The sequence below is a fragment of the Gardnerella sp. DNF01157 genome, assembly GCF_049244225.1.
Lineage (GTDB): Bacteria > Actinomycetota > Actinomycetes > Actinomycetales > Bifidobacteriaceae > Bifidobacterium > Bifidobacterium leopoldii.
Genome location: NZ_CP058388.1, coordinates 288,358 through 403,700 on the forward strand (window position 1 = coordinate 288,358; position 115,343 = coordinate 403,700).

At 43.6% G+C, this 115,343-nt stretch carries 70 protein-coding genes, 2 tRNA genes, 1 other RNA gene and 1 riboswitch (2 of these 74 only partly in view); of the genes, 63 read left to right on the forward strand and 10 right to left on the reverse strand.

Features of this window, described 5'->3' with window-relative positions:
• From HXT38_RS01055 to HXT38_RS01065, 3 genes are all read left to right on the forward strand, one after another.
• Window positions 1-920, forward strand: partial view of a ribose-phosphate diphosphokinase gene (locus tag HXT38_RS01055; protein ID WP_004107531.1) — the 3' portion only. It extends 94 nt beyond the left edge of the window; the window shows 920 of its 1,014 coding nt (coding positions 95-1,014); the start codon falls outside the window, past its left edge; the stop codon is at window positions 918-920.
• 103 nt (window positions 921-1,023) lie between these two features.
• On the forward strand, window positions 1,024-1,362 hold the full coding sequence (locus HXT38_RS01060) for an ACT domain-containing protein (protein ID WP_004107532.1): 339 nt from the start codon (window positions 1,024-1,026) through the stop codon (window positions 1,360-1,362).
• 38 nt (window positions 1,363-1,400) lie between these two features.
• Window positions 1,401-2,765 (forward strand): PFL family protein, encoded by a 1,365-nt coding sequence (locus HXT38_RS01065; protein ID WP_032842559.1) that lies wholly within the window; start codon window positions 1,401-1,403, stop codon window positions 2,763-2,765.
• Between the two features lie 118 nt (window positions 2,766-2,883).
• Here HXT38_RS01065 and HXT38_RS01070 read toward each other — a convergent pair whose 3' ends face one another.
• From HXT38_RS01070 to HXT38_RS01080, 3 genes are all read right to left on the reverse strand, one after another.
• Entirely contained in the window at window positions 2,884-3,696 is an 813-nt protein-coding gene (locus HXT38_RS01070) for a hypothetical protein (protein ID WP_064340229.1), read from the reverse strand.
• 129 nt (window positions 3,697-3,825) lie between these two features.
• Window positions 3,826-4,821, reverse strand: coding sequence for an A/G-specific adenine glycosylase (locus tag HXT38_RS01075; protein WP_415696123.1), 996 nt, complete (start codon window positions 4,819-4,821; stop codon window positions 3,826-3,828).
• 33 nt (window positions 4,822-4,854) lie between these two features.
• Window positions 4,855-5,556, reverse strand: a complete 702-nt coding sequence (locus tag HXT38_RS01080) for a tRNA (cytidine(34)-2'-O)-methyltransferase (protein ID WP_415696124.1) — start codon at window positions 5,554-5,556, stop codon at window positions 4,855-4,857.
• A gap of 311 nt (window positions 5,557-5,867) precedes the next feature.
• Between HXT38_RS01080 and rpoB the strand changes: the two genes are divergently transcribed.
• The 3 genes from rpoB (at window position 5,868) to thiD (ending at window position 15,107) form a co-directional block, all read left to right on the forward strand.
• Window positions 5,868-9,416 carry a DNA-directed RNA polymerase subunit beta gene (gene rpoB / locus HXT38_RS01085; RefSeq protein ID WP_421792025.1) on the forward strand — a complete coding sequence of 1,183 codons (3,549 nt, stop codon included), beginning with the start codon at window positions 5,868-5,870 and terminating at the stop codon, window positions 9,414-9,416.
• A 69-nt stretch (window positions 9,417-9,485) separates the two neighbouring features.
• A complete protein-coding gene (locus HXT38_RS01090) occupies window positions 9,486-13,505 on the forward strand; it encodes a DNA-directed RNA polymerase subunit beta' (protein WP_004118670.1) in 4,020 nt (1,339 codons plus the stop codon).
• Between the two features lie 681 nt (window positions 13,506-14,186).
• Complete coding sequence (thiD, locus tag HXT38_RS01095) at window positions 14,187-15,107, forward strand: bifunctional hydroxymethylpyrimidine kinase/phosphomethylpyrimidine kinase (protein ID WP_421791894.1); 921 nt, start codon at window positions 14,187-14,189, stop codon at window positions 15,105-15,107.
• A gap of 156 nt (window positions 15,108-15,263) precedes the next feature.
• Here the strand turns inward: thiD and thiM are convergent, their stop codons facing one another.
• Window positions 15,264-16,841, reverse strand: coding sequence for a hydroxyethylthiazole kinase (gene thiM / locus HXT38_RS01100; protein WP_004107252.1), 1,578 nt, complete (start codon window positions 16,839-16,841; stop codon window positions 15,264-15,266).
• Window positions 16,831-16,942: riboswitch (TPP riboswitch) on the reverse strand. It overlaps the preceding gene by 11 nt.
• Window positions 16,943-17,137: 195 nt before the next feature.
• Here thiM and HXT38_RS01105 point away from each other — a divergent pair.
• From HXT38_RS01105 to HXT38_RS01170, 14 genes are all read left to right on the forward strand, one after another.
• Window positions 17,138-17,953: a hypothetical protein gene (locus tag HXT38_RS01105; protein ID WP_112928796.1), complete on the forward strand. Its 816-nt coding sequence runs from the start codon at window positions 17,138-17,140 to the stop codon at window positions 17,951-17,953.
• A 43-nt stretch (window positions 17,954-17,996) separates the two neighbouring features.
• Window positions 17,997-22,634, forward strand: coding sequence for a PD-(D/E)XK nuclease family protein (locus tag HXT38_RS01110; protein ID WP_421791896.1), 4,638 nt, complete (start codon window positions 17,997-17,999; stop codon window positions 22,632-22,634).
• 2 nt (window positions 22,635-22,636) lie between these two features.
• The gene (locus tag HXT38_RS01115) at window positions 22,637-26,866 is read left to right on the forward strand and encodes a UvrD-helicase domain-containing protein (RefSeq protein ID WP_421791898.1); all 4,230 of its coding nucleotides are present in this window, start codon (window positions 22,637-22,639) and stop codon (window positions 26,864-26,866) included.
• Between the two features lie 181 nt (window positions 26,867-27,047).
• On the forward strand, window positions 27,048-27,734 hold the full coding sequence (locus tag HXT38_RS01120; protein ID WP_116442816.1) for a GNAT family N-acetyltransferase: 687 nt from the start codon (window positions 27,048-27,050) through the stop codon (window positions 27,732-27,734).
• 60 nt (window positions 27,735-27,794) lie between these two features.
• Window positions 27,795-29,189: an MFS transporter gene (locus tag HXT38_RS01125; protein WP_174163674.1), complete on the forward strand. Its 1,395-nt coding sequence runs from the start codon at window positions 27,795-27,797 to the stop codon at window positions 29,187-29,189.
• Between the two features lie 154 nt (window positions 29,190-29,343).
• On the forward strand, window positions 29,344-31,371 hold the full coding sequence (locus HXT38_RS01130; RefSeq protein WP_004118687.1) for a ribonuclease J: 2,028 nt from the start codon (window positions 29,344-29,346) through the stop codon (window positions 31,369-31,371).
• Between the two features lie 106 nt (window positions 31,372-31,477).
• Window positions 31,478-34,093, forward strand: a complete 2,616-nt coding sequence (gene pepN, locus HXT38_RS01135) for an aminopeptidase N (protein ID WP_410299564.1) — start codon at window positions 31,478-31,480, stop codon at window positions 34,091-34,093.
• Between the two features lie 585 nt (window positions 34,094-34,678).
• Complete coding sequence (gene glmM, locus HXT38_RS01140) at window positions 34,679-36,106, forward strand: phosphoglucosamine mutase (RefSeq protein ID WP_004118692.1); 1,428 nt, start codon at window positions 34,679-34,681, stop codon at window positions 36,104-36,106.
• Between the two features lie 176 nt (window positions 36,107-36,282).
• Complete coding sequence (locus tag HXT38_RS01145; protein WP_004107289.1) at window positions 36,283-36,936, forward strand: peptide deformylase; 654 nt, start codon at window positions 36,283-36,285, stop codon at window positions 36,934-36,936.
• Between the two features lie 231 nt (window positions 36,937-37,167).
• Window positions 37,168-38,457 carry a hypothetical protein gene (locus HXT38_RS01150; RefSeq protein ID WP_421791901.1) on the forward strand — a complete coding sequence of 430 codons (1,290 nt, stop codon included), beginning with the start codon at window positions 37,168-37,170 and terminating at the stop codon, window positions 38,455-38,457.
• Between the two features lie 75 nt (window positions 38,458-38,532).
• Window positions 38,533-39,927, forward strand: a complete 1,395-nt coding sequence (locus tag HXT38_RS01155) for a zinc ribbon domain-containing protein (protein WP_004107292.1) — start codon at window positions 38,533-38,535, stop codon at window positions 39,925-39,927.
• Between the two features lie 229 nt (window positions 39,928-40,156).
• The gene (locus tag HXT38_RS01160; protein ID WP_004118695.1) at window positions 40,157-41,527 is read left to right on the forward strand and encodes an ABC transporter permease; all 1,371 of its coding nucleotides are present in this window, start codon (window positions 40,157-40,159) and stop codon (window positions 41,525-41,527) included.
• A 74-nt stretch (window positions 41,528-41,601) separates the two neighbouring features.
• Window positions 41,602-42,924: an ABC transporter permease gene (locus HXT38_RS01165; protein WP_004118698.1), complete on the forward strand. Its 1,323-nt coding sequence runs from the start codon at window positions 41,602-41,604 to the stop codon at window positions 42,922-42,924.
• Between the two features lie 105 nt (window positions 42,925-43,029).
• Entirely contained in the window at window positions 43,030-43,671 is a 642-nt protein-coding gene (locus HXT38_RS01170; protein ID WP_004107298.1) for an ABC transporter ATP-binding protein, read from the forward strand.
• A gap of 70 nt (window positions 43,672-43,741) precedes the next feature.
• Here HXT38_RS01170 and glnA (HXT38_RS01175) read toward each other — a convergent pair whose 3' ends face one another.
• A complete protein-coding gene (gene glnA / locus HXT38_RS01175; protein WP_004107300.1) occupies window positions 43,742-45,178 on the reverse strand; it encodes a type I glutamate--ammonia ligase in 1,437 nt (478 codons plus the stop codon).
• 191 nt (window positions 45,179-45,369) lie between these two features.
• On the opposite strand from glnA (HXT38_RS01175), the gene HXT38_RS01180 reads away from it, so the two are divergent.
• The 12 genes from HXT38_RS01180 to HXT38_RS01235 all read left to right on the forward strand — a co-directional run bounded on the left by HXT38_RS01180 (window position 45,370) and on the right by HXT38_RS01235 (window position 63,252).
• Window positions 45,370-46,959 carry an AI-2E family transporter gene (locus HXT38_RS01180; RefSeq protein WP_004118703.1) on the forward strand — a complete coding sequence of 530 codons (1,590 nt, stop codon included), beginning with the start codon at window positions 45,370-45,372 and terminating at the stop codon, window positions 46,957-46,959.
• Window positions 46,956-48,182, forward strand: coding sequence for a glycosyltransferase family 2 protein (locus HXT38_RS01185; RefSeq protein ID WP_032835541.1), 1,227 nt, complete (start codon window positions 46,956-46,958; stop codon window positions 48,180-48,182). The genes HXT38_RS01180 and HXT38_RS01185 overlap by 4 nt, the downstream gene beginning before the upstream one ends.
• Window positions 48,183-48,690: 508 nt before the next feature.
• Complete coding sequence (locus HXT38_RS01190) at window positions 48,691-49,590, forward strand: ABC transporter ATP-binding protein (protein WP_421791904.1); 900 nt, start codon at window positions 48,691-48,693, stop codon at window positions 49,588-49,590.
• Window positions 49,591-49,604: 14 nt separating this feature from the next.
• Window positions 49,605-51,257: a hypothetical protein gene (locus HXT38_RS01195; RefSeq protein ID WP_421791906.1), complete on the forward strand. Its 1,653-nt coding sequence runs from the start codon at window positions 49,605-49,607 to the stop codon at window positions 51,255-51,257.
• A gap of 74 nt (window positions 51,258-51,331) precedes the next feature.
• Window positions 51,332-53,122, forward strand: coding sequence for a D-alanyl-D-alanine carboxypeptidase (locus tag HXT38_RS01200; RefSeq protein ID WP_421791908.1), 1,791 nt, complete (start codon window positions 51,332-51,334; stop codon window positions 53,120-53,122).
• Window positions 53,123-53,168: 46 nt separating this feature from the next.
• Window positions 53,169-54,287 carry a tRNA lysidine(34) synthetase TilS gene (gene tilS / locus HXT38_RS01205; RefSeq protein WP_064340208.1) on the forward strand — a complete coding sequence of 373 codons (1,119 nt, stop codon included), beginning with the start codon at window positions 53,169-53,171 and terminating at the stop codon, window positions 54,285-54,287.
• A complete protein-coding gene (hpt, locus tag HXT38_RS01210) occupies window positions 54,262-54,816 on the forward strand; it encodes a hypoxanthine phosphoribosyltransferase (protein WP_101886119.1) in 555 nt (184 codons plus the stop codon). The genes tilS and hpt overlap by 26 nt, the downstream gene beginning before the upstream one ends.
• Window positions 54,817-54,877: 61 nt before the next feature.
• The gene (gene ftsH / locus HXT38_RS01215) at window positions 54,878-57,187 is read left to right on the forward strand and encodes an ATP-dependent zinc metalloprotease FtsH (protein ID WP_101886118.1); all 2,310 of its coding nucleotides are present in this window, start codon (window positions 54,878-54,880) and stop codon (window positions 57,185-57,187) included.
• Window positions 57,188-57,461: 274 nt separating this feature from the next.
• The gene (locus HXT38_RS01220) at window positions 57,462-58,697 is read left to right on the forward strand and encodes a hypothetical protein (RefSeq protein WP_032842550.1); all 1,236 of its coding nucleotides are present in this window, start codon (window positions 57,462-57,464) and stop codon (window positions 58,695-58,697) included.
• On the forward strand, window positions 58,697-59,200 hold the full coding sequence (locus HXT38_RS01225; RefSeq protein WP_032835493.1) for a DUF3180 domain-containing protein: 504 nt from the start codon (window positions 58,697-58,699) through the stop codon (window positions 59,198-59,200). The genes HXT38_RS01220 and HXT38_RS01225 overlap by 1 nt, the downstream gene beginning before the upstream one ends.
• Before the next feature lie 153 nt (window positions 59,201-59,353).
• Entirely contained in the window at window positions 59,354-61,030 is a 1,677-nt protein-coding gene (ettA, locus tag HXT38_RS01230) for an energy-dependent translational throttle protein EttA (protein ID WP_004118724.1), read from the forward strand.
• 293 nt (window positions 61,031-61,323) lie between these two features.
• Window positions 61,324-63,252: a DEAD/DEAH box helicase gene (locus HXT38_RS01235; protein ID WP_421792027.1), complete on the forward strand. Its 1,929-nt coding sequence runs from the start codon at window positions 61,324-61,326 to the stop codon at window positions 63,250-63,252.
• A gap of 429 nt (window positions 63,253-63,681) precedes the next feature.
• On the opposite strand, the gene HXT38_RS01240 is transcribed toward HXT38_RS01235, so the two are convergent.
• On the reverse strand, window positions 63,682-64,104 hold the full coding sequence (locus HXT38_RS01240) for a DUF3052 domain-containing protein (protein ID WP_004107331.1): 423 nt from the start codon (window positions 64,102-64,104) through the stop codon (window positions 63,682-63,684).
• A gap of 269 nt (window positions 64,105-64,373) precedes the next feature.
• Here HXT38_RS01240 and nrdD point away from each other — a divergent pair, with 269 nt between their 5' ends.
• The 6 genes from nrdD to HXT38_RS01270 all read left to right on the forward strand — a co-directional run bounded on the left by nrdD (window position 64,374) and on the right by HXT38_RS01270 (window position 72,775).
• Entirely contained in the window at window positions 64,374-66,791 is a 2,418-nt protein-coding gene (gene nrdD / locus HXT38_RS01245) for an anaerobic ribonucleoside-triphosphate reductase (RefSeq protein WP_004118729.1), read from the forward strand.
• 220 nt (window positions 66,792-67,011) lie between these two features.
• A complete protein-coding gene (gene nrdG, locus HXT38_RS01250) occupies window positions 67,012-67,719 on the forward strand; it encodes an anaerobic ribonucleoside-triphosphate reductase activating protein (protein ID WP_082851874.1) in 708 nt (235 codons plus the stop codon).
• A gap of 859 nt (window positions 67,720-68,578) precedes the next feature.
• A complete protein-coding gene (locus tag HXT38_RS01255; protein ID WP_101892127.1) occupies window positions 68,579-70,429 on the forward strand; it encodes an ABC transporter ATP-binding protein in 1,851 nt (616 codons plus the stop codon).
• Between the two features lie 2 nt (window positions 70,430-70,431).
• Window positions 70,432-72,483, forward strand: a complete 2,052-nt coding sequence (locus HXT38_RS01260) for an ABC transporter ATP-binding protein (RefSeq protein WP_421791910.1) — start codon at window positions 70,432-70,434, stop codon at window positions 72,481-72,483.
• Between the two features lie 102 nt (window positions 72,484-72,585).
• Window positions 72,586-72,659: transfer RNA gene (locus HXT38_RS01265), tRNA-Asp, on the forward strand.
• 43 nt (window positions 72,660-72,702) lie between these two features.
• Window positions 72,703-72,775: transfer RNA gene (locus HXT38_RS01270), tRNA-Phe, on the forward strand.
• A gap of 49 nt (window positions 72,776-72,824) precedes the next feature.
• Here the strand turns inward: HXT38_RS01270 and galE are convergent.
• Window positions 72,825-73,835, reverse strand: a complete 1,011-nt coding sequence (gene galE / locus HXT38_RS01275) for a UDP-glucose 4-epimerase GalE (RefSeq protein WP_004107342.1) — start codon at window positions 73,833-73,835, stop codon at window positions 72,825-72,827.
• Between the two features lie 242 nt (window positions 73,836-74,077).
• Here galE and HXT38_RS01280 point away from each other — a divergent pair, with 242 nt between their 5' ends.
• The 23 genes from HXT38_RS01280 to tuf all read left to right on the forward strand — a co-directional run bounded on the left by HXT38_RS01280 (window position 74,078) and on the right by tuf (window position 104,350).
• Window positions 74,078-74,287, forward strand: a complete 210-nt coding sequence (locus tag HXT38_RS01280) for a YggT family protein (RefSeq protein ID WP_254596667.1) — start codon at window positions 74,078-74,080, stop codon at window positions 74,285-74,287.
• Between the two features lie 152 nt (window positions 74,288-74,439).
• Window positions 74,440-75,768 (forward strand): DivIVA domain-containing protein, encoded by a 1,329-nt coding sequence (locus HXT38_RS01285; protein ID WP_004107347.1) that lies wholly within the window; start codon window positions 74,440-74,442, stop codon window positions 75,766-75,768.
• Window positions 75,769-75,864: 96 nt separating this feature from the next.
• Complete coding sequence (locus tag HXT38_RS01290) at window positions 75,865-76,359, forward strand: signal peptidase II (protein WP_004107349.1); 495 nt, start codon at window positions 75,865-75,867, stop codon at window positions 76,357-76,359.
• Complete coding sequence (locus HXT38_RS01295) at window positions 76,352-77,290, forward strand: RluA family pseudouridine synthase (RefSeq protein WP_421791912.1); 939 nt, start codon at window positions 76,352-76,354, stop codon at window positions 77,288-77,290. Before HXT38_RS01290 ends, HXT38_RS01295 begins: the two co-directional genes overlap by 8 nt.
• A 46-nt stretch (window positions 77,291-77,336) precedes the next feature.
• Complete coding sequence (gene dnaE / locus HXT38_RS01300) at window positions 77,337-80,903, forward strand: DNA polymerase III subunit alpha (protein WP_004107352.1); 3,567 nt, start codon at window positions 77,337-77,339, stop codon at window positions 80,901-80,903.
• 81 nt (window positions 80,904-80,984) lie between these two features.
• Complete coding sequence (locus tag HXT38_RS01305; RefSeq protein WP_004107354.1) at window positions 80,985-81,689, forward strand: hypothetical protein; 705 nt, start codon at window positions 80,985-80,987, stop codon at window positions 81,687-81,689.
• Between the two features lie 199 nt (window positions 81,690-81,888).
• Window positions 81,889-83,226 carry a type I glutamate--ammonia ligase gene (gene glnA, locus HXT38_RS01310; protein ID WP_004107357.1) on the forward strand — a complete coding sequence of 446 codons (1,338 nt, stop codon included), beginning with the start codon at window positions 81,889-81,891 and terminating at the stop codon, window positions 83,224-83,226.
• A gap of 758 nt (window positions 83,227-83,984) precedes the next feature.
• Window positions 83,985-84,797, forward strand: coding sequence for a division/cell wall cluster transcriptional repressor MraZ (mraZ, locus tag HXT38_RS01315; protein WP_415707088.1), 813 nt, complete (start codon window positions 83,985-83,987; stop codon window positions 84,795-84,797).
• Window positions 84,798-84,808: 11 nt separating this feature from the next.
• Window positions 84,809-85,834, forward strand: coding sequence for a 16S rRNA (cytosine(1402)-N(4))-methyltransferase RsmH (gene rsmH / locus HXT38_RS01320; protein WP_174191650.1), 1,026 nt, complete (start codon window positions 84,809-84,811; stop codon window positions 85,832-85,834).
• A 1-nt stretch (window position 85,835) separates the two neighbouring features.
• A complete protein-coding gene (locus HXT38_RS01325; RefSeq protein ID WP_004107375.1) occupies window positions 85,836-86,423 on the forward strand; it encodes a hypothetical protein in 588 nt (195 codons plus the stop codon).
• The gene (locus HXT38_RS01330) at window positions 86,423-88,264 is read left to right on the forward strand and encodes a peptidoglycan D,D-transpeptidase FtsI family protein (RefSeq protein WP_004107378.1); all 1,842 of its coding nucleotides are present in this window, start codon (window positions 86,423-86,425) and stop codon (window positions 88,262-88,264) included. The genes HXT38_RS01325 and HXT38_RS01330 overlap by 1 nt, the downstream gene beginning before the upstream one ends.
• A gap of 42 nt (window positions 88,265-88,306) precedes the next feature.
• Window positions 88,307-89,350, forward strand: a complete 1,044-nt coding sequence (locus tag HXT38_RS01335; RefSeq protein WP_032842547.1) for a hypothetical protein — start codon at window positions 88,307-88,309, stop codon at window positions 89,348-89,350.
• A gap of 99 nt (window positions 89,351-89,449) precedes the next feature.
• On the forward strand, window positions 89,450-91,039 hold the full coding sequence (locus HXT38_RS01340; protein WP_174191599.1) for a UDP-N-acetylmuramoyl-tripeptide--D-alanyl-D-alanine ligase: 1,590 nt from the start codon (window positions 89,450-89,452) through the stop codon (window positions 91,037-91,039).
• A 78-nt stretch (window positions 91,040-91,117) separates the two neighbouring features.
• Window positions 91,118-92,221, forward strand: coding sequence for a phospho-N-acetylmuramoyl-pentapeptide-transferase (mraY, locus tag HXT38_RS01345; RefSeq protein WP_004107386.1), 1,104 nt, complete (start codon window positions 91,118-91,120; stop codon window positions 92,219-92,221).
• Window positions 92,222-92,245: 24 nt separating this feature from the next.
• Window positions 92,246-93,847 (forward strand): UDP-N-acetylmuramoyl-L-alanine--D-glutamate ligase, encoded by a 1,602-nt coding sequence (gene murD, locus HXT38_RS01350; RefSeq protein WP_004118770.1) that lies wholly within the window; start codon window positions 92,246-92,248, stop codon window positions 93,845-93,847.
• A 526-nt stretch (window positions 93,848-94,373) separates the two neighbouring features.
• The gene (locus HXT38_RS01355; RefSeq protein WP_407645751.1) at window positions 94,374-95,585 is read left to right on the forward strand and encodes a peptidoglycan glycosyltransferase FtsW; all 1,212 of its coding nucleotides are present in this window, start codon (window positions 94,374-94,376) and stop codon (window positions 95,583-95,585) included.
• Window positions 95,586-95,636: 51 nt separating this feature from the next.
• Window positions 95,637-96,836 carry a UDP-N-acetylglucosamine--N-acetylmuramyl-(pentapeptide) pyrophosphoryl-undecaprenol N-acetylglucosamine transferase gene (locus tag HXT38_RS01360; protein WP_421791915.1) on the forward strand — a complete coding sequence of 400 codons (1,200 nt, stop codon included), beginning with the start codon at window positions 95,637-95,639 and terminating at the stop codon, window positions 96,834-96,836.
• The gene (gene murC / locus HXT38_RS01365) at window positions 96,836-98,398 is read left to right on the forward strand and encodes a UDP-N-acetylmuramate--L-alanine ligase (RefSeq protein ID WP_174163721.1); all 1,563 of its coding nucleotides are present in this window, start codon (window positions 96,836-96,838) and stop codon (window positions 98,396-98,398) included. Before HXT38_RS01360 ends, murC begins: the two co-directional genes overlap by 1 nt.
• Window positions 98,399-98,446: 48 nt before the next feature.
• A complete protein-coding gene (locus tag HXT38_RS01370; RefSeq protein ID WP_101892129.1) occupies window positions 98,447-99,697 on the forward strand; it encodes a cell division protein FtsQ/DivIB in 1,251 nt (416 codons plus the stop codon).
• A gap of 267 nt (window positions 99,698-99,964) precedes the next feature.
• Entirely contained in the window at window positions 99,965-100,336 is a 372-nt protein-coding gene (gene rpsL / locus HXT38_RS01375; RefSeq protein WP_003813881.1) for a 30S ribosomal protein S12, read from the forward strand.
• Window positions 100,337-100,339: 3 nt separating this feature from the next.
• Entirely contained in the window at window positions 100,340-100,810 is a 471-nt protein-coding gene (rpsG, locus tag HXT38_RS01380; protein ID WP_004107405.1) for a 30S ribosomal protein S7, read from the forward strand.
• Between the two features lie 42 nt (window positions 100,811-100,852).
• Window positions 100,853-102,982, forward strand: a complete 2,130-nt coding sequence (gene fusA / locus HXT38_RS01385; RefSeq protein ID WP_004107409.1) for an elongation factor G — start codon at window positions 100,853-100,855, stop codon at window positions 102,980-102,982.
• A gap of 168 nt (window positions 102,983-103,150) precedes the next feature.
• Window positions 103,151-104,350, forward strand: coding sequence for an elongation factor Tu (gene tuf, locus HXT38_RS01390; RefSeq protein ID WP_004118785.1), 1,200 nt, complete (start codon window positions 103,151-103,153; stop codon window positions 104,348-104,350).
• A 446-nt stretch (window positions 104,351-104,796) separates the two neighbouring features.
• On the opposite strand, the gene HXT38_RS01395 is transcribed toward tuf, so the two are convergent.
• Both HXT38_RS01395 and HXT38_RS01400 read right to left on the reverse strand, forming a co-directional pair.
• A complete protein-coding gene (locus HXT38_RS01395) occupies window positions 104,797-105,543 on the reverse strand; it encodes a Bax inhibitor-1/YccA family protein (protein ID WP_004118787.1) in 747 nt (248 codons plus the stop codon).
• A 162-nt stretch (window positions 105,544-105,705) separates the two neighbouring features.
• On the reverse strand, window positions 105,706-106,515 hold the full coding sequence (locus HXT38_RS01400; RefSeq protein ID WP_004107417.1) for a GTP pyrophosphokinase: 810 nt from the start codon (window positions 106,513-106,515) through the stop codon (window positions 105,706-105,708).
• Between the two features lie 142 nt (window positions 106,516-106,657).
• On the opposite strand from HXT38_RS01400, the gene miaA reads away from it, so the two are divergent.
• On the forward strand, window positions 106,658-107,671 hold the full coding sequence (gene miaA / locus HXT38_RS01405) for a tRNA (adenosine(37)-N6)-dimethylallyltransferase MiaA (protein ID WP_112928883.1): 1,014 nt from the start codon (window positions 106,658-106,660) through the stop codon (window positions 107,669-107,671).
• Between the two features lie 96 nt (window positions 107,672-107,767).
• Here the strand turns inward: miaA and ssrA are convergent.
• Window positions 107,768-108,164: a transfer-messenger RNA gene (gene ssrA, locus HXT38_RS01410) on the reverse strand.
• Window positions 108,165-108,487: 323 nt separating this feature from the next.
• Here ssrA and HXT38_RS01415 point away from each other — a divergent pair.
• On the forward strand, window positions 108,488-115,343 hold the 5' portion of the coding sequence (locus tag HXT38_RS01415; protein ID WP_421791918.1) for an InlB B-repeat-containing protein. It continues 2,579 nt past the right edge of the window; 6,856 of the gene's 9,435 nt are visible here — the first part of the coding sequence; its start codon is at window positions 108,488-108,490; its stop codon lies off the right edge, out of view.

A 115,343-nucleotide genomic window follows, 5' to 3' on the forward strand; every position in this document is an offset into this window, starting at 1 on the left:
TTGGTATTGATGTGCTTGAGACTACTGCCTACGATTTTGCGAATGGCGAAATGTATGTGCGCTTTACTCAGCCTGTTCGTGGCTCAGATGTGTTTGTGCTTCAGGCACATACGAATCCTATTAACAATTGGATTATGGAACAGCTGCTTATGGTCGATTCTTTGCGACGCGCATCTGCTCGCAGTATTAACGTGGTTGCACCGTTCTTTGGATATTCGCGTCAGGATAAAAAGCATCAGGGACGTGAGCCTATTACTGCTCGCCTCATGTTTGACTTATTCCGCGCTGCTGGCGCCACGCGCATTTTGACTGTCGACATGCACGCAACTCAGGAGCAAGGTTTCTTTGATGGTCCTGTTGACCATTTGACTGCGATGCCTGTGCTTATTGATTATGTGCGTAATTCTATGAAGCTCGACAACGCAACTATTGTTTCTCCTGATGCGGGGCGAATTAAAGTCTCTGAGCAATGGGCTGCAAAACTCGGAGATTTACCTCTTGCTTTTATTCATAAAACGCGCGATATTACTCGTCCAAATCATGCTGAAGCTCATGGCATTATCGGTGAGATTAAAGGACGCGATTGCATTGTTGTTGACGACATGATTGATACTGCTGGCACTATTTGCGAAGCTGTACGCACTTTGCGTGAGGCTGGAGCAAAATCTGTTACTTTGGTTGCAACGCATGCTTTGCTTTCTGGACCTGCTGTTGAGCGTTTGAAAGCTGCTGGAGTTCGCGAGATCATTGTGACGGATACAGTTCCTGTGCCTGAAGAGAAGCGTCTTGATAATATGACGGTTCTTTCGATTGCGCCGCTTCTTGCTGCTGGTATTCGTTCCGTGTTCCGCTCTGGATCGCTTGTGTCGCTTCGCAACGCACTTCCGGAAGATATGAAACAGCATAATATTTACGCATAAAGCGCATAAAACGTACAATATATAAAACAAATAACCGCATAATTCGTGTAACTGCATAAGCTTTATGCATTAACGTACGGGTTCAAAACGGCAGGAGGCAAATATGGTCGCCAATAACACAACAGCAGTTGCAGAAAATAATGAATCGCAAGAAGCGTTGCAATCTGATGCTTCCAGAGCGATTATTACCGTTGTCGGCTGCGATACCGTTGGTATTATTGCAAAAGTTACTTCGCATGCTGCCGAGCATAATGTAAATATTTTGAATATTTCTCAAACAATTGTCGACGGATTCTTCAACATGATGATGATTGTTGACGTGTCTACTGTTGATTGCGAATTTGGCGACTTTGCTGCAGGATTAGAAACGCTAGGAGACGAAATTGGCGTGCGTATTCGCTGCCAGCGTAGCAATATTTTCACTGCAATGCACAGAATCTAAAATCCGCAGCAATCTAAGTAAATGTAAGGAAGTACACAATGCTCAACCTGATGGAAGTAAGCGAAACTAATTCGATGATTGAGCAAGAACAGCTCGACGTTCGCACAATCACCATGGGAATCAACCTGCTAGATTGCGCTTGCGAAAACTTGCAGGACGTTTGTTGTAAAGTTGAAGCAAAAATCACACGTCTTGCGAAAGATTTAGTAAAAACCGGCAACGATATTTCGCGCGACTACGGAATTCCAATTGTAAACAAGCGAATTACCGTAACTCCAATTTCGCTTGTTGGAGCGTCATCTTGTAAAAAGCCTGAAGATTTTGTGCAAATTGCGCACGCATTAGACAGAGCAGCACACACTGTTGGAGTTGATTTAATTGGTGGGTATTCGGCGCTTCCTGCAAAGTCGATGACTGCAGCAGACCGCATGCTTATTGAGTCGCTTCCACAAGCCTTAAGTGAGACGGAAATTGTGTGCTCGTCTGTGAACGTCGGCTCGACGCGAACTGGTATAGACATGGATTGCGTAGAGCTGCTCGGACGCACGATTAAAAAGATCGCTGAAGCTACAGCTGGAAACGATTCTTACGGTTGTGTTAAATTCGTGGCTTTTTGCAATGCTCCGGACGACAATCCGTTCATGGCAGGCGGCTTCCATGGTGTAACTGAAGGCGATGCTGTGATCAATGTTGGCGTGTCTGGTCCTGGCGTTGTTTCGAGTGCACTCGATGCTGCTAGAGGAAAAGACTTTGCTTTTCTATGCGAAACTATTAAGCGCACTGCGTTTAAGATTACTCGTGTAGGTCAGTTGGTTGCGCAAGAGGCTTCTCGTAGGCTTGGTGTGCCGTTTGGAATTATAGACTTGTCGCTTGCTCCAACTCCTGCAGTTGGCGATTCTGTTGGCGAAGTGCTTGAGAAAATCGGTTTGGACCAGGTTGGTGCTCCTGGCACAACTGCTGCGCTCGCTATGCTGAACGATCAAGTTAAGAAGGGCGGCATTATGGCAAGTAGCTATGTTGGCGGTCTTTCTGGAGCGTTTATACCCGTTTCGGAAGATGCAAATATGATTGCTGCTGCGAAGTCTGGCTGCTTGACTATTGAAAAGCTTGAAGCAATGACATGCGTTTGCTCAGTCGGTCTTGACATGATTGCGATTCCTGGAAATACTTCCGCTGCGACGATTTCTGGCATGATTGCGGATGAATCTGCAATTGGTATGATTAATCAAAAAACTACCGCTGTGCGAATTATTCCAGTAATTGGAAAAGGTGTAGGCGAAATGGCGAACTTCGGCGGATTAATGGGATATGCGCCGATTATGCCAGTAAACCAAACAAGCTGCGAAGCTTTCGTAACTCGTGGTGGACGTATTCCTGCTCCAGTACACAGCTTCAAGAATTAGCTACGTTTCGATTTGCTTTCGTGCTTTGCGGGCACAAGCGTCGCGTCTGGCTTTAATTTTGATGCGCAAGTTGTTACTAGCTTTTAGTACGAGCGCATTTTGTACGGTATGCTAGCGATTATTGCACGTTAATTAGCACAGGTTCGCTATGCAAACCTTGTACTCGTTTGTGCTCAATGCGTAAAACGTAAGTTCCGCGATTCACTTTTGGCAAATCCTCATCAGCGGTGCAGCCTTTGCCGGAAGTGGAATTAGTGTTCCAAGTAATTTTCTTCTCAAAATGGTCGCCTTTTGCCATAAGAAGAGGTTTCAAAGGCATATCGCATACGTCTGAACGCCATACTGCATGGGATAAGTAGTCAACGCTCTTACTGGAGTCTTTAAAGTCTTTGCTGTCTTTGCTATTTTTGCTGTCTTGATTATTTTTCTTTTTATTATCTTTAGTTGTTTGCTTACCTTGCGTAACTTCTTCACTACTATTAATCGTTAAAACAGCATTCATATCCGATGCGTCAATAAGGCAAGAAGAGTTTCCTTCGTACACAAATCGTTCTGTCAATTCAACGCTACCGCCCATGGGAACAGTTTGTGACTTAGTAGAAAGCTCAAGACGAATATCTTTAGCAGTGCAATGAGGTGTTAAGCCAACAGGACGAGGGTCTGGCACTGGTTGACGAACAATAGTAACTTCATGGCCAGCAATCGCTTTACCAATAGCAGCAATACCCTTACTCAAGCTAATAACGCAAAATATGACCAGCATAATCAAAAGCAACAAAGCAATACCAACAACAATTCTGCGGCGACGATACATTTTTCGTTTTGCTGCACTCATGTTGCGTACGGGCTTACGCACGGGTTTGCGCATCGGGTTGCGAAATGATGTTGCACTCGCATTGCGATGCGGTTTACGTGGTGACGTAGTTGGCATTGACATATTTACCATTGTAATACATAAGTCGATGAGATGAACTGTACTCACTACACAAGGTAGACTAACATACAAAGTAATTAAGTTGTTAATTAAAGAGTTACAAAAGCAGCGTAATTAGTTAGTTACTTAAGGTAGTGCTAAAGTGCCATCCGGCAATATAGTGATAAGACTGTCATGATCGAGCGAAGCAATGCATTTGTCAAGTTGCGTTTGATTCGACCATAAATTGTTGATCTCGCAACGTTGCAATACCTGCTGTTTTTTATGTGCTTCACGCAATGCCTGCAAAATAATGCCGCGCACTTGCCGATTAGTGCCGGCAAAATGTTGCTGTGGGCGGGTATGGTGGCCAAGACCTGGAAATCCAGCAGCTTTGAAACGGCACCATGTTTGCAAAGGGCATGTAGTGCATTGCGGAGATCGTGCTGTGCAAATGGTAGCACCAATTTCCATAATTGCCTGATTCCAAATGGATGAAGTGCAAGTAGTGTTGGTGGTGTTAGTAGCGTTAGCAGTGGCAGTAGTAACATGATTATCTTCCGGCAATACTGCTGCAGCAAGCTCGCGGTCAGATTGCGTTGTGCTGCCACCATGCGATTCAGTTCCAGTAAAAGCGCGCATAAGTACGCGGCGAATATTTGTATCAATCACCGCAATGTGCTTGCCATAAGCAAAGCTGAGTATTGCACTTGCTGTGTAATCGCCTACACCTGGCAAGGCAATAAGTTCTTCATAGGTGCATGGCAGCTTATTGCGATATGTTGTTGCTACAACTTGAGCACAAGATTGTAAACGTAACGCGCGTCGAGGGTAGCCGAGGCGACCCCAAGCTGTAATAATTTCAGCACTCGTAGCGTGAGCTAGTGATTGTGCATCTGGCCAAGTTTGCATCCAAGTGAGCCAATAGGGTACAACGCGGCTCATTTGCGTTTGCTGGCTCATTACTTCACACACAAGCACACCCCAAGGGGTAGTGTGCCCAAACCTCCAAGGCAAATCGCGTGCACAACTATGCCAAAAAAATGCAACATTATCGCGCGTAAGTGTTGCCAATTCGCGCAATGGCTGAGAAGTTTCTTCGGTGAGATGTTCTTCGGTGAGAGATTGTGAATCTTGCTGCATGCTTGATTATGTAAACGTCGTATACTTTCGTGATTACCTTCCGCCTGTAAAACCGAGTTGCCTCCACGCTTCATACACTGCAATAGAAGCACAATTTGTAAGATTCAAACTACGAAGTGACGGGCGCATAGGAAGACGCACCTGCTCTGCCACATGTGGACCAGCCATAACATCCATTGGATCAGGAATATCTCCTGGCTCTGGTCCAAAAAGCAGAATATCGTTCGACTTATATTCAATTTCAGTGTAAAGTTTCGTAGCATTTGCAGTAAACGCAATAATTCGCGAATTTGGCATTGACTCAACTAAATTCTCAAAATTCGGGTGCAAAACAACGTGAGCCATATCGTGATAATCCAAGCCTGCGCGACGTAATTTAGTATCGTGCAAATTAAAACCAAGCGGCTCAACCAAGTGCAAGATAGTGCCAGTTACAGCGCAAAGTCGAATTGCGGAACCTGTATTTCCTGGAATACGAGGGGAGTAAAAGCAAAGGTGAGGGGTGTGCGTTTCTGCGCGCGCGGCATCGTCGGCGCTGAGCATTGCGTCCATAACGCTAATCGGATTTCCGTGAGCGTCGGTTACAAGCTCGTCTGGGCCATAATTTGATTTGCGGTAGCCGTACTCGTACATTTGCTCTACGCGGCTTGCTGCTGCTTTGTGTGCTTCGGTTTGTGCTTCGGTTTGCTTTTTGGTTTCGGCTGCTGCTTCTTGCGTATTCTCGCTGTTATTCATGCTATTCCTTAGCTTTTTAAGTATCTTTACGTAACTTCGTAATCGTAACGTATTTAGTTTACTCGCAACTTGCACATTACTATTGCGAGCGTTCGTTATTAGTGGGGAAAAGTCCGGAGTTTTTGGTAAAGTAGACAGACTGTGTAAGGTGTGTCATATAGCGGGCATGCTCATGGAACCGAAGAAGGCGCCCGCGCATCGCAACTTGCTTATTTGGCAGTTTCGTTTGCCGCGATTTTCTTTAGTTTTTCAAAGATTAAATAGTTAACTAGCGAGTGATAAAGGAACGTCCATTGGCTGCTGAACAAGCTATGACGAGCACCACGAAAGTCATCGCACGTGCTGACGAACATGATATTAAGTTGCATAAAGCGTCAGATCGTGTGAATTTTGGCTCCATTTGTGAGCCTATTGATGTGCCATACCTCCTCGGCGTGCAAACCGACAGCTTTGATTGGTTGATCGGCTCTGAACGCTGGAAGAAGCGCGTTGCAGAAGATGAAGCAAACGGAACTCACACCGTGCCTCATGTCTCTGGTCTCGACGAAGTCTTCCAGGAGATTTCCCCAATTGAGAACTTTGCTGAGACGATGAGCCTCACATTCTCTGATCCATACTTTGAAGAGCCACGTCACACTGTGCTCGAGTGCAAGGAAAAGGATTACACCTATTCTGCTCCACTTTATGTGAATGCTGAGTTTGAAAACGGCGAAACTGGCGAAATTAAGAGCCAGACTGTTTTCATGGGTGATTTCCCATTGCAAACTCCTCACGGCACATTCATTATTGGTGGCACCGAGCGAGTAATCGTTTCGCAACTTGTGCGCTCCCCAGGCGTGTACTTCGATCGTACACAAGATCGCACTTCCGACAAGGATGTTTTCGGTGCGAAGATTATCCCAAGCCGTGGTGCATGGTTGGAGTTTGAGATCGACAAGCGTGACGTTTTAGGCGTTCGCGTTGACCGCAAGCGTAAGCAGTCTGCAATCGTATTCCTTATGGCTATTGGCATGACGAAAGACGAAATTGCAGATGCTTTCCAAGGCTATCCACTTGTTTTGGATGCGCTCGCAAAAGAGCCTATCGAAACGCAAGACGATGCACTTACCGATTTGTATCGTAAGATTCGCCCTGCAGATACTGCAACTCCAGAAGCTGGTCGCAATCTTCTCGATTCCTTCTACTTCAACACAAAGCGTTACGATTTGGCTCGCGTTGGTCGCTATAAGATCAACCGCAAGCTCGGTATTGAAGCAGATTACAGCGATCGCAGCTTGAATCGCGAAGATATTATCGCAACTATTAAGTACTTGGTAACGTTGCATTCTGGCGAAAAAACCTTCCCAGGTAAGCGCGACGGTCAAGACGTACAGTTGCGCGTTGACGTTGACGATATCGATCATTTTGGCAACCGTCGTATTCGTCAGGTTGGCGAGCTTGTGCAGAATCAGCTTCGTACCGGCTTAAGCCGCATGGAGCGTGTTGTGCGCGAACGTATGACAACTCAGGATGCAGAGGCAATTACTCCTCAGTCCTTGATTAACATTCGTCCAGTAAACGCAACTATTAAGGAATTCTTCGGAACTTCCCAGCTCAGCCAGTTTATGGATCAAAACAATCCTTTGGCAGGCGTTACGAACAAGCGTCGTCTTTCCGCACTTGGTCCTGGTGGTCTTTCTCGCGATCGCGCTTCTATGGAAGTTCGAGACGTGCACCCATCCCACTTCGGACGTATGTGCCCAATCGAATCCCCAGAAGGTCCAAACATCGGTCTTATCGGTTCTTTGGCAACCTTCGGACGCATCAATCCATTCGGCTTCATCGAAACCCCATACCGCAAGGTTGTGAATGGTCACGTAACTAACGAAGTCGAATACATGACTGCAGATCGTGAAGCTGAGCACGTTATTGCTCAAGCAAACCAGGAACTCGACGAAAACGGCAACTTCGTCGGCACTCAAGCACTTGCTCGCGTGGACGAAGAAGAAGCAGTCGATGTGCCTGTAAGCACTGTAGATTACATGGATGTTTCCCCACGTCAGATGGTTTCTCTCGGCGCTTCCTTGATTCCATTCTTGGAGCACGATGAAGGCCACCGCGCATTGATGGGTACGAACATGCAGCGTCAGGCTGTGCCGCTTATTAAGTCGGAGCGACCACTTGTTGGTACCGGTTCTGAATGGCGTGCAGCAGTTGATTCTGGCGACGTAATCTTGGCTGAAAAGCCGGGCGTAGTAACTTACGTTTCTGCAGATATTATTCGCGTTATGAACGACGATGGAACTCAGTCCAGCTATAAGCTTTCAAAGTTCCAGCGTTCTAACCAGACTACTTGCTACAACCAAGTGCCGCTTATTAAAGATGGCGAGCGCGTTGAAACTGGTACAGTTTTGGCAGACGGTCCTGCAACCGAAAAGGGCGAACTTGCATTGGGTAAGAATTTGCTCGTTGCATTCATGCCTTGGAACGGTTACAACTACGAGGATGCTGTGATTATTTCCCAGCGTCTTGTGCAAGACGATACGCTTTCTTCTATTCACATTGAAGAATACGAAATCGACGCTCGCGAAACCAAGCTTGGTTCCGAAGAGATTACTCGTGACTTGCCAAACGTTGGCGAAGATGCGATTGCAAATCTCGACGAGCGCGGCATTATTCGTATTGGCGCTGAAGTCGAAGCTGGCGATATTTTGGTTGGTAAGGTAACTCCTAAGGGCGAAACCGAGCTTACTCCAGAAGAGCGTTTGCTCCGCGCAATCTTCGGCGAAAAGAGCCGCGAAGTGCGCGATACTTCTTTGCGCGTGCCACACGGCGAGACTGGTACTGTGATTGCAGTTAAGGAAATCACTCGTGAAGACGCTGAAGACGACGGTGACGAGCTTCCAAACGGCGTGAACCAAATGATTCGCGTTTACATTGCTCAGCATCGTAAGATTACGCAAGGCGATAAGCTTTCCGGTCGTCACGGCAACAAGGGTGTTATTTCCCGCATTTTGCCAGAAGAAGATATGCCATTCTTGGCTGATGGTACTCCAGTTGACATCATGCTTAACCCGTTGGGTGTGCCTTCTCGAATGAACTTGGGTCAGGTGCTCGAGCTTCACTTGGGTTGGATTGCTCACGCTGGCTGGGATATTAACTTGGATCCAGACTTGGAAGCAGCTTGGAAGAAGTACGTGCCGCAAGGTGCTGAGCATGGCGATCCATGCACTCCAGTTGCAACGCCAGTATTCGACGGCGTGCGACCAGAAACTTTGAAGGGCTTGCTTTCTACAACACTCGCAAATCGCGATGGTGACAAGCTTGTTGGCTCTGACGGTAAGGCAACCTTATTCGACGGTCGTACTGGTGAGCCATTCCCGAAGCCAATTTCTGTGGGCTACATGTACATTTTGAAGCTGCATCACTTGGTTGATGATAAGATTCACGCACGTTCCACTGGTCCTTACTCCATGATTACCCAGCAGCCGTTGGGTGGTAAGGCTCAGTTCGGCGGTCAGCGCTTCGGCGAAATGGAAGTGTGGGCGCTCGAGGCTTACGGTGCTGCTTACACATTGCACGAAATGATGACTACGAAGTCTGATGACGTCGACGGTCGTGTGCGCGTGTACGGTGCTATCGTCAAGGGCGATAACCTGCCACCAGCTGGCATTCCTGAATCATTCAAGGTGTTGCTTAAGGAAATGCAGTCGCTTTCGCTTAATGTTGAGGTGTTGAACGCTGAAGGCGTCGCAATCGACATGAAGGATGAAGAGGACGACCCAGTTTCATCTTCCGACGATCTTGGCTTCAATATTGGCGCTCGACCAGATTCGTCCGCCAAGGAAGATCAGATTGTTGTTGAACCTGAATACCAGTGATTCGGTAACGAACACACTTTAAGAAATTAAGAAACGTTAAAAACAATTTCATGAGACAGGACGATAAGAGTGCTGGACGTCAACGCATTTGACAAACTGAGGATTGGACTGGCAACCGCCGAAGATATCCGTAGCTGGAGCCACGGCGAAGTAAAGAAGCCAGAAACCATTAATTACCGTACCCTAAAGCCAGAGAAGGACGGTCTGTTCGGTGAGCAGATCTTCGGTCCAACTCGCGATTGGGAGTGCGCATGCGGCAAGTATAAGCGCGTGCGCTTTAAGGGAATCGTGTGCGAACGATGCGGCGTAGAAGTTACCCGCAGTCGCGTTCGCCGCGAACGCATGGGTCATATTGAGCTTGCAGCTCCGGTAACGCACATTTGGTTCTTCAAGGGTGTGCCAAGCCGTTTGGGCTACTTGCTCGACATTGCACCTAAGGATCTTGAAAAAGTAATCTACTTCGCAGCCTACATGGTTACGAAAGTCGACGAAGAGCAGCGTCACCAAGATCTTCCAGATTTGCAAGACGAATTCGATACAGAAATCGGCAACCTTCGCAAGCGTCGTGATAACGAAATTGAAGCGCGCGCTAAGAAAGTTGAAGAAGACTTGCATGAGCTGGAAGAATCTGGCGAAGGCAAAGGTGCTGCAAGATCTAAGTTGCGCGCTAGTGCAGAACGCGAAATGTCTGCTATTCGTACTCGCTATGACGAGCAAATTCAGCGTTTGAACGCCGTATTCGATCGTTTCAAGGGCTTGCGTGCCGGCGATATGGAAGGCGACGTTGACTTGTGGCGCGAGATGGAAGATCGCTATGGCGATTACTTCGAAGGCTGCATGGGTGCTGAAGCTATTAAGAAGCGTTTGCAAGATTTCGATTTGAAGTCTGCTGCCGAAGAGCTTCGCGCAGAAATTGACAACGGAACCGGTCAGCGCAAGGCTCGCGCTTTGAAGCGACTGAAGGTTGTAAACGCGTTCTTGACTACTGGAAACAAGCCAGAAGCTATGGTTTTGGACGTAATTCCAGTAATCCCACCAGACTTGCGACCAATGGTTCAGCTCGATGGTGGTCGTTTTGCAACTTCCGATTTGAACGATTTGTACCGTCGTGTAATCAACCGTAACAACCGTTTGAAGCGACTTATTGAGCTTGGTGCTCCTGAGATTATGCTTAATAACGAAAAGCGCATGCTTCAGGAAGCAGTCGACTCACTCTTCGACAACGGTCGCCGCGGACGCCCAGTAACCGGCGCATCCAACCGACCATTAAAGTCGCTTTCCGACATGCTTAAAGGTAAGCAAGGCCGATTCCGCCAGAACTTGCTTGGTAAGCGTGTTGATTACTCTGGTCGTTCCGTAATCGTCGTTGGTCCAAGCCTTCGCATGCATCAGTGCGGTTTGCCAAAGCCAATGGCATTGGAGCTTTTCAAGCCGTTCGTTATTAAGCGTTTGGTGGATCAGGGCTTCGCTCAGAATATGAAGAGCGCAAAGCGTTTGGTTGACCGCGGCGACTCCGAAGTTTGGGGCGTTTTGGAAGAAGTTATTTCCGAACATCCTGTGCTTCTTAACCGCGCACCTACACTTCACCGCTTGGGTATTCAGGCATTCGAGCCGATTTTGGTTGAAGGTAAAGCAATCCACCTGCCACCACTTGCTTGTGCTGCATTCAACGCAGACTTCGATGGTGACCAGATGGCAGTGCATCTTCCGCTTTCTGCAGAAGCTCAAGCCGAAGCGCGCACTTTGATGATGGCTTCCGACAATATCTTGAAGCCAGCAGACGGTCACACCGTGACTATGCCTTCTCAGGATATGATTCTGGGTCTTTACTACTTGTCTACCGTAATTGACGGAGCAAAAGGTCAGGGCCGAATCTTCTCCTCGCTTGCTGAAGCTGAAATGGCTCTCGACAAGCATGAGATTGATATGCAAGCTAAGGTGCTGATTCGAGTTCCTGCAGACTTCGTATTGCCAAAGAATTGGGAGCCTGCTGAGCTTAAGGTTGTTGACCCTGAGCCAGGCAGCCCAGACGTTGTGCGCGAAGAGCGTTTTAAGGACGGGACTGTACTGTTTGCAACTTCTTGCGGACGCATTTTGTTCAACGGAACTTTGCCAGTCGACTATCCGTTCGTAAATGAGCAGGTGCCAAAGGGCGTACTTTCTAAGATCGTCGACGATATTGCAACCCGCTATTCTACAGCTCAAGTTGCAGCAACACTCGACGCTTTGAAGGATCTCGGCTTTACTCGCGCTCCTTGGTCTGGCGTAACGATGGCATTCTCTGACATTGTGCTTCCTCCAAATCGCGAGCAAATTGCGCAAGATTACGAGGATCAGGCTGCAAAAATCAACTCTCAATACGATATGGGTCTTCTTACAGACGAAGAGCGTCGTCAAGAGTTGATCAACTTGTGGACTGAATGCACCGACAAGGTTGCAGACGCAATGCGCGAAAACTTCCACGATGACAACAACGTGAACATCATGGTTCAGTCAGGCGCACGTGGTAACTGGATGCAGATTCGTCAGATTGCTGGTATGCGAGGCCTCGTGGCAAACCCTAAGGGCGAGATTATTCCTCGACCTGTTAAGTCAAACTACCGCGATGGTCTTTCCGTGTTGGAGTACTTCATCTCGCAGCACGGCGCTCGTAAGGGCTTGGCAGATACCGCACTTCGTACGGCAGAATCTGGCTACTTGACTCGTCGTCTTGTGGATGTTTCGCAGGAAGTAATCGTGCGTGAAGAAGATTGCGGCACTAAGCGCGGTCTTATGATGAAGATTGCTGATCGCGACGAAAACGGCAATTTGACGCTTGTTAAGGCTGCTGACGGTGGTCCATACTCGCGCTTGCTTGCTGCAGACGTAATTGATCCTGCTGACGGTACGACAGTTTTGGCAAAGTGTGGCGACGCGCTTTCTATGGACGTTTTGCGTGATTTGGTTGCTCACGGCGTTGAGGAAGTTAAGGCGCGTTCTGTGCTTACTTGCGAATCCAAGCGCGGCGTTTGCGCAAAGTGCTACGGCTGGTCCTTGGCTACAAGCCGACTCGTGGATGTTGGTGAGGCTGTTGGTATTGTTGCAGCACAGTCCATTGGTGAACCTGGTACGCAGCTTACGCTTCGTTCCTTCCACTCTGGTGGCGTCGCTTCGGCTTCTGATATTACTCAGGGTCTTCCTCGTGTTACGGAGCTTTTCGAGGCTCGTACTCCTAAGGGTGAGGCTCCAATCGCTGAGTTCCCAGGCGTTGTGAAGGTCGAGGATACTGATCACGGCCGTCAGGTGACTTTGACTCCAGACGACACTACGATTGATCCAATCGTTTACCCAGTGACTCGTCGTGCGCCAATGCTTGTAAAAGATGGCGACCATGTTGAGGTTGGTACGCAGCTGATTGAAGGTTCTGTGGATCCTAAGAAGATTCTGCGTATTCTTGGTCCGCGTGCGGCTCAGGTGAACATCGTGGAAGAAGTGCACAACGTGTACCGTTCTCAGGGTGTTGATATTCACGATAAGCACATTGAAGTTATTGTGCACCAGATGCTTCGCCGCATTACGGTGATCGATTCTGGCGATACGGATCTTCTTCCAGGTGAACTTGTGGATCAAGCAAAGTTCCGCGAGGCAAACTTGGCTGCTGTAAAGAACGGCGGAAAGCCTGCTGCTGGTCGACCAGAGCTTATGGGTATTACCAAGGCTTCTTTGGCTACGGATTCTTGGCTTTCTGCAGCATCGTTCCAGGAGACTACGCGTGTGCTTACTGAGGCCGCCTTGAGCCAGAAGGAAGATGACCTTAAGGGCTTGAAGGAGAATGTGATTATCGGTAAGCTCATCCCAGCTGGTACCGGTTTGGCACGTTACCGCAATGCTAGTGTGGAGCCGGATCCTCAGGTTCGCGACTCTATTTATCCGAACTTTGGTTTGGGCGGTGCAGATAGCACGCCTTCGAACTTCGGTGAGAGCGATATGGGCGATGTTGACTTCTCCAACATTGATTTTGGTGATATGAAGCTCGGCGACGACTTTAATCCAGATGACTTCCTTGACGATCAGGGTGGTCAGAGCGATTATGGCGACGAAGCTGAGTGATTGCGCTAATCTAATATAAAAATGGGGCTTCAAGCTTTCGGGCTTGAAGCTCTTTTTTGTTGCTGGCACAGTTGGCGCTCGCGTGGATTACGCGCTCGCTTACGAAACTCGCGTTGGAAGCCCACTGGACTTCCAACTTAAGCGAGTTTCCGCTCCGAGTTGCCTTCGCGCTAAATGGCAGCGCTCAGGCAGGTCGTCAGCGCACGCCAGTCACAACTTAGTTTCTAAAGCGCAACCACGCAACTCTGCCCTGCCTTCGTCAATCGAGACGAAGGTAGACCTCGCTTGCGTTGAAAGCACACTGTGCTTTCAACTCTGAGCAAGCTCGGCGCTCCGAGTTGCTTTCGCGCGCTAAATTGCAGCGCTCAAGCAGGTCGTCAGCGCACGCCAGTCACAACTTAGTTTCTAAAGCGCAACCACGCAACTCTGCCCTGCCTTCGTCAATCGAGACGAAGGCAGACCTCGCTTGCGTTGAAAGCACACTGTGCTTTCAACTCTGAGCAAGCTCGGCGCTCCGAGTTGCTTTCGCGCGCTAAATCGCAGCGCTCAGGCAGATCGTCGCGCTGCATGAGTGTGATTTTGCCTACCTTCGGACACTGATGCAGAAAAGGGGGTACATATCACTGCGCTAGTAACGACCTACTTGAACACAAACGAGCGCGACGCAATATAATAAAAAATATGACGCTAGTATCAAGTAAGCAGAACGACTTGCAACATACGCAATCGCTTTCGCAGCAATCAAATCCAATCATTCCACGCGTGCTAAGCGTAGCTGGCACAGATCCGACAGGTGGAGCCGGAATACAGGCAGATCTTAAATCAATCATGGCGGCAGGCGGTTACGGCATGTGTATACCAACTAATCTTGTTGCGCAAAACACATGCGAGGTGCGCGAAGTATTCACGCCACCAGTAAGCTTTTTCCGCACACAACTTTCATGCGTGTACGACGACGTTACAGTTGATGCACTAAAAATCGGCATGCTCGGATGCACAGAATACATTGAAGCAATGCGAGACTGGATGCGTGATAATCCGGTTCCTGTAAGCGTTCTAGACCCAGTTATGATATCAACTTCCGGGAAGCGCTTGCTTGAGGCAAGTGCTGAAAATGCGATGCGAAACTTTATAAGCTGCGTTGATGTAGTGACGCCAAACGTGCCGGAATTGGCGGCTTTGTGCGAGTCAAGTGTTGCGGAAAATTTTGAGGAAGCTTGCAACCAGGCGCGCAAGTTGGCTGCAAAAAACAGCGTTGTTGTAATCGTAAAAGGTGGGCACTTAACTGGCAAAGACGTTGGAAATACTGCGGTTTTCCCGGATGGCTACGCAAGTCACGTACCAAGCGAACGAGTTGAAACAAGCACAACTCACGGAACTGGTTGCTCGCTTTCTTCTGCGCTTGCTACGAAAATTGGGCTTGCTTTGCGCGAGGGAAAGAATTTGAGTGATCACGATACTGTACTTCGCGCGCTTGAATGGTCAACGGCGTGGCTTCGTGAGGCGATTGCGGCTGGGAGTGAATTGCATGTTGGGCGCGGCGGCGAGCGCGGGCATGGACCGGTAAACCATTCCGTGCGCATCCTTCAGCAAACTGTGTGAACATCGAAGCTCTGTTCGTAAACAAATGCCGGGAATTTTCCGGCATTTGTTCCCAAAACCAGCCAACGCTCGCGCTTAAGCGAGTTTCCGCTCCGAGTTGCTTTCGCGCGCTACGCTCTAAGCGCGAAAGCAGGTCGTCGCGCACGCGTGCCAGTTTTACTCAGTAATCACGCTTTTAAGCTCGCGCGCAACTTTCCCAGCATCCTCAGCGCACATAAGCGCCGACACTGTGCAAACTCCGTCAAGCTCAAGACCGCGAATAGGGAACACCGTGTTCTCGTGAATTCCGCCAATTGCCAACGTTTTTACGCCCATAGAGTGCGCAACTTTCGCAACTTCGTTTACGCCTTCAACTCCCAGTGGAGGCACGTCGTGCGCTTTCGTATGCGTTTCAAAAGCTGCACCAATGCCAATCACATCCGGCAGTGGAACGTCGTTTTCTTTGCACTCGCGGTAAGCTTTCTCCATCAAATCCGGTCGAGCGCAAGAAAGCCCAACCATCCACTCTGCTGGCATCGCCTTTCGTGCCTCAACAAACGGCGTATCCTTTTGCCCAACGTGCAAGTTGAAACCAAGATGAGCTGCGCAATCAACATGATCGTCAATAAACACAGGCACATCGCCGTGTCCGGAATCAATAAGCGCGTGACGCAACTTCTTCGCCTTGGCCGAAATTTCAGCGTCATTGGAATACTTATCGCGCAATTGCACAACTGTAACTCCGCCTTCAACTGACTCTACTGCAACTTCTTCTTCCGGGCGATTTCCCATGCGCGGATCCGTTACCAAATACAGTGTCCAATCAACAGGCTCCACCGTAAACTCAATATTTGTCAAACTAAACATATCATTTACGCTAAGAGTTGAAAGCGCATCCATCCACAGTGTGCGGAAAGTGCCTGGAGCTGTGGTTTGGCGAGCTGCCCAAGTTCCAGCCGCTGCTGCGTGCACGTGCGCTGCAACAGTTGCTGCGAGCGGACGTTCCGGGTTTGCGCCAACGTATGCTGCAACTAACGCTCCCAAAGCGCAACCTGTTCCAACTACCTTAGTCATAGCTTTGTGGCCACCTGTTACGCGAGCTAAACATCCGTGAGCGTAAATCGCGTCTTTTTCTCCGGAAATTGCCACTACGGATCCGTATTTTTTAGCTAATTCGCGAGCAGCTTGAAGCGCGTCGTTTACGTTATCGTGAGAATCTACGCCTTTTCCGTTGCTTTCTTTGCCTGCAAGTGCCATTATTTCGGAAGCGTTTGCACGAATTACAGTAGGGTGGTGCTTAATAATTTCGTGTACAAAGCGCGCGCGAGGTGCAAGTGCTGGAACGCCGATTCCAACCGGGTCAAGCACCCACGGAGTATCAGCTTTTTCGCATCCTTCAACAGCTGCGCGCATGTATTCGGAAGTTTCTGGCTGATGGAATGTGCCAACGTTTATGAGCACGCCTGTGGCAATTTGCGCAAGTGCATGCGCTTCTTCTGGATCGGTTACCATAATTGGCGATGCTCCTGCAGCGAGCAGTGCGTTGGCTGTAATGTCTTGCACGATTACGTTCGTGATGCAATGGGTGAGTGGCTGCTGTGTGCGCACACGTTCGATGCATTGACGCACGTCGTTAAGGAACATACGTCGGCGTGCGCGTACAGAGAAGCATGTGTCGACTTGCGTTGTTGAGCTTGTGCAGTATTCGTTTGCTTCGTTGCAGGTATTTGTTTTTTCAGTGTTGCATGTTGTCATAATGTTTCCCTTCGCTAGCACTATCTAGATCAGGTTTTACGGATGTAATCTCAGCGCTTGACTTCACAATTTGTTGCAATTGCGCACTCCGAACCATCCTTCGACTATATCTTTTGTTCATGACTTACGCTCTTTTGCGTTAGTGTCTCATTTTGCTTGTTTTGCAGCACTTGCAGGAATCTACAAAAATCGCGCCGCATTTTTGCAACTTCTTCTACATATTTTTGCTTTCAACTGTGTAAACATAAATATAGTAAATAAAAAGTAGATTATAGAAGTTACGAAAGCGAGATAACATGGCAAACGATTCCATGCTAGAACAAAAGACTCCGCTCACAGCGCGCGAATACGCGACACGCACAGCAATACGCGCGATTGCAATCATCGCATCTGTTTATGGCATGGCTGCTTCGTGGGAAGGCTTGATGACCTTCACTTATTTTACGAATCTTTCTAACCTTATGATTTGCGTAGCTCTTGCTGGATCGCTTTTGCTTGATACAGCTGCGTTTATGCGTGCTCGTAATTCTGCATGTTCCGCCGCACAGCAAGATTCCGCCGCACAGCAAGATTCTGCAGCATCTTGCGCATGGTTCGACTCAAAATCCAACGCTTGGTACATTTTCAAATTCATGATGACCATCTCAATTGCTGTCACATTCACTTTGTACCTGTGTTTCTTAGCACCTACCAATAAGCTTGGTTTTGTCGGCGCTTACATGAATAACGGATGCAGCAGCCTTTGCGTTCACGCAGTTGCGCCGCTTCTTGCAATCGCTGATTTTGTGCTTTTTGATTATCGTTTCCGCTCTACTCGCGCACATTTGTATGTTTCTACTGTTCCGCCTCTTGCTTATGTTGCTTATGCTGCTATGCTTAGCGAGTTTGCTGGTGTTCGTTGGGGTGTTCATGCAATGCGCGCGCCTTATAATTTCCTCAATTATGGCGCTCCTGCCGGCTGGTTCGGCTTTGCACCGCAAACTTTTAATGCCACTACTTTGGGCGTTGGTGTTGCGTATTTGTTAATTGTGTTTACTCTTATTTTTATTGGTGTCGGCAGTGTATTTCTTGCGCTTAAGGATGCTCGCGCTCGTGCAATATTAAAAGAATAGTATTGTTGCGCGCCACTATTGCCTAATTGCTAGAATTAAGCGTATGAGTGAGGATACTGCATTACAAGCATTATTTGACGGTACGTTACGCAATTCTTCTGGCAATGTGACTAATGCGTTGCTTGTGTATGGTGCGCCGAATACTGGTAAAACGCAGTTTGCTGTGCGCGCAGCAATTTCCGGCTATAAGCGTTGGTCGCATAATGTTACTGCGATGGCTGTGCAAAATCGTGTTCTTGCTTCAAAAATTGACAATATTATTATTCGTCAAATTGGTGTGAGTAAGCAGTCTCGTCCAGTTGGCACTTTGGCTTCTTTAGCTTTTAATATCATTTCTGCTTGCTGTAAGTTAAAGAATGAGCCTTCGCCTAAGCTGCTAAATGGTGCTGAGCAGGATTCTTTGCTTCGTAAAGTTTTGCGCGCACACATTGAGCATGTTATGTGTGGAGATAATGGTGATTGCAATATATGCGCGCTTTTTAAGGATTATTTTGAAACGTCTCAATGGGTTATTCCATTAACTTGCGCAGTTTCTAATACTTCCGCCACTTCTAACACTTCCGCGCCTTCAACAACTCAGGCTGCTCAAGCAGCTTCTTCGTCTCCAGAATTTTTGGCAGATAGTTTCGATATTAACAACGCTTTTATGCATCAATTGCGCGATATGCTCGCTCGTTTAGATGAGCTTGGTATTAGCGATTTTGAAAGCGAAAATTCAGTTCTTTGCGCTCTTAGTGACGAGCAATCTTACGCCAATAATAGTGATATTTTACAAACGTCTGTGCTTATTAAACGTAGATTAACTCAATGGCGTTTGGCGTTTGCTTTGCGAGCTGAATATCGAAAAATAATTGCCGACACTTATAAATCTTCTTTCCGACTTGACGCTTCGCAACTGTTGGTTGAGGGCGCAAAATCTGCGCGCGAATTAGGCGAGCATGGTTTAGTAAACTCTTCTGAAATTCCGGCTCTTCTTGTAGTCGATGATTATCAAGATATTACTTTGGCTGGTTTGAGTTTTATTGAGACTTTGTCGAAGATTGGCACGCGTTTAGTTTTGCTTGCGAATCCGGATGAATCTGTGCAATCGTTTAGAGGAGCGTACCCGGATTATGCAATTTCTGCAGCTTTGGATGAGTTGAATGCTGCTGAACAAACTTTAGAATATACGGGTTTTGCTGATTCTTGCGAAAATTCTTCCGACGATTCTGCTGATTCTTCTAAAAATTATTCTGCAGATCCAACTTTTGCAAATTATACCCAAGCACCTTCGATGCGTGAATTACTCGCTTCGCGCGTTTCTCTTTCGCTTACTTCGCAATATAAAACAGATGTTGCGCTCCCAAATCGCCCTTGGAAAATGCCAAAATTTGTAGGGTCCTTACCGATTGAGCCTATAGAAACCCCACAAAATTCTCATCTAAACTCAGACGACACTGTTTTTACAGCGTTATATCGTTCACAGCGCGAGGAATTAGATGCTGTTATTTGGCAAATGAAGCAATCTCACGTAAATAATAAGCGCAAGTGGAGCGATATGGCGTTAATTGCGCACGACAATTCCACTGTTCGTCTTTTTGGCGAGCAGCTTCGCGCTTCTGGAGTTCCTGTGCGTTACTCGTTAGTAACTCGCCCATTAAAAGATGAGCCGTTTGTGCAAGGTTTATTTGCGCTTATTGAACTTGCTCAATTTGCGCAGCACGGTTTTTCTGGAATTGTTGAGCAAGTAAAACATGGTAGAAGTTTGCAAAATTTGGCTTCGTGGGTGCGTTTGCAAGTTCAGAATATTATGGATAGTCCACTTTCCTCGATTACTAAGAGCGATTCTGGATTTTACGGTGATTTAGACGTTGAAATACCTGCGAAGTTATATTCTGTAGATTCGCTTATGCGTTCTCTTTCTTCTCTTTCGGCTGTTTTAATTGAGAAAAATTGTGAAAATAACAAGAGCTTTGAATCTAATGCGCCTTTGCGAAATCTTGTTCATAACTGGGATTTGTTGCAAAATTCGCTTTATAATGCGCAAAGCAAAGCGTACTTTGAATCTCAAATTTTGGTTGATAATAGTCGTATTGATGGCAGTTCAAATGATCTTATGCCATTGTCTCTTGATGCGTGCTACTTGCTTTGTGTAGCAGATGTTGCACGTTTTATAGATGATGATTCTAATGTTCGTAAAGATTCTACAGTGTTGCAAATATTGCAGAATATGGCACCTCGGAATCCGCACGTTGCCTCTTTTGTAAAACTGTGGAAAAACGTGCAAATTCTCGCTTCTCGTATGCACAATAATCCTGATTTGAGTAGTGCTCAATACGCTCTTGGTGAGGCTTGGAATATTTGTCATGTTGCTGAGCGTTGGCAGCGTATGTCTTTACAGCATAATTCGGAAGGTTATCGAGCTAACGATCGCTTGGATGCTGCAATGCGTCTTTTTGATTATGTTTCTTCATATGTTTCTTCTGATATCTCGTCAATGAATACGTTTGACGATACTTTTAAACAAGAAAATATTGTAAGTATTGCAGATTTTATAGCTCAAGTTCGTGGCATGGAAATTGAAGCTGATTCTCTTGCTAAAGTAGCACCTGTTCCAGATGCTGTAACGCTTACTACTCCTGCTGGTTCTGTTGGAAAACATTGGAATCTTGTGTGGATGCCTACTTTGCAACAACGTGTGTGGCCAAATCTTGCTTCTCGTAGCACTATGTTTGGTGCAGAAAGTTTAGCGAATATTATTTTGCATTCTAAGATTTCTGCTTCTAAATTGACTGTGAATGCGTCACTTCTTTCAAATAATGATAAATCTGCAGTTTTTGCCTCGGAACAGCGCAGTTTTTTGTTAGCTATTACGCGCGCAACAGAGCGTTTGTATATAAGCGCACAATATAGCGATAGTGCTGTGCCAAGCGACTTTCTTTATTATTATTTGCCTGAAAGATACTACAATAATGAAAATTCGCGCACGCCTTTTACGGAATTTACTACACCTTTTGCCGGTTTAGATATGGATGTTCGTGGACTAGTGTGTGCTGCTCGTTCGCAAATTTTGCGTGCTTCTTCTATGAAAGAAGAGTTTGGAAATAGTGTAGGTAATGCAGGTAGTGCAGATAGTGCAGATAGTGCAAGTAGTTCCGATAGTGAGAATAGTAAGTCTAGAAATGCGATTATTGACGCTGCTCAAACGTTGCAATTACTTAAAGAAAATGGAGTATTTTGCGCTGATCCTTTTGAGTGGGATTTTATGAGCGATGTCGATGACTATGTTGATGAGAAATCTTCTGTTGAAAAAGACAATGAAAAAAATAATGAAAAATATAATGAAAAAGCTAGCTCTGCTAAAAAAACTAACTCTGTTGTAAGCTTGTCTCCTTCAGCTGTAGATAGTTTGTGGGCATGCCCTGTGTGTGGATTGGTCAATCGTCAGCTTTTAGGCCCTCAACCCGGCAGCGCAGCAACGTATTTTGGCACGCTAATTCACGAAACTGCAAGGTGGGCAAGCGAAAATCAGCATTACGATATGCCGGAAACTGAAGTTGATGAAACTGAAGCGACTAAGAATGCGGCTGAAGCGACGAATAATTCAGCCGACTATTCGCCTTACTCTCCGCTTGTGCGCCGCAGTAACGCAATCGCAAATCTTATGGAAAAGTATTACTTAAGTATTGCGCCTGAACTTGCAGATATTCGAGATAGTAAGGAGCATTATTCGGCTCTTGCGCGTGAGAAGAATATTAAACGTGCGTTACATGCAATTGCGCAATATTTTGTTACTTCTTACGATCAATCAACATATGCGCTTAACTCAAAAAAGTCAGAAAACGGCATATTAGAATCTCTTACAAAAAGCGAAAAATCTTTAGAAAGCAGCATAGGCAGATTGCAACAAGCGTATTGCGAATTGCAAACAAGCGCGCATTTTGGATTTAATGATATTACTCGCGTATTGAACAATACTTTTAAGAATGCAAATTTGCAAACCGTTACTACGCATGACTGCTACGAATTGATGGGTGCTTTAGTTGGAGGATGGCCGGATGGCGCAAGTGAAGATATGCAAGTACATATTCACGGTCGAATTGATCGCATGGAAAAGCGCATCAATTCAGATGGTTCTGAGCATATTCGTTTACTGGACTACAAAACAGGAAAACCTTTAACAGCAAGTGGAGTTTTTAACGATTTGCAATTAGTTTGCTATCAGCTTGCTTTACTTTTTTCTGATGAGAATCCGCTTATTGATGCTTCGAATGCGCCGATTATTTCACGAAGTGTTCTATTTCACGTTGCTAAGAATGATTATCCTGCTCAAGATCATAACGTTGCTGAAAACGTGTATCAGCCGCCGCTTTGCGTAAAAAATACTTTAAATAATAATCCGCTTGAGTTACGAGTTGGATTCAAAAATATAGCAAGATTGTTAGATTGTCCGCAGCTTGACGATATTGCGAAGAATTGTCCAGAAAATGTAAGCGAAAACGCTTGGCAGTCGTTTACATCATTAAATCAAAGCGCAAAATGGTCTCTTACTATGATTTCGCGCGTTTGCTATGCTGCTGCGGCAGTTCGTTCGCATAAGATTATTGCGCACCCAACTTCTGAACACTTGAAGTATTGCAATGGAAAACAAGTATGCCCAGCATGCGCAGGTTGCATAGATACTGTATATGAGGTGCTGTAGTTATGATTGATAAAACAAATAAGCAATTTACTCGCAAGAACACCGATAGCGTGGAACAAGCTGCAGCAATTCAAGCGCCAACAAATAAGAACATGATTATTGTTGCAGGAGCTGGAAGTGGCAAAACGTATACGATGACTCGTCGCGTTATCGACCTTATTGAGCGCGGAGTTGCTCCTGAAAGTATTTTGGGGTTGACTTTTACTAATAAAGCAGCTTCTGAGCTGCTTGCAAGAGTTGCTCAAGCTGTAAGTCAGCATAGTAGCGAAATAAATAAGCTCATTAATAACGGAAATTCTGCATCTTCAAGTGGCTTTTTGAAGCCAGAAGTAATGACATACGATGCTTTTTTCCAGTCAATTGTGCGCCAATATGGTTTGCTCGTTGGATTTGATCAAAATACGCAACCTTTAAGCGATGCAGGTGCGCGCGAATTAATAAAACCGCTAGTAAACGATTATGTTACTAATCATGCGGAAATACTGTCTTGGTATAGTTTTGATGCGCTTATTGATGACGTGCTTGCGCTCGCAGCAGATATTTCATGCTCGATGATTGGCATAAATAGCAGGGGAGAGTCTATAGATAGCACGTCTAAAGCTGTTCTAGAAATTCAAAAGTGGAATAACGCTTGGATTGAACATTTGCAAAAAGCAATTGATTGTGCTGAAACTACTGAAATAATTGCAAAAAAGCCTAGCTCTATTAAATTGCGTCGCGGAAAAAACGATTCGGATGAAAAATATTTCGAAAAGTGCGAAAATTACGGAAAAGAATACGTAGAATACCTGAATATTACATTAAAAAATAAGTGTTATGAATCTTGTAATAACTTGCTTGAAGCTGCTAAGAAGCGCAATGCATTACTTGAATTAGTTTTGGCTTTTGACGCAGCAAAGCAGCGCGCAAATATGGCGCAATTTAGCGACTTTACTATTGCTGCATACCGTTTGGTGACGCATTTTCCTTCTATTGCAGAGCAGTATCGCCGCCAATACAGCCAAGTTTTGCTTGACGAATATCAAGATACTTCTACCACTCAAGCAATGCTGATTGCAACGCTGTTTCATAAAAAAACTAGCGGTGTTGAAGAAGCTAGCGTTGTTGCGAAAACTAGTGAAAATCAAGACTTTTTGACTACTCAACAAACGCATATTGCTGCAGTAGGTGATCCCTTCCAAGCTATTTACTCGTTTAGAGGAGCTAGTTCCGGAGCTTTCAGAAAGCTTGAGCAAGCACTAAATATCGACCAGTCAAGTGAGTTTTCTCTTACAAGAACGCGACGCAATTCGCAGCTTATATTAAAAGCTGCAAATTCTATTACGAAACCTTTGCGAGTGCCTCCGCTTCGTCATAGTAGTTCACTTGCTACAGAAGTAGAAGTGAAAAACTTGCAATACTTAGATAATGCGCCAAAAGGTACTTTTAGTGTGTTAAATATGCCTACGCAATATCAAGAAGTAGAAGCCGTTGTGCGTTTTGTAAAATATGTAAAACATAATGCGCTATCTGAAAACGACGATACTAATTCTGCATCTGCTAGAGTTGCAGTTCTTTTCCGTAGCAAAAATAATATTCCGTTATATGAAGAAGCATTACAAAAAGCAGGTTTGCGCACTCTTACTGTTGGGTATTCTGCATTGCTTGAAAAACCAGAAATTCGAGATGTTTTAGCTCTTCTTTCTGTTGTTGCAGATCACACAAATACTCAAGCTTTGATGAGATTGCTTGCAACTCCTCGTTTTGCGCTTAATACTGATGATTTGGCTGCTATAGCTAATATTGCAACATCAAAGAATATCGAATATGTTTTTCGTGCTTTAGTGCAAGCAGGTTTAGTAGACGCTGAAACTCCTCGCTCTAAGTGGTCGCAAGTTGTTCGAGAACAGCAATCTCAAGCTTCGCAAACCAATAGTATTCATGGTGGAGTTTTTGTGGCGGATGTTTTGCTTGAAGCATACGAAACTCAACTAAGCGAAGAAGCAAAAAATAACGACAAAAACGACAATAATTTGCTTTCTGAGCTAAAAAATAATTTAAGCTCTAAAGCTTATGTAGCAGTGTTAAGAATAGGGCAAATGATTCATGCAATACAACGTGCTCAATCTGGCTCTTTGCAAGATATTATGCGCGTTGCTGTAGAAACGCTTAACGTTGATATTGACGTTGCGCTATCTCGTGCGTTTATGAATGATACTTCCTCTAATGCAACGCTTCTTGACGATATGCACTCTACTGTCGATTCTATTTGTCTACTAGCAGACGCGTATTTGCAAGAAATGAGCGATTTTACAACTCCTACTTTGCATGGGTTTATGTCTTGGATTTTCAATATAGACAAAATTAACGATCAACCTTCTTCAGTGGATGAACCTGCGGATGTCGTATTAATGACTATTCACCAATCGAAAGGTTTGGAATGGCCTGCTGTAGCGATAGTTGGGCTTAATGAAGGCGTCTTCCCAAGTAATCAAGGCGATAATTTGCGCGTAATAGCAACGCAACAAAGTGGCGTGTACAGGGAAAGGGCATACGCAACGCTCGAAGTTGCTGCAAAAGTGCCTGTTTCTATGAGAGTGGATGCAAATATATTGCCAAGATTCCCTCACGATGTTGATCTTGAAACTAGCATGGAACCTCAAAAATCTTTGAAAAATATGTTAACTGTAGACGATATCGACGCAGAAGTTTATGGTTCAAGAGCTAGAGAAATGTTTGATTTGGCAGAAAAGTTCCATGAGCACGAGCAGGCTCCAGTAGAAGCGATTCCTTCAGAAGCTAGAAAAGTGTATGACGCTGTGATGAAAACTGGCACATTGCCTCTTTCGCAAGTCGAGGAGCGTGGGCGCGCTTTGCACATTGACGAGCGTCACCTTATGTATGTTGCTTTGACGCGTGCTAAATTCGCAGCATTGCTCACTTGCAGCCAGTCTAATGCTATGAGCGTTGTTGAGAATAAAGAAAATTTTGCAAATAGTGCAGCTTCTTCTGTAGATGAATCTTCAAATATTTCAACTTCTAGAGTTAAAAAACCTTCTGTTTTTTGGCAGGAAATGTATGATTCAATGCGCGGATCTGAAGAATCTCCGGTTCAGTTCACAGCTAAGGTTTCAGATTCTTCAAATCAAGTAGGTTATGTTGTAGGGGAGTCAGCTTCGCAACTTGCGCAATTATTTAGCGAGGAAAGCTCTATTCCAACTGAAGATAATAAGAAGCAATTATCTTGGCCGAGTGCATCTAGTGAAGCTATACGTAGTGTATTGCAAAAATCTGCGCAAGACGTTGTAAATTCAAAAATTAGTAATCAAGTTTCTGGTATTTCAAAAGATAATTCTTTGCTTTACAAAGCTCAAGCTTTGCTACAAGATGCGGATTTAATGCCGAAAATTGATTGGTATTGCAACATTCAAGAGTTAAAAAACAGAGCAGAGCAGCTTTCTAATGTTGAAAATGTCAATGTGACTGCTGTGCAAAGGCGCGCTATGTTTCGTAATGATTATTCGCGCGCGAATGAAGATTTTGATGATGCGGATGCTAAACGTTTGCGAAAGGAATGGATGGCAATTATTCGCCCTATTCCTAGTGTTTCTTCGCCTGCTTCTGATTTGGGAACTCGTTTTCATGCCTGGGCTGAACAGTTTATAAAAACTGGTTGTGTGAATAAAAATTCTATTCAGTATGACGTTGATGAGAACGTTGATGAGAACGTTGGCGAGAACGTTGGCGAGAACGTTGATGAGAACGTTGCTGGAGCTTGCGAGAAGATTTCGCAAAATGCAAAATCTTCTGAGCGCAAATTGTTGATATGGAAGCAGCGTTTAATAACATCAAAATGGGCGCATCGCCGTCCTATAGCAGCAGAGCAGCCGATTGTAGCTCATGTTCCAGAATTAGGCGATCAAATTATTAATGGCAAAATCGACGCAATATTCGCAGGTGGTTTAAATCCAGAAGATTCAAGCAAATTGTACACGATAGTCGATTGGAAAACCGGTAGAAAACCAACCAAGCCACAAGATATTGCGCTTAAACTTGGTCAGCTTGACTGGTATCGTCTGCTTTTGTCTCTTATGACTAAGGTTCCGCTTGATGCTATCGATGCCACCCTTTATTATGTGAACATATCGGATGAATGTGAACGGGAAATTCATGCCGAGCAAAAAACGAAAGATGAGATCCTTGCCGAGTTACACTCTGACACGTTAATCTCCCTCGATGATGATGACGCATAAATGTTGCTATTGCAATCATTTTGCCGCAATTTATTTGCTGCAATTTTTGTTTGCTGTAACGTATTTTGCGCCGCGATTGAAACGCATCGTGCATCACTTCGAAAACGTGCAGATTCCTCGTGCAGTGTGTGTGGGCGGGCATACGCACAACATCGATTTGAGTATGAAGTAAGGAAGAATCATGACTGTTGAATTTCGTTCTGTAAAACTCAGCGATATTGATGCAATGGTTAAAGAATATGAACGTACTTGGGGTATTGCGCAAGAAGTTGGGAAAGATGCTTCGTTAAGTCTTTCTCGAAGATGTGTGTTGCATTACTTGGAACCTTCAACGCATGGTACTATTGCTGAAGTAGACGGTAAGTTTATGGGTCTGCTTTTGGCGCGAGTTTTTGGCGCACCTGTTTTATTTCCAGAAGTAGGGAGAATGCTTCGCGAGCAAGAAGCCGCAATGAAAGAAAATTGTGACAAAAACTATGCTCTCGCTTTAGAAGAAGCGTATGGCATGCGCGCGTTGGAAACTAAACTTGAAGCGAAATCTCATATTAATAATTTAACTCAAGCGGAATTGGAGCTTTTCCTTGTATCTCCGGATGCTCGTGGGCATGGTGTCGGTGGAGGCTTGTGGAAGCGAACAATGCATATGCTAAGAAATAATGGCGTAAATCGTTACTATTTGCATACTGATTCAGCGTGCGACGTAAGCTTTTATGATTATCACGGGCTTAGAAGAGATGCTTCTTTTATGCGTTCGGATCATCCTTATGAAGCTAAGAACGTGAAATCTTTGGTGGATGACTTGTATATTTACTCAGGTGAGCCGAGAGTTCGTTCAAAGCAAGCGAATGCTCGTTCTAAGACGCGCTAATAAAAAATATGCAAATGTATAACGTGTGTGACTTGCTTGACAAAAGGAGCAAAGAAATATATGTCGTCGCAAACGGCAACTAATAAAGCATCGGTATTTTCTCAATATTCTAGATTATTTTCATTTAATGGAGCTAAAGCGTTTTGCGTAGCAGGCGCAATTGCGCGTTTGCCAATGTCTATGATTGCGTTGGGGATTGTTCTTGCATTAAACCATTTGTATAACAACTGGACTATTGCTGGAGCAATGTCTGCGTCGTATGTGCTTGCACAAGCTGCGGTAACTCCTGTGTATGCTAAGCTTTTCGACCGTTTTGGTCAGCGTAAAGTTGGAGTTATTGCGCTAAGTGCACAAGTAATCGCTATGATTTCTTTTGCATGTGCAGCGTTATTTAAGGTTCCTCTTGTTTTGCTTTTTGTGCTAGCAATTGTGATGGGCGTAACTCAGTTTGCTTTTGGCGCGTTGGTGCGTACTCGTTGGGCTTATACATTGCGTGCAGAAGATGACGATTCTTTATTAAACGTTGCTTATGCGTTGGAATCTGGTATCGATGAAATTGTGTTTATATTAGGACCTATTTTAGCTGCGTGGTTAGCAACTTCTGTGCATCCTGTTTCGCAATTATTCGTGCCAGTATTTGCAAGTGGATTGGGCGGAGCTTGGTTCTTTTCTCTAAAAAATACTCAACCTGCTGTGCTTAAAGTAGTGGAAGTTCCAACTGCTGCAGCTGAAGACGTTGATGTATTAATCGCTTCTCAAAAAGAAGATGAAATTTCTAAAGATTATGCGGAATCTCAAAAGCAAGAACCGAAACGCTCATTTGCAGACAAATTTAGTCTTAAGCAATTGCACAATCATCACTCAAAAAAGCGTGGCAAAAACGTGCTGCTTTACCGCGGTATTATCCCGCTAGTGCTCATGTTTGTTGTGTTTAATATGAGTTTTAGTGCATTTGACGTGTCTGTAACAGCTGCAATGAAAGCTCAAGGACTTGATCATTTTATTGGTATGCAGCTGGCATTGTTTGCATGCGGTTCGCTTGTGGGAGCGATTATTTTTGGATCGCATAAATTCCGCGGTTCTAATTGGTCGCATTTGATTGTATTTTTGACTGGTTTAACTGTTGGATTTGTGCTTATGAGTCTTAATATTGACAGACTTATGCTTATGAGCGTTTTTGAAGTGCTTTCCGGCTTATGCGTTTCGCCAATTTTTGCTACTGGAAATCTTATCGTTAAAGCAACTGTCCCTGAAGAATCGCTTACGGAAGGTCTTTCATGGCTACCAACTGCGTCTGCTGTCGGCTGTTCTTTAGGTTCGATGGCTGCTGGAGCTGCAATCGACTCGTGGAATTCGCATGCCGGAATGATGGTTCCGTGGATTTCAACAATGGCAGCTATACCTATCGCAACGTTCGGCTGGTTTATTGTAATGGTGCTTAAAAAGCGACATTAACTGCGCACGCGTGTAAAGTTTCTGCCGCTTTTTGGCTAGGGAACGGCAGTTTCTTTACGCCGCTGTAAAGTTTCTGCCGTTTCAGTAACAAAAGCTGAGTTGAGTCCTAACGGTACACTAGAAAGAAGTGCGCAATATCGCAAGATGTAGTGAGATGAATATGAAAATAGAATATGATGAACGTACTGAGGAAATTCTTGCTGAAGTAGTACGCGATGCGTTGCAATCTGACGCTGATAATATGCGTTCTCTTAATAACCAAGAATCTTCTGCGTCGTCTAAGCAAATTCGACAGTCGGTGAAAAAAGTGAATAAAAAAATGTCTTCTGATACTTCAACTAAATCAGTATCTACTAAAGATGTAAAATCTGCTAAAACTAAATCAACTAAAAAAGCTAAATTCAACAAAGAAACTAAAACAGAAAACGCAAAGTCATCAACTCGTAGAACAGGAAATGTTCTTCCTCCTGTAGTTAACGATCAAAGAGAAGGTGCGCTTATTGCGCCGCCAAAGTATCGTAAAGGCTCAATGCGAATCGTACCGCTTGGTGGTTTGGGTGAAATCGGCCGCAATATGAACGTAATTGAATATAACGGTCATATTCTGCTTATCGATTGTGGTGTGCTATTCCCAGAAGAAGAGCAGCCAGGCGTTGATTTGATTCTCCCAGATTTTCACTACATTCAAGATCGCTTAGACAAAGTTGAGGCATTGGTTTTAACGCATGGTCACGAAGATCATATCGGTGGTGTGCCTTACCTTCTTAAAATGCGTCCCGACATTCCGTTAATTGGTTCAAAGCTAACTCTTGCTTTTGTGGAAGCTAAGTGCAAAGAGCATCATATTGATCCGGAGCTTATTCGCGTAGAAGGTCGCGATAAGATGAAAGTCGGTCCGTTTAACCTTGAATTTATTACTGTTACGCATTCTATTCCAGATGCGCTCGCTGTGTGCGTAAAAACTCCAGCCGGAACGCTTATTGATACTGGAGATATTAAACTTGACCAGCTTCCTCTTGACCATCGCATTACTGATTTAGTTGAGTTCGGGCGTTTAGGTGAGCAAGGCATAGATTTGCTTATGGCTGATTCCACTAATGCTGAAGTCCCAGGATTTGTGAAGCCTGAAACTTCGATTGGTCCGGCTTTGGATCGCGCTTTTGCTGAAGCTACGCGCAAAATTATTGTTGCTAGCTTCTCAAGTCACGTTCATCGCGTGCAACAAGTAGTTGACGCTGCGCATAAGTTTGGGCGCAAAGTTGTGTTCGTTGGTCGCTCGATGGTTCGTAATATGTCAATTGCTGCGGATTTAGGCTACTTGCATATTCCTGAAAATACTGTTGTTGACTTAAAACAGGCGAAGGATATTCAGGATGACAAGCTCGTATACATGTGCACTGGTTCACAAGGTGAGCCTATGGCTGCGCTTGGGCGTATTGCAGATGGCAGTCACCGAGATATTACTGTTAACGAATTCGATACTGTTATTCTTGCAAGTTCGCTTATTCCAGGCAATGAGCATGAGGTTTACAAAGTTATTAATAAGCTTGTGCAGTTGGGTGCGCGCGTAATTAACAAAGATAATGCTGCTATCCACGTGTCTGGTCATTGCAATGAAGGCGAGTTGCTGTACTTGTACAACATTGTGAAGCCAAAGTGCGCCATGCCAATTCATGGTGAGCATCGTCACTTGGTTGCAAACGGATTGATTGCAGTAAAAACTGGCGTTGATCCAAATAACGTTGTGCTTGCTGAAGACGGCGATGTTGTGGATTTGTATCATGGCAATGCTGCAGTTGTTGGTTCTGTGCCATGCGGTTACGTGTATGTTGATGGTGATTCTGTCGGTGAGCTTACAGATGAAGAGCTTGAAAAGCGCAGAATTTTGGGCACGGAAGGTTTCGTTTCGAGCTTTGTTGTAGTTGATACAGAGCACGCTGACGTGGTTTCTGGTCCAAAGATTTTCTTGAATGCTGTTGCTGAAGACGAGGCTGATTTTGAGAAGGTTCGTCATCAAATTGTTGAACAGTTGCAAGATGCTATGATGCGCGGCGAGCACGATACTTATAAATTGCAGCAAATTATGCGACGCACATTGGGCAGTTGGGTGGCTCGCGCTTTACGCAGGAAGCCTATGCTCGTTCCGGTAGTTGCGGATATTGCAAAAAATAGTCAAGAATAATGAAAAATAATCAAAAATAAAGAAAAATATTCGCGATTATTCGTAAATAGCTGAAAATAATCGTAAATATAATTAAAAATAAGAAAAAATAAGAAAGGTACAAAATATGCCAGGAGCAAATCTTACTCGCGTAGAAGCTCAAGAGCGTTTCGACGCTATCCAAATGCCAATTCACTACGATGTTGCGCTCGATTTAGGAAAAGGCGGACGCGATTTTACTTCGCGCACAAAGATTGAGTTCGATGCTAAGGCTGGTAGCGCAAGCTTCCTCGATTTAATTGCAAACAGCGTAGAATCCGTGGTGTTAAACGGTACCGATCTTGACGTTTCTAAAGTTTTTGCAGACAGCCGAATTGAGCTTGCAAATTTGCTTGAGCATAATACCGTAGAAGTTGTAGCAAACTGCCAGTATTCCAACACGGGCGAGGGTTTGCACAGAAGTGTCGATCCTTCTGACGGAAACGTGTATTTATATACTCAGTTCGAAGTGCCGGATGCTCGCCGTGTTTATGCTGTATTTGATCAGCCAGATTTGAAAGCTGTTTTTGATTTTACGGTTGATGCTCCAGAAAGCTGGATTGTGACTTCCAACATGCCAGTTAAAAGCGAAACAGTGCTGGAAGGACGCGAAACTGAAGCAGGCACTTTGGAAAATGGCACTGTAGAAGGCATGAAGCGCTGGGTATTCGAGTCAACTCCAAAGATGAGCTCTTATTTAACTGCTATTTGCGCAGGACCTTACGCTGGGTGGCACACAACTTACGACAACGAAGACGGTCGCGTAGTGCCAATGGCAATGTACTGCCGTCAGGCACTTAAAGACGCTTTTGCAAAAGACGTTGACTACTTGTTCGATATTACGAAGAAAGGTTTTGCTTTCTACGCTAAGACTTGGGGAGTGCCATATCCGTACGCAAAGTACGATCAGATTTACGTGCCAGAATATAACGCTGGAGCTATGGAAAACATTGGTATGGTTACGATTCGCGACCAGTACGTGTTTGAATCCAAAGTTACAGACGCTTATGCTGAGCGCCGCGTTGTAACAGTTTTGCATGAGCTTGCACACATGTGGTTCGGCGACTACGTGACCATGAAGTGGTGGAATGATTTGTGGCTTAACGAATCCTTCGCAGAATTCACTTCTACTCTTGCAACTGCTGAAGCAACCGAATGGCATGACGCTTGGAGCACTTTCAATTCCGGCGAAAAAAGCTGGGCACTTAATCAAGATCAGCTTCCAACAACGCACCCAATCGTGGCTCCAATCAACGATTTGAATGACACTTCCGTCAACTTCGACGGCATCACTTATGCAAAGGGTGCTTCCGTATTGAAGCAACTCGTAGCGTATGTTGGTCGCGAAAAGTTCTTTGAAGGAATCCATAACTATTTGAGCAAGCATGCATACAGCAACGCAACTTTGGCCGATTTGTTGCACGAGTTAGAGCTTACAAGCGGCCGCGATCTTAAAGCTTGGAGTGCTCAATGGCTTGAAAAGGCTGGAATTAACACGATTTCTACCGAAGTCGAAGAAGCAGGTGACGGCACTATTGCTTCCTTGCGTTTGCGTCAGAGCGCGCCAGCTGAGCATCCTGTTCTTCGCGCACACCGTTTGGCTGTTGGATTCTACAATGTAGACGAAGCAACTGGCGAAATTAAGCGCACAAAGCGAATCGAACTTGACGTAGACGGCGAAGTGACGGAAGTTGTTGAGGCGCGCGGCGAAAAAATGCCAGCACTTATCCTTGTAAACGACGACGACTTGACTTACACGAAGCTACGTTTTGACGAAAAGTCGCTTGAATTTGCTGCCGAAAACTTGTATCGTTTCAAGGATTCTTTGACTCGCTCACTTATTTGGCTCGCGTTGTGGGACATGACTCGCGACGCAGAATTCCCAGCAGAACGCTTCGTGGAACTCAGCCTTAAAGCTTTGGCAACTGAGCGCGAATCAACTACTTTCCGCTATGCTCTTGGTCAAGTGAAAGTAACTGCAAGCCACTACGTTGTCCCAGAGCGTCAAGCAGAAGTCGCAAAGCATGTTGCTCACGAATTGTGGCAGTTAGCTTTGGCAGCTTCTGCAGGTTCCGACGAGCAATTCCAGCTCGTTAAGGCTTATCTTGGATACGGCGAAGTTGGAGATGCTGAGTTCTTGCGCGTAGCTAACGGATTGCTCGACGGTTCCGTGAGTTTGGAAGGCTTGGAAATCGACAACGACTTGCGCTGGAGCATTTTGATTGCGCTCGCAGGCGTGAATGCTTTGGACGAAGCTGGAATTGACGCGGAACTTCAAAAGCGCGACACGACTGAGAATCGCGAATACGCTTACCAGGCTCGTGCAGCTCGCTCAACTGCAGAAGCTAAGGATTGGGCTTTTGAACAGGCTTTGCGCAATCTCGATTTGACGAATATGCAAATGGGCGCTGTGGTTGCTGGATTTGCAAGCACAGCTAAAGGCGATTTGGTTAAGCCTTATGTTGAGCGCTACTTTGCTGAAGTTGAGTGGATTTGGAAGAACCGCACATTCCATATGGCTGAGGCTCTGATTGAGGGCTTGTATCCTGTGTATGCGCCGGTTGAGGAGCTGGTTAAGCACGGTGAAAAGTGGCTTGAGGCTCATGCTGATGCGGATCAGGCTTTGCGACGCATGGTGCTTGGTAGCCTTGATTCTTCGCGTCGCACGCTTAAAGTGCAGCACTACAACGCTTCTTTGCGCTAGTGCGATGTCCTGCTTTCGCGCTGCATTGAGCAAGTAAGTTCTTGTTTAATGTGGCGCGAGTTTTTTTGTTTAATGTGGTGCTTGGCTGGCAGTTTTCTGGAGTGGCTGTGAGGGGTGGGGTTACTTGTCTCGCAGCGCTACGCTCCTATACCTCATTTGGACTAGTGGATAGGTAGTTAAGTTTAGTTTTTTGCTTACTTTTTCTGCGGAAATAGTTATTCATCATCACGATTATTACTATCGCTCCGCTTTTATATTGCTCGACCAAGCAACACCCACCCCTCACTACTGATAAAACCGCTAGTGTTTTGTGGTGTGGTAGGAGAGTCTGGTGCAGTTTGTGCAGCAGCGCGAATGCTAGTGTCCACTAGGGGATAAGTATTCAATATCTGCAGAGCATGAATGTTAAAGTTCACTAATCAACAAGTAATCGATGTTCGCAGAAGTATTACTGCAAAGCTTCTTTGCTGCGCTAGCGCGTTATGCGAAACAGTGAGTAGAATTGCGGATAGTGTGTGACGCGCTAGTATGCGATGTTGTTTGCTTGCGCGCAAGAGAAGTGATTTTTGCGAAAGAGGCTTTATTATGCCAAGAATGTTTGGTACAGACGGTGTGCGTGGATTAGCAAATCGCGATTTAACAGCGCAGCTTGCGTTAGATTTAGGTGACGCTGCAGTGCGCGTTTTGGGAGATAAAAGCGCAGTTGCGTCTGCTGCAGAAGAAGAAGCGTCATCAGATACCTCTTCTCGCTCCGCTCACGCTCGTCGCCGCGCGCTTATTGGTAGAGATACTCGCGTTTCTGGCGATTTTCTAGCTTCTGCTCTCGCTGCTGGCATGAGTGCTGGCGGTTTTGATGTTATCGATGCTGGAATTATCCCAACTCCTGGCGTTGCTTTCCTCACTTCCGTGCTTAACGTTGAAATGGGTGCTGTTATTTCTGCGTCGCATAATCCTATGCCAGATAACGGCATTAAATTCTTTGCGCGCGGAGGCTTTAAGCTTCCAGATAGCAAGGAAGATGAGATTGAGGCTGTGCTTGGTCAAGATTGGGAGCGTCCAACTGGTGCTGGTGTAGGTCGAGTCAGCCATGATACTACTACAGCTACTAACTTGTATATTGATCATTTAGTTTCTGCTGTTGCGCCTTTAAGTAACGCTTCTACTACGCGCCCAAAGCCGCTTGCAGGTTTGCGTGTTGTAGCAGATTGCGCGAATGGTGCTACTTCTGTTGTTGCTCCTGAGGCTTTGCGCCGCGCTGGTGCAGAAGTTGTAGTTATTAACGCATCTCCTGACGGCTACAACATTAACGATCATGCGGGCTCGACTCATCCTGAGCAGTTACAAGCTATGGTTAAAGCTTCAAAGTCTGATTTGGGCGTTGCGTTTGATGGCGACGCAGACCGCTGCTTGGCTGTCGATGAAAACGGCAATATGGTTAATGGCGATCAAATTATGGGTATTCTTGCTCGCGCTAAAAAGGCTGAAGGCAAGCTTAATCATGACACTCTTGTAGTTACAGTTATGAGCAATCTTGGCTTAAAACTTGCTCTTAAAGATATGGGTATTGCAACAGTGCAAACAAACGTTGGCGATCGCTACGTTCTTGAAGAAATGCTCAAGCACGATTATTCGCTCGGCGGCGAGCAGTCTGGTCACGTTATTAATCGCGAATTTGCAACCACCGGCGACGGTACGCTTACTGCTTTGACTTTGTGCCGTGAAGTTGTGCGTTCAGGCAAGAAACTTTCGCAAATGGCTGCAGACTTCCCACAGCTTCCGCAAGCTCTTGTAAATGTGCCAAATGTAGATAAAATGGCTTCGAAAACTAACGCAGCTGTGCTTGCAGCTGTTGAGAAAGAATCGAAACTTCTTGGAGATACAGGTCGCGTGCTTTTGCGTCCTAGCGGCACCGAGCCTCTTGTGCGCGTTATGTGCGAGGCTGCAACTCAAACTCAGGCGGATGAGGTTTGCGCTCGTCTTGCTCAAGTTGTGGTTGATAATCTGAAGTTATAAGTTTGCTTACTTTTGCGTTCTCTGTTTGCTTACATCTCAGTCGGCTCTAGCAGTGCGCAAATAATTTTGATACACTTATATCTTTAGTGCTGCTTTCAAATTCTGCTCGCGGCATGTAAATTTTGTATATTTTCGCGTTATTATGCGCGTTATTTAAAACGGTGAAAAGGAGTCCTATGTTTACGCATCACGCAAGTGTTGATACTAAGCTCAGTCGCGCTGTTGAGCGCTTGCTTGATTCCGCTACAGAAGACGGCATTTTGCCGATTGTGCAGGCAGGTGAGCCTGTTCTTCGCCAGCGTACTGTTGCGTATGATGGTCAGCTTACACGTGCAACTCTTACTAAGCTAATTTCGTTAATGCATAGCACAATGTTGGAAGCTCCGGGAGTTGGTTTAGCTGCTCCTCAAATTGGTCTTGGTCTTGCTATTGCTGTTATTGAAGATCATGTTCGTGATGATGAGGACGATCCTCGTGACATCGCAGAGCTTCCGTTTAGAGCTATTATTAACCCTCATTATGAGCCTATTGGTACGCAAACTCGTAGTTTTTATGAAGGTTGTTTAAGCGTTTCCGGCTATCAGGCTGTACGTCAACGTTGGCTTGATATTCAGGCTACTTGGCAGGATGAGGACGGCAAACAACATTCCGAGCGTTTGCATGGTTGGCCTGCGCGTATTTTCCAGCACGAAACAGATCATCTTCGTGGTGAACTTTATATTGATCGTGCAGAAATGCGTTCACTTTCCACTGATGAGAACCTTGAGGATTATTGGGCAGATGAAGCAGTTCCAGTGGCGGCGGCTCGCACTTTGGGATTTGCTATCTAGGTTTTATTGTCAATTTATTTATTAATTTGATTTTGTTTTTGATTAATAGATACTGACTATATTTTTCTGTTTTTCTATTTTTGCGTCGTATTTTTTACTGATTTATGTCGTGTTTATAGAATTTTTTGTTTCAAACAAGCACTTTTTTGTTACGTCTGGTTTGTTTTGTGTGCTTTTAGTAATAGAATTGAGCGCAAGTGGTTTGTTAAACATTTTTCGGTTAGCAAATTTATGGGATCTGTTCCATTAACAAAGGAGAGACGAGTGAAAGTTTGCGCTCAATGCGGTACCCAGAATATTGATACTGCAAAATTCTGCAAGGGTTGTGGTAACAAGTTTGAGGCTGCTCAGCCGGCACCCGTTCAGCCGGCACCTGTTCAGCCAACACCTGCTCAGCCGGCACCTGTTCAGTCAGTACCTGTTCAACATGCTCCAGCTCAGCCAGTGCCTGTTCAGCAAGTGCATGTTCAGCCTACACCAGCTCAGCCGGCGCCTGCTCAGCCTATTGCGCAGCATGCTCCTCAGTTTGCGCGTCCTAGTATGCCTCAGCAGGGTATGCCAGCTCAGCCAGGAATGCCTCAGCAGGGTATGCCTCAGCAGGGTATGCCAAATATGCAACGTCCAGGCTATCCATATGCTCAGCAGGGTATGCCAGCTCAGCCAGGAATGCCGGGTATGCAGAATCACCCAAATACTCCAGGCGTTTCGCACTATAGCCAAATTTCAAACCAGCTTAATGCTGAACAGATGATGAACTTCTTCCGTTGGTTAGTAACTGCTCTTAAGAATCCTTCCCAGAGGTATCGCGTATCTAATATTTACGCAGTTTTAATTTCTGTGATTTCTGGTTTGCTGTTTGGTTTCCAAGCATATTTCTCTTCGCTTTCTTTCTACAATGCTTCTAATAGCACTGCTTTGGAACTTGTATCTAAGTTCGCTGGACAGCAAACTCCTGGTGTGCCTTTTACACTATTCTTCTATAAGTTTGTTATTGGAATGATTACCGTATACGCTGTATACGGTGTAGCTTTGCTTGGCATGAAGATGTTTGGTGAAGAGGTTTCGCCAGCTCAGCTTCACGTTCTTTTTGCTCAGAAACTCGTACCGCTTTTAGGCTTGCAAATTGTTTCAGTGATTTTGACTTTCATTGCTCCATCTATTCCTGTTATGAATTACTTTAAAGGAAAAGTAGAAGGCAGTGATTCTTTAGTTGCATCTATAATCTACAGCAATTCAGACATCTCATTGTTAATGAATAATCCTAGTGCTGTTTTGCAAGTTCCATCTATGTCTTTGCACACACTTTACTTGGTATTATTGATGCTCATTCCTGTATCGTTTATGGCAACTGCACACTACAAGGGTAAGCTTGATCGTGAGTGGATGTGGGTTATCTTTATCTTGATTGGAATTGTTGCAATATTTATCGTTGCTGCAATCAATACTGCTATGGTTAATTCCTTGGTTCCTTCGAATAATCTTATGAATAAAGCACAAGACCTAGCTAATTTATTTAAGTAAATATATCTAATAAGTCATAAGCCTAGCAGTCTTGTCTGCTAGGCTTATTTTGTAAAAATATACGGAGAGAAATATATGAATTGTCCATATTGCAACAGTCAAAATGCTTATGGAGCTATAGTATGCTCATCTTGTGGAGCTAGTCTTGTGCCGCAGCAAGCTAATTCAAGTTATCAGCCAATGCAAAGTGCTCAATATCAGCAAAATCAAATGAACGATGTACAACAAACGCAGTTCATTCAGCAGAACACGCAAGCTTATCCTCAGCCTGTTTATAGCAGTCAAAATACTTATGAACAGCAGGATTATTCAAATCAACAGTACTATAATCAGCAGGATTATTCGCAAAATCAGCCTACAGAATATTATGCTCCTGATTCGTTTAATCCTAATTTCGTAGCAGGTAATGTTGTGAGAAGCACGCCTATGAAACACAGCACAAAAATTATGCTTATTGTAATTGGCATTGTTATTGTGGTTCTTGGTATAGGTTATACAGTTATTCAACAGAATGTGTATTCTCCACAAGCAACAATTCAACGTTATGTGAAGTCTTTGCAAGAAGGCAATTTTGATGAAGCTAACAATATGACAGATTGGTCTTCTTCTAAAGTTCCAGAAAATTATCGTGCCTTACTTACAAGCGCAATAGGCAGAGCTTCCAAGAATCATATGTCTTACATGAGTGTTGATAGTGGCCCATACAATTCATTTAAGCTTTCTTACAAAATTGGCAATAGTGATGCTTCGGCAGTAATAAGCCTTGTACCAGCTGGCAAACAGTGGCTATTCTTTGACTCTTATAAAGTTCAATATCCACCATTTGGTCACATTACCATAACTGTGCCAAATGAAGTTGATAAAATAAAAGTTAATGATTCTGAAATAAATTTGTCTACTCTCAAAAAATCGCCGAAATATGACGGTGAAAGCTACAGTTCAGAATACGGTTATTCAGTATATACATCAGCTACAGAATATAGACTTCCAGTGTATCCTGGCGCTTACCATATTGAATCTGCAAAAAGTTCGCAACTGTGGACCACAAATTCTGCTGACGCGTCAATTAGCGAAAAAGATAGTTCGGAATCTGCAGTGTTAGAACTAGAAGCTACAGAAACATTAAAGGATGAGCTTACTAAGGCTATTCAAAAGCATGTTGATAAATGTGTAGCGTCAACTGAAACTGATGTTCCAGAGAGTTGTAGATTTGCAAGCTTTAGTTACTATACCAGCTATAAATATGACAATATTAAGCGTAGTGTTAATAGCACTCCTATGTTGGATCAAGTTAACATGTCGTCAGGAACTTTTCAGAGCGATGAGGTTGGTGTAGACATTACTTATCGCTATAAGGACGATGATGATGATAGTGATTGGAGAGACTCGCACACTAGAAATAGTGGTTATGTTTATGGAAAGTTTAGTATTAAAGATAATAAGCTAGTAATAGATTTTAACCAAGACTAAACCTAACGAATGTGCAAAATTTAAAGGCGCATTAAATACGAATAAAAGTTTCCCTCTACAATTTGTTTTGCAGAGGGGAATTTTTTTATAGCGTAGATTTGCGCACTGGTAGATTTGCGCATTGTAAAGTATGACACTAAACGCATTTTTCAGTATGGATATGTTATACTGGTAGTCCGTATATTTAAAGGTTGATATACAAGCAATTTTCAATGAAGAAAGGTAGTCGATGACGTTTATCTCTCGTGCAATACGCTACATTCTGAGGAAACGAATAAAAACAGCAATAGTTTTCATTATTGTATTTCTTATTTCGACATTGTTATTTTCTACTTCTGCAGTTTCAAATGCTGCAGGTAGAGAAGGAGAAAAAGTTGAAGCGCAAGCAGAGTCTAGTTTTGTGCTCGCAAATAACCCTCAAATAAACCCTGGAACTCCTAGAGGAGCTGGAACTGTAAAACCTAAAGATGTACAGGCAATTGCAAAGTTAAATGGAATTGCTTCCTACGTTGTTCGACAAAATGTAACAGCGGATTTAGTTAATGCTAAAGCGGCAAGAATTCCAGGCGTACAAGAGTATGACAATAAGCGTGAACAGCAGTTTGGCAATGCCGTTAATATTGAAGGAACGAATGACTCTACTGGTTTAAATACTTTTAAAACAAAAGCAATAACTATGTCTAAAGGCAAGCATCTTATTGCTAACAACGTTCATGCATCACTAATTCATGAAGATCTCGCTAAAGCTAACGGATTACATGTAGGAGATACTCTTACACTTCGCGCTAATCCTTACGATGCTGACAATATTCAACAATCAACAGCAACAGTAAAAACTCGTATTGTTGGAATTTATGCCGGAGCAAATAAGCGTCAAGTCGCAACTAGGGCGGAATTGACAGCTAATACCGTGTATACGGATTTGCAAACTACTCGCGAATTATATAAATATAAGCCTGGAAAAGAAATATATCAGGATGCAAGTTTTAGAATAAAGCGCGGCGAGGATGCGGATAATATTATGTCTCAAGCTGCGAAATTGCCTATTGATTTGCAAAACTATCAACTAACTCGTGACGATCAGTTCGTTTCTGGTTTGTTGAAAGCAGCAAAGGGAGTGCGCTCAATAATGACTGTTACAACAATTGCTGTTGTATCATTCGCTATTATTGCTTTGGCATTAGTGCTTTTGCTGTGGATGAATGAGCGACGTAATGAAATTGGTGTGTTTGTTGCAATTGGCACTGGCAAATTATCTATAGTTGGTCAATATCTTGCTGAGATTGTGCTTATTTCAATACCTTCGTTGATTGTGGGTTACCTTTTTGCAAAAGTTATAGCTCCGTTGATGGCTAATGTTGCTCTTGGCTCTGTGCAATCATCAGCCGCCCGTGAATTGAGTAATATGGGTCAAGCTGGTGGAAATCTTGAATCAACTTTGGCAACAAAAACTTTGGAAACACTTAGCGTACAAGTAGACGCTCAGTGTTTTGTCGGAGTTTCTACAATTGTTGGTGCAGTAATCGTTATTGCAGTTGTGTTGTCTTATTTGCCAATTATATGCAAATCTCCTCGTGAGCTCCTCGGATTGCAAAAGTAGAACTATGCTGTTTGGCGGCATAGTTTTCATAATTCGTCGTATGAAAGTTATTTGAAAAGTTAGTGAGTAACATTATGAATGGTGAAGTAATTTCTTTATGTGCTCGAGCGAAACTTGCAATATTGCGCAAACCTCGACGTAACGCAATAATTGTGCTGATTATGACTCTTGTTTTAAGTGCGCTAGTTTCACAAGCTGGTATCAGTGCTTCTGTTGAGGGTGCTAGGGATCGTATTCAATCCAGTATTGGCTTAGGTTTTACTGTACGAGCAAAAACTCGAGGTGAAACTCTTCCAGAGCAAAGTAATGCAAATTCTAATTCTGCTACTGCTACATCTAGTTCCTCAATTCCTCAAGATTTGGGCGCAAATGAAGGAATTGACTCTAGTCAAATTCGTAAATTTGCTGCGATTTCGAGCGTAAAAACTGTAGTGGAAGAGCGCGATGTTTTAGCTGTGCCTGTTGGAAAGCAACTTGTGCTTCCTGCGCAGGGTCCAAGACTAGACGATGATGTTTTGGCTCATGCTGCCGGAATTACTGGCACAACAGATTCTCGATTATCTCAAGGTTTTCAAGAAGGATTGTACCGTTTAGAACAGGGTGAGCATATTACTAGTCGTTCTTCTGGTAGAGCAATAGTGCATCGTGATTTTGCTAAGAAGAATAATCTTAAGATTGGTTCTACTATAATTCTTAAGCAAGGGTTTAATGTAAAAGTTCGCGTTGTTGGCATTTTTGCCGGCAAATTGCAAACTAAAGGAGCGCTTCCTTCGGATACGTCAGAAAACCGCATATTTACTGACTTAAGTTCTGCGTTGTCTTTGGCGGGTTCTTCTAATCGAAGTGTTTTGCGTTGTGTTGTTGAGCGTTCTGATTTATTAGCTAGTGCAATACGGGAGGCTAAAAGTATTGCTGGCAAGTGGGCAGATGTAGAGCAGAATGCTTCGCAATTGTCTGATGTAATAAGCTCGGTTAACTCTGTGCAACAACTTGTGCGAATGATTTTTGTGGCACTAAGTTTTGTTGGTATTTTAGTGCTTGGACTTGTATTAGTGTTCTGGGTTAGAGGACGTATGCACGAGATTGGCGTACTTATGTCTATCGGATTATCTAGAGCAATAATAGTTAGTCAATTGCTTGTTGAAATAGCGATACTCAACATTGTGTCATTCGTCATTTCGTTAGGCTTCGGTGCTGCTTTTTCTGGCGTTATTGGTTCTGCGATTTTGCATAGTGCTGATTCGTCATTTATTGCGGATGGTATGCCAGTATTGCCATTGCTGCAAACTCTTGCTGCTTTTGTTATTGGTTTGCTTATTTCAATAGTCGCATTACTTGTTGCAGTGCTGCCAATATTAATAAAGAAGCCTCGGAAAATACTGAGTGCCATGAGTTAGCAGAAATGTAGTTGCGTATGCGAATTTTCTACTAAAAGCGCAATCGCATAAATGGAACAAATCGTATAAATCATATTTAAATTATGTAAAAATAAGGAGCTTATTATGTCGGCTTTATTGCAATTAAAAAATGTGAAGTACACTTACGGACCTGCAAATATTGCGGTATTAAATGACGTGAATGCAGATTTCGAAATTGGCAAAATGTACAGTATCATGGGAGCTTCTGGAGCAGGAAAGTCTACTATGCTCTCACTTTTAGCTGGATTAGATACTCCTTATAAAGGTGAAGTATTGTTCAATGGTGAGGATATTGCAAAAACAGGATATGTTGAGCATCGCAAAAAACATATTTCACTTGTTTTCCAGAATTTTAATCTTATTGACTATTTGACGCCATTAGAAAATTTGCGATTAGTAAATTCACATGCTGATGTTCAAGTGCTAATAGATCTTGGGTTAACTGAAGAAGAAGCAAATCGTAACGTCACTAAACTTTCTGGTGGCCAACAGCAGCGTGTTGCAATTGGACGAGCTTTAGTATCTTCTGCGCCGGTAATTTTAGCTGATGAGCCTACTGGAAGTCTTGACCCTGCAACAACTAAAGAAGTTATTGCAATATTAAAAAAAGCTGCTAGAGAGCATGGCAAATGTGTGATTGTTGTTACTCATGATTCGAAGGTCGCATCTCAAGCTGATGTAAAATACGTGCTAAAAAATAAACAGCTAACGCGACAATCTGCTTGAGCGCCAAACAATAAGCCGACTCTGCGAAATCGTAGAGCCGGCTTATTGGCTAGAAGAACTTAACTACAAATCAGATGTGGAAGTAAAGCTCATACTCGAGTGGAGTTGGAGCCAAGCGCGCCATATCCATTTCCTCATGCTTCAAATTCAGCCAAGTTTCAATCAAGTCGCTAGTAAATACGTCGCCTTGCATAAGGAAGTCGTGATCCTCTTCCAAAGCTTGCAAAGCCTCACCAAGTGAAGAAGGAACTTGCTTAATGCCGTCATGCTCCTCTGGAGGAAGCTCGTACAAATCTTTATCAACAGGGGCAGGAGGCTCAATATGGTTAACAACACCATCCAAACCTGCCATAAGCTGAGCGGAGAATGCTAAGAATGGGTTGCATGAAGGATCCGGTGCACGGAACTCAATTCGCTTAGCAGCAGGTTCCGTACCAGCAAGAGGAATACGAATAGCTGCAGAACGGTTACGAGCAGAGTAAACCAAGTTGACTGGAGCTTCGTATCCTGGAACCAAGCGATGGTAAGAGTTAAGCGAAGGATTCGTAAATGCAAGCACAGAAGAAGCGTGCTTAATCAAGCCGCCAATGTACCAACGTGCAATATCAGAAAGTTGAGCGTAGCCAGTTTCCGCATAGAACAATGGCTTGCCATCCTTCCAAAGCGACTGATGGCAGTGCATGCCGGTGCCGTTATCTCCAGCAATTGGCTTTGGCATAAATGTTGCAGCCTTACCAGCTAAAGCAGCAGTTTCATGAACCACATACTTGTACTTCATCAAATCGTCGCCAGCATGAACAAGCGTATTGTAACGGTAGTTGATTTCCTGCTGACCTGCACCGCCGACTTCGTGGTGAGAACGCTCAAGAATCAAGCCGACCTTTTGTAAATTGCAAACCATGTCATCGCGTAAATCCTGATTGTGATCTACTGGTGGCACAGGGAAGTAGCCGTGCTTTACGCGGTTCTTAAAACCAATATTGTTGCTGCCGTCATCCTCAGTGTCAATTCCGGAATTCCAAGGAGCTTCGTTAGAATCAACCTCATAGAAGGAGCGTTGCATGTCGTTAGCAAAACGCACCTTATCAAAGATGAAGAACTCAGCTTCAGGGGCAAAGCTTGCAGTGTCAGCAATGCCAGTTGACTTCAAATAGGACTCTGCTTTAATAGCGACCTGACGAGGATCCCTAGAATATGGCTCATCTGTTACAGGGTCAACAATAGAGAAAGCAACATTCAGAGTCTTATGCTTACGGAATGGGTCAATATAAGCAGTGTCAACATCTGGAATAAGCTTCATATCTGATTCGTTAATAGCCTGGAAGCCTTGCATTGAAGAACCATCGAACGCCATTCCATCAGTGAAAGCACTGTGCAAGAACTCGTCAGCAGGAACAGTAAAGTGCTGCTGAACGCCAATTAAATCAGTAAATCGTACGGATACGTATTCAATGCCTTCCTTTTCAATGAGGGCTGCGGCATCTTCTTTAGTTTGCAAAGTGGTCATGGCCACCATTCCTTTCTTAAAAAACCCAGTAATGAGTTTATGACTATGAATGCCATTTTGGATTTCAGCGACTCGAATATCTCGTTACGTTTGTGTTACATAATGTTACGTGTAGTTGCGTAGATGCGAATAATGTAATACTACATGCCGCTAATTCGCATTCATCAGTTCGCGCAGTTACAATAGTACCTATGAATTACCAAGAGCAAGAAATGCATGAATATAAGATGCATGAGCATATTAAGGAAAGTGAAAATAAGCTAGATTTAGCTTCACTTTTCCCAGCCAAAGGCGATGATAGAAGGCCGCCAGATTGGCTAGGTCGTGCACTTATTTACGTTGCAATTGTTACTTTTGTGTCCATCTTCCTATGGTTCGCTTGGAATAGCATTTCATTCATTGTTTTCGATGTTGTGATTTCTATTTTTATTGCGCTCGCAATGGAACCGCTTGTTGTCCGGTTAATTAAGCATGGTTGGAGGCGAGGAGTTGCTTCTGGCTTTACGCTAACGGGCTTGCTTGTTGTAATTAGCTTGCTACTTGCTTTGTTTGGTAATTTATTTGCTCAGCAGGTTGTTTCAATGGTTATGGGCTTGCCTGATTTATACAATCAATTTGCAAATTTTGTGCTTCACTATACCGGTTTTAAAATGCCTAATATTGAGCAGCTTGGCATGGAAATTTTGAAGCATGTGCAAACATCTTGGGTTGTTGATTTTGCTGGCCAAGCACTTAACACAACATGGGGATTGATGACTGTTCTGCTTGATTTGCTTACCATTATTATGGTTACGTATTACATTTCTGCAGCAGGTCCGGCTATGCGTCGTAGCATGTGCCGTTGGATGAATCCGCAAGCTCAGCGTCGTTTCCTATTTATTTGGTCAGTTGTTCAAGAGCAGATTTCGAGCTTCTTATTTTCGCGAATTATTTTGGCAGCGATTAACGCAGTGGGTACCGCAATTTTCCTTATTGTGATGAATATACCGTATTGGCTTCCGCTATCCTTATTCTGCGGAATTGTTTCGCAGTTTGTGCCTACAATTGGTGGCTATTTGGGTGGAGCTTTGCCTATCTTGGTTGCGTGGGGTTCCAATGGTTTTGGTGCGGCTGTTGCAACATTAATTTTTATTACGATTTATCAGCAAATTGAGAACATGGTTATTTCGCCGAAGATTTCCGAAAAGACTATGGATCTGAATCCTGCAGTAGCTTTTATTTCAGTTCTTGTAATGGGCGCTGTATTTGGTGCTCTTGGAGCATTTTTGGCTTTGCCTGTGACTGCAAGTTTGCAAGCAATTTTTAGAGTATGCACGAAGCAATATAGTTTAGTTTCTTCTCCGCTTATGAACGATCCTCACCCTGATCACACTTCTATTATTGTTCGTTGCGTTGAGGCGATTGGCCGTAAGTTCATGAATCCAATGAGTGAAAGTGTTCATCGTGTAATGAAAGGCACAAGCTCTCGCATTTCTCTGAACGAGGATATTTTATATTGGTATAAGCAAGCTTATGTGTCAGATTCTGACGATGCGAATAGTAGCAAAGTTTCCTCTAACGATTCTGATCAAACTGATGTATTGGCAACAATGCCAATTTCGCGCGAAATATTAGATGCCGTAAATAAAGATATTGCAAAGCGTAAAGTAGATTCTGAAAATAAGGATTCTCCTAAAGCAAAATTGCAAGTAGGCGAGTCTAAAATAGTAAACAATACAAAAAATACAAAAAATAGTAAAAGTAACGTAAAAAATAATCCACGGAGCGGATGGAAGCGATGATTCTTCTATCAATATTTGATGTACTAGTAATACTTATTGGCATAAGCGGTGTTGTGTATCAAGGTGTTTGTGCCGTTGCATCTTTATTCGCTAAGCCTATTGTTTTTCCTGAAGCGCCAATGGATAAGCATTATGCTGTGCTTATTTCTGCGCGCAATGAGGAAGCTGTTATAGGTAATCTTATTCATTGCATTCAAACTCAAACATATAGACAAGATTTTATTGATATTTGGCTTGTTGCAGATAATTGCACTGATTCTACTGCGCAAGTTGGTCGCAATTGCGGATGCAACGTAATTGAACGTTTTGATAAAGAGCATATTGGTAAAGGTTATGCGCTCAGCTATCTCCTCGATCATATTATGAAAATTGGTGCGGATAAAGTTTATGACGCGTACTTTGTTTTCGATGCAGACAATAAACTTGATCCGCATTATTTTGAGGAAATGAATAAAGGTTTCCACGCAGGATATCAAATTTTAACTAGCTACCGTAATTCCGTGAATCTTTCAGATAATTGGGTTTCTTCTGGCTCTGCACTTTGGTTTATTCGAGAATCGCGATTTACTAACAACTCGCGAATGCTATTCGGTTCAAGTTGCCATGCTGGTGGAACTGGATTCATGTTCTCGCGTGAGATTATGCACAGAAATAGCGGATGGAAATTCCATCTTCTTACTGAGGATCTTGAATTTACTATGGACGCTATTCTTCACGGAGACAAAGTTGGATATTGCGGTTCTGCAGTATTATATGACGAACAGCCTGTGTCGTTTAGGCAGAGCTGGAGGCAGCGCCTTCGTTGGAGCAAGGGATTCTTGCAGGTATTTCGTTACTATGGAGCAGCTCTTATTCGACATGGTATTCGCGAAAGAGATTTTTCGTCGGTTGATTTTACGCTTATGCTTTTCCCGTTTATGGTTTTAGCTGTTGCAAGAATAATACTTGGTTTTATTTTTGCTGCATTTGGATTTGTAACATGGATGAGTCAAATCTCTTCAATGATTAATTTCATTACCACTACTGTTACAAGCGTTTTAGGTATGATGATATTTGTGTCACTCACTATTTTGGTTGAACACGATAAGCTTGGGGCCACGAATAAGGAGCTGTTTGCGTACGCTCTTAGCTTCCCGATTTTTATGCTTTCGTACGTGCCTATTGCGTTCCAAGCTATTTTCTCAAAGAGCGAGTGGAAGCCGATTCAGCATACCGGTCGCTGAGTGAAAGAATGAAATTCTATAGTGTGGAGCGAGTTTTGGGGGATTTTTCTCCTCGCGCGTCCCGTCCTTCAGTCGCTTTGACTGTTAAAGGCGTTTATTGTGTTCGCCTTTCTTTAAAGAATGTTGCTCCATCAGTCCTCTTTTAGCGCTCGTAGAGAAATCCCCCAAACTCTGCGTGCTAACCATTAATAACCTCATCTTATCGCAGAGATTTTTCGATTTTTCTTCTTCGCTTGGCGAATCAGCAGCCTGCGGCTCTGACGTTCGCCGCGCTCAGTGCGAAAAATCTCAAATCTCTACCACACGAATATTAGTACAGTGAAGGTAGCGTACGGAACAGTGATCTGGTGTGATGGTAGGAGGATTTGGGGTGGTGAGTGCGGCGGCTGATGGCGTTGCGATTGCGCAAAGATTGCGGGTGTGAGATAATAAGAAGTCCTGGTGTAAACGTGCAATTGCGCATAATGTGGCGCAATGCGTGCGTTTATCTGTATGTTGCGAGGTTTCTATGGTAGATTCTGTTCCATCTGCAAATATGTCTGGCAGCGTTCCGGTTTTTGGCGCAAACACTTATTCGAGTGATGCTAGCGATAGCAATGCAGATGTTCCAGCGGTTTCTATTCGCGGATTTGTTAAGACTTTTGGCAAGAAAGTTGCTGTAGATAATCTTTCGTTGAGCATTCCAGCAGGCTCTTTCTACGGATTGGTAGGTCCGAACGGTGCCGGCAAAACCACTACGATTAAAATGCTTACGGGCTTGCTTATGCCGGATGCTGGCTCAGCTTCGATCTTTGGCAATGACGTTTGGAGCGATGTAAATAGTGCTAAGCGCGCAATCGGTTTAATGCCTCAAGCAGATGAGATTTTTAAGACAATTACTGGTTTGCAGCTTTTAACTTACGCTGGCATGCTTCGCGATATGAGTCGCGCGGAATCCGTAAAGCGCGCGAACGACTTGCTTTCTGCTTTCGACTTAACAGAAGCTGCAAACACCATGGTTTCTGACTATTCAACTGGTATGACTAAGAAGATTTGCCTTGCAACAGCTATGATCCATAGCCCTCGCGTACTTGTATTGGACGAGCCTTTTGAGGCAGTTGATCCTGTTTCTAGCGCAAATTTGAAGGATATTCTCGCCGAGTATGTTTCTACTGGCGGTACGGTGATTATTTCTTCGCACGTTATGGAATTGGTTGAAAAAATGTGCTCGCACGTGGCGATTATTAACGAAGGTCATGTTGCAGCTTCTGGCACTCTTGAAGAGGTGGCTCAGGGCAAAGATCTTGAAGATCGCTTTATGGAGCTTGTTGGCGGACGTCACGCGGCTGCGCGCATTGATTGGCTTAACGGCGGCAAGTCTGATAACGCTGCTGTTGCTTCTACCAAGTCTGCTAATCTCAACGCCTAATAAGGATGGCCGTAATGTCTATGATTTTTACCATGGTTCGCCTTCGCTGGGCGCTTACTTTTTCCGTTATGCGAAAGTCGATTTGGCAAAAAATCGGCTTTGGTATAGTCATTGTTTTTGGACTTGCGATTATATGCGCTCTTGGTTTTGCGGGCTGGCAAGCAGGAAAGTATCTTAATCCAGGAATGCTTGCAGATACTAAAAATTGGCAGGAATTTCAGTTCGCTCCAATAATGGTTGCGTCGATTGTGTCAATTTTTACGCTGTTTATAAACCTATTTATGTTCGGCAGTGACACAACACTAAAGTCGCGTAGTTTTGCGCTTTACGGCATTCCCTACGTAAAGCAGCAAGCTGGTATGCTTCTTGGCTCCCTTTTTGGAGCGCTTTCTATAAGCTGTACAATCGCGCTTGCTTTGTGGTCTTTAGCGTACAGAAACTTTGGAATTGTGCCGGTTTTAGTAAGCGTAATTGCAGCTCCGCTTTACGTTGCAACAATCGTGTCTTTAAGCAAAATGCTTATTGAGCTTTTGGACACTATTTTAATAAACAAGCGTTCAAGAAACATTTTTTACTTTGCTATTTTCGTAGCGTATATGATTTTTGTTTCCACTGTGAATATTGGTAACAAAAGTCCAAGAGGAATTGTGTTTGGCTTAGGTTTTTGCTCTGCGTCCGCTTTTACTCCATTAAGTGCTGCTATGGCTTTGCCTCTTGATGCCATCAATGGCAATTGGCTTGCGCTTGTTATTCGCTTCTTTATTTGTGTACTAACAATTGCTGCTTGCTTTGCAATCTCTGTATTTTGCGCAAAATTAGAGCCGAAGCTACTTCGCGGTGAGCAAAAAACAGTTGTTAAAACTAAAGGAATTGGCTTGTTTGCTGCAGTTCCAGACAACGTAGTTGGTGCGATTGTTGCGCGAATTATTAGCGTTATGAGAAGAGATATGCGCCAACTATTTTTGCTTATTGCGCCGCTTTTTATTCTGATAGTTGCAGGAGGAACTAGTTTTAATGCTAAAGGATTTAGTTCTATAGCACAGGACATAGGCGTTTCTAGCTGGCTTATGTATGCTGCTTTGCTTATGGGCATGGTTGTTGGAAACAATATTGCATACGATGGCACAGCTTTTACTATGCACGCGATTATTGGAGTAAAAGGTTTGCACGATCGCTTAGCGCACGCAATAGTTTGGTCCGTGATTTGCGCTGTGTACTTTGCAATTCTTGGAATAGGGGTTTACGTTTTCCTTTTCTTCGTAGCAAATGTTCAGCAAAATGTGAATGCAGTTATGTTCCAAACTCTTTCTCCAATCGGAGTAGCTTTTGCATACATAGGCATTGGCTTAGTTTCTTCGTGCATTGCAATGTATCCTGTAGCATCAATCGAAAAGCCATTTTCTAGGCCGCAAGGTTCTGCAGGCGCTAGATCTTTTGCTCCAATAGGTTTTGCGCTTCTTTCTGCAGTATGCATGATTCCTTCGGCTGCGGCTGTGATTGCGTTTATTATTCTTGCGCCGCAACTGCTGTGGATTGCAAGCATTTTGTTTGTAGTAAACGGCTTGATTGTGCTGGTTGTTGGCGTAATTCTTGGCGGCAAATTAATGGATAAGCGCATGATTCGTATTGTAGAAAACTTGCGCAGATTTGCCTCGATTACTGCGTAACTTACGCACGCTTTGTTGCAAGCGCAATGTATAGTTAAGCGCGGTATTTGCAATCGATTTAAAGGTGTGCTCGCATGGAAAGTAGTAAAGGCTCAAACGATGCCTTAAATACTCCTAATGCGAGCACGCCAACGCAAAGCGGCGAACCCAACAAAAGTATTAAACCTAAACCAAGTATTAAACCTAAACCAAGTATCGAGCCTAAAGCAAGTAGTGAATCTAAACCAAGTAGTGCACAGAAGAAAAGTAAATACGCTGCTATGGTTTTAAGAAGCCAATATCCTTCTCGTTGGCGATTACTTATTGCATTTATAGCAGTTATAGTTAGTGCAGCAATTATTTTTACTTATTTTTTGCTTGACGTATACGATATTCTTCCTGGTCCTTTGACGTTGCGAAGCCAACATTATGCTGTAACTGTTTCTTCTCCTAAATCACTTTTGCGAGTTAATTCACTAGCTAAAGGCGTGACTTATGGTAAAGAAATAAATCATTCGCAAGCTCAAAAACTTATTGACGAGTTGGTTTCCGATGCTTCTATGAGTAGCAGCACTTCAGCAGTAATTATGGATGCTAATGGGCGAGTAGTTGCTTCACATGAGCCAAATGCTTTAAGAGAGCCAGCATCAACGCTTAAAACTTTAACTGCTAGCGTGGCTTCTCGCACTCTTGACATGGGTTCAACTCTTGATACTCAAGTATTTTTGTTGCCTAAAACAGGCGGTGAACCAGAACGAGCTTCTAGTGCGAATGCTAGAAAGCTTGTGCTTCGCGGCAATGGTGACATGCTTCTTGGCGTTGGAGAAAACGATTGGAACCATGTTAATGGCAGAGCAGGCTTAACGACATTAGCGAGAAGAACAGCCAACGCTTTGAAACTTGAAAATATTCGCACAGTTTCTTTAGCTGTTGATGACTCATTGTTTGGCGCAAAACGTGCTCCTGATTTGATTTATGAAACAGATGTTGAACGACGCTTTTATGCTCAAACGTCATCTTTGGCTATAGATGATGCTCGTCAGCGTGACCTTTCAGTGCAAGGTGTTGACGCTGATGCTATGACAGATTTTCCGCTTTCTGATCCTCATCCTGCTTTAAGTGTCGGTCGTGTTTTTGCTAAATTATTAAGCAAACAGGGAATAGTTATAAGTAATTATTCTAATAAAACCACTTCTGACGAAAAAAATTCCGGTTCAGACTCGTCTGCAGATGATTCTTCTGAAAATAACAAAGATTCTGAAAATGAAAATAAATCTGCACAATCTGAAAATTTTGTAATACCAGTAAGCGAAACTAAATCGTTAATATCATCTAATTCGCGTTTAATTGCACAAGTTTCTTCTGCACCTTTAAACGAAATAATGGCATATACGCTTCGTATTTCAGACAATACATTGGCGGAAGAGTTTGGTCGTTTGACTGCGCTTGCAACTCACAAATCCAACTCTCCGGAGGGTGCAGTTCAGGCAGTAAAAGAAGGATTACGCAAGCTCAATATCGATATACGTGGTTTGCATATGTCTGATTGCTCAGGCTTGTCTCCAAAATCAAGGTTGCGCGCAACAACGTTAGCTCAAGTACAAGTGCTTAATATTAAAGCCGATTCTGGAGGTGCTGCAGCTGCTGAAGGATTGTCTCTTCCTGGTTTAGTTGGAACAGCAAGAAAGCGTTTAGCGGATGAATCTTCTGCCGGCATGCTTCGCGTAAAGACTGGTTCTTTAAGTGAAGTTACTTCTATGGTTGGTAATGTATCTAGGAAAAGTGGTGGAGTGCTAACTTTCGCTGTTGTTGCGAACCAGCCAGCTGATATTTGGGGAGCATTCGTAGCGATTAATAAGTTTATGGCAGAATTGCCAAAACTATGATTTATGAGTTGCAATTTAGCGTTATCAGCGCGCTACACTAGAAGCTATGGTGTATTCTTCTCGCATACGCGCAGGAATTGGCGCAATCAAGCATTGTTTTGATGAACTTTCGTTGTGTGCTCAAGACGCGCGTTTTTCCGAACATGGCAACCACGCAACAGATGTTGATGCTCCTCTGGTTCTTATTGCGTGCTCTGGAGGTAGAGATTCTCTTGCACTTACAGCATTGAGCGTGATTGTGTGCGCAAGTAGAGGTATTCGTTGCGGTGTTGTAATAGTAGATCACCATTTGCAGCCGCACTCAACTGAAATTGCCAATACTGCTGCTAAGCATTGTTTGCAATCTGGAATAGACGAAAAGTACGTGTATATTCAATCTGTGAACGTCGAAGATTCTGGAGAAGGCGAAGAGTCTGCTGCAAGAAATGCTAGGTATCAAGCAATTATTGAGGTTGCTAAAAAGCAGCAAGCTGCAGCCGTGCTTTTAGCTCACACTGCAAATGATCAAGCAGAAACTGTAATGATGGGGCTAAAAGATTCTGCAGGTTTAGAAGCAGTTGCTGGCATGAAAGCAGTGACATTGCGTCAAAACGTGCTTTTTGCAAGGCCTCTTATTAAGCTTACTAGAGAAGATACTACTGGTATTTGCGAGGATTTAGGTATTTCATGGTGGGATGATCCTACAAATGGTGACGATATTTCGCAAAATGAGGAACTTTCAGAAAATTATCCATTGAGATCTCGAGTTAGACACACGTTAATGCCTTATATTTCGCGATTTTTTAATGCGAATATGGTTACTTTGCTTTCTCGCGGAGCTGAAATAGCTAGAGACGATCTTGACTATATTAATTCTCAAGTTGACGAAGCTAGTTCACAAGTGATGGAATTTGATAAAAATGCGAAAACTGTTAGGTTAAAAGCTGATAAATTAGCGCAATATCATCCATCAATTCGCAGACGAATTATAGTGCGTGCGTTAAGTGAGCTTGGTCTGCGTTTCTCGTCAAGTCACATATCTGCAGTGGACGAACTATGTACAAAATGGCATGGCCAGAAGCCTTTTTCGCTGCCAAATTATTATGAAGCGACTCGGCTCTCGCGCAATATCGTCATTCGCTTATGCAAAGATAGTGAACATGCAAATTGCAGATATACGAGATGACATCGACTATGAATTAATTAGCCACGAAGACCTTATGAAGCGTATTCGTGAAGTTGCTAAACAAGTAAGTGAAGATTACAAAAACCGTAATGTTTTGCTTGTTGCAGTTCTAAAAGGTGCTGTAAATACTCTTGCTGTATTTTCGCAAGAATTAAGCATTAACGCATCAATGGACTTTATGAGCTTGTCTAGTTACGGCAGTGGCACTCAAACTAGCGGACAAATTACTGTCCGCGAAGATTTAAGTACTGATGTGCGCGGTCGAGATGTGCTTATTGTAGAAGACATTGTTGATTCCGGTCGCACGCTAGCTTGGCTTGTAGATGAGCTAAAAGGTCGTGGTGCTGCAAGTGTAAAAGTTTTTGCATTGCTCAGTAAGCCTGCACGTCGCGAAGTAGACGTACAAATCGACTACTCGGGCTTTGAAATTCCTGATGCATTTGTCGTTGGTTTCGGAATGGACTACGACGAACGCTACCGCAACCTCAATAGTATTGCGGTATTAAAGCCATCAGTGTATGGTGCTTGATTTTATAGATTCTATTCAGAATTTTTATATAAATTGAGGAGTTTGAAAGGAGCCTTATTACATGGGCGCTTCTCCTATGACACCGCAAGGCCCAATGGGCGGTCCTGGGCGTGGAAATAACGGAAATAATCCGTTTTTAAATCCACGCAACCCTAGGAATCAGCGAAACAACGGTCAGCAGGGCAAGAATAATAAAAATAACGAGAACAACCATAACAATCGTCGTTCCTTCTGGCAGTCGCCATGGACGTGGATTGTGCTTCTTGTGTTGCTTTCAGTTGTCGGATTCCAAATGTTTGTTCATAACGGATCGCAAACTATCGATACTCAGGATGGTATTGAGTTAGTGCGATCTCATAAAGCAAGTTATGTGGAAATTATTGACAATAAACAGTTAGTTAAGCTTACGCTTGATAGTCCGTTTAAGAAGTTCGATAAACGAAGTAAGCAAAATCGTGACTTTGGCAAGGATGTGCAATTCTACTACGCGTATGCACAAGGTAGGTCAATTGTACAAGAAGTCGAAAAGGCGAAGCCTTCTAACGGCTGGACTGCTAGCTTACAGTCATCTAGCATTATTTCGTATTTGATTACTTCGCTTGTTCCAATATTGTTCTTCCTTGGCATGATTTGGTTCATGTTTAGCAGAATAGGCGGTGCCGGCGGAAGTATGCTTGGCATGGGCGGCGGACGTGGCCGTGGCAAGCTACTCGAAGGTCAGACTCCTAAAACTAAGTTTGCTGACGTTGCTGGCGAACAAGCTGCTGTTGAAGAAGTTGAAGAAATTAAAGACTTCTTGAAGGACCCTTCGCGCTACAAGGCTTTGGGTGCTCGTATTCCGCGCGGTGTGCTGCTTTATGGTCCTCCAGGAACTGGTAAGACTTTGTTGGCTCGTGCTATTGCAGGCGAAGCTGGTGTGCCGTTCTATGCAATGGCTGGCTCTGACTTCGTGGAAATGTTCGTAGGCTTGGGCGCGTCTCGCGTTCGTGAACTTTTTGACGAAGCTAAGAAGAATGCTCCTGCAATCATCTTTATCGATGAGATTGATGCTGTTGGTCGTCGCCGCGGAAGTGGCATGACTGGCGGTCATGATGAGCGCGAGCAGACACTTAATCAGTTGCTTGTTGAGATGGATGGTTTCGACAACGATACTAATTTGATTATTATTGCTGCAACAAACCGTCCAGATGTGCTTGATTCCGCACTTCTTCGTCCTGGTCGTTTTGACCGTCAGGTGGCTGTTGAGGCTCCTGATTTGGAAGGTCGCGAGGCAATTTTGAAGGTTCACGCTAAGGGTAAGCCTTTTGTGCCGGATGTTGATCTTCATATGGTTGCTGTGCGCACTCCTGGTTTTACTGGTGCAGACTTAGCTAACGTGCTTAACGAAGCTGCGTTGCTTTGCGCTCGATCTGGTGCTCAATATATCGATAATCGCGCTATTGATGAGGCAATTGATCGTGTTCAAGCAGGACCTCGACGTAAGTCTAAGGGCATGGCTTTGGATGAATTGCGTAACACTGCTTACCATGAGGGCGGTCATGCTCTTGTTGCTGCTGCGCTGCACCACACGGATCCTGTTACTAAAGTAACGATTTTGCCGCGAGGTCACGCACTTGGATACACTGCTGTGATGCCAACAAGCGACCGTTACTCGCAGTCTCGCAACGAATTGCTGGATCAAATGGCATATGCTATGGGTGGACGCACAGCCGAGGAAGTTGTGTTCCACGATCCAACAACTGGTGCTTCTAACGACATTGAGAAAGCTACTGCCATTGCTCGTAAGATGGTTGTTGAATATGGTTTCTCAGCAAAGCTTGGAGCTGTTAAGTGGATGGATACTGACGAAGATTCTTCTGGTTCACTCGATTCTTTGCAACCTCGCAAGTTCTCGAATCGTACTGCTGAAGTAATCGATGAAGAAGTTCATAAGCTTATCGAAACTGCTCATACTGAAGCGTGGGAGATTATTAACAATAATCGTGACGTATTGGATGAGCTGGTTCGTCAGTTGCTCGCTAAGGAAACTCTTAACGAGAAGGAACTTAAGGAAATCTTCAGTAAGATTCGTAAGGCTCCTGAGCGTACTCTTTGGCTTTCGGACGATAGAAGACCAGATTCTGATCTTCCCCCTGTTGAAATTCCAGAAAGTTTGAAGCGCAACGTTGAAGGTAAGAATGAGCAGACTGAAGCTTCTGAACTTTCTGAATCTTCCAATAATGCAACTTCACAAAACCAGCAGTCTGATCAGATGCCTGTTGATACGTCTATTCAAACTCCTGCACCTGCTCCTCGAACTGTTATTGGAACTGTTAAACCACCTGTTAATCCGCCTACTAATCAAAATGACGGTACTCAATTTGGTGCTTAATAGTGTAAATGCAGTGCTAAAAAGCAGATAAAATAAAGTTATTAATAAACGCTGATAACAATATAATTTATTGCTGTCAGCGTTTATTTTTATTTTTCTAAGAATTTAATAATAAAAATTAGTGCTATATGCAAAAAATTACGCATGTTGATTTATATCGAGTACAATATATCAAAATATTAGTTTTGCGTATTATAGGTAAGAGTAATAAAAGATAAATAAACGAATAATTGAAATTTTAAATTGTTTTTATTAGAGAGTAGAAGATGAAATTATGAATACGACCATAAGTTTGAAGGGTATTCGCCCAAGCGGTGACTCAATAGTCATTGGATTATATTCTTCTATTTACATAGATGCTGTTTTAAAAGTTAATTTGAGTAATGCATTAGACGGAGATGAGACTAACGCAATAGATATTCCTCAAATTGCTGAGCGTCTTGCTTTTATGCTTAAACGTTGCGAAAAAGATAGCGAGATTGAGGAGCATCCTGCTATAGCTTTAGAACTTATTGCTAAATCTGTTTTAAATTCTGCTATGCACACTTGGCAAATTAGTGAGGCTGATATTACTGTTCATGCTGCTTTAAGAAGCGAATATTACGGCATGAAAAGCACTGTTGACGATGTTTGTGTTACTTTGAATAGCGTTTCTAGAGAAGAGTTAAATTATTCGGAACGGCGTGTAGTTCCTGAGTCTCTTGCGCATGTTGCTGTTCGCAGTGGAAGCGTATCGGTTGACGATCTTGAGGAAGGCGAAATAGCAGATTACTACCGTTCTCTTATTGAGGAAGATAGAAAAGAAAAGCAACGCAAAGAAGATGAAGACGCTGTTGCAGCTGCTAAAGCTGCTGTTGATATTGCAAATTCTTTCGCAGATGATTATGAAAATAATGGAGATTCACAGTGCTCTTGTGGCGATGAATCTAAAAGTGTCAATTATGGCAATGAGCTTGTTAAAAGAGAAACTAAGTCTCCTTTGTTCCGCATATGTCCAACTCCGTTACAAACAACTGCAGTGATTTCTATGAAGGGTGTCGCGAAACAAGACACGCGTTCTGCTATGCTGAGAATAGTTGCAATGCTCGAGCAGGATAGAGAATCTCGCGTTGACGGTGTATCGGCATTATATGTTGCCAATATGCTTGATGCTGATTATTACGCGGCTGTATTTATTCTGTCTTCGGGTGGTGACGAGTATGAGCTGCTTCGCTTGCTTCGCGCTGTTGCTACTTTGTATAAAGATAAAGTGACTGTGCGAGTGTTGGGTACGCGTTCATATGGTGCTTCTGCTGCTGACACAAGAACTGTTGATGCAGAAAAATTGCCACAACAACTAGCGGAAATGGTGACGGTTGACCCTAAGGCGCCTGAACTTATGCCGTGGATGCAGATAGAGTCGGATGCTGCTTTGGACGATAACTCAGTTTCGTACTCATTAGCGTTTGCTTTTGATGCTCAAACTGTTGGGGTATACTCAGAGCAATGGCTTATAGGGGATGGTTGTTAATGAAAGCGTATCGCACACCTTGGTGGTATCTGGTACTAGGGTTACTGTTTGGCTTTGTGCTGGGCGCATTTCTAGTGTCGTCAACAGAGTCTAGTGCTATGTCGTTAGCAGGAGCTCCGTGGGTTGTTGTTGCAATTATGGTGATTGCTGGCTTAATAACTTTTGTTATGGCATTGCAAACTCATCAAAGTGTTGCCAACAACAAAGATAAGAATAAGAAGCATGTAAGTTCTCAATTTGCTGTTGCGGCTCTTATGCTGTCGAAGGCATTGGGAATGGCAGGTGCTATTTTGTCTGGCTGGTATGTTGGGCAATTGTTAATGAGTTTGCCACACAGTGAGATAATTCTGTATAACTCTGTTGTGCGTGAATGCTCTATTGCTGGCTTGGTGTGCTTTATTGATATGGTTGTTGGCATTTTAGGCGAGTGGCTCTGCCAGATTCCGCCTGAAGATGATTCTGAGTCTGTCAATAAGTCAAATCGTACGCCAGCAACATGCTAGTATTTGCTAGGCTCGTATTTACTAGCTATTAGTTTGCGTAGTTTTATGTAAGTTGCATCTTGCTTGAATTAAGTAGGTAAAAGTATTAAACGCTTTTGACGCAAGTTGCAACAAACGCTGGAATTTCAACGTTTGTAAGGATGGTATATTACTTTGGCTGAATTTATCTATCAGATGATTAAGGCGCGTAAATCGTATGGAGATCGTGTAATTCTCGACGATGTTACTTTAAGCTTCCTTCCGGGCGCAAAAATTGGTGTTGTGGGTCCGAACGGCATGGGTAAGTCGACGCTGCTGAAAATTATGGCCGGTTTGGAAAATGTGACCAACGGTGAAGCTTCTTTGACTCCTGGCTATACGGTAGGTATTTTGCAGCAGGAACCACCTCTTGATGACACTAAGACGGTTGGCGAAAACATTAAGATGGCTTTTGGTGAGATTGCGCAAAAAGTGGCGCGTTTTAACCAAATCGGCGAAGAAATGGCTAATCCAGACGCTGATTTTGATGCGTTAATGGAAGAAATGGGTAAGCTTCAGACTGAAATTGACGCTGCAAACGGTTGGGATTTGGATTCGCAGCTTGAGCAAGCTATGGACGCTTTGCAATGCCCAGACCCGGATTCTCCTGTTTCTGTGTGCTCTGGTGGTGAAAGGCGTCGAGTGGCATTGTGTAAGCTTCTTCTTGAAGCTCCAGATTTGCTACTTTTGGACGAGCCTACTAACCATTTGGATGCGGAATCTATTTTGTGGCTTGAACAGTTCTTGCACAAGTACGAGGGTGCTGTCATTGCGGTTACGCACGATCGCTACTTTATGGATAATGTTGCAGAGTGGATTTGCGAAGTTGACCGTGGTCAGCTTTATCCATATAAGGGCAATTACTCAACGTATTTGGAAACTAAAGCAAAGCGTATGGAAATCCAGGGTGCCAAGGATGCTAAGCTTGCTAAGCGTTTGAAAAATGAGCTTGATTGGGTGCGCAGCTCGCCGAAGGCGCGTCAGGCTAAGAACAAGGCTCGTTTGGAACGTTACGACCAAATGGAGCAAGAGGCACGTAATTCCAAGAAGCTTGATTTCTCTGAAATTCAAATTCCAGCAGGTCCACGTTTGGGCTCGCAAGTTTTGGAAGCAAAGCATATTCACAAGGCTTTTGGCGACCGTGTGCTAATCGACGACTTGTCGTTTACTTTGCCTCGTAACGGTATTGTTGGCGTGATTGGTCCAAACGGCGTTGGTAAATCTACGCTGTTCAAGACGATTGTGGGCTTGGAGCCTCTTTCTGGTGGCGAGCTGATTGTTGGAGACACTGTGAAGATTTCTTACGTGGATCAGAATCGTGCAGGATTGGATCCTAATAAGAACTTGTGGGAAGCTGTTTCAGGCGGACTCGATTTTATTGAGGTTGCAGGCGTTGAAATTCCTACTCGCGCATATGTTGCAAGCTTTGGATTTAAAGGTTCGGATCAGCAGAAACTTACGGGAGTGCTTTCTGGCGGTGAACGTAACCGTTTGAACTTGGCTTTGACTCTTAAGCAGGGTGGAAACTTGCTGCTCCTCGATGAGCCTACTAACGATTTGGATGTTGAGACTTTGGAAAGCTTGGAAAACGCTTTACTTGATTTCCCAGGCTGCGCTGTTGTGGTTTCACACGATCGTTGGTTCCTCGACAGAGTTGCAACGCATATTCTTGCTTGGGAAGGCGACGACGAGAATCCTGCAAAATGGTACTGGTTCGAAGGTAACTTCCAAGCTTACGAAGAAAATAAGATTGCGCGCTTGGGTGAGGAAGCTGCTCGTCCGCATCGCTTGCACCGTAAGCTCACTCGCTAGTTGAGTTTTGTTTTCATTTATTGGCAGAAACATTTGCCGGTGATTTTTACGGCGTTTGCGCGACGACCTGCTTTCGCGCTTGGAGCGTAGTGCGCGAAAGCAACTCGGAGCGTGAGCTTGCATGGAAAGTCCACTGGACTTTCCATGCAAGCTCAGAAGCGAGCACTTATGGTGCGAGCGTCTTGGCGCTTTTTGACAACATTTGCCGTTATTGTGCCAGGCGTGTGCTAGGCTCGATTAGTTCACGTTTTGAAATTTAAGTTTTGAACACACATATTTTACGAAAGGCTATTGTGCCGCATACTCATCATGCTGCGTTCGCTCAAAAGCGAGGCGCGAAGAATACCAAGAATGATAAAAATACGAATAGTATAAACAATACGAATAATAAAAATAGTTATAAAACAAAAAAGCCTAAAAGCGCCAAAAATACTAGGAAATCAGCTGAAAAACGCAATCCTTTTGAGTATCAGGGGAGCCATAAAAATTATGGCTCTAATCACGAGTTCAATTCACGCAGGGAGCGCAATCGCAAAGCAGAAAAAGCTCGTCAAAAGACGCGCGAAAAAGCCTTGCGTTATGAAGAAGTAGCTATTGCGGATGCTGAACAAGATTTTGCTAAGCATAATATTGATAAAAATAATGTTGCTAAGCATAATAGTGCAAAATCTCATAATACAAAACAAAATTCTGCAATATCTTTGCACCCTACTTCGAAAAAGCAAAAGCAAGATTCTCATAACGCAACAATTATTCCAGACTCTGCCATTGAATCTCGTGAAAATTACCGTGACGATGTAACTTTTGCGCAACTTGGCGTTCCAGAGCCTTTAGTAGAGGTGTTGCGTGCGGATGGGAAAACCACTGCATTCCCAATTCAACAAGCAACGCTTCCCGATTCTTTACAAGGCGCGAATATCCTAGGGCGAGGTCGCACAGGAAGCGGTAAAACATTAGCATTTTCTATTCCACTTGTTGCACGTTTAGCTGAGAATTTTGTTGATTTAATTCATTCTGATAAAAACCGTAAGTCACGCGAGTCTAGCGATATTCCTGCTCCTAGAGCAATAATTCTTGCTCCAACTCGTGAACTTGTGCATCAAATTGATGACGTAATAGCGCCGCTTGCTGCAGCTTATGGCATGCGCACTGTGACAGTGTATGGAGGCGTGAGATACCAGCGCCAAGTATCGCAACTTAAGCAGGGCGCGCAGATTGTGCTTGCTTGCCCTGGCCGTTTGGAAGATTTGCTGCGTCAGGGAGCGCTTACGCTTGAAAAAGTAATGGTTAGCGTGCTCGACGAAGCAGACGAAATGGCGGATATGGGATTCCTTCCTGCTGTTACTAGACTTCTTGAGCAAGTTGCGCCAGATGGTCAACGCATGCTGTTTTCTGCAACGCTTGATAGGCAAGTTTCTACATTAGTTGAGCGTTTCCTTCCAAATGCTGTCGTCCATGCTGTGGATGATGCTGATTGTCAAGTTGATACTATGACGCATCATATTTTTGCTGTGTCAGCAGGGGATAAGTACGAAGTTTTGCGAAAGCTTGCTTCCGGAAAGAAACGTTCTATATTCTTTACGCGCACGAAATATCAAGCGAAGAATATGGCGAAAAAATTTGTGCAGCAAGGTATTCCTGCAGTCGATTTGCAAGGTAATTTGTCGCAGAATCAGCGAGATCGTCATTTGGCTGTGTTTGCTGAAGGCTTGGTACGTGTGTTGGTTGCTACGGACGTTGCTGCGCGAGGTATTGACATTAGCGACGTTGCATTAGTTGTGCAAACTGAGCCTCCTGAGGATCCTAAGTCTTTCTTGCATCGTTCGGGTCGCACTGCTCGAGCTGGTGAAGAAGGCGATGTTGTAACGCTTGTGCTTCCTAATCAAAAGCGCGCTGCCCATATGATGCTTCGCAAGGCTGGAATTCATGCGAAAGCTGAGGATGTGAATCCTGCTTCGCTAGTTTTAGATGAGATTGTGGGTGAAGCTGCTGAGCTTCAAGAAGGCTGGAGTATGCCGGAGCCGGAGCAGCAGAAGCGTAAGGGTCGTGGTCGCGGTCGTGGACGTGGGCAACGCAGTGGGCGCGGGCGTGAGAGTGAGCGTGACGAGCGTAACGGTCGCAGCAGTCGTAATGAGCACGGTGAACTTAGTGAACGCAACGAACGCAGTGGGCGCGGTAAACGTGGCGAGCGTGGTAGTCGTGTTCATCACTTCGGTCGTTAGTTTGGCGGTATTGTGTAACGGTCGTAAGTTTGTTCGCTTTGCATAACAATCGTGAGCTTTAGAAACAAATGCTGTGTTTTTCCGGTATTTGTTTCAGCTTTAGTTTTCTTGTCTGTTGTGGCGCGAGGCTTGTATATTTCTCTCCTCGCGCTTTTATTTGCGCTATTCTTGTGCGTTTTGTCGATTTCGCAAATGATTATGTGTTTTTTTTACAAAATTGTCCTGTTTTTTGTCGAAAGTATCGGCTGATTTGGTGTTTTTGACAAAAACAGTAGCAATACTACAAAAGTAAGTAGCAAGTTAACAAGCAATAAGCAAGTGATAAGTGACTTAACAAGAAGCTAAGCTAGCAATTAAGCAAATAGGCAGTTAACCAGGCAGTTACGCAAGTCAATAGTCGGTTAAGCTAGTTACGTCAACTAGCAAATACTACTTAGATTGACCTTTACCAAATGCGCGCAGTTGCACGCCGTTCCAGTCAGCGCTTACGGTTAACGGAGTGGCTGCGTTCATGCCAGCTGTTTTTGCTGCAGATTGAACTGTGCTAGAACTTGGGGAACCTTCGCGACCTGGTTTTGGAGTAAGAACCCACATAGGCGCGTCATCGTCAAGCATATTTGTGGCATCCATAATGGTGTCCGCGAGCTCATCTTCATCGTCGCCGTCGCGCCACCAAATAATCACACCATCAACAGCAGCGTCGTAATCTTCATCTACCAACTCTTCGCCGGTAAGTTTCTCGATGCTTTCGCAAATTGTTTCGTCAACATCGTCATCCCAGAGCCATTGTTGCACAATGTCTCCTGGTTGGAATCCGAATTCCTGTGCATGCTGAAAAGCTATCTGTTCCACGTGATTCAATATATCAAAGCGTCACGAAGTGCGCACATTTGACGGCGTGTATTAAGTAATTTATTGTTTATCAATTACGACACACCAGGACACGCCTCAAAAATCGCGATTATGACACAAATCACTATATATAGGTGGTTATCTTTGCGTCTTGCCCTAGATATTGTGCATGAGTTGGGTTATAGTAGAGCGAGTCGTTAGAAATAGTTCCCATGTTTGCAACGAGAAAATTTGCTAGAAGGAACAGTGTTTAAGAAAGGTCTGTACCGATGCAGGTTTTGGAAGAAACTGCTGTCACAAGCGCAGAAAATTGTACGGATGATGTAGTTGAAGCTCCAGTTTCTCGTGTGCAGGTCGAAAAGCGCGATGGTCGCGTAGTTGATTTTGATCCGCTGAATATCATTATGGCAATTAAGGCTGCTTTTAAGGACTTAGGCAAGGAAGTCGGTCCGCAAGAAGAGCAGATGATTCGCGATATTTCAGATCATATTGAAGCTGAGATTCAGGATCGTTACAATGGTCCAGCAAAAATCGAAGATATTCAGACTTTGGTTGAGCACAGTCTTATTGAGAATCATCTTTACGAGGTTGCTCGCTGCTACACGAGCTACCGACTGAACCGAGATATCGACCGCGCTAAAGCTACCGATATCAACGAGGCTGTTAACCGCCTTGTAAATCGTGATGAGTCTCTTGTTCGCGAAAACGCAAATAAGGATTCCAATGTTTATGCAACTCAGCGCGATCTTCTTGCAGGCGCTGTTTCCAAGGCTTCTGCGTTCTCTATGCTTCCTCACGCAGTTTCTAACGCTCATATGAAGGGTGATATTCACTTCCACGACGCTGATTATTCGCCATTTACTTGCATGAGCAACTGCTCGCTTCCTGATTTTGGCGATATGCTTGCTAAGGGCTTTGCTCTTGGTAACGCAATGATGGATAGCCCAAAGTCTATTGGTACTGCTGCAACTCAGGTTACGCAAATTATTAAGGATATTGCTGGAGCGCAATATGGTGGTCAGACTGTTAATCGCGCTGACGAGATGCTTGAGCCTTATGCTAAGTGCGATTACGACAAAAATCTTGCTATGGCGCACGCTATGATTCCTGATTCCACGCCAATTCAAGTCGCAAAAGATATGATTGACGGCCTAAAAGCTCAGGAGCCTAAGAATCTTCATTGCTTGGACAGAGATCCACTTCCTGCTGATACTCCTTTTGACGAAAACTTGAGTGAGCTTGATCAGCTTCGTGAAGTTTATGCAAAGATTATGACGCGTAAAGCTATTTACGACGCTATGCAAACGATGGAATATCAAATTAATTCCAACCGTGTTTCTAACGGTCAGACTCCGTTCGTAACTGTTGGCTTTGGCTTGGGTACTTCTTGGTTTGCTCGCGAAATTCAGCGCGCTATTTTGCTTAACCGTATTCGTGGTCTCGGCAAAGATCGTCATACTGCAATCTTCCCTAAGCTTGTGTTTACTATTAAGCACGGTGTAAACGCAGACGCTGGCGACCCGAACTACGATTTGAAGCAGCTTGCGCTTGAGTGCTCTACTAAGCGCATGTATCCGGATGTTGTGTTCTACGAGAATATTATTAAGATTACTGGCTCCTTCAAGGCTCCTATGGGTTGCCGCTCATTCCTTCAGGGTTGGATTGATCCAAAGACCGGCAAGGACGTTGAAGACGGTCGTATGAATCTTGGCGTTGTAACTGTTAACATGCCACGTATTGCTCTTGAATCTCACGGCGATGTGACTCGCTTCTGGAAGCTTTTTGACGAGCGTATGGAAGTAGCTCACCAAGCTTTGCGATTCCGTATTATGCGTTGCAAGCAAGCAACTCCTGTAAACGCTCCAACGCTATTCCGTTACGGTGCTTTTGGTCGTTTGGAAGCTAACGAAAGTGTGGATCAGCTGTTCCGTAACGAGCGCGCTACAGTTTCGCTTGGTTACATTGGCTTGTACGAAACTACTGCAGTGTTCTTCGGCAAGGATTGGATGCAAGATCACAGCTGGAATGAGGAAGGCAAGGAGTTTGCGCTTTCTTTGGTTCGCCGCATGAATAAGCTTTGCCAGCAGTGGTCAAAGGCTGAAGGCTACCATTATTCTGTTTACTCAACTCCTGCTGAGTCTTTGACTGACCGCTTTAACCGTATGGATCGTCAGAAGTTCGGCCGCATTGAAGGCGTTACCGATCACGACTTCTACACTAATTCCTTCCATTACCCGGTTTGGTTGCAGCCAACTCCTATGGAGAAGCTTCGCTACGAGGTTGACTTCCCGTATCTTGCTTCCGGCGGCTTTATTAACTACTGCGAGTTCCCATGCTTGCAGGCGAATCCTAAGGCTTTGGAAGCTGTTTGGGATTACGCTTACAAGATTGGCATCGGTTACTTGGGTACGAATACGCCAATCGATCACTGCTTCGTTTGTGGATTCCAGGGCGATTTTGAGCCGACTAAAGAAGGCTTCCGTTGCCCGGAGTGCGGCAACAGCGACCCAGATAAGTGCAATGTGACTAAGCGTACTTGCGGCTACTTGGGCAATCCTGTTCAGCGCCCAATGGTTCACGGACGTCACGAAGAAATCGCTCACCGCGTAAAGCACATGTCTGGCGAAACTGGCCATGTGACTCTTAACAACGGTGAGTCTCGTGAATGGTATGAGGAAACAAAATAAACTTAGCTAATTTACTATGTTGAAACTTAGTAAAATAAGTATGACTAGATAATTTAGCTAAATAAATAGCTTTTCTTGTGTTTGTTGTTTGGTGATAATCTGGCCGTTAGAAATGTATTGCGTTTTGTGATTGCACTTTCTAACGGCTGGATTTATTTTATTTTCGCAAATTTGGTCGTTTATTTTTTAGTTGCTTATTCGGTTTGGAAGGGGGTTGGATATGGCTCGCATGAGTTTGCACGATTTTGCGCCTGCAGACGTGAATCGTGGACCGTGGATTCCTACCTCTCTTTCCAATAACCCTCGCGCAGGACAGTGGTCTAGTGAGCGCATGAGCCAGGGGATGATCGCCGATTACAAGCGTTTTTTGATGACTGACGGCGAGGGAATTCGTTGTTCGCTTTACGTTTCCGGCTGCCCGTTCCATTGCGTTGAGTGCTATAACGAGTCGATTTGGGATTTTCGCGCAGGTCATCCTTATACTCAAAAGCTTGAAGATCAAATCATGGAAGATTTGGCGCAGCCTTATGTGCAAGGTTTAACGCTTCTTGGCGGCGAGCCGCTGCTTAATACTGGCATTTTATTGCCTCTTTGCAAGCGTATTAGAAGCGAATTTGGTCATACGAAAGACATTTGGAGTTGGACTGGATACACTTGGGAAGAGCTTATGCGCAAAGGGGAGACGCCTGATAAGCTTGAGTTGCTACGTTACATTGATATTCTTGTTGACGGCCGTTATATGAAAGATTTGCACGATTCGCTGCTGCAATTCCGCGGCTCTAGTAATCAGCGAATTATTGACGTGCCAAAGTCGTTGGAAAATCCGCAAAATCCTCCTGTAATCTGGGAAAAGCTTCACGATCAGGAGCGTTTTATTCCGTCAATTTACGGAAAAGACCGCGCGCAAGGCGAAGGTGATGCTTCGTAATCCTATTGAATGCGCCACTCATACGATATATTTAACAATGTTTGTGGACGATTATAAGAATGCATACATATACACATGTTAAGCTAAATATAATTAACCTAGTAACATCTGTATTGCAAACTGTCAAAAGAATTATGCTAACTATGCTCATAAATACTGTAACTAAACGATATACAGTTGGGTATGTTTTTTCTTTGCATAAATATAAAAGATAGATTAGTAATATTAATAGGACGAATGCTTGAATGGTGAGACTAACAGTATTAATACAAGTGTTATCGTCTTTTAAGTCCTTCAATTGTTTAAAGAAATAAATAGCTGACGAAATATAACAAAGCAGCGTTATTGGCAGTAGAACTATGTGTTTGCTGTTCATATTGTTCCTCACATAATTGTTGATATTAATGTGGAAATTCTCACTGCAAGTCGACACGAATGCCTTTCTGCTGTGCTACAGCGCCAACTATCTTTGTGTTACTCATAAGTTTCTTCTTGGGTGTTGGCTTGAACTTGCAATGATAGTAAAAAAGACATGGATAATGCTACTGAGCAAGTAAGTATTCTATTAATAGCTTTTTTATATTCATGACAGTACCTCTTTATACATGCGAATATACATTTTTTTATTATATAATTTTTTATAAGATGAAATCAATCGTTGTTTATAATTTGAATGTGTAGAAGCACTTTTTCGTATGTGATTTGTCTGTATACTACTATGTCAAAGATTCATCTATTTATGCATTTGGTAATGAAGTAACTCAATACGGAAATGCGCCATGCGCAATAATTCAAATATGTATTTGAAGAAGTGATATTATTAAACCTACACATGACGTTATGTAGGGGAAGGGATGCAATGGCAGAAAAGCCGAAGAACAATTCACGAAAAATTAGCAATAATCCTCCTCGCGCATTGCGTACGATTCTGTTATCTTTAAAAAAGTACCGTTTTCTTGGCGTTTTAACAGTTGTTACTATTCTCGTTGAAGCTGCTATGCAAATTGAGATCCCTACAGTAATGTCAAATCTTATTGATTTTGGCATTATGTCACGTTCTCAAGAAGCTGTGCAATATTATGGTTTGCAATTGCTCATTTTTGCTGCAATTGCAATGATTACAGGCATTATTTCTGGTATTTGCTGCGCGCATTCTAGTGCTGGTTTTGGTAAAAATTTGCGCCACAACATGTTTTCACGCTTGCAAGGTTTAAGTTTTTCTGATTTAGATAAGTTTTCTAGCGGCACTGTTGTTACGCGTATGACTAGCGATGTGTCAAATGTGCAATTTGCTTACCAAATGATTATTCGCTCTGGTGTTCGCAGCGTTATGATTATCATCACTGCTTGGTGGTTTACTTTTTCAATTAGCCCTGCTATCTCGTGGGTTTTTCTTTCATTCGTGCCTATTGTTGGTGCAATTGGCGCTTTTGGTGCGAGTATAGTTGCTCCAGCATTTTCTCGAATTTATCGAATGATTGACGAGATGAATAATAGAGTTGGCGAGAATTTGCATAATATTCGCGTCGTAAAGTCTTATGTGCGTTCTGATTATGAAATAAGTCGTTTTACGCGTATTTCGCATAAAATCTATGATTATTTTATTAAAGCTGAGTATGTGTTAAATTGCAGTATTCCTTTGTTTAACTTATGTTTTTATTCTGGCATGCTGCTTATTGCGTGGTTGGCTTCGCACGAAATTGTGGCTTCAGGAAATAATCCTGCTTTTGGTTTAACAACGGGAAATCTTGCTGCATTAGTAGTGTATGCTTTGCAAATTTTGTTTGCTTTAGCGAATTTAGTTGCAGTTTTTGTAATGTCGTTAACAGCTCGAGCTTCGATGCATCGTATTTCACATGTTTTGCAATCTCGAAATACTGAAGTTGTTTCCAAGCATCCACTTACAAAGCTTTCTGACGCTTCTGTGCGTTTTGAAAATGTTTCGCTACGCTATCCTCAATCAGATAATACAGATGAATCCACTCCAGCAGAACAGGAAATTTTACATGATATAAATATATCTATTCCTTCTGGAGCAACTGTTGGCGTTGTTGGTGCAACGGGATCTGGAAAATCAAGTTTAGTGCAATTAATTGCAAGACTTTATGACGTAACTTCTGGCACTCTTTTTGTAGGCGGAAAAGATATTCGCGATTATGATTCTTCTAGTTTGCGTGAAGAAGTTGGTGTTGTTCTACAAAAAAATATTTTGTTTAGTGGCACAATTGCAGAAAATCTTCGCTGGGGTAGGGCGGAAGCAAGCGATAATGATTTGCGTCAAGCTTGCGAAATTGCTTGTGCTGATGAGTTTATTAAAGATTTACCAGACGGCTACAATACGCATATTGACCAGGGTGGTAAGAATGTTTCCGGTGGTCAGCGGCAGCGTTTGTGCATTGCGCGCGCACTTTTGAGGAAGCCGAAAATTTTAATCCTCGACGACTCGATGAGTGCGGTTGATATGAAAACGGATAGTAAAATTCGCGATGGCTTGAAAAAGTTTATGCCTGATTCTACGCAAATTATCGTTGCTCAGCGCATATCTTCAATCGAACATGCGGATATTATTGTTGTTCTTAAAGATGGTCGTGTTGTTGCTAACGGTTCGCATGATGAATTATTTAAATCTTGTGAAATTTACAGAAATATGGCGGTTTCTCAAGAAAAAAGTCGCATAACTAGCGCAACTAAAGAAGAAGGAGCTAAATAACAATGGCTAATAATAAAACGGCTCACTCTTCTAAAAATGATTCAGCTATTAGTTGGAAAACTCTTAGCAGACTTGCCTCTTATGTGCTTGTGTATCGAGTTAAAATTTGCGTAATTATTGCATCAATAATAGTTAGCGCAATTGTGCAAGCTGCAAGCGCAATGTTTTTGCAATCTCTTGTCGACTCGTATATTCTTCCGCTTGTCGGTAAGCATAATCAGGATTGGACGCCTCTTGTTCGCATGATTATTCTGATGGCAAGTGTTTATGTTGTTGGCGTGTTTTGTTCTTGGCTTTGGAGCAGGCTTGTTGCGAATATATCTGAAAGTGTTATGCGTGATTTGCGAGATTCTATGTTTAAGCATCAGCAGAAGCTTTCATTGCGTTACTTAGATTCTCAAGGTTACGGCGATATTATGAGCCGTTACACAAACGATACTGAGGTTCTTCGTGAAGCAATTTCGTGGGCTTTTCCTGACTCTTTTTCTGCACTAATGTCAATTTTGGCAGCGTTTATATCTATTATGTGTTTATCGCTTCCGGTTGCAGTTTTTGTAGCTATATTCACTGCAATATTGCTTTATTTAGTGCGTTTTATGCTAAAGAAATCTGGCAGTTTATTTGAACAATTCCAGCATGCATTAGGCGAGTTAAATGAGTTTGTTGAAGAATCTGCAACTGGAAGCAAAGTAATTAAAATTTTCAATCATGAAGCAGATTCTATTGAAAAATTAGATAATTGCATAGAAAAAGTGCAAAAAATTTCTGCAAGTGCGAATTCTTATGCAAATAACGTAATGCCTGTTATTAGTAATGCAAGCTATTTGCTTTATGTATTAATTGCTTTACTTGGTGCGTGGGCTGCTTCAGTGGGTCTGCCAACGCTGGGATTATCTGGATCTAGTACTCTTACATTGGGTACGCTTATATCTTTGCTGGCACTTTCGCGCGCATTTATTAACCCTATTGGCGAAATTACAATGCAAGCTAACGCACTTATGATGGCTCTTGCAGGAGCTTCTCGTATTTTTGAGTTACTTGATGAAAAGCCAGAACTTGATTCTGGCAGTGTGCAATTAGTTAAAGTGCGTGTACTTCAGTCTGATGAAGATCTTGAAGAAAAATCAGCATTTGATGTGCTTGAAGAAGTAGACGAACAATCTGAAGGAAGCAATATTTATTGGGCTTGGAAAAGATCAAAGCAAGATAATGGCACTAAAGCTAAAAAGCGCGCTCAAAACTTAAGCGAAATGGCTCAAGAGATTGTGTGCCATGCAAAGCGAGATGCTCGCACTTCTAAAGATGGTCGCTATACTTTGCTTCGAGGCGACGTGCGTTTTACGGATGTTGTGTTTGGTTACAAAGAAAATCATCCAGTTTTGCACGATATTACGTGGTTTGCAAAACCTGGTCAAAAAGTTGCTCTTGTTGGAGCTACAGGTGCTGGAAAAACTACTATTGCTAATCTTCTTACGCGTTTTTACGACATTGATGATGGGCAAATTTTGTATGATGGCATTGACGTGCGCGATATTTGCAAAACGGATTTGCGCCACGCTATTGGCACTGTTTTGCAAGATGTGAATTTATTTACAGGCACAATAATGGACAATATTCGTTATGGAAATCTTGATGCTAGCGACGAAGATTGTATTCAAGCTGCAAAATTGGCTCATGCTGACGCGTTTATTTCTCATCTTCCTGACGGATACAATACGCAGCTTAACAATGGCGGTGAAGGGCTTTCTCAAGGCCAGAAACAGCTTATTTCTATTGCTCGTGCTGCAGTAGAAAATCCGCCTGTGTTAATTCTCGATGAAGCAACTTCATCGATTGACACGCATACTGAAGAATTAGTTCAACATGGAATGGATTCTTTGATGGAAGGGCGCACTGTATTTGTAATCGCTCACAGGCTGTCTACAGTGCGCAATTCTGATGTGATTATGGTGCTGGATCACGGTCGCATTATTGAACGCGGTTCACATGAGGAATTATTGGCAAAACGTGGGGAGTATTATCAGCTTTGCACTGGAGCTGTTGAGTTTGAATAATAGCTTGATTTTGTGCTGCAACACGCCGAACACGCGCGGCACTTGCATTTTGCTAAGGATTCTGTAAGATAGTGACTCGGCTGTTCGAGAGAACAAAGCCACGGCCCCGTAGCTCAGTTGGTTAGAGCGCCGCCCTGTCACGGCGGAGGTCACCGGTTCAAGTCCGGCCGGGGTCGCGATTAGTAGAATACCCGGTTCGCCGGGTTTTTTATTCATCATGGCTCTGTAGCTCAGTTGGTAGAGCGAGCGACTGAAAATCGCTAGGTCAGCGGATCGATCCCGCTCGGAGCCACAACAAAAAACGCGCGACACGATTTGTGCCGCGCGTTTTGTTTTATTCGCTAGTCAAGCTGCTTCCACGAATCAACATCAATATGATGCTCAGGATTTGCCTGCCAAGCTGCCCAAGCAGATTCTACGATATCCTTAACGTCGTAGCGAGCATGCCATCCCATTTCTTCGTTAATTCGCTTCGTGCTGCCAATAAGCTGTGGAGGATCTCCAGCTCTGCGATCAAGAACAGTTTCTTTAAATGGCAAACCGGTCACTCTGCGCACTTCGTCAACAATTTCGCGCACAGACGTACCCTTACCAGTTCCTACGTTAAAAGCGTCGTACTTGCGCTCGTCGCGATCCAAATACGTGAGTGCCGCAATATGCGCGTCTGCTAAATCAGAGACGTGAATATAGTCGCGAATGCAAGTACCATCAGCAGTAGGGTAGTCGTCGCCAAAAATAGCAGGTGCTTTTCCTCGCTGTAGTCTGTCAAGAAGCATAGGAATTAAGTTCAAAATCGCAGGATCTTCCAATTCCACCGGCCCGCATCCAGCTACGTTGAAGTAACGCAGTGCGCAGAAGCGAATTCCGTATGTGTGCTCGCAAGCACGTGCCATCCACTCGCCAAAAAGCTTGGTTTGACCATAAGGGTTAATTGGCAACATTGGCACAACATCTTCTGGTACAACTTCAACAGGAGGCACGCCATAAGTTGCTGCAGAAGAAGAAAATACGAGCTTCTTAACTCCGCTATCTTTCATGCCTTCAAGCACATTAAGCATGCCGTTAATATTCTGTTGATAATACCAAAGTGGCTTTTCTACGGACTCTCCAACTTGCTTTCTAGCAGCAAAGTGAATTACAGCATCAACATTCTCGTCCTTCATGATTTGCGCAAGTCGTTTTCCTGCATCAGGAGAAGAGATATCCATACCATAAAGACGTGCGCCTTCAATTCTTGTAGGCTTTCCGTAGCTTAAATCGTCAACGACGACGACATTTTGATTTGTTTCATGTAAGGCGTGAACTACGTGTGCTCCAATGTATCCGCATCCACCTGTAACGAGAACAGTCATTGTCGACCTTCCTTTTGAATAATATCAATACAATCAGTGAGATTATATCTCGTAAAACTGAAGTTTAATGATATGCATCTGTTGCATAGCATCTGTTATTCTTGCATTTTGATTCTGCAGCGTATGCTTAACTTGAATGTGTCAGTTGTATTATTTTGTAAGGTGATGTTCGAATGATATTTGTTGCGTTATCTGTATTGCGTGTGATTATACGCGCTTATTTGATAATAATGATTATTCGAATGGTTGCAGATTGGTTATTTGTGCTTGTTCCTCGTATGCGTCCTAGAGGTGTTTTTAATTTTCTAATACGGATTATTTATTTCACAACAGAACCGCCATTACGCGTATTGCGCAAGTTTATTCCGCCAACTCGTTGTGGAAAAATTAGTATTGACGTAAGTTATATGCTTTTATATTTTGCTTTGTACGTTCTTCAAATTTGGTTATAGATGAGTTTATGTTTTTTCAACGCGTAATTTTTATAAAAGCGGCGTTTTGTTACATAAATTTTTGTATTAACCGCACTAATTTTCTGCGGACGTGATAGCATCGAATAGATATATATCAAAGGGCTGTGCCCAAAAAGCGAGGTGTAAAGCATATGACTCTGTTGACGCCTAAGGACATTCGAGAGCATACCTTCCAAATTGTACGTTTTAAGGGAGGTTATGACGTTGACGAGGTCGACGAGTTTCTCGATCAGGTTACAGAAACAATAGAAGCACTCGGTCAGCAGGCAGTGCAGGGCCTAGGGGCTTCCACGCAATCTCTTGGCCGTGATGTTGCGGGTTTGAATACGAAGATTGCTGAGTTAACTTCTAAGGTAGAATCCTTAACTAAAGAAAATGAGGCATTGCGTAATGCTTCTAAGAAGCAGGGTGAATCAAATGAAGCTGCTTCCCAACTTGAAGCTACTGCAACTAAGTTGCGTGAAGCTGAAGAAAGTAATCGTGCTTTGACTGCTCAAAACCAGCAGTTGAAGGAACAGTTAGATGGTTTGGGTGCACAGGTAGATCAGTTGACTGCTCAAACTGCTCAAGCAGACAATGCTAAGCAGGTTCAAAAAGAGCTTGAAACTGTTACTCGCGAGCGTGACGACTTCCGTGCAAGCAGCGAAAACTTGGGTCGCGAGCTTGAAACTGTTCGTCAGCAGCTTGTTGTCACTCAGCAAGAAAACACTAAGATTGAGGAACTTTCCAAGCAATTGGAAGAGTCCCGTCAGCGTGAAGAGCAGCTTCGAAAGCAGGTTGCTAAGATGGAGCCAAATACTGAAACAGGTAGCTTGCAAAAGATTGCTGGTGCTGGTGCAGAAGCACAAGGTTCTGAACCAGAACGTGCAACTGCAATGTTGACTCTTGCTATGCAATTGCATGATCAATATGTAGATAAGGGCAAGGCTAAGGCTCAGCAAATTGTTGAAGAAAGCCAAGCTCGTTATAATGAAACTGTTGCTAAGGCGGATGAATATTCTGCACGTACTCGTTCTGAAGCTGAAGAGTACAGCAAACAGACTCATGCTGATGCTGACGATTACTCTACTCGTACTCGCAGCGATGCTGATTCTTATGCTGCTCGTGCTCACAATGAAGCTGATGCTTACTCTGGTAAGGTTCGTCAAGCTGCTGATGATTACTCTAAGCAGACGCATGATCAAGCTGACCAGTATGAGGCTGAAGTACAGCATCGTGCTGCAGACTATGATTCTACAACTCGTACAGCTGCTGATGCATATGCTCGTCAGGTACGTGAGAATCTTGAGAAGCAAACTCAAGTTATTGAAGGGAATATTCAGAGCCTCAAGCAGTTTGAAACTGAATATCGTACTCGCTTGACTGATTTCCTTGGTCAATTGGTTGCTCAAGTTTCTGATGAAAATACCTATGCTGGATTAGGTCAGAAGCAGGGTGAGGAATCTGGTAAGCAAGAGTAGTTTTTAGCAGTGTGTAACTGATATTTTAAAATGTTGCGCACTGCACCGATACTATTTGAATTACTAAAGATCGGATAAATATTGACGCATAGAGATGTGCGTGTGAAACGGCTACGTACTCGCGTAGCCGTTTTTGCACTGATTGTTTTTATTGGTGTTGTGCTAGATCGCATAACAAAACTCTGGGCTTTGTCGACGCTTAGTGACGGGAAAAACATTGAGCTTGTGCCGCACTTGCTTTCTTTAACTCTTGTACGAAATCCTGGAGCATCATTTGGCTTAGGTTCTTCTTTTACATGGGTTATTAGCGTATTAGCTTGTGCTGCTTGTGGTGCCATGATAGCGGCTATTAAGCACACAAAATCTTTGTATTGGACTATTGCGTTTGCTCTAGCGTTTGCTGGAGCTTTTGGAAACCTCATTGATAGAGCGCAGTATGCTCAAGGTTTTTTGAATGGCAAAGTCGTAGATTTTATAAACTACGGTTGGTCTGTTGGGAACGTTGCGGATATTGAGCTTATGTTTGCAGGAATCGCAGTTGTATGCCTTATTTTGATTGGGATTCCTCTTTTAGAGCATGCCGATGAGTGATATTTGCTTTAAAGTTACAAGCCAATTTTCCGGCTGCAGATTTGACGTTTGTTTATCAAAACTAATGGGAGTTTCGCGTGCAAATGCGATATCTCTTATTGAGCGTAACCAAGCGAAAATCTTAGGTAGAAAATCACAGAAATCCTCCATTTTACAAGATGGAGATACGATTGTTGTCGATCAAAAAGGAAGTGCAGAACGAAAAGAAGAGCGAAATAATAAATCTTCTGTATGTAATATTCCAATCATTTACGACGACGACGATGTTGTTGTAATAGATAAGCCTGTTGGAGTGGCGTCTCACGCAGCAAAAGGATGGAGCGGACCGACAGTTCCAGAATGCCTAGAAGCTGCTGGAATAGATATAAAAACAACGCTGTGCGACGAATCGCGCAAAGGAATCGTAAGCAGATTAGACGTTGGAACAAGCGGATTAATGATAATTTGCAAAACAGATTTTGCCTATGAAGTAATGAAAAATCAGTTTGCAAAGCATATCGTTAAAAAAACATATCATGCGCTTGTTCAAGGAGATTTAGCGCAAGATAAGGCAACTATTGATGCTCCTATAGGTCGCGCAAAAGTATCTGATTTTCGTTTTACTATTACTTCGGACGGCAAGCCTGCTGTTACGCACTGGGATGTGCTTGAGCGTTTTGGTCAAGCAACGTTAGCAAGTGTTAATTTGGAAACTGGTCGTACGCATCAAATACGCGTTCATTTTTCGTCTATAGGTCATCCTTTGGTTGGGGATTCAATGTATGGAGCGAACCCAGTTTTGGCTCAAAAACTTGGGTTGCAACGTCAATGGTTGCATTCTATGGAACTTACTTTTACGCATCCGCGCACGGGTAAATCAGTGACTGTTAAGTCGCATTATCCTCTTGATTTGCAACACGCGTTAGAAGCTATGCGAGCATTATTAAAGTAACGTTTTTGCGTTTTTTCAGTCAACTTTCGCTTATAGAATATCTTTTATGACTCAGCCGGAAACCAATTTTGTGCATTTACACAATCACACGCATTATTCACTTCTAGATGGTGCGTCAAAAATACCTGATTTAGTAGCGCGCGCTAAAGAATTAGGCATGCCGGCTGTTGCAATTACGGATCATGGCAACATGCACGGCGCGTACGAAATGTGGAGTACGGCTGTAAAAGCTGGAATTAAGCCAATTATTGGCATAGAAGCGTATGTTACTCCGGAAACAGCAAGACAAGACAAAAGTCGCGTGCATTGGGGCACGGAAGATCAGCGTGCAGATGACGTTTCTGGCGGTGGTTTAATTACGCATATGACTTTGTGGGCGGAAAACGATACCGGCTTAACAAATCTTCTTAAAGCTTCGTCTGTTGCAAATCTTGAAGGCCGTGTAATGCGCTACCCGCGTATGGATAAAGACGTGCTTTCAACTTACTCAAAAGGTGTAATTGCGTCTTCAGGATGCCCTTCTGGAATTATTCAAACGCGTCTTCGTTTAGGTCAGTTCAAAGAGGCTTTACGAGCAGCTGGCGAGTTTCAAGATATTTTCGGGCGTGACAATTTCTTTATTGAGCTTATGAATCACGGGCTTTCTATTGAAACGCGCGTAACTAAAGACTTGCTTGAAATTGCAAAAAAACTTAATGCACCTCTTCTTGCAACGAACGATTTGCATTACGTTCATGAAGAAGATCGTGAAGCGCAAGATGCTATGTTATGCATTAATTCTGGTTCTAGGCTTGACGATCCTGACCGTTTTAAGTTTGACGGTTCAGGATACTATTTGAAGTCCGCTGAGCAAATGCGTGAGCTTTTTAAAGAATTTCCAGAAGCTTGCGATAACACGCTTGAGATTGCTCGTCGATGCAATGTTATGTTCGACGACGGTGAAGATGGCGCTTTTATGCCGCAATTTGACTGTCCGGAAGGTTGGGATGAGACTTCGCTATTCCTTAAAAAAGTTGAGGAAGGTTTGGAGCGTCGTTACAATAACAACATCCCAATGGAAGTTTTAAAGCAGGCCGATTACGAGTGCGGTGTGATTTGCCAAATGCAATTCTGTGGATACTTTTTAGTTGTTGCAGATTATATTAATTGGGCTAAAGCGCATGGTGTAATGGTAGGTCCTGGTCGTGGTTCTGCTGCAGGTGCTATGGTTGCGTACGCAATGGGCATCACAGAGCTTGATCCTATGAAGCATGGTCTGATTTTCGAACGCTTCTTAAACCCAGAGCGAGTATCCTTGCCTGATATTGACGTTGATTTTGACCCGGATGGTCGAGCTAAAGTTCTTGAATACGTGGGCGAAAAATACGGTAGAGATAAAGTTGCTCAGTGCGTTATTTACGGAACTATTAAAACGAAGCAAGCTCTTAAAGATTCTGCGCGTATTATGGGCTACGAGTTTTCAGTGGGCGAAAAAATTACGAAAGTTCTTCCTCCTGCTAAAAACGGCAAAGATATGAGCTTGCACGATATTTTCGACGAAAAATCAAAGCGATATGCTGAAGCGCGCGAGTTTCGCGAAATGTACGACACGGATCCAGATACTCATCGCATTACGGAAGAAGCTAAGGGCATTGAAGGTTTGATTCGTCAAACAGGTGTGCACGCTTGTGCAACAATCATGGGTTCGGAGCCAATTACAAACACTTCACCGCTTTTAGAGCGTACTGACGGTACTATTACTACAACTTTTGAGTATCACACTTGTGAAACGCTCGGTCTTGTAAAAATGGACTTTTTGGGGCTTTCTAACTTAACGGTTATTCGCGATACTTTGCGAAATATTGAAAATAATGGGAAGGATCCGATTGATTATACTAAGATTCCGTTAGACGATAAAGCTACTTATCAACTGCTTTCTAGGGGTGACACTTTAGGCGTTTTTCAGCTTGATTCCGACGGTATGCGTGCGCTTCTACGTACTTTGAAACCGGATAATTTCAACGATATTTCGGCTTTGATTGCACTTTACAGGCCTGGTCCTATGGATATGGATTCGCATACGAATTACGCTAAGCGCAAGAATGGTTTGCAAGATATTATCCCTATTCATCCAGAAGTTGCTGAGCCGTTAAAGGAAGTTTTGGACGAAACTTACGGTTTGATTGTTTACCAGGAGCAGGTGCAGTCTGCAGCGCGTATTTTAGCAGGCTACAGTCTTGGTAAAGCAGATGTGTTACGTCGAGCAATGGGCAAGAAAAAGCCGGAAGTGCTGGCAAAAGAGCAAGTGCCGTTCTTTGAAGGTATGAAAGCTCACGGATATTCTGAAGAAGCTGCACAAGCTGTGTGGGATGTTTTGGTTCCGTTCTCTGGTTACGCGTTTAATAAAGCTCACTCTGCAGCTTATGGCTTGATTTCTTACTGGACTGCATACCTAAAAACGCATTATCCTGTGGAATTTATGGCAGCTTTGCTTCAAAACGAACGTACGAATAAAGACAAAACTGCACTGTACTTGGGCGAGGCAAGGCGCATGGGTATTCAAGTTTTGCAACCTGATGTAAACGAGTCTGTTCTTGAGTATTCCGCGGTTGGAGATGTTGTGCGCTTTGGTTTGGGTGCTATTCGTAACGTTGGAGACAAAGCAGTAAACGATATTATTACTGAGCGCGAAGGTGAGCGCGGACGTTTCGTAAACTTTATGGATTTCGTACAACGTGTTCCTATTAGTGCACTTAATCGGCGTTTAGTAGAATCACTTATTAAAGCTGGAGCTTTTGATTCTATTGATTCAAATCGTCGTGCGCTGTTTCAAATTTGTGATCCTGCAATTGATTCTGTGATTGCGCTTAAGCGTAAGCAGGCAGAGGGTCAGTTTGATTTATTTGCTGATCTTGATTCGTCTTCTGACTCGGATGACGACAACGGTATGGGAGATATGCAAATTACTGTACCGGATGTTGAAGAGTGGGATAAAAAGACAAAGCTTAATTTTGAGCGAGAAATGCTTGGATTGTACGTTTCTGATCATCCACTAAGCGGATTGTCTGCAGTTTTGGCAGATTTACGTGAGATGTCAATCGCTCAACTGATCGACAGAGCGAGAACTATGAGTGACGGTCAGCAAGTAACTATTGCAGGCCTAGTTACAAGCGTAGATAGGCGAGTGTCTCGAAAAGGTAACGCTTGGGCGATTGTCACAGTTGAAGACATGGAAAGTTCAATACAATGCATGTTCTTTGGCAAAGTGTACGAAGCTTCAGCGCAAGAACTTGCAATTGATCAAGTTGTGCGTATTCGTGGACAAGTTGAAGTGCGTGATGAAACTGTTTCAATGCGTGCTACAGAGTTTGAAATACCAACTCTTGAATCAGTGGATGAAAGACCTTTAACAGTTGTTATTCCGCGTAAAGTTCTAGATAAAGGTCATGTTGCGCAATTAAGTGACATTTTGAGCCGACACCCAGGCTGCTGTGAAGTGCGCTTGGCTCTTGTCGATGATACTGGCAAGGCGCAAGTTCTTACGTTTGGGGATCGTTTCCGTGTAAAGCGAGATACTTCTTTGTTTGCTGAAATGAAAATTGTTTTTGGATCTAGTTGTTTGCCTAGTGCGTAGAAAATATGCACTACTAATTTGATAAAATATAAAACTAGGTATGTTTTAAGAAGTTCATTGAAAGGGGAGGAAATAACGAATATGTTAAACAATGGTGACGAACGCAACAATGACGACGAACGCAATAATGACGATTCTGTGCGCACTTCTTTTACTGATGCGGAATTAGATAATGCGCTCGCGGGATTTGAACGTGAATTTAAAGAAGAGTCGCAAGAAAATTTAAATAGCGAAAATTTAGAAAATAACCAAAAAAGCGACGATAATCAAGAAAATGATTTTCTTGATCAAGCTATGCGCAATATTGAAGAAGCTAATTTTGAAGAAGATTTGCAAGGCCTGCTTGGAAATAAGGCAAAAGTTGCGTTAATGATTACGTATGTGCAGCCTGCGCAGTTGTTGGCTGCTTTTTGCAAAATGGCTAGTGTTTCAGCACGATGCTTCGATGAAGAGCAAGGTGCTGTTGCGGTATTAAAAAATTTGGACGGCAATGAGCCGGAAGAAGCAGTGCAAAAATTTGTTGATTTCTTCCGTGGAATGGATGTTATGCTCATTACAAATAGAGCTGATAAATTAACTGCAAAAGTTTACGAATATAATTGCGAACCGCAAGAAATAGTTGCGCCTATGGCGTTAGCTGTGTGGTCGCGTGCAGTAGAAGATTTAGCTATTGGCATGGAAACAGTTCAAACTCTTTCAAAACAAAATATAGAAATGTTCAATAGTGACGATTTAAGCGATGCAAATGCGTACGAGCTATTTCAAAAATATGGCAAAAGAAAGTAAAAATAATTTGAGCAATTAATTGTCATATTAAATTGAAGAAGTTGCGTTAGAAAGTAGAAATTTCATTACAATTACGTAAATTCATTGCATATAAGCTCAACATATGAAGCGCAATACGAAATAATACACTACAATTGCATGTGAATATGCATATGTGCGTGACTATGCATACAACCGGATGATACCCAAGGGGCTTATTATGGATCGACAACAAGAGTTTGCTCTACGTACTGTTGAAGAGCGAGACGTGCGTTTTATTCGACTCTGGTTTACGGACGTCTTAGGCACGCTTAAATCCGTTGCTATTGCCCCTGCTGAATTAGAAGCAGCTTTTGAAGAGGGAATAGGGTTCGACGGCTCAGCAATAGAAGGCATGACTCGCGTCCTAGAAGACGATATGATTGTAAAGCCGGATCCGTCAACGTTCCAAATTCTTCCATGGCATGGAGGTCCGGAAGGCACAGCGCGCATGTTCTGCGATGTGTTAACTCCAGACGGAGAGCCTTCGCTGGGAGACCCTCGTCACGTTTTAAAGACTGCGCTCGCAAAAGCGAAAGAAAAAGGATTTACTTTTTACGTGCATCCGGAAATTGAGTTTTACTTGTTTGAAGCTCAAGATGATTGGTCCAAAGCTCCTGTGCCGATTGATGAAGGTGGATATTTTGACCACGTTCCTAGAAGTTCGGCTATGGATTTCCGTCGTAGCGCAGTCAGTATGCTTGAGCAAATGGGTATTTCTGTAGAATACTCGCATCACGAGGGTGGTCCTGGTCAAAACGAAATTGACTTGCGTTATGCAGATGCTCTTACTACCGCGGATAATATTATGACTTTCCGCACTGTAGTTAAGGAAATTTCTCTTGAGCGCGGAATGTACGCAAGCTTTATGCCAAAACCTTTAACTGATCAGCCTGGTTCTGGTATGCATACGCATTTGAGTTTGTTCGAAGGTGATACGAACGCTTTTTATGAGGCTGGTCAAGAATTTAATATGTCTCTTATTGCGCGTCAATTTGCGGCTGGTATTTTGCATCATGCTTCAGAAATTTGCGCTGTAACTGATCAGTATGTGAACTCTTACAAGCGTTTGTGGGGTGGTGCGGAAGCTCCTAGCTATGTTTGCTGGGGTCATAGCAACCGTTCTGCACTTCTGCGTGTTCCGCAATACAAGCCTGGTAAAGGTAATTCTTGCCGAATGGAATTCCGCGCGCTAGATCCTGTAGCGAATCCGTATCTTGCTTACTCTGTGCTTCTTGCTGCTGGTTTGGATGGTATTGAAAAGCAAATGACTTTGTGCGATCCAACTAGCGACGATGTGTGGGAGCTTACTGATGCTGAGCGTCAAGCAATGGGTATTCAGCCATTGCCAGAATCCTTGGATGAAGCACTAAAGATTATGGAGCGCTCGGACTTCGTTGCAAGCGTATTAGGTGAACACGCTTTTGAGTACTTCTTGCGCAATAAGCATCAAGAGTGGGAAGAGTACCGTCGCCAGGTTACGCCTTTTGAACTTGAGAAGTATTTGCCGCGTTTGTAGCGTGACGACCTGCTTGAGCGCTGCGATTTAGCGCGCGAAAGCAACTCGGAGCGTGAGCTTGCTCAGAGTTGAAAGCACGGTGTGCTTTCAACGCAAGCGAGGTCTGCCTTCGTCAGTAAAGACGAAGGCAGGGCAGGTTCGCGTGGCTGTGTTTTGGAAACTAGGTTGTGTTTGGTGTGCGCTGACGACCTGCTTGAGCGCTGCGTTCCAAGCGTTTTTACGATTTTTGCAGCTTACTAAAATGTCGAAAATACCAAATCGTTTGGTGAAATAAACAAAACGCAAGCCAAAACTGTCGAAAATACATAATCGCAAGATGTTTTCGACATTTTCTATTGACTGCAAAAATATTTAACGCGTGTATCGATTCGCTAGCAGCGCGATTGTAAAGTTTCTGTCGGATTTTCGCTCGTAGCCGACCGTTTCTTTACACCGCTGTACAGTTTCTGTCGTTTTCTGGCGCGCAAACGGCTTTTTCTTTACACCGCTGTACAGTTTCTGCCGTTTTTTCGCGCGTAGGCGACCGTTTCTTTACACCGCTGTAAAGTTTTGGTCGTTTTTTGTTACTGGTGCAGATGGTCGACTGCGTTCGTAACGACCTGCTTGAGCGCTGCATGCGTGTCTTTTGTTTTTATTGGTGATTTGCTTCAAAAAAATCAAAAATTTTGTAAAAAAGTGGGGATTTTTGGGGAGGAATGGGGTAAAATGGTGAGCAACGTGTAAATGGCATAGTACATGTTGAGTTAAGGAGGTGGAGTATGGCACGTCGTGCTGCTAATAAGCAACCGCGCAATAACGCCAATTCTTCCTCTGCGCATTCCATAAATCAGGCTCAATCAGCTGCTGATCCAAATGTTTCTCAGCAATCGCAGATGCCACTGCAAATGCAAGATTCACAAGTGCCTCAGCAACAATACGTTCAGCCTGTTCAACCTATACAATCTAAGCAGTCAATTCAGGGTTATTATGGTATGCCTCCAACTGTTATGCCAGCAATGCAGCAATATATGCCAGCACCGGTTTTCACCTCCACTCCGTCCGGCGCTGCTGATTCGTCTGCACAAGCTGCAGCTATGCCAGTTGCACCTTTTTATACTTCTCAATATCAAGAAGCTGTGTCAACTCATCCAGCAACACCTATTTTGTTAGGCACTTATACTCCAAAAATTGACGATAAAGGTCGTGTTGCTCTTCCTGCAAAATTCCGTTCTCAGCTCGGAACTGGTTTTGTTATGGCTCGCGGTCAAGAGCATTGTGTTTACGTGCTGCCTATGGTTGAGTTCCAGCGTATGACAACGCAAATTCAGCGCACATCTATGAGCAACAAGTCAGCTCGCGATTATCTTCGCGTGTTCCTTTCTGGCGCTGTTGATGAAGAGCCAGATAAGCAGGGACGCATTGTTGTGCCGCCAATGTTAAGAGATTACGCCAATTTGGGCGATCAAATTGTTGTTATTGGTGTTGGTACGCGTGCAGAGATTTGGAATAAATCTGCTTGGGAAGAGTATCTTGCCGATCGTGAGCAAGGTTATGCGGATATTGCTGACGATGTACTTCCGGCGGTGATGTGATGACTGATGTTATGAAAGACATTACAGCTATTCACGCACCGGTATTATTGCAAGATTGTGTTGATTTAGTTACTCCTTCTTTGCAACATAAAGGCGCAATAGTAGTAGATTGCACTTTAGGTCTTGCTGGTCATGCAACTGCTTTTCTTAAAGCTGCGCCTTTTGCAACACTTATTGGTATTGATCGTGATGCTGAAGCACTTTCGTTAGCAACGCAAAGAATGCGTAGTGAAGGCCTTGAGAATCGTTTTATTCCTGCACATGCGGCATTCGATGAGATTGATGAAGTACTACGAGAAAACCGCATTGACGGTATTGATGCTGCTTTTATGGATTTGGGTCTTTCAAGTTTGCAAATTGACGAAACTGATCGCGGTTTTTCTTATTCTCACGATACGGCACTTGACATGCGTATGGATACAACGCAAGCAACTACTGCCGCAACGATTTTAGCTACTTATGATTCTCGAGGATTAACTAGAATTTTCCGCGAGTATGGTGAAGAACGTTTTGCGTCTCTTATTGCTCGTCGTATTGTTGAAGTTCGCGCTACGGAGCCTATTGCTACTTCGGGTCAGTTGGTTAGCTTAGTTGACTCTGTAATTCCGAAAGCTCATCGCGCTACTGGAAATCCAGCAAAACGAGTGTTCCAAGCTTTGCGTATTGAAGTGAACGGTGAATTAGATAAATTGAACCGTACTCTTCCTAAAATTGCTTTGCATCTTCGTGAGTATGGTCGCTTAGTTGTTGAATCTTATCATTCATTGGAAGATACAGCTGTAAAACGTTTTATGAATCAAGGATTAACCGTCGATGTTCCTGCAAACATGCCTGTTATTCCTGACGATGCTCAGCCGTTCTTTAAAGCTCTTACTCGCGGAGCTATGAAGGCTTCTAAAGAAGAAATTGTTCATAACACTAGATCTTCTTCAGTTCGTTTACGCGCTGTCGAATTATGCCGACCTATTCCTGAGCGTTGGATTCCAAGGCTTGAAGATGAGGCGGCTGGTCGTAAAGCTATAAAAGGAGGTCGCTGACATGGTATTGAACATGCAAAATCGTGTTTTGCGCTCTTCTGCGTCTTCTGCTTCAGCTCCAGCTGGTCGTACTAAAGATAATTCGACTCGTAAAGAATACGTACATAATTCTGCTCCTTCGGCGTTTAACCCATCTCAACGTAAATCTTCTGCTGTGCTTGAACGATTCCGCAAGGTTATGACATGGAGCAATACGCGCAAAGTACCTCTTGTAAATTGCATGATTATTGTGATTTTTATGGTTGTTACGTTGTTGACTTCGCTTCTTTTGCGTACGCAAATGGCAGAGATTTCCTTCGACCAAACTGCAGTACAGATGCGTATTTCTCGTTTGCATCAGGATGTGGAAGCTCGTCAAGCGAAATTAGATACTTTGGAATCTGAACTTCCTGCAAGAGCGCAACGAATGGGAATGGTTCCGCAACAAGGTTCTATTTCTATTGACTTGAGTGATTATGCAGCAAAACGAAAACATGGTCATTCTGAGAAAACTAAGCACGAAAAACAAACTAATAACTCAAATAAAACTCAAAAACAAGAACAACAAAATCGTCAATATCAACAGAAAGCAAAACAGGAGAAACATTGATGCGCCACTTAATCAAACAACGTTTCGCTTCTCAGCAGATATTTGCGCGTAAGTGCACCGTAATTGCAATTGTTTTTGCGTTAATTGGTGTTAGTGCAATAGTAAAGCTAAGTTTTATACAGATTATTAATGCTCGTTCAACAGCGCAAGCAGCTCAGGCTGAGCGTAGTCGTGTGCGACCAATTCTTGCACGTCGTGGTCGCATACTTGATGCTAATGGTGCTGTGTTGGCTCAAAGTGTTGAGCGATTTAATATTATTGGAGATCCACTTAATGCTCAGGCTTTTGTGCCGACTCCTTGCACAAAACAAACCGAGCATAACTGTCATATGCTTAATGGCAAGCCTGTAGAAGGCACGGGCGCTGTGGCGGTCGCCCGTTTGCTTGCTCCGATTTTGCACATGAGTTCTGTAGAACTTGGTGGAAAGCTGGCTGGCGTTGGTCGTTACGTTTTATTGAAACGTAACGTGACTCCTGCAATGAAACGTGCCATTGACGATTTGAATCTTTCTGGGTGTATTTATGCAGAGAACAGTAGTGAACGAGTATATTCAAGCGGTCCTATTCTTGGATCTGTGATTGGTGCTGTTGCTAATGCCGATGAAGTTAATCGTAAAGATATTAAAGATCGTAAAGGCGAGGTTGGTGTTACAGGTCTTGAATTTACTAAAGATGCAACTTTGAACGGCGTAGACGGATATCAGCGTTATCAAGGTAATAATGCAGGAAATGAGAAAATTCCTGGTACTGTAACTGAATCTAAGCCTGCAATCAACGGAAGCGATGTTAAGCTCACAATCGATAGCGATGTCGATTGGTATGTTAAAAAAGTTTTGCTTGATGGCAAGAAAAAATATCATGCAACTTGGGGTATTGCAGTAGTGCAAGATGTTCGTACTGGCGAAATACTTGCTTTGGAAGATACTGATGAGATTAAAGCTGGAACAACGCAAGCTAAGGTGAATGTTTCTAGAGCTGTAAGCCAAACCTTTGAGCCTGGTTCTATTGGTAAAGCTTTCTCAATGTCTGGAATGTTACAAACTGGTGCGCATAAGCTTACTGATAAATTTGCTGTTCCTAATACTCTCAATAAGAACGGTCAAGCATTCCATGATGCTGTTAGCCACGGTGTTGAGCGTTGGACATTAGCTGGTATTCTTTCAGAATCTTCTAACGTCGGTATGGTTATGGCTGGTGAAAAATATCCGATAGATAAACGCTATGAGTATCTTTATAAATTTGGTCTTGGTCAGTACTCGGGATTGAATTTACAAGGAGAATCTCGCGGCTTGCTTCCTAGCGTTCAAGCTTGGGATGGTCGTAAAAAAGATACCGTTCTGTTTGGTCAGGGTTATGCAGTGAATGCTTTGCAGCTTACTAATGCGATTGCAACTATTGCAAATAAAGGCGTGAGATTGCGTCAGTCAATAGTTAAATCCGTTATAGATCCTAATGGTAGGGTTACAAAGTCTTCTCGCCCTGCAGGAACGCGCGTTTTGGATGAAAATGTTGCTGCACAAATGATGAATGCTTTGGAAAATTCTGGTGAGCATTATCACAGATTTGCCGGTGTCGATGGTTATCGTGTTGCTGCAAAGAGTGGTACAGCTGAAGTTGCTGGCGCTGATGGTAAACTTAGCTCTACAATCAGCGACTGGTCGGGTGCTATACCAGCAGATAATCCTCGCTTCGTCATAACAGTTGTTTTGCGTGATCCACAAGGTATTTATGGTGGTATGACTGCAGGTCCACTGTTCAAAACTATTGGAGAATTCTTAATGCAAAAGTATGATATTCCAGCTTCTTCTCCACGCACAAATCCTGTTCCTGTGAATTGGTAGTGTACGCATTACAATGTTGTTGTCTATAAAGTAGGGTGTGCAATGAGTGCGGTTGATGAATACTCTAGAATTAGGGTGACGCTAGGTTTTGCTGCAAAAAATTATGGTTTTGAAGTTGTTCCTGCGTTTGCTTCAGAGGTAACTATTACTTCTATTGCTCATGATGTGCGTCATGTACGTCCTGGTGGATTATTTGTGCCAATTGGTCATATTGATCGTCGTCAGCTTGAGGCTGCACGTGATGCTGGGGCATATGCTGCATTAGTTTCACCAGAATTTCGTGGTGAGGCTGCAGATTTAGGTCTACCTTTGCTTGTTTCTTCTGCTAATCCAGTTGCTTTGGGCAAGCTTGCTTGCGATATTAATGCAGATCCTTCTTCATGCGTCGCAATATTTGCGATTGCTGGTGACGATGATGATGAGATCCATGCTAACGTTTTGCGATTAGCTGATTTTTTGCATATGTTAGGCAATCCTGTTGGTGTTATTAGTGATGCTGGATCTACTTCATTACAGCGTGAATTGTCTTTGCAATATCCTTTAAATATTGCCGATGTACAGCATGCTTTATCCGTGTGTGCAGAAGATGGTGCCGCAGCTGTTGTTATTGCACTTAATTCTGCAACTTTAGCTAAGAATGCGTTGCAATCCGTTAGTATTGATGTTCTTGGCGTTGAGCAAATTCAGAATGAAAGCAATTCTGGCGCAGGATCTGATTCTCAATCTGATACTGAGTCTAAAGATAGCTCTGATACTAATTCTGAATCTGAACCTAATTCTGAATTTAAAGATGCAGCCTCAAATGTGAAAATTAGCGCAAAGATATCTTCTTCACCGCTTTACCCGGCATATGCAACCGGCATGAGTTTTTATGCGTTGCGTCAACGTTATGGTTTTTCTGGAAGAGAGCACGCTTATTGCGTTACTAGATCGGCTGAGTCTGACGAATTAGCTGAATTAGCAGATCAAATTGGTGGCAATGATGTACAGCGGCATCTTTCATTATCTATTGCAATGGTGTTAGCTGCTGGTGTTCGTCGTGGGACTATTAAAAGTGCGCTGCGAGTTTCGCATGAATTGCACTGAATTGTGCTGAAGCGCTGATTTCATTCGAGTTTTCAAATAAATTAATTGCGTGAGTTTTGTTTAAGAGCTTTTAATTATGTGGCTAATTTGGAGGATGTTATGAGTTGTGTTGAAACTTCGTGTGCTAGCAATGCTAAGAGTTTAGATTATGCTGATATGATGCCTATGAATATAAGCGAAATTGCTAACGCTGTTCATGGGGAAATGCACGAGTTTAATAGTTGTGACACAGATTTAGTTGCAAATTCCGTTTTTAGTGATTCTCGTCAAATCCGTAAAGGTTCTGTGTTCGTAGCTATAGTTGGTGAACATGTTGACGGTCATGATTATGTAAAGAATGCTGAAAAATCTGGAGCTGTTGTAGCTATTGTTGAACATGTTGTCGAAGGCACTAATCTCAATCAAATAGTTGTTAATAATTCTGTAGAAGCGCTGGGTTTGCTAGCTAAACATAATTTGGAACTTCGCCGCAATCTTAACAAACCTTTCACTATTATTGGTATCACTGGTTCCGTTGGCAAAACAACAACGAAAGATATGTTGAAGGCTTTGTTGAGCACGCTAGGCGAAACAGTTGCTCCTGTTGGATCTTTTAATAATAATATTGGTTTGCCTCTTACTGCTTTGCAAGTTGGCAGTAATACTCGATTTTTAATAGCAGAAATGGGTGCTAACCATGTTGGCGAAATTGCCAATTTAACTCATATTGCTCCTCCGGATCTCGCAATAGTGCTTAAAGTTGGTGTTGCTCATTTAGGTGAATTTGGCTCAGTTGAGCGAATTGCGCAAGCAAAAAGTGAGATTGTGCGTGGGCTTTTGCCACATGGCATAGCAGTATTAAATTCCGACGATAAGCGAGTTTCTGCAATGTCTTGTCTTGTAGAGAATAAGCATGTGCGCTGGTTTGGTAGAAATGCTAAAAACGGATTGTTGGAATCAGCTAGTAAAGATGACTACCAACTTTCAGCTAGCAATATAAAGTTAGATTCTTTTGGTAAAGCAGTTTTTACTATCACTGAACGCATTAATTCTTCTGATTTAGTGAATCATATTGAAGTGCATCTTGCTATACAAGGCGAGCATAATGTTATGAATGCGCTTGCAGCAGCAAATGTTGCCAGATATTTGGGAATGACTTTAGATGATATTGCTTCTGTGCTGTCTAAAGTTTCGCATATTAGCCCGCATCGCATGCAATTGAGTACAGTTTCTAAGAATGACGAGAAATTTACACTTATTGATGATTCCTTTAATGCAAATCCTGATTCTATGAAAGCAGGAATTGATGGTTTGTGCGCTTATGAAAATGATTCTTGTAGTGCATCTTCGAAACCTTTCCGTATAGCGGTTCTTGGTTCTATGTTGGAGCTTGGCAGCAACGAAGATGAATTGCACACAAATATTGGAGAATATGTGGCAAATTCGAGTGTCGATGCGGTTGTTGCTGTTGGTTCGAAAACGGACTCTGACTTAGATAAATTAGCTCACTGTATTGCTCAAGGTGCGCGTTCTTCTTGGAATAATAAACTACCTTCTTCTCATGAGGCAGTCTATTTTGTACACAGTGCGGATGAGGCTGATGATATTGTTTGGAAAATTGTGGCCGAGCATCCGAGTAGTGTTGTGTTATTGAAAGGCTCTCATGCTTCAGGCTTGAGCGTGCTTGCTGAACATTGGGCAAATATTTAACTGCTCGATGCTCAATATAAGTGTGAAATTAATAAATTAAGTATTATAGCAAACAGAACAGTAAACGGAGGTTAAGCGGTGATTGCGCTTATTGTAGGAATTGTGGTGTCGCTCGTAGTTACGATTGTTGGCACACCTTTGCTTATTCGTTTAGTGCATCGTTTGCACTACGGTCAGTACATTCGCCAAGATGGACCACAATCTCATTTAGTAAAGCGCGGCACGCCAACTATGGGCGGTGTTGTTATTAATTTTGCTGTAGTAGCAGGTTGGGCTGCTTCTGCTCTTTATAGATATGTTTCTGTTGGTCGCTCGCCTTCATGGTCTGCTGTTTTGGTGCTGTTTGCAATGCTTTCAATGGGTTTGCTTGGCTTTATTGATGATTTTGCTAAGGTTCGTAAAAAGCAGAATCTTGGTCTTTCTGTACATGCGAAGTTTACTGGTCAAATTATTTTTGCAAGTATTTACGCGCTTTTGTCATTGCTATTGCCAACTCAATCTGGTATTGCTAGCGCTCAACCTGGAATGAGTTTTATTGAAAAACCATTTTTTGATTTTTCTATACTCGGTAAAGGTGTAGGAATCGTAGTATTTATTGTTTGGGTTAATTTCCTTATTGCTGCTTGGTCTAACGCTGTAAACTTGACTGACGGACTTGATGGTTTAGCTTCTGGATCTTCTATGATTGCTTTTGCTGGTTACGCTTTGATTGCTTTTTGGGAAAGCTACCATGTGCGTGGAGGCGGTCATTTTGGATTCTCTTACGCTGTTTCTGACCCTCTCGATTTAACTATTATTGCTGTTTGCGCTGCTGTTGCTTGCTTTGGATTCTTGTGGTTTAATTCGAATCCTGCTCAAGTATTTATGGGAGATACTGGTTCGTTGGCTTTAGGCGGATTATTTGCAGCTCTTTCTATTGCAACTCACACAGAGTTTTTGGCTGTGATTTTGGGTGGATTATTTGTAATGGAAGCTGCAAGTGACGTTATTCAAGTTGGATTCTTTAAAGCTACGCATAAGCGCGTGTTCAAAATGGCTCCTATTCATCATCATTTTGAATTGCTCGGCTGGACGGAAACTAAAGTTGTTGTGCGATTCTGGATGATTGAGCTTATGTTTGTGCTTTCTGCACTTATGATGTTCTACGCCGATTGGGCAGGGCATTCTGGCTTGCTTATTTAATTTCAAAAATTGGAAGGCTTCAATATGAATATTGTCGATGGCAATGAAGTATCTGTTTCGTCTGAATCTACTTGTAAGTCGTGCACAAGCGATAAAGCATTTGCTTTTAAGCGTGTATTAGTTGCAGGTCTTGGAGTTTCGGGTCGTGGCGCAGCTGAGGTTTTGCGCGCTGTTGGATCTGAGACTGTGACTGCAGACGAAAATAAGCCTGATGCCGATATACATGATTTTTCAGCAATAGACTGGTCTAAAATCGATGCTGTTGTTACATCTCCAGTATTTAACCCTCGCACGCCATTTTTGCAAGAAGCTGCATCGCGCAATATTCCAGTAATGAGCGAAGTTGAATTAGCGTGGCGCTTGCGCGTACCTTCTAATCGCACGAATAAACCTGCTTATTGGATTGGCATTACTGGCACAAATGGTAAGACTTCTACTACAGAAATGACTTCTGCAATGCTAACCGCTTGCGGATTAAATGCTCCAGCCGTGGGAAATATTGGAAAGTCTGTGTCACATGCTGCTTTGGAATGTGAGCATGATGCTTTATGCGTTGAATTAAGCTCTTTCCAATTGCATTTCACTGATTCTTTAGCTCTTGATTGTGCTGCTATTACTAATATTGCTGCTGATCATTTAGATTGGCATGGTGGCATGGAAGCGTACGCTCGTGACAAGTCAAAAGTATTTAATAATGTGCAAAAAGCTTTGGTTTACAATGCTCAAGATGAGCGTGTAAGCAAATTGGCAGATTGTGCACAAGTTGCTGATGGTTGTAAAAAGATTGGTTTTACGTTAGGAGAGCCTAAAGATGGTGAAATTGGCGTAAAAGACGGTTGGATTGTCGATAACAGCGGTGTTGCTGGAGGAACTAAAGGCACTCTAAAACCTATTGTCGAATTGCGTGAGCTAAAACATCTGTGCGAGCCTGATGGCAGTGTGTATCCGCATTTATTAGCTGATGCTCTTACTGCGTTAGCTTTATCTTTAGGTTTAACTGGTGACGTAGATTCTTCAGTTCGTGCTTTACGCGAATTTGCTCCTGGAGGTCATCGCATTCAAACAGTTGCGACTTTGATGTCTGAAGATGAAAATCCTTCGCATTGTATTAGATTTGTAGATGATTCTAAAGCAACTAATGCTCATGCTGCTTGTGCATCTTTAGCTAGTTTTGCTAATAATTCGGTTGTTTGGATTGCTGGCGGTTTAGCTAAAGGTGGTCATTTTGAAGATTTAATTGCAAACCAACTTCATGTGATTAAAGCAGTTGTTGTTATTGGAATAGATCAACGTCCAATTGTTGAAGCTCTTCACAGTTCAGCTCCTCACATTCCAGTAACTATTGTTTCACAGGATGGTTCTTGCGCTAAATCATATGATTGCGTTGATGACTTAGTTTGTGAGAATATTGAGAATACTTCGCTTGTAAATCCTGATTCTTCATTCGGTGAGGCTGTTATGCGTCAAACTGTAGAAGCTGCTGGGCGTTATGCTAAGCCTGGTGATGTTGTTCTGCTTGCTCCTGCTTGTGCCTCTATGGATCAATTTGTTTCGTACGCCGATCGCGGCAATCGTTTTGCTAAAGAATCTCAACGATGGGTGCATAATCATGGTGTTCAACAGTAATAAGCCTAAAAAGTTTTTGCGTTCATTAGCGCGCAAAGTCTCAGAAGTTATTATGGAAGATCATATTGAAGCAGATTCAGATTCTTCTCATTCTTCCCAAAAACAAAAATTTGAATCTTTTAAAAAATCTATTAGGACTTCAGCAAGTAAAGTAGGCGAGTCCGTAAGCAAAGTAGGAGCGTATGCAAGCAAAGCGGGTAAGGAATTAGGCAAATCTGTAGGAAAGTCTGTAGGAAAGTCTGTAAGTAAGTCCGTAAGTAATTCTGTTACTAAAGTTGGCAGATCTGTAGGTTCTTCTTTCAATGAATCTGTAAAATTTGTAAAAGATGTAAAGAAGTCGAAAGTTGCGAAACAAGCGAAACAAACTAAACGGGCTAATTTTGTAAAGCCTGCAGAGCAAGCAAATCCTGTAAATACTGTAAATCCTGCGAAACCTGCAAAGCTAACAAAGATAGCGAAACCAGCAAATACAGCAAAGCCGACAAAGTCAATTAAATACGCAAAATTAGCGCATACTGTATCTGGAATATTTTCCTCGAAGAAAGACTACTCAAAAAACTCGTTAGAGCGCAAAACTCAAGATTCAGAGTTAAAGAAATATGTTGGCTTGCGCAGTTTAACTAACCCACTGTGGTGCTTATACGGCATGCGGGTATCAGTGGTTATACTGTCGATTTTTGGCTTATTCATGGTGTTTTCTAGTTCTTCAGTAACTATGATTACCTACGGAATTGCGCCTTGGGGTCAAGGCGTAAACCAAACAATGTATTGCGTTTTAGGCTTAATTGGCTATATTTTCGCTTCTCGACTTCCAGTTACAGTTTATAGACGATACGTTGCTGTTATTTACATTATTTCTGTTATTGCACAGTTCTTAACATTTGTTCCAGGTTTACGACGTGAAGTTAATGGTAATGCTGGTTGGATTGCTTTCGGCCCTATTACTTTGCAGCCTGCAGAAATTACAAAACTTGCATTATGTATTTGGCTTCCAATAGCTTTGATTGCTGCAAAACAAGCATATGAGCGTGTGCAAATGCGCGCATATATTCCTGTAGCAGCAGGACTCGGCGTATCGTTATTGCTTGTTATTGCAGGTAAGGATCTTGGTACTGCTTTAATTATTATTCTTATTGCACTTATAGCTTTTTATCTTGGTGGATTCCCTACGCGCTGGCTGATAGGAAGTATTTTTATTGCTATTGCTATGGTCGCTATGCTTGTTTTGACAAGCCAAAATCGTATGCGACGTATTCTTGCTACTTTGCACGGATGCGATGCAAAAGCAGCTAAAGGCGTTTGCTTCCAAGCAATTCATGCTCAATATGCAATGGCTTCTGGTGGACTATTAGGCGTTGGAATCGGAAACTCTCGTGAAAAATGGAATTATTTGCCTTACGCTCACAATGATTTTATTTTCGCTATTATTGGCGAAGAGATGGGCTTTTTGGTTGCAGCAGCAGTAATTTTGCTATACGTAATTATTGGTTGGTGCATACTATCTTCAGCATTAAAAGCGAAATCGCAATTTATTTCAATCGTATTAATGTGTATTGCAACGTGGATTGTAGGCCAAGGATTAGTTAATATTCTTGTTGTTGTGCAAATACTTCCGGTTATGGGAGTGCCTATGCCGTTTGTGTCCGCAGGTGGATCTTCGCTTGTTATGTGTTTGGTTGCAATTGGCGTAGCTGATGGTCTTATGCGTTCCAATCCGCAACTTACTATATCGAAGTAGTAAGTATTTACAACTTTTTTATAATATGAAAGTTATAACAAGGGTAGTGAAATGAAGTTTGATAATGCTATTGAGCAGGAAGTGCATATTGTTCTTGCAGGCGGGGGTACTGCAGGTCATGTCAATCCTTTGCTTTCTGTTGCAAACGCGATTAAAAAGCTCAATCCTGAAGCGTTAATTAGTGTAATTGGCACAGAAGTTGGTTTGGAAAAAAGTCTTGTGCCGAATGCAGGATACGAACTTGACACTATAGAAAAAGTGCCGTTCCCACGTAAGCCAAATTTGGATGCAATTAAGTTTCCAATTCGATGGATGCGCGAAAAACGCAAAGTGCGAAATATACTAGCCGCTAGAAAAGCAGATATAGTAGTGGGCTTCGGTGGCTATGCTTCTGCTCCAGTATATTCTCAAGCTCATGCGCAGCATATTCCTATTGTGATTCACGAGCAGAATGCTAAATCTGGAATGGCAAATCGCTTGGGTGCAAGTTGGGCTGATGCTGTTGGAACAGTTTATGGGAATACTGATTTGCGCACACGAAAAGGTGTCAAAGTTGAAAGAGTTGGTTTACCTCTTAGACCTGCTATTTCTAAATTGTGTGAAAGATTAGAAAAAGATTATGATTCCGCTCGCGTTGAAGGTGCGCAAAAACTTGGCGTTGACCCTAAACGTCCAATTATTCTTGTTACCGGCGGATCTTTGGGTGCAAAAAGCATAAATCAAGCTGTTGCTGCAGCAGCAGGAGATATTTTAAAACATGCGCAAGTAATTCACTTAACTGGTCGCGCAAAAGCGGAAGAAGTACGAAATATAGTTGCAAAGCAAGTAGGCGAATCGCAAATAAATGATATTAAACCAGAGCATGCTGGTTGTGGCGATTATCATATTGCAGAATATTTAGAGCGTATTGATTGGGCTTTTGCTTGTGCAGATTTAGTTATATGTCGTGCAGGAGCTGGAACGGTTGCAGAAATTTCTGCACTTGGCTTACCTGCTGTATACGTGCCATTGCCTATTGGCAACGGCGAGCAGCGTTTCAATGCTGAGCCTGTAGTAAATGCAGGGGGAGCATTAATGGTAAATGATGCTGATTTCAATGCGAAGTGGTTTATAGATGAAGGATTAGCTTTATTGCAAAACAAAAAGCAATTACAAGCTATGCGCACTAAATCTTGGAATTATGGTATTCGTGATGCTGCAGACGTTATGGCGAAGCGTATTCTTGAAATCGCAAAAGAAGGCAGAAAGTAATGACTAATCTTAATAGCAATACAACTTCATCTCATAACAACATTGATTTAAACCCAGTAAAATCAGCGTTTGATGATTCGCAAACTATTTCAAAACTAGGGCGAGTGCATTTTATTGGCATTGGCGGAGCTGGAATGAGTGTTCTGGCAGAAATGTTGCATGAAGAGGGAGTAAGCGTAAGCGGTTGCGATCGTGAAGCAAATGATCACACTCAACGCTTGGAAGAATTAGGTATTGAAGTAGAAATTGGACAAAGTGCTTCACATGTTGAGCATGCAGATGTACTCGTGTATTCAAGTGCTATTAAACCGAGCAATCCGGAGATTATGGCAGCACATGAGCGCGGCATAAAACTTGTTCATCGCAGCGATATTCTTGCGTTATTATTATCTGCAAAAACTGGTGTGACTGTTGCTGGAGCGCATGGTAAAACAACTACTAGCTCACTTCTTTCTCATATATTAACTGTGGCTGCAGTAGGCGATTTGGCTGATCCAAGCTACGCAATCGGCGGATCTATTCAAGCCGCAGACGGAACAGTTTTAGACGGCGGTCATGCTGGTAATGGAATTGTTATGGTTGCTGAAGCTGACGAATCTGACGGAAGTTTTGAAAAATACAGCCCAAGTATTGCAATCGTAACAAATGCTGAAGCAGATCACTTGGATCATTACGGCTCTAGTGAACGATACAGAGAAGCATTTGTTGAGCACGTAAGTCATGCTGTTAATAACGTAATAATTTGTGCAGAAGACGAAGGTGCTAGAAAAGTACTTGAAGCTATGCCGGATAATATTTTAAACAAAACAATTGCTTACGGTAATTTGGATACTTGGAGCCTAAAACTCAGCTCGCGCGTACAAAAATTAGCTATCTTCGCAAGTATTGAGCATGAAAATGAGCAAGCTGTAAGTGGTCGCGAAATGTTTACGCTTGTATTGCCAGAAAAAATTTTGGATGAGCATACTAAATGTTCGAACAAGGTGCAAGTTAGCTTGTTAATACCAGGTTTGCATAATGCTCTTAATGCTTCTGCAGCTATTGTTGCTGCAGTATTGCTCGGTATGAATCCAGAAAATGCGGCTCGTGGTGCAGAAAGCTTCCGAGGTGCGTCTCGTCGTTTTGATATTCGTGGATGTGTTGATGGTGTAACAGTTGTGGACGATTATGCTCACCATCCAACTGAAATAGCTGCATTATTGCGCGCTGCTCGAAGAAAGTACACTTCTTCTACTCTTCGCGTGCTGTTTCAGCCTCATTTGTTCTCCAGAACGCAGGCTTTTGCTAATGAGTTTGCAAAATCTTTGGCTCTTGCAGACGATGTAATTGTTACAGGAATTTTCCCAGCTCGCGAAAAGCAGGAAGATTTTCCAAATATTAATGCTGAAACTATTGTTAAAGCTGCAAAATCACAGAATCTTGATGTAAAAATTGAAGCGGTTGACGATATGCGCGCAGCTGCGTTGAAACTGGCTTTGCGTGCAAAATCTGGTGATGTGCTGCTTACAGTTGGTGCAGGAAGTATTACTGCTATGACGTCTGTTATGCTAGAAGCATTGTAGTGCTTTGAAATTAAGCGATTAAAATATAAATTATTACGAGAGGCAATTATGGGTCGCGTGAGGTCAAGCAAATCGTACGATGCTGATGCAAATAATTCGCATCGTCGTACCGTTTCAAGTCTTAATATTGCGCGTACTGAAGAGTCTCGTAGTAATAAATCAAGCAGCATTGCGTCTCGTAGTAGTGCGTCTCGTAGTGCTGAATTGCTTAATAATGAATTGCGTAGTGGTGTATTGCGTGGTGTAGCGCGTGGTGCGAAATCTAATATCGGAAAATCTAATATAAAAAAATCTAGTATCGAAAAAACGCGTGATGAAAAAATTCATATTTCTAAACCTAGATCTGCTTCGTCGTTGCGCAAAGACCAGCGTTTCCAAAGGCATATAATCAGCCAAAACACATCGCAAATACGAGTAGCTGATGTTAATGAAAAAAATCATCAAGGTAAGTTTGTTGACGCTAGACTTTTGCCGAAGCTTGATTTTGTAAGAAAAACTTTAAGTCAAACTTCTGGTTCTCTTGGAATGATTACTCGTCCTAGAATAATTAATTTTCGAGAGCGTTTGAAAGAACGTAAATCTGCTTATTTGCAATTTACTGTTAAACGAATTCTTGCAATTCTTGCAGTGATTGCCTCTGTTTCGGCGATTGTTTGGTTTTTATTCTTCTCGCCAGTTTTTCTTCTTAAGTCTAGCGATATAAGTATTTCTGGATCTAACGAGTGGGTGAGTGAGCAAAAAATTGCTTCAATTGCGTCAACTCAGGTTGGTAAATCACTATTTTTAGTTTCTTCTCAAGAAGTAATTAACCAACTTAACGATATTCCTGGCGTAACTGAAGCAAAAGTTTCTAAGAATTTTCCTAATGGTTTGCATGTTTCTGTACATGCGCAACGTCCTGCAGCAATGCTCAAAACTCGAGATAGCAATAAATTAACTGCTGTTGACGCTAAAGGTCGCGTGTTAAATGCCGTAGCTCAAGTTACAACACAAGGAATACCTGTTATTGAAGTTTCAAATGTGCAAAGAAGTTTGAATAATAGAGCGGTACTTGAAGCTGTAAAAATTGTTAGTTCACTTTCGGAATCTTTGCGAGCTAGAGTTACGAGAGTTAGTGCAAAAACTCAAGATTCTGTCGAAACAGAATTAGGGGATGTTAAAAAAACTATTATATGGGGCAATTCGTCTCAGATTGAGTTAAAGAAAGCTATTGTTGCCAAGATTATTGATGATCCTAGTAAAATTGGAAACAAACGCAGCTTAGATGTGTCTGCTCCTGTGCGTCCAATTCTTAAATAGGGTTTTAAAACTTTATTAATTGCATTGTCAAGATTAGGTGTATAATAGTAATTCGTGTGTGCCAACGGCGTGCCTTATGTTATAGGCGTGCGTGTTGGGATATCCCAAGTGCCAAAGATAGTGCGCAGTAATGTGTGGCTGGAGGCGCGAGGGCCATCGGGCCGGTGGACTGTGGCTTTTACTCTTTAACCGATTCTTTGGTTATGGTGTGCTGCAGTGTGGCGGTTTTCACCAAATAGAAAATAACAATGAATCGGAGAACTTAAGTTGCCTACGATTGAACAACTTGTCCGTAAAGGACGTCAGGCCAAGCCGAAAAAGTCAAAGACTTTGGCCTTGAAGGGTAGCCCGCTGCGTCGTGGCGTGTGCACCCGTGTGTACACCACCACTCCTAAGAAGCCAAATTCCGCGCTTCGTAAGGTTGCTCGTGTGCGCCTCAGCTCTGGTATTGAAGTAACCGCCTATATTCCAGGCGAAGGTCACAACTTGCAGGAGCACTCCATCGTGCTCGTGCGTGGTGGCCGTGTGAAGGATCTCCCAGGTGTGCGTTACCACATCGTGCGTGGCGCATTAGATACCCAGGGTGTCAAGGACCGCAAGCAGGGTCGTTCCCTGTATGGAGCAAAGAAGGCGAAGTAAAACATGTCACGTAAAGGACCTGCAAAAAAGCATCAACTGCTTCCTGATCCAATCTACGGCTCGACCGTCGTGGCTCAGTTGATTAACAAAATCCTTCTCGATGGTAAGAAGTCCATCGCAGAAAACATCGTCTACACCGCTCTTGAGCAGGTGAAGGCAAAGACCGAGCAGGAGCCAGTTTCTGTATTGAAGCGCGCTCTTGATAACATTCGTCCAAATCTTGAGGTTCGTTCTCGCCGCGTTGGTGGCGCAACTTACCAGGTTCCAGTCGAAGTTAAGCCTGCTCGTGCAAACACTCTTTCCCTCCGCTGGCTTACTGACTTCTCACGTGTTCGTCGTGAAAAGACTATGGCTGAGCGTTTGGCCAACGAAATTCTCGATGCCTCCAATGGCTTGGGTGCTTCCGTGAAGCGCCGCGAGGATACCCACAAGATGGCAGAAGCAAACAAGGCTTTTGCTCACTATCGCTGGTAATCCACAAGATAATCGGTATCTTAAAGAGCTAAGGATAAGAATATGGCACAAGATGTGCTTAACGACCTGAATATGGTTCGTAATATCGGCATCATGGCGCACATTGATGCTGGTAAGACTACTACCACCGAACGTATTCTTTACTACACTGGTAAGAACTACAAGATCGGTGAAACTCATGATGGTGCTTCTACCATGGACTTCATGGCTCAGGAGCAGGAGCGCGGTATTACTATTCAGTCTGCTGCAACTACCTGCTTCTGGAAGCGTCAGACTCATGATGTTGATGATCGCTATCAGATCAACATCATCGATACCCCAGGCCACGTGGACTTCACCGCTGAGGTGGAACGTTCCCTTCGCGTGCTCGATGGTGCTGTAGCAGTCTTCGATGGTAAGGAAGGTGTGGAACCTCAGTCCGAAACCGTGTGGCGTCAGGCTGATAAGTATAGCGTCCCACGTATCTGCTTCATCAATAAGATGGATAAGCTTGGCGCTGATTTCTACTATTCTGTCAAGACCATCAAGGAGAAGCTCGGTGCAACTCCACTCGTTATTCAGCTTCCAATCGGTGCTGAAAACGACTTCGTTGGCGTTGTTGACTTGATTCGTATGAAGGCTTACGTCTGGAATGACGTTAAGGACGATATGGGTGCTCACTATGACACCGTTGACATTCCTGAAGATTTGCAGGAACGTGCAGAACAGTATCGTGCTGAGCTTATGGATCAGGTTGCTGAAGCTGACGATGAGCTGGTTGAGAAGTATCTTGAAACTGGCGAACTTACTGAAGAAGAAATGCGCGCTGGTATCCGTAAGCTTACCATTGAGCGTAAGGCATTCCCAGTAACTTGCGGTTCTGCATTCAAGGATAAGGGTGTTCAGCCAATGCTGGATGCTGTTGTCGACTTCCTCCCAAGCCCAGAAGATGTTCCATCTATTAAGGGCTTCAAGCCAGGTGACGAATCTGTTGAAATTGACCGTAAGCCAGTTAATACAGATCCATTTGCAGCATTGGTATTCAAGATTTCAACCCATCCATTCTATGGCAAGCTCGTGTTTGTGCGCGTTTACTCTGGCGAAGTAAAGCCAGGCGATTCCGTGTACGATTCCACGAAGTCCAAGAAGGAACGCGTTGGTAAGATCTTCCAGATGCATGCTGATAAGGAAAATCCTGTAGATTCAGCTGAAGCTGGTAACATCTACACCTTCGTTGGTTTGAAGAACGTCAGCACTGGTGATACTTTGTGCGACGAAAAGAACCCAATTTCTTTGGAATCCATGACATTCCCAGATCCTGTTATCGAGGTTGCTGTGGAGCCAAAGACGAAGGCTGATCAGGAAAAGATGAGCTTGGCTTTGGCTAAGCTTTCTGACGAGGATCCTACATTCCAGGTTAAGACCGATGAGGAATCTGGTCAGACTTTGATTTCCGGTATGGGCGAGCTTCAGCTTGACATTATCGTTGATCGTATGCGTCGTGAGTTCAAGGTCGAAGCGAACGTTGGTAAGCCACAAGTTGCTTACCGTGAGACGATTCGTAAGGCTGTTATGAACCAGGAATACACTCACAAGAAGCAGACCGGTGGTTCTGGTCAGTTCGCAAAGGTTTTGATGAACTTCGAGCCTCTCGACACAGAATCTGGCGAAACCTATCAGTTTGTCAACGAAGTTACCGGCGGCCACATCACCAAGGAATTCATTCCTTCAATCGATGCAGGCGTGCAGGAAGCTATGGAATCCGGCGTTTTGGCTGGCTTCCCAGTTGTGGGTGTAAAGGCAACCGTCACCGACGGTCAGACTCACGATGTCGATTCTTCGGAAATGGCCTTCAAGATTGCAGGTTCCATGTGCTTCAAGGAAGCTGCTCCTAAGGCTAATCCGGTAATTCTCGAACCAATTATGGCTGTCGAAGTCCGTACTCCAGAAGAGTACATGGGCGATGTCATGGGCGATTTGAACTCTCGTCGCGGTAACATCCAGTCTATGACTGATGCTACTGGCGTGAAAGTTATCGATGCCAAGGTGCCGCTGAGCGAAATGTTCGGCTACATTGGCGATCTTCGTTCTAAGACTCAGGGCCGCGCAATGTTCACCATGCAGATGGACTCTTACGCGGAGGTCCCGAAGGCCGTTTCGGACGAGATTATTAAGGCTCAGCGCGGCGAATAAAGCGCACGCTACTTCGGTGTTTTCTGTCCCCGGTCAACGCTAGAATTTCCTACGTTGACTGGGTTCTGGCACCGAAGTGGCACCTAACCCAGAAACCCAGTAATATGTAGCGAAAGACCTCTCACAAATGTGTGAGGCAAACTACGAGACGTCCAGGAGGACAAACACATGGCAAAGGAAAAGTACGAGCGTACTAAGCCGCATGTTAACATTGGTACCATTGGTCACGTTGATCACGGTAAGACTACCTTGACCGCGGCTATTTCTAAGGTGCTGCATGGCGAGTATCCAGATCTGAACCCTCAGTATGACTTCGATCAGATTGATGCCGCTCCAGAAGAGAAGGAACGCGGCATTACCATTAACATCGCACACATCGAGTATCAGACCGCTGAGCGTCACTACGCTCACGTGGACGCTCCAGGCCACGCTGATTACGTGAAGAACATGATCACCGGTGCTGCTCAGATGGATGGCGCAATCCTCGTGGTTGCTGCTACCGATGGTCCTATGGCTCAGACCCGTGAGCACGTTTTGCTCGCTAAGCAGGTCGGTGTCCCGAAGATCCTCGTTGCTTTGAACAAGTGCGATATGGTTGATGATCCAGAACTTATCGACCTCGTCGAAGAAGAGGTTCGTGACCTCCTCGAAGAAAACGGCTTCGATCGCGACTGCCCAGTCATCCGCACCTCTGCTTACGGTGCTTTGCACGATGACGCTCCAGATCACGAGAAGTGGGTAGAGACCGTCAAGGAGCTCATGAAGGCTGTTGATGAGTACATCCCAACCCCAACTCACGATCTTGACAAGCCATTCTTGATGCCAATCGAAGATGTGTTCACCATCTCCGGTCGTGGTACCGTTGTCACCGGTCGTGTTGAGCGTGGTAAGCTCCCAATCAACACCCCAGTTGAGATTGTTGGTTTGCGTCCAACTCAGACCACCACCGTTACCTCCATCGAGACCTTCCACAAGCAGATGGATGAGGCCGAGGCTGGCGATAACACTGGTCTTCTTCTCCGTGGTATCAACCGTACCGACGTTGAGCGTGGTCAGGTTGTGGCTGCTCCAGGTTCTGTGACCCCACACACCAAGTTCGAAGGCGAAGTTTACGTCTTGACCAAGGATGAAGGTGGCCGTCACTCGCCGTTCTTCTCCAACTACCGTCCACAGTTCTACTTCCGCACCACCGACGTCACCGGCGTTATCACCTTGCCAGACGGCGTTGAGATGGTTCAGCCAGGCGATCACGCAACCTTCACTGTTGAGTTGATCCAGGCTATCGCAATGGAAGAGGGCTTGACCTTCGCAGTTCGTGAAGGTGGCCGTACCGTTGGTTCCGGTCGTGTGACCAAGATTCTTGCCTAGTATTTTCTCTAACTGAAAATATTAGCTAAGGCTTAATAAAGACCCCACGAGTTTCCTCGTGGGGTCTTTATTATGTTCGTGCGCGCTTTGAAGGAGCTTGAAATCATTGGGATTTCAAGCTCCTTCAAAGCGCGATTTGGCATGCGAAGCACGGTTGTGGTTAATGCTCAAGCATGTCGTCGCGCACACAAAACACAACCCAGTTTCTAAAACCCAACCACACGAACCTGCCCTGCCTTCGTCTCGATTGACGAAGGCAGGGCTCGCTTGCGTTGAAAGCACACTGTGCTTTCAACCCTGAGCAAGCTCGGCGCTCCGAGTTGCTTTCGCGCGCGCAATGCTGCGCTCAAGCATGTCGTCGCGCCCATGTTTGGAACACAGAACACATAAATAAAAACCCTGCCGAACAAATTCAGCAGGGTTTTGTGTTTAGAAAATCAGAACTACTAATCTCTATTATCTCCAAGCAACTCTAGCAAGTAGATGAACATGTTAATGAAGTCCAAGAACAGCTGGAATGCGCAGAAAATAGATACTTTCTTAACCATTTCAGGCTGATTTTCATATTGTGCAAGTAATGCGCGAGTTTGCTGAGCATCGTAAGCTGTTAAACCTGCAAAAATAACGATGCCAATTCCAGCCATAAGACGCATTGTTCCAGTATCTTGCCCAATAAATGAAATAATAATTTGCGCAACAACGAATACAAGTAATGCAACCATTAAAATTGGACCAGCTTTAAGCAAATCCTTTTTTGTAGTAAGTGCAAGCATTGTCAAGCACAGGAAGAATCCTGCAGTTAAAGCAAACACTAATGCCACGGATCCAAGGCTAAATACTTGAAAGACTGAGCTTAAAGTGAATCCTGTTAAAGCAGCATAAGCATAGAACAAAACTCGTACTGTTGTCTCACTCATCTTCATTAAACGCGTTCCAAGAACAACTGCTATCACAACCTGAGCAATTGCCAGCATCATCCAACCCCATCCGCGGGTTGCAAACATAAATCTAAGCCAGAAATTACCGCTCTGAGTGAACAGTGCCACAAGAGTTGTAACAATCAATCCAAGCGTCATTTCACCATAAGTGCGTCCTACTGAAACTCTTTTTGCTTCTTCAAAAGCATATGTTGCCTGAGTGTCAATAACCTCAGGAGCACCGCTTCCGTAATAATCTTGAGTAAAGTTTGTCATTATTTCTCCTTAACAGCTATGAAATAAAACGCTGTCAAGACAATGTTTTCACACAATTATAATTAAAGCATCTGGGAAAATGCTAAAAAAATACAGCATAATTTATACGTTCGTACAATAAGCTGATTTTAGTATTTCGTAATCTTGCGCTTCGCATTGATATTATGCCTTACTATTAGGTGCCTCTTCAACTTGAGGAGCGCCATTAATATCGCGGTGAATACCTTGCATTTGTGTTTCAATATTTTGCAAGCTATGTGCGCAATCGAGCAAGGTTTGAGAGTGCTCAGCCAACTTTGCATCTGGCAAACCGGCTTTGTATCTTAAAGCGTGCTCCAAGCTGGCCCAATAATCCATCGCAATAGTTCGGAATTGCACTTCAACTGGCGTGTAGTGTGCTCCAGAAGACAAGAACACAGGAACTGCATAAATTACGTGCAAACTGCGGTATCCATTAGGTTTTGGATTCTTAATATAATCCTTAACTTGCAATACTTGAATGTCTGTTTGTTTAGAAAGATATTGCGCTACAGAATACACATCGTCGCAGTAGTTGCAAATTACGCGAATTCCAGCTACGTCGAAAAGATTATCACGTATAGAGCGCGTGGAAATATCTAGATGACGCCTTTGCAGCTTCTCAAAAATTGAGTGCACTGATTTAAGACGGCGTTCCATGTGGTGAATTGGGTCGTGAGAGAATCGCACCTGAAATTCGCTATCTAGAATCTCGAGCTTTGTACTTATTTCGTACATTGCTCCTTCGTAAATTTGCATCATGTTTACAAATTCGTCGATTTGGTCTTCAGGAAGCATAAGCGAATTAGTTTTGTCGCATTGGGAGCAATTTTGTTGATTTTTTGTATTGCTTACATTGCTACTTAAATTGTTGCTTTCATTAGCTGCTTCGTTGCTATGAAGACGCGCATAGAGTTCTGCTGCGTTTACGCGGTTATGACGATCAAGTATCACGTCTTTTAATAATACTATAAAAACTGCTAAACGTCTGGGAGTGCGTATGTAAATGTAATATTCTTTGCAAAGCGTGATATAAATATCTTAGGTGATTGCGCGCAAGCAAAATCTAGGAAAGTATTTTGACGGGGAGTGTATTTTGTCTGAAAATAAGCAGGATAATATTCCTAAAGTAATTTCAATAGTTGGTCCTACAGCTTCAGGCAAAACTAGTCTTGGTATTGCGCTTGCGAAAAAATTAGCTGAGCGCGGGATTCGTGCGGAAATCATCAACGCAGACGCGTATCAAATGTATCGTTACATGGATATTGGCACGGCTAAGGCGAGTGCGCAGGAGCAGGCGGAAGTACCACACCATTTGCTTGACATTATTGATCCTGAAGAAACGATGACGGTTGCGCGCTTTCAAACTTTGGCAAGGCAGTGTATTAGTGAGTTGCAATCGCGTGGTGTGAGGCCGATTTTAGTTGGAGGATCGGGATTGTATGCTCGTGCTGCTGTGGATGATATTACATTCCCAGGCACGGATGAGTCTATTCGTGCAGCTTTGGAGGAGCGCGAGCGCAAAGAAGGAGCAGGTGCGCTTTTTGATGAGTTGCAACGAAAGGATCCGGTTGCTGCGGCTCATATGGATGCGCGCAATCCGCGACGTACAATTCGCGCGCTGGAAGTGATTGAGCTTACGGGAAAGCCTTATTCCGCAACGCTTCCGAAGTATAAGTATGTGATTGATTGCGTGCAAATTGGCTTAGATTTGCGTCGTGAAGATTTAGATAAGCGCGTGGATTTACGTACGCAAATTATGCGTGAGCAGGGTTTTGTGGATGAGGTGCGCGCAATTCGAGGGCGATTGGGTGTGACTGCAGCTCGTGCTCTTGGCTACCAGCAGATTATGGATTATTTGGATGGCGTTTGGAGTGAGGATGAGGCTTTTGCGGATATTGCGCAAAAAACTCGACGACTTGCACGCAAACAAATGGGTTGGTTTGGTAGGGATGCACGCATTTACTGGTTGGACGCGTTGCGACCGGATCTTGCGGAAGCTGCGCTCGCGATTGTTGATGCTGCGGATGCGGGGGAGTTTGATTGCAATAGTTCTGACGCTACTGAGCACGCTACTCAGCACCATCTCGGAGATGCTTTTGACGCTTAGCTTAAATCTTGGGAACGTTGGGTTTTAGGAAATAACTCAAATAATTTGGGTTTTGCTACAAAAAACGCCACTGTTTGAGCAGTGGCGTTATTGCGTTTGTGGAGTCGCGGGGAATTGAACCCCGGTCCGGTGACCGTACCCTCGGTCTTCTACGTGCGTAGTCTGCTGGCCGTGCGGCAGTTTTTCTGCCCCCATGTTATCGCAGACAATTCATGGCGAGCATATCTACAGTCAAAGTCCCTGAATTGCCCTGCAGCTCGGCAATTCAAGCAAGTCTTCTTATGACGTTCAGCACCACTCCGAAGACGTGAGTGGGTGAACGGAGCAGCTGCTCACTGGTTAATCCTGGCGCGAAGCTCAGGCAGCGAGAGCGAACTCAGTGCGATTAGATTTAGCACTTATTCTTTTGCGAAAGGACGTTTACGAGTGGACTTCCGCATTCTCGGCACGCTTCCCCGCGGCGAACAGATCGCCGTCGAAACCGATCGACCCCTTTTGATTTTTCAAACAATTGTTGCTCTAGAGCACACATTTCTACATTGTATCATATTTTAACGTTACGAACTGCTTGAGCACTTATTCCTCACGGCATAGTCGTTCGGATGATTTTTTTTGGGGGGGGGGTATTGATTAGTATACTATTAGTTAGGTGATTTTATTTGCCAAGCGTAAATATGAGTTGTAGTTGATTTGTAATGAATAAAAGATTATAACAAATGTTTATTTTATGCCCATATACTGTATTCATGTATGATACATATGAAGATTTATAAGTATGCGTGGTCTACTTGAAATTGGTTGGAGTGAGGAGAAATAATGGCAGAGCGTAAAGATTTACACGGTGATGTGGTACCAAGAAGAACACTTCGTAAGGCTCATGCGGTGAAGCGTTCTCGTGCTTTGCGTAAGGGAGTTGCTGGAGTTGCTGTTGCTTCAACTTTGGCAATGATGCTGCCATCTGTTGTAGCTTCCGCGCTTCAGCCTACTCAAAAAGATATTATCGATGCGTCTAATATGACGCAAAAAATGGGCAAAGGTAAGCCTGATGTAGACGAATTGAACATGCAGCGTTGGGGTGCTGGCGTGCTCAATAAGAGTGCTCAAACTCAAAAGTTTGTAGAGCTTGCGCGCCATGATGCACAAATGCAACAGTTGCGCGAGGCTGAGGGATCTCGCAAAGAGCAAGAAGATAAGAAACCTAGTGAAACTACTTCTGGTGCATCTGTGCTGGAAACGAATGCATCTCCATCTGCATTGGCTGCGTCTCCTTCTGAGCCGCTGACTAGTGTGAAAAATACCCCAGTTGCAATTTCTTCTCCCATGCCTATTATGCCTTCTGTAGGTGCTGTGAAGTCTGTAAATTCTGATAAAGCTCTTCATGACGTTCAGTCTGCTACGCCTACAAAGACTTCTGAGATTAAAAATGCAACTTTAGGCTCAAAGTCAAATGTTACTGAAAATACAGTAAGTGCTGCTGAATCTGCTACGGTGAGTGCGCCAGTGTCTAATTCTGTTGTAAAAAGTGCGACTGCTAATAGGCAAGCTCATCAAAATACTACTAATCCAGATACGACGAAGCCAGATACTGCGAAACCGGTTCAGAATGTTGATAATAAGCCGGCTACTACAAATACTGCAGCTACAAAGCCAGCAGAAGTAAAGCCAGAATCAACGCCAACTGCGAAGCCAGCAGAAACAAAGCAACCGGAAGCAAATGCTGGTGACGTTGATCCAGCTGAAAATCAGCAGCCTGCAAACGTAGAGCCAGCTGCTGCAGATGCGGCTCCTGCAGGTAATACAACTGCATCGTCTACTCCTGTAACTCCTGCAAATGCAGAATCTAACACTGGCACTGGAACTGCAGCGACCACAGGTACAGATACAATTGCACGAACCAATGCACAAGGTTCGCAAAGCAGTGCAGAAGGTGCAACTACAGGTGCCACAGGCAAAGATAAAAGCGCTACGCCTTCAACTACTGCACAAAACTCTGCTTCCCAGAATCAATCTGCTTCTACGCCGAACAATGATACAACTCACTCAACGCCTACTTCGAGCAATCAGCCAACGCCTTCACCTTCTCCTGCACCGACCTCTGGCACACAGAACGCTGGCACACCGAACGCTGGCACAACAACTAATAACGCAGCAACTGATCCAGACAGCCAGGTAATTAAGCCGAATACGGATAATCCAGAGGCGAAGAGTACAGAGCAAGCCAACGAACAGGTACAAACCGACACTAAGTCAAAAGCTACGTACAATTTGCAAATTCGCTATACGATTGGCGGTGCTGCGAATAAGCAGCTTGTACAGCCTTATGAGCTTACAATTGACCAAGAAGACTTCGATAAGCTTGACAAAGATGGTAAGTACGAATACATTGAGCTTCCGCAGGCTGCTGGATACCGTCCATCTGTATACCATTCCGGGGATTATCAGTACTACATTAAAAACGACGAAGGCAAGTTTGTTATTGACGACGGTACGGATGCGGATGCTAAGCGCTACTTGCGTTTGAGTAAGAAGCTGATTACTGAGTATGCTGTAAAGAAAAGGCCTGCTGTTGGAGCTAACAACGGCGCTCAAGCCCAGCAAGCCTCGTCATCTCAAACAACTTCGCAATCTTCATCATCTGCGCAACCGGCAGTAGAAGACGGCATTCAGTATTACGGCGAGTTGAATATCAACTACGCTCCTAAAACAGCTAAGTACTATGTGCGTCACTTGGTGCAGGATCTCGATAATAAGGATGAGTTTCACGATGCTCCAAATCTTGGCGTTGGCAAGACTATTGAAGTAACTTACAAAGATGGCAAAAAAGAACGTATCCACGTCACTGAAGTTACTGGCACTGTTGGTTCAGATGTGAGTGCTGTAGCTCTGTATATTCCAGGATACGAGCCGGAGCATAATCTTATTAGCTCGCCACTTTCTGATTCTGAAGATGAAAAAGACAAGCTAGTTTTGAACCTTCGTTACTATCGTAAGGCGTATGAAGTTACTTACGATTCTGCTGGCGGCACGGATGTTACTGCTCAAAAAGTGTATTATGATCAGGAAGTGCCTGCGGTTCCAGAACCTACATATCGTGGTCATAAGTTCCTTGGGTGGCAGGTAGTAAAACCAGGGGATACTAATCAATCAAATACTTCTGGTAGTCCACTAATTAAAGGAAATTCTACTAACTACAAGATGCCGGATCACAATGTGCGATTCCGCGCAGTTTGGGAAGCTAACAATACTACCAGCTACCGCGTGAACGTGTGGGTACAGAAGGCGGATTTGGTAGACAAAGAGCATCCGGATTCGCTTGTAAACTACGACTTTGTTGGTCTTGTTGAGCGCACGAATGTGCAAACTGATAGCGACGTTGTGCTCGATAAGATGGATGATGCTGGTGTTGCTAAAGATACTGATGAGCTTAATGGTAAAAGCGAAACTGATTATGTAACGAACCCGGAGCTTGGCTTAACAAAAGAAGAGTTGCAAGGTACAGATGCGAATAATCATAAAGATGGCTTAATTTCAAAGTTCAACTGGATGAACGATACGCCTGTAACAAGCTTAGACGGGTATGATACTGAGCATCCTGGTGATGCTAACAACAAGGGCAAGGACTTATTCACGCGCTACTTCCACGTGAATAAGAAGCTGACTAAAGAGCTTAACAGTGAGGAACATAATCTTGTGCAGGGTCGCCCAGATTTAGGCAAACGTAGTAAAGCGAAGCTTTGCGCAAACGACTTAAACAACACTCTTAACTTAGTTTACGACCGCAATACTTATGAGCTTATTTTTGCTAAGCCTGCTGGCGTCAATAGCGGTGACAATGTTGCTATAAAAAGAAAAGATGAAAACGGCAAAACAACTATTTATTGCTATGCTGGCGGTGGCGGTTGCTCAACGAAGTATGAAGGTAAAGATGAGGATGATAATGGCGCTAAAATTAACCATAAAGGCTACCGCGTAAATGTTCGTTACGGTCAAAAGCTTACTGATATTTGGCCTGATGTAAATGAATTATATTTTAGTGAAGAGGGAAAAGGCTCTTTAGGGTGGCAGCTTGGATTTGCGGGGGATGTAAAGTATCGTGACACTCCTCCGTATCGTTTTACTAAAGAAGAATTTGCTGACCCTAGTTGGCGTGTAGTGGGTAAGAACCAAGCGCCTAAAATTAGTGATGACCCTTCGAATCCTGATGCAAAACAATATGAGTTAAAAGATAATCAGCGTCTGCTTACTGCTGATAGCAGTGATCAAAGTCAGCCTATACAGGTGATTATTAGGAAGCAAAGTATTGCATCCGCTAAAAAGGGTGGTACAGCAAGCGATGACGATTATGAGCTTTCTACCGATTCTTATAGCAAAGATGATACTCCCAACACTGGCTATGATTATCCAGCTCCATCTATTGCTGGTTTTAATCCTGCTGATGGTTATGATAAGACAAAAGTTGGTGATGCGTTAGATTCAGACGACTTTAAAGATAATCTGGAAGTGTGGTATAACGAATCTCATGCTCATGGGAATTGGGATGATTTAAGTGAGGATGAGCAGAAAGCTTTTGCTAAAAAGTATCATTTAGCATTTCGAAAGTATAGGGGCGTTCCAGTAGATGAACAAGAAAATTATAAAGGTGATGAAGATGAATTTAATGATAACAAACCACTTGAATTTAGGTACGACCGCAAGTCGTACGACGTGCAGTTTTATAATGCGGATGGCAATGCTATAACAGATGGCAATGTCGCTGCTAAAGAGAGATTGCCGTACGAGTATAGCTTGACTAAGCGCGGCAAAAAAGATTTGACGGGCGAAGACAAAGAGCTATACGGCAACGTTAAGTCTTACGATGATTCTGTAACTAAAGAGGGTGGTGATAACACCGCAACTCAGTTCGATGGCAAGTACACATTCACACTTAACGGCAAAACTTACTCCATCACTCGTCCTAACAATTTGCCAAAAGACTACGTGTTTAAAGGCTGGGCTGTTGATCAAGCTGGTAGTCAGCTTATAAATGGCGAGAGTGAAGATGCTAAAGGTGAAAGCAAAGATAAAAGTAAAGCTAAAGATGTTACAATGCCAGTTAATGGCATTAAGCTTTATGCTGCGTGGGGTAAGCCAACTAATATTAAGCACACGGTAACGTTTAACTACAATATGCCAAATACCGATGGAAACGGTAATGAGGTAGCTGGCACAAACGTAGTTAAGAAAAAGGAGTTCGCTCGCTACCATGTTATTGACGAAAAGGATGAAATAGGCACTCCAACTCGCAAAGGCTACGACTTCTACGGTTGGGAAATCAACAAGAATGGCAAAACTTTGCCGTACGCCTTTGGCAACAAAGTAGTAGAAGATATAACGCTTAACGCAGTGTGGGTGAAGGATACTCGCTACAAGGGCACTTTTAAGCATATATTCTTAAAGCCTGGATACACGATTTCTGACTATAAGGATGCTGCTACGAAAGAAGCCAAAGCTGCGATGGTAGACCATACCGCCGAGCAAACGGTTTCCGGCTTGCGCGAGCATTTGCGCTACAATGCGGAAGCAGTCTATAGTGACGAAACGCACTTCCCAGATAAGCATTTCACGAGCTTTGAAGCTTCGAGTACTGAATCTGAGAATACTGGCGAGTTTATTTACCAAACTTATAATATGCGCAAGTACAAAGTTCGCTATGTAACTATTGGTAAGGACGGTAAAGAAAAGGAGCTTCTTCCAGAAAGCGAAGTTAGCTCTGTAAATAGAAAGTATGACGTAGTATTCTACAAGCCTATTGAAGGCTTTAAGCCAGAAAATACGCAGCAGCGTATTGAATACGTTACTGATCCTTACGGCAAGCAAAAAGCTGACGATATTCGTACTATCACATTTAGATATGATGACGTACGCGTGCTTAAGCGTAAGGACGATTATCAAGCTCGCCCAGATCACTACACGCGTTACGTGTTTAAAGTGGCTGATGGTCAAGACTCTATGGGCAGCGTTGTTGACTGGCAGAACAAGGATGTAGCTGACGGCTCTGCTCTTGTGTACGACGCAATTAAGGGCACAAAAGCTTATCAAATGCCACTTCCAACAGTGAAAGCAAAGCCTGGATTTGAGTTTGCAGGCTGGACTTCGAAAGTCGGTTCGTCTGAAGTTGGCTCGCATACGCTTCAGTATTCCGATGGTGTAAATCGCTTGCCGATTCGCTCCGAAGAGCAGAACAATCCTGAGGTAATTTACACTGCTAACTTCAAGATAAAAGCTCCTGTTGCAATTGATACTAAGGTTTTGAAGCCAATAGATACTTTGAATCCGGCTGATCCAACTGCAGCTAAAGCTCTTATAACGAATGCTGATGAGTATCCAAGTGATGCTACGTTCTCATTCGGTAAAGACGAAAAGTTTGACAACACTCCAGGCTTGCACAAGATTAAAGTGCAAGTGCATCTTGATGGCAACATTGCTGAAACTGAAGTGCTGTACCGCACGCTGCCGGATTTGGTGTACGGAAGCGAGTGGGAGAAGTTTAAGGCTACTGACTACGGTAGCAAGAATGCTAACGACTACGTTCCGATTACCTTTACTGGCAAGAACGATGAAGGCACTATTATTGGTCGCGATGGCGGTAATGCTAATCCTCATGCTGGCGAAGAAACTACGCTTACTGCGTACGTTTATAAGGGTAAGGATGTTAGAATCCGCGTGCCGCAAGCATTCGGTAAGGATCACAGTGACCAGCATTACCACTACGTGTTTAAGGGTTGGGCAACTAAGGTTGTAGAACCGACTGCTGAGAATCCGAATCCAAAGCAGACATATGTTATCGATTCAGAAAGCCGTTATAAAGTTATTACGGTGAACGTTGATTCTGGAGAAACTTACCACGCTGTTTACAAGCGAATCGACTACTTCTCGAGTTCGTCTGACGGTGGTGAAGTTCCTAAGGATGCTGTAGTCGCAATCTTTAAGCCTGCTCCAGGTCGATTGTGGAAAGACGGTACAAGCGGCCCTAAAGTGTTCTACGTAAAGAAGGGCACTGACATTTCCCAAATTACGAAGATCATTAATGGAAAGCAAGTGAATGTTCTTGAGATGCTGAAAGGCAGTCTCACTGGAGCTACTGGCACTTGGAAACGAAGCAGTATGCTTAATGACGGTAAGAAAGTTACTGAAGTTAAAGATGTTGCTGACGTGACCGGTGATTGGAAAGATGGCTGGAAAGTCAATGAACCATTCCAAGAGTTTGTGGCAGATCAAACTCCTTGGACAGAGCCAACAGTGCAGACTGATTACTTGGTTGCTGTGCAAGATGATCCTAACACGCTTCCAAAGTTAACCGATTTTATAACTAATATGCCTCAACTCAAAGCAGATGCTGCTGTGAATAATGGCATAGAAGACATAAAAGTCGAATACGATTTACCAACTGAAGCTGAACAAAATAAGTTTAAACAAAAAATGCTTAAGAAGCCTGCTTTGTACACTGTTCCTTTGAAAGTTACAGTTAAGTATAAGGATGCAGTGGATTACAAGGCTTATAGACTTGTAGGACGCTTAAAAGTGCTTTATCAGCTTATGTATCCAGAAAGCTTGCCGAAGAATGATAGTCAACAGTCGAGTTTGCAAACTGGTGCTAATGCTGAACGCAAACTAGTTTTTGATAAGACTAAGT

Coding starts and splice junctions, on each gene's coding strand:
- HXT38_RS01060 (WP_004107532.1), top strand. CDS start 1,024: ATGGTCGCCAATAACACAACAGCAGTTGCAGAAAATAATGAATCGCAA.
- HXT38_RS01065 (WP_032842559.1), top strand. CDS start 1,401: ATGCTCAACCTGATGGAAGTAAGCGAAACTAATTCGATGATTGAGCAA.
- HXT38_RS01070 (WP_064340229.1), bottom strand. CDS start 3,696: ATGCCAACTACGTCACCACGTAAACCGCATCGCAATGCGAGTGCAACA.
- HXT38_RS01075 (WP_415696123.1), bottom strand. CDS start 4,821: ATGCAGCAAGATTCACAATCTCTCACCGAAGAACATCTCACCGAAGAA.
- HXT38_RS01080 (WP_415696124.1), bottom strand. CDS start 5,556: ATGAATAACAGCGAGAATACGCAAGAAGCAGCAGCCGAAACCAAAAAG.
- rpoB (WP_421792025.1), top strand. CDS start 5,868: ATGACGAGCACCACGAAAGTCATCGCACGTGCTGACGAACATGATATT.
- thiD (WP_421791894.1), top strand. CDS start 14,187: ATGACGCTAGTATCAAGTAAGCAGAACGACTTGCAACATACGCAATCG.
- thiM (WP_004107252.1), bottom strand. CDS start 16,841: ATGACAACATGCAACACTGAAAAAACAAATACCTGCAACGAAGCAAAC.
- HXT38_RS01105 (WP_112928796.1), top strand. CDS start 17,138: ATGGCAAACGATTCCATGCTAGAACAAAAGACTCCGCTCACAGCGCGC.
- HXT38_RS01110 (WP_421791896.1), top strand. CDS start 17,997: ATGAGTGAGGATACTGCATTACAAGCATTATTTGACGGTACGTTACGC.
- HXT38_RS01115 (WP_421791898.1), top strand. CDS start 22,637: ATGATTGATAAAACAAATAAGCAATTTACTCGCAAGAACACCGATAGC.
- HXT38_RS01120 (WP_116442816.1), top strand. CDS start 27,048: ATGACTGTTGAATTTCGTTCTGTAAAACTCAGCGATATTGATGCAATG.
- HXT38_RS01125 (WP_174163674.1), top strand. CDS start 27,795: ATGTCGTCGCAAACGGCAACTAATAAAGCATCGGTATTTTCTCAATAT.
- HXT38_RS01130 (WP_004118687.1), top strand. CDS start 29,344: ATGAATATGAAAATAGAATATGATGAACGTACTGAGGAAATTCTTGCT.
- pepN (WP_410299564.1), top strand. CDS start 31,478: ATGCCAGGAGCAAATCTTACTCGCGTAGAAGCTCAAGAGCGTTTCGAC.
- glmM (WP_004118692.1), top strand. CDS start 34,679: ATGCCAAGAATGTTTGGTACAGACGGTGTGCGTGGATTAGCAAATCGC.
- HXT38_RS01145 (WP_004107289.1), top strand. CDS start 36,283: ATGTTTACGCATCACGCAAGTGTTGATACTAAGCTCAGTCGCGCTGTT.
- HXT38_RS01150 (WP_421791901.1), top strand. CDS start 37,168: ATGGGATCTGTTCCATTAACAAAGGAGAGACGAGTGAAAGTTTGCGCT.
- HXT38_RS01155 (WP_004107292.1), top strand. CDS start 38,533: ATGAATTGTCCATATTGCAACAGTCAAAATGCTTATGGAGCTATAGTA.
- HXT38_RS01160 (WP_004118695.1), top strand. CDS start 40,157: ATGACGTTTATCTCTCGTGCAATACGCTACATTCTGAGGAAACGAATA.
- HXT38_RS01165 (WP_004118698.1), top strand. CDS start 41,602: ATGAATGGTGAAGTAATTTCTTTATGTGCTCGAGCGAAACTTGCAATA.
- HXT38_RS01170 (WP_004107298.1), top strand. CDS start 43,030: ATGTCGGCTTTATTGCAATTAAAAAATGTGAAGTACACTTACGGACCT.
- glnA (WP_004107300.1), bottom strand. CDS start 45,178: ATGACCACTTTGCAAACTAAAGAAGATGCCGCAGCCCTCATTGAAAAG.
- HXT38_RS01180 (WP_004118703.1), top strand. CDS start 45,370: ATGAATTACCAAGAGCAAGAAATGCATGAATATAAGATGCATGAGCAT.
- HXT38_RS01185 (WP_032835541.1), top strand. CDS start 46,956: ATGATTCTTCTATCAATATTTGATGTACTAGTAATACTTATTGGCATA.
- HXT38_RS01190 (WP_421791904.1), top strand. CDS start 48,691: ATGGTAGATTCTGTTCCATCTGCAAATATGTCTGGCAGCGTTCCGGTT.
- HXT38_RS01195 (WP_421791906.1), top strand. CDS start 49,605: ATGTCTATGATTTTTACCATGGTTCGCCTTCGCTGGGCGCTTACTTTT.
- HXT38_RS01200 (WP_421791908.1), top strand. CDS start 51,332: ATGGAAAGTAGTAAAGGCTCAAACGATGCCTTAAATACTCCTAATGCG.
- tilS (WP_064340208.1), top strand. CDS start 53,169: ATGGTGTATTCTTCTCGCATACGCGCAGGAATTGGCGCAATCAAGCAT.
- hpt (WP_101886119.1), top strand. CDS start 54,262: ATGCAAATTGCAGATATACGAGATGACATCGACTATGAATTAATTAGC.
- ftsH (WP_101886118.1), top strand. CDS start 54,878: ATGGGCGCTTCTCCTATGACACCGCAAGGCCCAATGGGCGGTCCTGGG.
- HXT38_RS01220 (WP_032842550.1), top strand. CDS start 57,462: ATGAATACGACCATAAGTTTGAAGGGTATTCGCCCAAGCGGTGACTCA.
- HXT38_RS01225 (WP_032835493.1), top strand. CDS start 58,697: ATGAAAGCGTATCGCACACCTTGGTGGTATCTGGTACTAGGGTTACTG.
- nrdD (WP_004118729.1), top strand. CDS start 64,374: ATGCAGGTTTTGGAAGAAACTGCTGTCACAAGCGCAGAAAATTGTACG.
- nrdG (WP_082851874.1), top strand. CDS start 67,012: ATGGCTCGCATGAGTTTGCACGATTTTGCGCCTGCAGACGTGAATCGT.
- HXT38_RS01255 (WP_101892127.1), top strand. CDS start 68,579: ATGGCAGAAAAGCCGAAGAACAATTCACGAAAAATTAGCAATAATCCT.
- HXT38_RS01260 (WP_421791910.1), top strand. CDS start 70,432: ATGGCTAATAATAAAACGGCTCACTCTTCTAAAAATGATTCAGCTATT.
- galE (WP_004107342.1), bottom strand. CDS start 73,835: ATGACTGTTCTCGTTACAGGTGGATGCGGATACATTGGAGCACACGTA.
- HXT38_RS01280 (WP_254596667.1), top strand. CDS start 74,078: ATGGTTGCAGATTGGTTATTTGTGCTTGTTCCTCGTATGCGTCCTAGA.
- HXT38_RS01285 (WP_004107347.1), top strand. CDS start 74,440: ATGACTCTGTTGACGCCTAAGGACATTCGAGAGCATACCTTCCAAATT.
- HXT38_RS01295 (WP_421791912.1), top strand. CDS start 76,352: ATGAGTGATATTTGCTTTAAAGTTACAAGCCAATTTTCCGGCTGCAGA.
- dnaE (WP_004107352.1), top strand. CDS start 77,337: ATGACTCAGCCGGAAACCAATTTTGTGCATTTACACAATCACACGCAT.
- HXT38_RS01305 (WP_004107354.1), top strand. CDS start 80,985: ATGTTAAACAATGGTGACGAACGCAACAATGACGACGAACGCAATAAT.
- glnA (WP_004107357.1), top strand. CDS start 81,889: ATGGATCGACAACAAGAGTTTGCTCTACGTACTGTTGAAGAGCGAGAC.
- mraZ (WP_415707088.1), top strand. CDS start 83,985: ATGGCACGTCGTGCTGCTAATAAGCAACCGCGCAATAACGCCAATTCT.
- rsmH (WP_174191650.1), top strand. CDS start 84,809: ATGAAAGACATTACAGCTATTCACGCACCGGTATTATTGCAAGATTGT.
- HXT38_RS01325 (WP_004107375.1), top strand. CDS start 85,836: ATGGTATTGAACATGCAAAATCGTGTTTTGCGCTCTTCTGCGTCTTCT.
- HXT38_RS01330 (WP_004107378.1), top strand. CDS start 86,423: ATGCGCCACTTAATCAAACAACGTTTCGCTTCTCAGCAGATATTTGCG.
- HXT38_RS01335 (WP_032842547.1), top strand. CDS start 88,307: ATGAGTGCGGTTGATGAATACTCTAGAATTAGGGTGACGCTAGGTTTT.
- HXT38_RS01340 (WP_174191599.1), top strand. CDS start 89,450: ATGAGTTGTGTTGAAACTTCGTGTGCTAGCAATGCTAAGAGTTTAGAT.
- murD (WP_004118770.1), top strand. CDS start 92,246: ATGAATATTGTCGATGGCAATGAAGTATCTGTTTCGTCTGAATCTACT.
- HXT38_RS01360 (WP_421791915.1), top strand. CDS start 95,637: ATGAAGTTTGATAATGCTATTGAGCAGGAAGTGCATATTGTTCTTGCA.
- murC (WP_174163721.1), top strand. CDS start 96,836: ATGACTAATCTTAATAGCAATACAACTTCATCTCATAACAACATTGAT.
- HXT38_RS01370 (WP_101892129.1), top strand. CDS start 98,447: ATGGGTCGCGTGAGGTCAAGCAAATCGTACGATGCTGATGCAAATAAT.
- rpsG (WP_004107405.1), top strand. CDS start 100,340: ATGTCACGTAAAGGACCTGCAAAAAAGCATCAACTGCTTCCTGATCCA.
- fusA (WP_004107409.1), top strand. CDS start 100,853: ATGGCACAAGATGTGCTTAACGACCTGAATATGGTTCGTAATATCGGC.
- tuf (WP_004118785.1), top strand. CDS start 103,151: ATGGCAAAGGAAAAGTACGAGCGTACTAAGCCGCATGTTAACATTGGT.
- HXT38_RS01395 (WP_004118787.1), bottom strand. CDS start 105,543: ATGACAAACTTTACTCAAGATTATTACGGAAGCGGTGCTCCTGAGGTT.